We start from the raw sequence: 115343 nt of genomic DNA, 5'->3' as shown, positions 1-115343 counted from the left end.
TACGGCAAAGCATCTCTGCCTCTTCTAAGTAATGCGTTGTCAGGATAATGGTAGTTCCATTTGCATTTAGCTCTCTCAGAAAATCCCACATTTCTCGTCTTAACTCAATATCTACTCCAGCGGTAGGTTCATCTAAAATAAGGAGTCGAGGTTCGTGCATCAAAGCACGTGCAATCATTAAGCGACGTTTCATTCCGCCCGAAAGCATTCGCGCTCGAACATTACGTTTCTCCCAAAGGTCTGATTGTTTTAGGTATTTTTCACTGCGTTTTAATGCTTCTTTTCGTGAAACACCGTAATAGCCAGCTTGATTGACAACGATTTGTTCAACTGTTTCAAAAGGATTAAAGTTGAATTCCTGTGGTACAAGTCCAATTTGTTGTTTTGCAAGGACTAACTCTTTGTCAAGATCATAGCCAAAAACATTGACTTGACCAGAAGTTTTGTTGACAAGAGAGGTGATAATCCCAATTGTTGTTGATTTTCCAGCGCCGTTTGGTCCGAGTAGCGCATAAAAATCGCCTTCTTCTACGGCTAAATTAATTCCTTTTAGCGCTTCGACTCCTGTAGCGTATACTTTTTTTAAGTTTTTTATTTCAAGTGCATAAGTCATTTACTAACAAATCTCCTTATTTTATCTGATTTTTAGTTGTTATTATTTTGGCAAAGACAATCTGTATCGCTATCCGAAAGTAATTGTGCCATGGAACTCATAAATTCTCTTACAAATGTCTCTTTTAACGTGTAGTAATGCCATTGCTTTTGTTTATTAACTGAAACGATGCCCGCTTTTTCTAAAACCTTCATATGATGAGAAAGAGTTGGCTGAGTAAAATCAAAATGTTCTAACACGTCACATGCGCACATGCAACTGTATGAGAGAAGATCAATGATTTTCATTCGTTTAGGATCAGCCATTGCTTTAAGAACTAATGACATTTGTTCATAATCCATATCTATCCCTCCAGTATATAGATGATTACCTATGTTAAATATAGATTAGTATGAATGTTATGTCAATAGGACGATAAATATACTAATTGGTTCGGATTTCTCTTCTTTAGATCAGTATTACCATTATACGTTTTCTTTTCATTAAAATTTTATATGGAATCTCCCCTTGTATTGCGCGTATAAAAATTATTGATTTGTATTAAGAAATGGGAAGGTCCAGTGTATAAAAGTATTTTTAATCCATTCTATTCTAGCGTATACTAAAGTAGTTAGAAATTGTTCTGTTTTTGAAATTGCGCATAATAATTAGGCGTTTAAAGTTAGATAAAAATATATTGTAAGAGGAGAAAATAATGAGGAATATTAAACTAACAATCGAATATGACGGTACCAGATATTTAGGGTGGCAAAGACTTGGGGATTCAGATAAAACAATACAGGGAAAGATCGAAAATATTTTAACGCAAATGATAAGTTCAAAAATAGAAATTATCGGTTCAGGTAGGACGGATGCTGGAACGCATGCTAGAGGGCAGATAGCTAACTTTAAAACTAATGCTACAATGAGTTTGGCGGATATGATTGAGTTTCTCAATCGCTACCTTCCACGTGATATTGTTGTGAAGAAGGCGGAGGAAGTACCAGAAAGATTTCATGCTCGGTACAATGCGATAGGAAAAAAATATAGCTATTATATCTGGAATGATGTGATTCCGTCAGCATTTGAACGACAGTATAGCTTTCACTATTGTGAGGAACTTGATTTTGAATTGATGAATCAAGCTTGTCAAAAATTGATTGGCACACATGACTTTATTGGCTTTTCTTCGCTTAAAAAGACAAAAAAATCAACGACTAGAACAATTGAGGAGCTTTCTATCAATAAGAAAGGAAGCTTGCTTCATTTTACGTTTGTCGGGGATGGTTTTTTGTACAAAATGGTTCGAATCCTTGTGGGGACACTTTTAGAAATTGGGACTGGAACAATGAAATTAGAAATGATCGACGAGGTTTTTAAACGGAAAATTAGAAGTGAAGCAGGGATGACAGTGCCTTCTCAGGGACTTTTTCTTGATGAGGTCTATTATCACGATTGAGGATGGAACTTAACTGGGCTGGAACAGTAGTAACTCTATCAGAAACAAGCTGCTGCCCCAGCTTATGTTTAGTCTTTATTCAATTGTCTCATCCATCTCGACAAACAATTGATACAGAGCACCTAATAAGTTCGATGAATTCTGGAAGGCGCATGCCTCAATAATAAGCGGATCAAAGGTTCGCTCAAGCATGGTTTCTTCTTTTCTAATAGTGGAATATTGTATCTGAATCATTTCAATTAACTGGTCTTGCGCGCTGATTCCACCCCCAATCACAACTTTTTCTAGATCCAGCAACACTTGCATATCAATCAGAAGAATCGCAATATCGCGACAATAGTTTTCAAATAAAGCAGTTAAAGCAGTTGATGAGTGATCGGTTATTGCTGTAAAGACTATTTCATGATTGTCTATTGAAACGTTTAATATGGTTGTTGCTTCTTTCATAAATTTTACAGCAGAACCATAAAAACCAAAGAGTTGCGGTTGCTCGGGATGGGGGGATTGGCGAATTAGAAAGCTTACTTCGCCAGCTTGGAAATTAGGCCCTTGATGCAAACGATTATTTAAAATCAATCCACCACCAATACCAGTCCCTAAAACGACTGCTGCCCCATTTTTAATACCCTTCAAATTACCAATCCACCATTCAGCTAAAGCTGCTGCTTTCCCATCATTAATTACTGCAAATGGAAGATCCGTAAAGCTAGAAATCCACTTTTTCATAGGGAAATCATAGAGAAATAGCAGTGAACCTCCAGTATGAATGTGACCTTTAGCGGAGTCTACTTTTCCAGGACAACTCATGGCAATACCTTTGATCTGTCCTTTTTGCTCATTTAAAGCAGAAACGATTATTTCTTTAAACGTTTCTAAGGTTTTAGGTGTTGGTTCTCGCCACGTTTGGATAAAACGACCAGCACGATCGATCAATCCAAATTTGATATATGTTCCACCAATATCAATACTTAAATAATGCATCTTTTATCCCCCTAACGTGTTATCTTCATCTTAAAGAAAACGCTTGAAAAAGGCAATCTCATCTTTGTTACACTGTTGAGCCATCTCATTTTTTTGATCTAAATGAAAGACGTGTCCAAGATCCGATTTATCTTGATTCTCGTATATATGGTAAGTTACTTCGATCCCTTTTGATGTTAATAAATCTGCTAAGGGTTGAGCGACGTCTTTTAAAAAGTCATGGGTAGCTGTCGCAATAAAGGCAGGCGGGAAGTTCTCCGTGATGTACTTTTCTACAGGAAATTGATTTTCAACTATGGGAGCCACTGTCTCACCAAAATAAAATGGAAAATCTTGATTGACAGCGCCATTTTTTCCAATGAAATAAGCGCCACAATTCATAGCGACTGCATTAAAGGTTACCGTTGCAATTGGAAACGAAAAATTTTGAGCATATGCTGGATTGCTAGTCATTGCTGCATATTGTTCAACAAGTTGTCCGCCGGCGCTATCACCGATTAAAAATAGCTGATCCAGATTAATGTAATAGCTTTTCCCGTGTTCGACTAACCAATGCATCAAAGCGTTGATATCCTCCAAAGGTGTAGGATATTGATGATCCGGGGCTAAACGATAATTGAAATTCACCACAGTAAATTCTTTAGTTGCTAAATACATTGTGTAAAAACGATAAAGTTCTTTGTCTCCATAAAAGAAGCCGCCACCATGAATATTGATGATTGTTGGGAGACACTTGTTGATGCCTTTGGGATAATAGATATCAAATGTATTTTCAATGCCATGAGGTCCGTAAGATAAGTTCTTGAACATTTCTAGAGTATTAGGTTCGGTCAGACCAGCATCGCGTTTTTCATCATTTTTGCGCATTTGACTCCGCATAGTTGGAATATCAATGGTTAGCATAGTGATTACCTCCTCAGTTGATTGAATAAGCTAGTTAGTTTTTCTTTTGTTATCTGTATTATAAATGAAATCGTTTACTAATCAAGAACGAAATAGAATAGTTAAAAGTTTCATATCTAACGAAGGAATGTTTTTATATTTTCTTGCAATTTCGTATAATTAGAAGAACAAAAACGTCAAAAAATATTGACGAGGAGGATCAATATGAATTTTTTCAAAAAGTATGGCTTTTATTTTCTATTATTAGGTGTAATAAGTGATTTTTTAACACCGTACATTTTAGGCATCTTTTACCCAAAAGTGAATCAAATGACAATGGTGATTAGTGTGTTTGGTGATGTCGAAAGTCCGGTACGACAAGCATTCTTGGTTTGGTCTGTGGTGTCAGGGTTACTATTTGTTTTAGCAATTCCAGCAGTGTACCAAGCCTTTAGCAGTACTTCGAGAAAACTATCTAGATTATTAGCTTTAGCCATTGGTTTATATGGCGTAGGAGATTGTATTTTTACGGGACTATTCAGTATCAACACTGAACAAGCAAATTGGACTTTTTCGACTTGGGTTCACAATATTGGTTCTGGTTTAGGTTATGCAGGTTTTTTACTGTTCCCACTTTTACTATTCTTACTTTATCAAAAACAAGTAGAAAAAAAAGCTAGCAACCGTTATTTAATGTTATTATTGACTAGTTTGTTTTTTGCGGGGATTTACGGAATGGCGCGAATTCCAGCAATAAATCAATTACCGATATTGAATAGGATTGGGTTTTGTCAAAGGATTAGCTTTATTTTTAATTATTTACCGATAGTGATTTTCGCTCTAGATCAATTAAAAAATGAGGATGTTCGAACAGCTGTTAAAAAAAATTGAAACAGTTAATAAATTAGTTGAAGCATTTAGAAAAAAACTTGATTTTTCTTCCATTTTTTTAGTTTTTTTAAGTGTAAATTTTAGTTGATATAGCCTTTATTCGAATTGAAATGAATAAAAAAATATGAGCAGAAAGGTTTATTGAAGAATTAGAAGTTAATAAACTTAGGAGAAGCTAAGGAGATGAAAAAGAGCAGTAATATATTATTATCCTTGATTATGATGGGAGCATTTTATTTGATAGTATAAAGACTTTTATCCTACAGCCTATATATGAGCAAGGAGTGAGTAAAGATTTGACAAACGTAATTGCGTCTGAATCACTGTCTCGAGGTGTGAATGTGAATAAAACGATTTTCAATGATGTATTACTAACGTTTAATGGAGAAGAAGTTATGGTAAGTAATTCTTTGAAAAGAGTCGATATTTTCCCAATTAAAACTGCATCTTCACTTCCTAATCTTGAGAAAGAAATGTAAGAGGGGGACCATTTTAAGCTTACCCTACCAACAGACATTTTAGCTTTAGGCGGTCAAAAAATGCACCAGTGGTCGATTGGAAAAAAGTTGCTCTAGCTTATAATATTACAAAGCTAGTAAAGGCAGATGTAAATTGATCAATAGCAATCGACAAAATGAAGAGTCAAACGCTAGCACGTCACTTCAAGAACATGTAGCTATCAGTAAAAAGTAGGCGATTTCGACGGAAAAACATAAGAACTCTGCTAGGACGTAACGTTTAATCCAAAGGTATAAAATTAAGTAGGTTCTGGAATAAAATTTAACAAGTTTTGTTTTAGAATTTGTTTACGTGATTTATCGAGTTTTGAATCAACGCTTAGATGGCGCGTTTTTATCGAAATAATTTAGTGAAGAAAGCGTGTCATTTTTATTTAGCTTAAAAGTTGTAGATGAATAGCAGTTAGTAACCTTTGTATTTACTTATTCTATTCTTTATTATATGATTGAACACGTTGTTTAAGTAATACATTGCAATTTTACGAACAGTTTATTGTTCATATTTTAGGAGGATATCAAGTGAAAGAAAAAATTATTTCCTATTTTGAGATCGACAAATTAAATACGACTGTGAAGCGTGAATTTCTAGCTGGTTTTACAACGTTTATTTCAATGGCGTATATTCTATTTGTTAACCCAACAGTTTTAGGGGCTTCAGGGATGGATGAAGGTGCCGTTTTTACTGCAACAGCTTTAGCTAGCGCATTAGGTTGTATCTTGATGGGGGTTTTTGCTAAGTATCCGATCGCAACGGCACCAGCACTAGGAATCAATGCCTTTTTTGCTTATTCTGTTTGTGTCGGAATGGGCGTTCCGTGGGAAACTGCTTTAGCAGGTGTTTTTGTCGCTTCTTTGATTTTTATTTTGATTACTATTTTCAAATTACGTGAATTAATCATTGATGCAATACCAGCAGATTTAAAATATGCTATTTCTGGTGGAATTGGTCTGTTTATTGCTTTTCTTGGTTTAAGTGAAGGTGGAGTCATTGTTTCTAATGAGTCTACACTGGTTGCTTTAGGCCCCCTGAATGTCGGGACGACTTGGCTGACTATTTTTGGTCTAGTGATCACTGCAGTTATGATGGTTCGTCGTGTTCCTGGCGGAATTTTTATAGGAATGACGGCAACAACAATTTTGGGACTAGTGACTGGGTTGATTGAAGTACCAACTAAAATAATTTCAAGTGCTCCTAGTCTTAAACCAACATTTTTAGTTGCTTTAAAACATGTGGGAGATATTAATTCTCTACAGCTATGGGTTGTTGTCTTGACGTTCTTATTAGTAACATTTTTTGATACAGCTGGAACGCTTGTTGGTTTAGCGAATCAAGCAGGATTTATGAAGGACAATAAAATGCCTCGAGTTGGAAAAGCATTAGCTGCGGATTCAACGGCGATGTTAGCAGGGTCACTTTTAGGAACTTCTCCTGTTGGTGCCTATGTAGAATCTTCTGCAGGGATTGCAGTTGGTGGACGTTCTGGATTGACAGCTGTGACAACAGGTTTATTCTTCATCGTGGGGCTATTTTTCTCACCCTTGCTTTCCGTTGTAACGTCGCAAGTAACCGCACCAGCGCTAATTGTTGTCGGTGTTTTAATGGCTCAATCACTTAGCCAAATCAAATGGAAAGAAATGGAAATTGCAATTCCTTCTTTCTTAATTCTTTTGGGAATGCCTTTGACTTACAGTATCTCTGATGGAATTGCCCTTGGTTTCATTTTCTACCCAATCACAATGATCGCTGCAAAACGTGGCAAAGAAGTATCACCAATCATGTATGCTCTATTCTTTGTTTTCGTAGGATTTATGTGGATTTTGAATGCTAATTAAGTAATATCGTATAATAAAATAAAAGTCGTGCGACTATGGTCCATGGCTTTTATTTTATTTAATAAATTTCTTAAAACTTTGACTTTTAGACTAAAAACAAGCAAAATATAACTAATTGAAGAGAAGGGTTAGGGAGGAATGGTGATGAAAACATCTCTTATATCAGATTGGTTGGACTTCACAAAGAAGCAGTCCACTGTTGAAAAAAAATTAGAAGATACATTAAAGAAAAACAATCAACTCACAACAAGTGAGTATTATGCTTTATACCAACTTAAACAAAATGGATGTTGCATGAGGTTGAATGATTTAGGAAATTACTTATGTTTGAGTCAAAGTGCACTGTCTCGTATGATCAATAGATTGGAAGACAGAAATCCTCCAGTGATTGAAAGAAAAATTTGCGCAGATGATAAACGGGGAGTTTACGTAGGTTTGACCAATGAAGGGGCGAAGCTAGTGTCATCTGTTGAACCAGAAGTAAATGTTATTTTGAAAGAGTACTTTATTTAGAAGATTAAAGAGTTGCTTTTTAGTCTTTTTTTCTGTAGTATACAATTAGTTGCATGCGCATGCATGTTTTTAAGAGGAGGAAATTTTATGAATAATCTAGATACAGACTTAACCTTTAAAAGAGGATTGCACTTAAAAAATCGACTTGTTGTTGCGCCAATGACAACTAAAATGTCTTTTTTTGATGGTGTTGTAACAAATGATGAGATTGATTATTATGCATTACGTTCCGGCGAAGTAGGTGCATTTATCACGGCAGCAGCGAATGTTCATGAAGGTGGTAAAGGATGGGAGGGAGAATTAGGTGTATATGATGACCGCTTTATTCCTGGACTTGCCAAATTGGCTGCTGTGATTAAGAAGAATCATACGAAAGCAATTCTTCAAATTTTTCATGCTGGGCGGATGACTGACGCAAGTGTTTTACGTGGTGTTCAACCAGTTGCGCCGAGTGCAGTTGCTGCAGAGCGACCAGATGCACAAATACCAAGAGAATTAACAGAAACAGAAATCCTTGAAATTTTAGAAAGCTTTAAAGATGCGACAAAAAGAGCGATAAAAGCAGGTTTTGATGGTGTAGAAATTCACGGAGCAAATACCTATTTGATCCAACAATTCTTTTCTCCTCATTCTAATCGGCGTACCGATGATTGGGGTGGAACACTAGAAAAACGATTTAAATTTGTCAATGATTTGGTTGATGGCGTAACAGAAGTGGTCGATCAGTCAGGGGTGAAAGATTTTGTTGTAGGGTATCGTTTTTCACCTGAAGAGTATGAAGAACCTGGAATTCGTTTGAGTGACACATTATTCTTGGTCGATCAATTATCTAAAAAATCACTAGATTATCTGCATCTATCAGTTGGTAATTATAGAAATCATTCAGTTAGTGAGGGGTTCGAGGAAAAACCAATTATAAAGTATATAAAAGAAACGATTAACAACCGTCTTCCTCTGATCGGTGTAGGCGATATCAGAAATGGGGCAGACGCAAAAGAGGTTTTAGCGACTGCAGACCTAGCTGCTGTAGGACGTGCAATTTTGATTGATCCTCATTGGGCGCAAAAAGTCTTAGATAAACAAGACCATCTAATTAGAACAGAACTTTCTCACTATGATCGAGAGGATTTGCGAATTAGTAACGGTGTTTGGGGCTTTTTAGAAGGAATGATGCCTGAACGCCTAAAGTAGGAGTGAAATTATAACAAAAGAGGTCTATAAAACACGTTTGGATAAACTAATATATTAAATAGAAAAACCAAGAAATATTATGGCTAAAACAGGATTTGCATTTGCGGATCCTGTTTTTATGTATACTTTAAAATTACCTTTTACGACTTGAAAAAGTATATTTATTTTCATTGTACCAATTACTAAAAACTGCATATACAGGCAGAAGACTTATTCCTAAATAGGTAAGTAGATACTCAACTCGAGGTACGATTTTGTCATATTCTATTCGGGAAATTAAACCATCTTTTGCCAGATATTTAAATTTTGCGGACGATACGTCATAACTAATAGTAGAAATTTTTTTCTTAAGCTGACCATATCTAATGTTTTTATTTCCACTTAGGTGGTAAATAATTTGTAGTTTCCATTTACCACTTATCATGGATAGGATTTTCTCAATATCTTCGAAACCATAATCTTTTGTCGTGCAAATAGTACTTTTTTCTAATTTCAATTAATTACCTCCAGACAGTACTTACTTTTTTGTGCGTAATTGCAGATATTTATATATTATTATATACTAAGACAATCATAAAAAGGTAGTAGTTAAAAGAAAGACACCTTAACACATTAAAAGGAGAATCTAATGAATTTAATTAAAAATGGTAATATCGCATTCGCTTTTTTGTTGGAACTATGCGCTATAGTTATTTTAAGTTATTGGGGATTTAATCTGCAGATCAGTAAAGTTATCCGTGTTGCAGTCGGTCTGTTGGCGCCTATATCAATGATTACTATATGGGGCATTTGGTGTGCTCCTTCATCGAATTATCGGTTGGAAGGAGTGTGGCTTATTTTGACAAAATGTTTACTTTTTTCTAGTGTGGTATACTGCTTACACAGCATGAAACTTACCTCATTGTCAATTATTTTCGCCCTCTTTGTGATTATCAACTTGGTTCTGAGTACTTATTTTAAAACTCTTTAGTATGAGTCCTTTTTGAAAGTTAGTAACGAATTAATTGCGTATTTATTTAAATGAGATAATGAATCAAGTGTAAACTATACTATTGTTTTTGACTAAAGGAGGAAAAAATGAGAATAGTAAAATATAAAAGTTGTGATACTGATTTTTATGAACAAACACTTAAACTTAGAAATGAGGTTTTAAGAAAGCCTTTAGGGAAAGATATTTTTGATGAAAATCTAATCATTGAACAAGAGAACGATTTTTATGGCTGGGTGAAGGAACAGCAGATTATAGCCACATTAAGTACATATAAAAAAAAAAACAAAACGGTTCATTTAACAGGATTTGCTGTTGAACCTATGTACCAAAATCAAGGCTATGGAAAAAGTTTGATTGAGTTTCTTTTAGATGATTTGGGCAAACAAGGATGTAACAGAGTCGATGTTTCAGCGCGTTCAAGCGCAAAAATATTTTATGAAAAGTGCGGCTTTATTATTATTGGTAATGGTTTGGTTAATTCAGCATTAGGTATGGAAGATTATTTAATGACAAGAGATCTTACAGTTTAATTCAATAAATAGTAATATTGAAAATAAGTTGTTTATTATCAAAAACTTTAGTACAATTCCAGTATAGATGAAAAACATTTTTTTGCACTTAAAAATAATTAGGAGGTTCGGTGGGATGAGTAAAAAACATTTAAACTATGTAGGTGAGATCATCACAGATGCAGAATATCATGGTCTAGGAGAACCAGAAGGATTTTTAGAAGTACGTATGGAACTTGAGCTACCATTTCGATTATATTGCAGAATGGGTGACCAAGATTGGGAAGAAGTAACAGAACAAGAGCGTTTAGTTCTGATCGATCAATTGCAAGATAAGAAATCAAAATATTCCAAGAGTGATTATCAATTTTATACATTGGACTTTTATCTAGCCAGTTTGGGTGGGTTGTAACTTAAAGATCAGAGGATTGGAAGCGTTTAACTTCCGATCTGTAAAATCGTGAGGCTACTAAATAGAAAACTACTTGCAGCATGTCAAGTGGTTTTCTATTTGTATTTACTATGAATCCTAAGAATAGATATAATAGAGTCAAGGGAAAAGGAGAGATGTCTAATGACGATCAAAGTAAAACGATTATCAACAACCCATTCTGATTTACTGAAGTTAATAAACGAGTTAAATGATTTTTTCGATGAAGAGTGGGGAGCTGAGGTCGCTCAAGGCTATCAAAATCATCATAATTTAGCCGAAATGTCATGTGCAGTTGTTGCTTACGATGAAGAGGTAGCAATAGGCTGCGGTTGTTGGAAGCTTCTGGACAAGCGAACACCAGAAATAAAACGAATGTATGTAAAACAAACAAGTCGTGGTAAGGGGATTGCTAATAAAATCATTCAAACGTTAGAAGCAGATATTTTGGAAAAAGGTTATCTGCAAGTTGTTCTGGAGACAGGCAAAGAGATGCTAAGTGCTATTAGTTTTTATGAAAGGCATGGCTATCGTATTATTCCAAATTACGGTGAGTTTGTTGGAGATGAGTTATGTATTTGTATGAAGAAAACGTTGAAAAAGGAAAATAAGGCTAAATAAATTCTAAATTATGATCTTTTCTTCAAATCGCAGAGAAAACATACTAAGATGTTATTAGGTTCTATAAAAAAACTGTCCGTTTAGTAGATTATATAGGTAAGAGACTCAAAGCTGCGAATAATAAAGTGAGTAAAAGCATAGATAGTGTAAACCCTTTGTATTGAGTTAATAAAGCAGTATATTCACGAATGAGTGCAGTTGGAACAGCGAGTCCAATGAGCTTTTCTAACATATAAAGTGCTCCGTAACACATGATAATTAGTTGCTGATAGATCTCCTACTAGAATAGTGGTTTTTGGAATTTTTTGTGGTAGCAGATACTTTTTCATATTTTATAGAAATCTGACATATCATAAGTTAGTGTCTAGAACTTGCTTTTAAACTAAAGCAATCTATAATGTTTATGAGAAGTTAAGTTAAGCGTAGGGGGAATGAGCGTGGAAGAAAAGCAATTTAGTATCACACTACCAGGAAAAGTGGTTGAAGAATTTGATTTAGAAAATGAAACAGAAGTGCTATTAAGCATTAAAGATCAAAAAATAATGATAGAATCTAAAAAGAAAGCTGTTGGGAACCAGACCCTTTCTCTAAGATGGTTTTTGATACCAACAATAGTAGTAAGTCTTCTTTTTTTAGTTTACCTATTTTATACTGATAAAAGTCAAATTGCGTTGGTTGGTCCATATTCCATTGCGAACTATGTTCTTTCGTTTGGTGTATTAAGTGGTTTTTTCAGCTTCGTGTTTTTTTTCATTAAAGGAAAAAGAAATCAAATCACAACTAGATCAAAGGATATTTATTGGCGTAACTTTCCAACGATTTTACTATCCTTTATTATTATTTTGGTTTTTTCTTTATTAGTTTTTTTTAAAGTGATAGGGCTAGTATTTATTGGTGCCACTTTTGATCAGTATACGTCAACGATGCTTTTTTTCTTATTTGTTGGACTGATTAATTATTTTATGATCTATTCGGCACTGTCAATCACACCGGCTAAACTAACTAGTTTGTTGATCTTTGTGATCATTGGCGGGGTAGTGCTTGCAATGATTACCAATCGAGACTATCAGTGGTGGCAATTTAACTTTAGTTTTTTAGGAACGATTGAAGCAAAAAATCGTTGGCAGTTTAATGTCACATTAATGTTTTCTTCTTTATTAATGGTGGCTTTGATAGATGGGTTATTCGTAGATCTGCAAAAAGCGATACCTGATAGCAAGCGATTGACAATCTTGCGAATTCTGTTAACGTTAACGGCTTTAGATCTTGGAGCAGTAGGATTGTTTCCATACACTGAGACAGGACGATTTCAAGGGGTGCATAATCATGTAGCTGAATATCTGGTTTATTTGATTGTTATCTTGATTGTTGGTATCAAATGGCTATTGCCTAGAGTAACAAAAGAGTTTCTAACAATTTCCTATTTGATTGCAGCGACATTAGTTGCAGTAGTTGTCTTGTTTCAAGGAGTCCATTATTTATCGTTGACAGCATTTGAATTGCTGTCATTCATGTTGGCATTTAGTTGGATTGTATTGCTGCTACAAAATTTACAGAAAATGGCTCAAAATATAAATAATACATTCCAAGTGACGTTGAAAAGTAGTTCAACAGATCAATTAGATGGAGAGTAAACGTTATTGAGACTAAATAGATGTATGTAAAGTAAGGGTGAGACAAAAGCGTCTCGCACTAAGAAATAAGAGAAGCCGCAATTTTCTCACTGTTTATTCTGATATAGAGTGTTGTACAAAACTGATTTTCAGTTTTGTACAACACTCTTTTTCTACAAGATTTTTTCGGAAACGTTCGTTATTTTGTTTTTATTTCGTGTCATGCGACAAGATGTAGAATTTTGAAAGCTGGTTTATCTTCTATACTACATATATAAAGTTGACGCACAATAATAACTGTCAGCTGTGAGAAAAAGAATGGAGGCATTTGAATTATGGTAAAAGAAAAAAAATTTAAGATTGGGTATTTTATAATAGGAGCATTATTTATATGGGTTTCTATATTAGCTTTTAAAAATCCAACAAATGATTTAGCCGCACTCGTTATACTCTTTTCGATTATAGCTATTGTGAAAGGGTTAGTTGAATTAATTGCACGGGATAAGATGAAAGAAATTGAAGGGATTCGCTCTAATTGGATTCTTGCTATTGGAATCATCGATTTACTGGTTGGAATATTCTTCTTACTTCATTTAGCGCTAGGAATGATTGTTTCACCATTTGTTTTTGCGATCTGGTTCATTTGTGATTCGGTAGAAAGAGTTTTACACAAAGACGTTGCAAAACAAATTAGTAATGGATATTACTATTTTTCACTAATCGTGAATATTTTAGGAATTTTTATTGGGATACTATTATTTTTAAATCCTGTAACTTCTGCTTTAACACTAGCATTTTTAGTAGGGTTTTACCTACTATTAGCAGGAATTGATTATCTGATTGCTGCATTTTAAATATGTTACTAAACAACGGTGAGTGAAACAAAAGATTCATTATAAGCACCGTTGTTTTATTCTATACATCAAAAAAAGAAAGGAACAAAAAAATGTCTGAAACGAAAAAAAAATTATCACGGTTTAGCTTCTTCGCTATGACCGCTTCATTATTTATCACTGTTTATGAATACCCGACATTCGCAATGTCTGGGTTGACCTTAGTCTTTTTCTTACTTGTCTGTGGCTTGTTCTGGTTTTTACCCGTCGCATTATGCTCCGCTGAAATGGCTACCATTAAAGGCTACCAAGAAGGAGGGATTTTCGGTTGGGTAGGCAAAACGCTCGGTGAGAAATTCGGTTTCGCTGCAATTTTCTTCCAGTGGTTCCAAATCACCGTTGGATTTGTGACGATGATTTACTTTATCATTGGCTCCTTATCCTATGCGGTAGGCATCCCTGCCTTAAACACGAATCCGCTCTTGAAGTTTATCAGTGTTGTTTTAATCTTTTGGATCGCGACACTTCTCCAATTTAGAGGAACAGAGACAACGGCAAAAGTTGCTAAAGCAGGATTTGTCTTTGGGATTATCATCCCAGTTGGCTTGATGTTGATTTTAACCTTCAAATATATCCTTATCGGCGGTCACCCAGTGGCGCATTCCTTTACAGATAAAGGCTTTTTCCCTAAAGGAAAAGATTTCGCCGCATTAGCCTCTTTTATGTTGGCTTATATGGGTGTTGAAGCTTCTGCCCCTCATATCACGGAACTAGAAAATCCTAAGAAAAACTATCCCCTTGTGATGTTTATCTTGGTCATCGTCGGAATCATTTTAAGTACCATCGGTGGAAGTGCGGTGTCTATGGTTATCCCCGCAGACAAATTATCGCTGAATTCAGGCGTCGTTCAAACGTTCCAAACCCTCATTTTAGCTGAAAATGGTCAATTAACATGGGTGGTAAAATTAGTCGCAGTCTTAGTCGCATTCGGGGTATTAGCTCAAGTATGTTCATGGATCGTAGGGCCCACAGAAGGCTTACGCATGGTCGCGAAAAAAGGATTGATTCCTTCACGCTTCAAAAAAGTCAACGACAATAAAGTACCTGTTCCATTATTGATCCTTCAAGGAATTATCGTGACGGTTTGGGCAGCGGTCCTTACACTAGGTGGTGGCGGAAGTAATGTTTCATTTCTAACAGCCATTTCACTCACCGTAATTATTTACCTAAGTGCCTATGTCTTGTTCTTTGTGGCATACTTTGTCTTAATTTTCAAACGCTCAAACCAAGAACTAGAACGGACGTATCAAGTACCCGGCGGTAAAATCGGCAAAGCGTTGATCGGTGGTTCAGGCTTACTGTTATCACTTCTTGCGATCGGTTCATCGATGATTGCCCCAGGGGAATTAAAAGGAGCAGAAATCCATACGTACTTGATCACGCTAGGCATCAGCTACATCGTAACATTGGCGATACCATTTGTGTTCTATCACTTTTATAGTCGTCGTCAAACAGAGAAGAAAAACATACATCAAAAAAGGAGTACCTAAACTATGAAAATGATCAAACAAGAGTTCATTAATATTTTCAAAAACAAAATGTTACTGATATCCGTGATTGCTATTACGTTCATTCCCATTCTCTATGCCGGATTTTTCTCGAAATCGGTATGGGATCCGTACGGGCGAGCAAAAGATTTACCTGTTGCGGTTGTCAATGAAGATAAACCTGTCGAAATGATGGGACAAAAAGTTAACGTCGGAGAGCAAGTAGTCGACCAGCTAAAAGGCAACCATGATTTAAAATGGGAGTTTGTTTCGGCGGAAGAAGCGAAAAAAGGCATGGAAGATTTACACTATTATATGATCGTAACCATTCCTAAAGACTTTTCAAAAGATGCCACAACCCTTTTAGATAAGCATCCAAAGAAAATGGAAATGGTCTATACAACTAATGGATCCCTTAACTATATTGGTGAAGAAATTTCCCAAATCGGTGCGACCACCCTTGAGTCTCAAGTAAGAGACAGTGTGACAGAATCCTACGTGACCGCCTTAAATGAGGTAGGGAAAGAAGCCGCAAAAGGCATGGATCAAGCATCAGATGGTGCCAAGCAATTAGCAGGTGGGACTACGCAGCTACAAGATGGCTTAACACAATATACTGGTGGTGTATCCCAAGTATTAGACGGCTCTACTCAATTAGCAGATGGAACGAATGAATTGGCGGGCAATATTGCGCCACTAACCTCAGGCGTTTCAGAGTTAGATGAAGGCGCATCAGAATTAAGTTCAGCGCTCGGCACGGTTAATGGAAAAGTTCAACCGCTCGCTGGAAAAATCGCCGCTTTAAATACGGGGTTAACTGAATTATCTAGAGGAAGCCGAGAATTAGAACAAGCATTACAAAGTGTTGAAAACAGTTTGGATCCAACCGCTAAAGAAACCATTCAACACAACTTAAATCAAGCGAAAGCAGATTTAGACAGAGTGTTATCAGATGCCCAATTAATGGCAAATACCTCAGTCGAATCCGCTCAAGTCGCTGCCGATTTACAACAAATTGGGGCGCAATTAAACGAATTAAACAACAAAATCACAATCGATTCAGCAGAGCTGCAAAATCAAATTGCAGAAAATATCCGTCGCCAAGAAGGGATTGAAGAAGCCGCAAAACTTCAATTAATCGCCGATATTAGTGGACAAATCGCCGCCTTTGAAACAGCACAAAATGCGAAGATCCACTCTGAAACAGCAGCTCTGTCCCAAAACATTACGCATGCCACAGCCTCAGCCGAGAATTTAGCTGTTCAAGCCAAAGCATTAAGCGAGCTAGCGGCAGGCATTTCAGCCAATACGAACAATCTGAAACAAGGCTTAAATGAAATTGAATCCGGCACAAACGGCTTACTAGGATTAGCTGATTTACCGCCACTTTCTGGACATGCCTCTACCTTAGTAAGAGATTTAGATCAAGCCTCTTACGAGTTAACGTTGCTAAATGCAGATCTTCCAGTCGCGTTGTCTGGTGTCAATCAATTAGCAACAGGAAGCAATCAATTATCAGATGGTTTAAACCAAATGTACGGTCAAATGCCAACACTGGCATCAGGTGTGTCTCAATTAAATAGTGGTGCTTCTCAATTAAACACAGGATTAGTGGAATTAGATGCCAATTCGCCTCAATTACTAAGTGGAGCAGATCAATTAGAAGACGGATCAGACCAATTAGCCAGTGCTCTTGGAGAAGCCGCTGCGATGGCAAGTAAAGCCAAATTAGGTGAAAAGAACATTGAAATGTTCGCAGCGCCAACCGATTTAAAATTAAAAGAATACAGCCATGTCTCAAACTATGGTGAAGCATTAACACCGTATATTATGTCCCTTGCATTATTTGTCGGCTGCCTAGTCTTTAATTTTGTGTTCCCAATTAGAAAAGTATCTATGGCTGGTCAATCGGCTCGTGATTGGTGGTTAAGTAAAGTAGCGATTGGATTTACTGTCTCTTCTGGAATGGCCTTCATCGAAGCGACAATAATGTTAGCGATTGGCTTACACGTAGATAACATTGGTCAATTCTATCTCTTAGCCTTTATCAGTGCGTGGTCCTACATGTTCCTTGTAATGTTCTTCGCAATGGCCTTTGATAATCCAGGCCGATTTGTCGCAATGGTCTTACTCGTACTACAACTAGGTGGGGCAGGAGGAACGTTCCCAATGCCATTAACCAACGGATTCTTTAATGCGATCCATCCATATCTACCAATGTCATATTCAATTTACGGATTCCGTGAAGCCATTTCAGGCGGAATAGGCGCACCAATGTTTAATAAGAGCATTTTGATTTTAAGTATCCTCTTCGTCGTCTTTGTTTTATTACTAGGAGTCGCGATGAGCAAACTACAAAAGAAACACTTGGCAGGACTCTCTCAATTAGACAATAATCAAGAATTACAAGCCGTAGAAAACCAATAATTAAGACAAAACTGGCCGTCTATCGACAAAAAAGAAATGAACAATCTTGTCGATAGAACGGACAGAATGAAAAAAGAAAACAGCTAAAAACGCAGTAGAATAAGAAGTGTAAAGAAAAACAATTAAAAAAAAAATAACCCTAAGAAAAGGACGTGACATTATGTGCACAAGCATTTTTACACAAACACAAGATGGTCAACATCTATTATCAAGAACAATGGATTTCTCCTTTCCATTAGACCCAAGCCCGTTATATATGCCAAGAAAGTATACATGGACAACAGAGGCAGAAAACGTAACCCATAGAAATGATTATGGCTTTGTGGGAGCCGGACGTTTATTAGGAGAAGCTTACTTCGTCGCAGATGGAGTCAATGAAAAAGGCTTATCCATCGCAGAATTGTATCTACCAGGAGAAGTTCATTACGCAACAGAAGCAAAAGAAAAGAAAAAGAATTTAGCTCCACATGAATTTATTTTATGGGTGCTGGGAAATTGTGCATCAATCAAAGAAGTAGAACAACAAATAAAAGAAATCAATTTAGTGGCACTTAAAGCCCCAATGTTAAATATTGTTACTCCTCTTCATTGGATTATTACAGACGAAACAGGGCGTTGCGTGATCATTGAACCAACCGAAGAAGAGCTAACAATCAAAGAAAATCCAGTTGGCGTGATGACGAATACCCCTTGTTTTGAGTGGCATGTTGAAAACCTACGTAACTATTTACATGTGCAGCCAAAACAATTTGCGCCAGCCACCTTTGGAGACTATACAGCCCTTCCTTTCTCCCAAGGAACAGGAACATTAGGCTTACCAGGAGGCTACACACCGCCAGAACGATTTGTTCGAGCAGCCTTTTTCAAAGAACATATAGCACAAGCAAAAGATGAAACAAGTGGTGTTACTAACGCTTACCACATCTTAGCCACAGTTCGAATTCCAAAAGGGATTGTCGTGACCGCAGAAGGTACCGAAGATTACTCCCAATATGTTGGTACGATGTGTAACGAAACACGTTCATACTATTTCAACTGTTACGATAACTGTCAAGTCAGTAAAGTAACGATCACAGACGATTTACTACAAGTAGATAAACCCGTGACCTTTTTAGCAGATAAGAAAGAAACCATCAAAGCATTAAACTAATCGAACAAGTAGAAGAAAACATAAAAAAGAGAACAATGGAGGAAACAAGAAATGACGAAACAACCAGAATTTACGACCCCTATATTTGGAACAGAAGCATCAAATGAAGAAGTAGTGATGAAACAACTAAGAAAAGAATCCGTAGAGCCAGAAGTAGCTTACCGTTTAATCAAAGATCAATTAATTGATGAAGGAAATGCGCGTCAAAACCTAGCGACCTTCTGTCAAACGTACATGGACCCAGAAGTAACAAAATTGATGTCAGAAACAATGGAAAAAAATGCCATTGATAAATCAGAATACCCGCAAACAGCCGAATTAGAAACAGGCTGCGTGAACATTTTAGCTGACTTATGGAATGCGCCAGACAGCGAACGAATCATGGGAACATCGACTGTTGGTTCTAGTGAAGCGTGTATGTTAGGCGGCATGGCGATGAAATTCAGATGGCGCAATAACGCCGTAAAACGCGGCTTAGACCTAAACGCACAAAAACCAAACCTAATCATTGCCTCAGGCTATCAAGTATGTTGGGAAAAATTCTGTGTGTATTGGGACATAGAAATGCGTGAAGTGCCAATGGATAATGGCAAGTTAAGCATGAATATCGATAAAGTAATGGATTATGTGGACGAGTATACAATCGGGATTGTAGGAATTTTAGGAATTACCTATACAGGGAAATTTGATGATATCAAAGCCTTAGATGAACTAGCAGAAACCTACAATCAAACACATGAACACGAATTAGTGATTCACGTGGATGGCGCAAGTGGCGCAATGTTTGTACCATTTGTCAATCCCGAGTTGGCGTGGGACTTCCGTTTGAAAAACGTCGTATCCATCAATACATCTGGTCATAAATATGGCTTAGTGTACCCAGGAGTAGGTTGGATTATCTGGAGAGATAAAGATTATTTACCAGAAGAATTAGTCTTTGATGTAAGCTACTTAGGAGGCCACATGCCAACAATGGCGATTAACTTCTCTAGAAGTGCAAGCCAAATCATCGGTCAATATTACAACTTCTACCGTTATGGTTTTAATGGATACAAAGAAATTCAAGAACGCACAAAATCAGGTGCGGTGTGTATTGCTAAAGCAGTAGAAGAAACAGGTCTGTTTGATATTTACAATGATGGTGCGAACCTACCTATCGTCTGTTATGCATTAAAAGAAGAGGCAGATGTGGAATGGACGCTTTACGATCTCGCTGACCGCTTACTTATGAGAGGATGGCAAGTTCCGGCATACCCATTACCAGATGATCTAGACAATCAAGTGATCCAACGCTTTGTATGTCGCGCAGACTTAGGTCAAAACATGGCCACAGCATTGATTAGAGACTTCCAACAATGTATCGAAGAGTTGAATAATGCCCGTATTTTGTGCCATGAAAAACCAGCTGCGCATGTTCATGGATTTACTCATTAATAGAAAATAGTACTAAATGAAGTTTAAGTAAATAACAATATAGAAGTGATATCTTAAGAGCTAAACTAAAATTGCTATGAAACACAGTGGATAACGAATCGATTCTCTAAACTAGTTTCTAATTGATCGACAGTTATATGTTCATGGCAATTTTAGCAAACTCTTTCGTAGTTGAGTCCTTGGATTCACCAGTTTCTGCCACTATAAACAAAAAATGAATGAGTTCGTTAATTAAAAAATTGGAGTGAAAAATCATTGAAAAAAACATCTAAATTAATTGTTGCTACTCTTTTAGCAACCCAGTTAGCATTGGCATTACCAGTAAGCGTACTTGCAAATGAGTTAACTGATGAAAGTGAACAGGCTAATTCTACAACGGGAGAAGAAAGCATTGAAGCAACACAAGAATTACCTAAAACAATAGAAGGTGATAGCGGTAATTATGATCAAGAAATAATTGTAGAAACACCTGTTGATAGTAACTATGATAGTTTAGAGCAAGAGTACATAACCGAAGGATATTTAGAAGAGCCAATACTAAATGAACAAGCGTTTATTGTTTTAAATAAAAATGAAGAAACGGAAGCATTCGTTTTGAAAAACGGGGAACAAGCTAGACAGATAGCTAAAGAGAATGATCTTTATGCTTCTGTTATGTTAGCACAAGCAATTTTAGAATCTGCTTCAGGGAACAGTGAATTAAGTTGCGCTCCTTATTTTAACTTGTTTGGAATCAAAGGAAGTTATGAAGCGCAAGGTGTCTTATTCTACACAAACGAAGATAATGGTTCAGGAGAGCTTTATCAAACACAAGAGCAATTCAGACAATATCCAAGTTACAAAGAATCATTTGAAGATTATGCTGCTTTACTGAAAGGTAAAGAACTAGTATATAGCGAATTTTATAGTGGGACATGGAAAAGCAATACAGTAAACTACCAAGAAGCGACACAAGCTCTTACAGGAACCTATGCCACAGACACTCTTTATAATCAAAAACTAGATGCACTGATCCAAACATATAATCTTACGCAGTATGATCAAGAAGGAAATACAACTTTGAGTGTAGGCGGAGATTTTGAACCATATAATAATGTCAATTATGATAATGGGAATAGCTATGCATCAGGAAATTGCACACAATATGTGTATAATCGAATTACCCAATTAGGCGGTACCATTGGATTGACAATGGGAAATGGCATGGATTGGGGAAATACAGGAATTGCTCAAGGATATGAAGTCTCTAATGTGCCAACAGCTGGAACTGCTGTATCCTTTCAACCAGGCGTCGCAGGAGCCGATGGAACATACGGGCATGTAGCGTTTGTGGAGCAAGTAAAAGAAGATGGGACAATCGAAATTTCAGAAATGAATGTACTAGGAGAAGGGATTGTATCTTCAAGAACAATAGATAGCGTGACGGCTAGTCAATTGAACTACATCGCTCCTAAGTGAAAAAATAGCCATTAAACAAAAAAGATGTGTAGAAACTAGAGTCTAGTTCCTATGCATCTTTCTTATTTAAATAACGAGACATTAGTTCCATATGATGCATCACAGCAGCTTTTCTCATAACACCCATACCAGGAAACTTTTCTTTTGAAACGACCTCAAGCAACAACGAAATTCCTAAAGTTACTTTTTCACCGCATAAATTATTTTTCCAATTGCTCACCTCATTCATGAGCTCAAAAAATTTTTCTTTTTGAGTAGGAGCGTCTTCACTTGAAAGAAAATGATGTATTCGTAATGTATCGTGATCAAAGTAAACAAGATGCAAACACATTATTTTTGAAGGATAACTATGTTCGTAGTAGATACGACTGTCGATTGAAAAATCACTAAATCCAACAAAGCCATTCTTCTGAAAAGTCAAATGAGTATCAGAAAAAAATTCATCCGAGCATTCTTCATAAAAACTCATTTTAGGTAATCTAGTAAAAACATCTTGTGAAAGAATCTTTTCGCCTTTGACTTTTTGTAGCAAACGGAATTCTTTTGGTATCAGAACCTTAGTCTGATTAGTTTGCCAATCACTTTGTAGTGCTGGAGTTGAGTTGTTTATTACGAATAGTTGAGGCTGTTCTTTCAAGGTTTCAACTGGTTGCTCTACGATCACTGCTTTTTCTAGAGACAATGCGTTTAGATAAAGAAGTCCACTTTCAGTCAAAAACTCACCTGCCTGAGGATTTTGAATCAGATAGAAAGGCTGATTTTTTCTTTGAAACAAGTCAATTAACTTTTTTAACGTATTAGAATTTTTAACAGGTTCAATAATTGGTAGAATATGAGAAGAAAGACAGTTTTTTTCTACTAATGTTATTAAAGCAAGCAAATCAAACTGTTTGCCACGAAAGTAAGGATAATACATTATTTTTCCTCCAAGAGACGCTGTTCTAATTCAAAATAAGCCTCGCGTGTTGCGTCTAATTCATTTTTTAAAGCTTCGACAGCTTGATCGCAAATATCTTCGGTGAAGCGATCATAAAAGTTCACACCGCCACCGAATAAGTCATAATCAGGTTGTCTTTTTTTTAACTCTTTATATAACTGTTCCGTTGAAAACACTCGTAATCCTCGTGCTGTTTTCTTAGCTTTACCGACTTCTCTAGCTTGGGCTGTGATCAAACGAAAAAGCAACTCTTGCTCATTGACCAAAAGCTCTTGTCTTTGTGGTTTTTTCACAATTGTAAAGTACCCTGGTAACATTGACTCTTCTACAGTAAGATATTGATGATAGACCATAACACCAATATGGTTAGGGATTTCATCTTTTATTTTTTCAAAAAGAACCACTGGCAAGACAAAATAATTATAGTTCCCGATAAAAGAAAGTTTTGCTTTTGAATGAAAATCCGCTTTACTGACCTTTAATTCATAACAACGCCATTCAAATTGATTCTCTGCAGTCAAACGACAACTCAGTGTATCAACAATACCTTGATCTTCTGGCATGGTCACTTCCTCTACCACAATATCTCCATTTTCCCGACAATAATAATAAAGAACTTCTTCCATTTGGGTTGTTAAGGATGATTTCATTTTAAACTCCTTTTTCTTTTATACTACTATAAAACGTATGTTCGTAAAAATAAAGCTTTTTCTCTTTTTTAGATCATAAATAAGAAGAGCTACAGTCTTATTAGCTTTCACTTTCTTACTAGTAGATAACTGACAGGCCTTAAAGAGTGCGGGTTCTATTTAAGTCGTATGAACAGACAGGATTTAAGAAAAAATGAAAATAATCAGATGTAAAATAGGATTAGCAAAAGGAGTAAGGATAATAATGATAGAAGGAGATGAACAATAGAAAGAAATACAACAAGAAGGGGTGAAAAGTGTTTTACCTATGCAATTCAAACAGGAAAATTAGGTTGATCTATTTTATTAAAAAACAAAAGAGGTGCAGTTTATGAAAAAGATTAAATTGGCAGGATTAGTAGTAGCTTCAACGGTTGTCGTATTAAGCCTTAGCGCATGTTCTGAGCAAAAAGGGAAAATTATAAACGAAGAGCTAGTAAGTTCATCGGAAACAGCTGACGGCTCGATCCAAGAAGATACATATTCATTGAGTGAAGATGGTGTATTTAAACAAATCGAAATAGGAGACAAGAATGCACTTGTTATTGATAAAGCAAAATATGATACAGATTGGTCAGATAATAGCTGGCCAGGTGTTGAGCTATCAATAGATAAAGCTAAAGTTGTCCAAGTTGAAAAATATAAAGATGATGAAGGGGAAGACTACAAAGGCTTGTTAGCGTTAGATTTTAAACTTCACAATGATGAGGATAACAAAGATATCCATATTCATCCAGATCAAGCAACTTTAGTTCTAGAAAATGATGAGGAAATAAAAGGAGAACATTTCGATGATTATTGGGATGATTTTTTTGCAAAAGGTGAGCAAAAAGACGGACATGTCTTCTTCAAATTTAAAGAAATCGATAAAATTGATGAAATCAAAGAAATTCATTTAATATTTGATGGAACATATGGTGGAAAAGATAAGGATCTAGGAACAGTAGATCATCAATATGATGTGAAATTACCACTCATGTTAAAAGAATAAATACTACTGTATCCTTGTTAAAGATGAGTGAATGGAGTCACTCATCTTTAACAAGGAATTTTTTGAATTTATGTACAGTAAGAGGCAAAAAATTTATGTTGAGTGACTTACTGTACATATTGGGACAAAGAAGTTAAAGAAGGTGAAAAGCTTGAAAATACCAAAAAGCTATATCGAGCTAAAAACAATAAAAATGACTACAGTTGTATTTATGTGTATTGCATTTTATACAATTGTCGGGAGTAAAGACAACACAAGTTTAATGATGATCTCGTCAAGTACAGCCGTATTTGGAATTCATTCGAAAACGGTTGATGCATGGATTTTTGCTAGATATCGTCTTTTTGGTACTATGATTGGTTGTTTTTCTGGAACTATTTATTTACTGATTCAAAATCATTTAAGCAATGATGTAGTATCTAGATTGTTTTTTATACCATGCATCATCTTTTTTACAGTAACCATTTCTGGTGGTGTTAAAAGCCCAATCACAGTGAGAGGTGCCGTGATGACTGTAATAACGATGACACTAATCGCACCAGTAAATGATGAACACTATGTATTGCAGCGAATATTGGCAACACTGGTAGGAACTTTAATGGCTATTTTGGTTAATTTTTTATTTGATCCTAAAAAATCACATATTTTGAAAGACTTAAAAAAAAGTATTGAGGTAGAGAAAAAGAACAGACATCACTAATAGATCTAACGAGTCTTTAAGAAATGGAAAATGGTTTGTTGAATGAATATTCGATCTTTTAAAAAGCTCTTATTATGTTAAGGATAAGTGACTAAAATTCGAGTAATAACTAATCTGGATTTGACTATTTTCCCCCGAGATGGTAGAGTAGCCCCTGAGGAAGGTGTTTCAAATGTACGTATTATATATTTCAACTCTTAGCTCCCTACAACTTATTTTTGATGAAGTGTTGTATGGAGCTTAATCGGAAAGCTTATGAGCTTTTCTTATTCATCAGTAAATTTAGGATACTAAAAAAATAGCACTTGTTTGCTATGTATTTAGTCTGCTTATTTACTGAAGGATATATAGATTAAAAGGCCCAAGACATTTTGTCTATGGGTCTTTTTTGTATGTTCTTTAGTAAAAAAACTACGAAACCAACATGAAAGAGGAAAAATAACATGGAATTATTACAAGTCAAAGAATTAACGTATGCAGTACCAGATAAACAGCTTTATGAAAATAGCTCATTTACCTTAAGAAGCAATGAACATATGGGGATTGTCGGTAAAAACGGCGCAGGGAAAAGTACTTTATTGAAGATGCTTTTAGGCACTGTCTTGCCAGATGCTGGCGTGATCTCATGGAATCCTGCAGCGACTTTAGGTTATTTAGATCAGTATGTCGATATGGATCAATCACTTACCATTAACGAATTTTTAACGTTGGCCTACCAAGAATTATTTAACACAGAAAAAGAGATGCTAACGCTATATGAAACATATGGCGAAACAGGTGACGATCAACTATTGACAAGAGCGGCCGCTTATCAGGAGCAATTAGAAATCAAAGGATTTTATCAAGTAGAAAATGATATCAATAAAGCGATCACAGGGCTTGGAATCAACGATGCGGATCAGACATTAAGTTCTTTAAGCCGTGGCGATCAAATAAAAGTGATTCTAGCGAAACTATTGCTGGAAAAACCGTCTGTTTTGATCTTAGATGAACCAACGAACTATTTAGATCAGGAACATATCGAGTGGTTGACAGATTATTTAAATGCGTTTGAAAATGCCTTTATTATCGTATCCCATGATACAAACTTTTTGAGCAATATTGCAACGTGTATTTGTGATATCGATTTTGGCTCGATCAAAAAATACCATAGTAATTACACCGATTTCTTAAAACAAAAAGCACATTTATCAGAAGCTTACCAAAGCCAATTTGACGCCCAACAACGAAAAATTAAAGAAACCGAAGCCTTTATACAAAAAAATATCGCTGGTATCAAGACGAAAATGGCGCAGGGAAGAAGGAAACATTTGGAAAAAATGGATCGATTGAAAGAACCGGAAAAGAAAATCAAATCGAATTTTTCTTTTAAATTAATGCCCCAAAGTTCACCAAATGTTATGACAATTGATGAACTAACGGTAGGATATAAAGAGTCTTTGATTACCGTACGTGATCTCCAAGTGAAAAAAGGCGAAAAAATAGTAGTCACTGGCGCTGATGGTATCGGGAAATCTACATTAGTGAAGACACTTCTTTCAACCGTATCAGCGATCTCTGGAAAAGCTCACTTTTCACCGCAAGTGGTTATTGGCTATCATTCACAAGAAATTGAATGGGAAAATACCGAATGGACACCAATCGAAGCGCTGGCGAATAAATACACGAAGCTTACCTACGAAGATGTTCGCCGTGAATTGGCAAAATGTGGCTTGAAACGTGAAATTGCTTCAAAAAATCTTTATATGCTGAGTGGCGGGGAGCAATCGAAAGTAAAATTGTGTGATTTAACGATGCAACCAAGCAATTTCCTGATCTTAGATGAGCCGACTAATCATTTAGATGTCGACTCAAGAAAAGCGTTGCAAGACGCCTTAAAAGCATTTAGAGGCAGTGTTTTATTGATATCAAATGATGAGGAATTTTACTTACCAGTTGCCGATCATGTTTACACAGTTGCGGATAAACATTTCATTAGACGGTGAGGGGATTCGTGACGGAGTTGACAAGCACAAGCCGTTTCCTGTCATTGATAATATAATTGTTTCCAAAAAACTATGAATATTTTTAAAATCGTTTATAGTTAAAGAAACAAAGGAAATCAAAGGAGAACCAATATGTTTATACCGATAGAAGAAGCCCCATTTCAACAAGTTGTAGAAACATGGAATCAAGGTTTTAGTGATTATCTATTACCAATTCATGTCGACCAAGAGGCCTTAGAACATAGAATTCAATCATTTAACCTTTCAAAAAAACTCTCAGCTGTTTTTTCTGTTGATGGAGAATTTGTTGGCATCATTTTATTAGGGATTCAAACGTTTCAAAAAACAAAAGTGATGTGGGTTGGTGGGATGGCTGTAGTTCCTAACTATCGCAGAAATAAAGTTGCGTCTAAATTGATCGATTATGCAGAAAAATTGGCAAAGGAAAATTATTGTGAGCATTTGATTCTTGAAGTGATTGCAACGAATGAACGTGCGAAACGATTGTACGAAGCAAAAGGGTTTCGATGTGTAAACGAGCTGGCTGTAGGCGAAATTGTTTTTCCGACCATGAGTAGCGGAAAAAATGAATGTCACTTTAAATCAGTTTCTTCTAAAGAAGTTGCAGGAATCGAGAAGCAATGGACACCTTGGCAAAACCGCTCTATTTTTTCAGATAGAAACGATGAAATCTATCAAGGAACAACGAAAATTGGCTCAATTAGTTTCAATTTAGCTGAAGAATCTGACGAAAAAATGTTAATCATCAAACAATTACATTTATTAAAGATCGAAGACCGATCATTGATATTGGATATGTTGCTCACCTTAAAAGAACAAGAACATTGTGACACCGTCAAATTAGCTAATTTTGAGATGGAAACGCCTATTTATGCTGAACTTGAAAAAATAGGGGTTGCATTACAACTTACACAATTTCAATTAGCAAAAAAATGCTAAAAAAGTAACAAATTGTCTGCTTTTAATTGAAAAAACGTTTCTGTATTCATTTCTTCAACCAAATAAGTGTAGCAGTGTTTTTTACTTGATTATTTTTAATCGCTGTTAAATAGCATTAAATCAGCGCGCAACGTTCCGTTGCATCAGTCTTTATTGTATAATCAAGTAAAGCAACGTATTTTTGCGTTAAAAAGAATAGACGTTAGAAAAGGAGTGGCTTATAGTGACGGTAGAAATTGGCAAACAAATCAAAAAATTCCGTCAAGAACAACAAATCTCGCAACAGGAATTAGCTGATTACTTGAACATTTCACGTCAAACGATTTCTAAATGGGAGTTAGGAAAGAGCCTTCCAGATTTGGAAAACGTTGTGAGGCTTTCTGAATATTTCAAGATTAGTGTGGATGTTTTATTAGGACGTAAAAAGCTTGGTTTCTTTAGGGGACTGTTCGATGGAAGAGAAAGAAGGCAAAGTCATATGGATCAAAAGGAACAGGGAATTAACAGTACGTCATTTTACAGTGCCTATGTCCAAGACATCCAACCACTATTTTCAGAGGGCAAACGAGTGAATACGTTTATAAAAATTGAAGAAGACATTTTTCCTAGAGCTACATTTTCAAAATTAATGGGGTATGCAAATTGTTTATGCAGTTTTATGGATGAAACGGTTTCGATCGATCAGATAGGAAAGTTTAAAATTGCCGTAAATATCCCAGTAGAGCAACCAATAGCTACATTTTCTCTAAATGATATATCAGAAATAAATCTAAAATTTGGTAAATATTTTCGGAATGTAGGCGGTAATTTTGTGACATTGATTGATATCAAAACCAAAGACCAAAGCTATTATTTATGGGTAGAATCGTTAAACGTTGCACATCAGATTTGGCACCATGAGAAATTTAGCTCAATAGCGATGAAAGTAGACAAAGCATTTCAAACAACGTTAGCGTTGCAAAATGAAGAAGAAGCTGTTGAGGCAATTCGCAGCAATGCAAAAATTATTCCGCTATTTTATGGCAGCAACTGAACACTATAGTATATTTAGGTCTCTTATAGTGTTAGTAGAAGGGGGAAGAGTGTGAGGCAAAAGTGCTTTTTACTTTTGTCTCACACTCTTTTTTGTTTTAACCAATGTTTCTTGATGCCACACGATTTTATTTTAGAAAAAAGTATTGAAAATTAGTCAACAGAAGGCTATTACTTGGGCTGTAACAAAAAATCAGTCTCAGTACCGATAAAATATAAAATCAGCTTTGTTATACTTAAACGCAAGAGAACAAAAAAGTTTGGGGAGTTATTGGTATGGGGATGGAAAGTATCAACAGAGTAGTCAAAGTAAAGAAGATGGATACTAAGGGAATTGATTTAGTCAAATATGCCGCAGCAATTTTGGTTATTTGCTTTCATTGTGAAAGAGTGTTTCAAGATCCTGCAATCAATCATTTATTTAAGAATGTTTTATGCCGATTTGCAGTTCCTTATTTTTTGATCTCAGCTAGTTATTTTGTTAGAAGAGGACAGAGCCGATCGTCCGATTACATAATGCACTATGTAAAATCATTAGCGAAATCGTATTTATTTTGGAGTCTGATTTATTTGCCAGTGGGACTGATGTGGATTCAGGAAAACTATTCACTTAATCCGGTATTGTATCCGATCGCTTTAGTTGCTGGTTTGTTTTATACAGGTACCTATTACCATCTTTGGTATATTCCAGCTATGATTTTTGGCATTTTCTGTGTTCAATGGTTGCTTAAAAAAACAGGTTATCTAGTTTTATTTAGCTTGGCGGGACTGTTGTATGCGTTCGGTTCATTAGAAACGTATTATGCTTATATAGAAAACGAACAGTTGAAAGCTTTTTTTGATCAGTATCTGAGTTTATTTATCACTACTCGTAACGGCTTATTTTTTGCATTGCTATTTGTAGCTGTTGGCTTCTTTTTGTGGGATCATCAAGAAAAAATTATATCTTCTCAAAAATATTTGGGACTCCTTGTGGTCATTACGGGGATTCTATTAATAGGAGAAGGTCTTGCGGTTTATTCGAATATTGGGATCGATAAGAATTTTATGTGGATGCTCATTCCATTTACCAGCTGTCTTTTTTGCTGGAGTTTGTTTATCAAAGTAGATGAGAGAATCAATGTAAGGCGATTGAGAGCGTTAGGAAAATACTATTTCTTCATTCATCCATTATGTATTTTGTGGGCAGCGAGTTTGGTACATAGCTATGAATTTTTTACCAATAGTTGGCTACAGTTAATTGTGATCTTGGTTACAACACATTTGTTGAGTTCATTAACGATCACAATCAATCAACAATTACCCTATTATTATTTTGATTTACAATTGATATTAAGAGTCAATCGTGGGTATATCCCAAAATTTATATAAAAAGGTAAGGCTGAGAGAAAGCAGCTTTAATTTTCTCTCAGCTTTATTTTTTTAAGTAAGGTGAACGCCTTTATCCACGTAAATAATATCGCCCACAATCCCAGCGGCTAAATCACTAACTAAAAACGCACACGTATTACCAACCTCTTCAATTGTAACACCAGCTTTATCAGGCGTTCGATCTTCTGAAAGTTTGATCAATTGATCGTAATCTTTCACCCCAGTTACTGCAAGTGTTTTGATAGCGCCAGCTGAAATCCCGTTCACGCGGATTTTGTCCGCTGCGAATTCATAAGCCAGATATTTTACGGCAGTCTCTAAAGAGGCTTTGGCGATGCCCATCATGTTGTAGTTTGGAATGGCCCTTTCAGAACCTAAATAAGTCATTGTAACGATCCCTGAACCTGGGTTTAACAGTGGTTTCGCATGATGTGCGACCGCTAAAAGTGAGTAGCTGCTGATATCTTGAGCCAATAAAAAACCTGAACGACTGATATCACTCACATTGCCATCTAATTCTTCTTTGTTAGCAAACGCAATTGCATGCACTAACCCATCGATTTTATCGTATTTTTCTTGGATCGTTTGGAAAGCTTTAGCGATCGATTCATCAGAGGCAACATCACATTCGACAAGCAGATCCGTTGGTTCAGCTAATTTTAATAATTGCTTTTTCATCCGTTCGTTTTGGTAGGTATAAATAATATCAGCGCCTTGCTCTTTCAAAGCTTTGGCACAACCCCAAGCAATACTTCTTTTATTTGCTACGCCCATCACGACGACTTTTTTATTATTTAGAAACATATGTTTTTTCCCCTTTTAAAATTATTTTTAGTGTGTGAAAAAGGTCTCACATCTTAACAAAATCTAACTATCTGATTTTATTTAAGTTGACGGATAAAATTGCAACTGGTATTATCTGTGTTGAGAATGATAAAAAATTCTCTAACGAATAAGCAACACCTGTACAGACATTTTATCGGATGTCTGAATTATTAACTAAAATACTTTGAAAGTCAAACTATTTTACTTAAATTTAAACAAAAATGTGTTGCTCGGTCAAGTTTTTTTTAATTTGATAGTCAAAACAATGGTGGAGGTACGCGATGAAACGAGTTGTAATTACAGGAATGGGAGCGGTGACTCCTTTAGGAAATACGGTAAAAGAGTATTGGCAAAATCTAGTCAATGGAAAATTAGGAATCGCTAAAATCACTAAATTTGATTCTGAAGATACAGGTGTGGCACTTGCGGGTGAAGTGAAAGGCTTCGAACCAAGTGAAGTTCTTGATCACAAAGAACAAAAGCGAATGGATTTATTTTCGCAGTATGGGGTAGTTGCTGCGATGGAAGCGTGGAATATGAGTGGTTTAACACAAGAAACAATCGATTCTAAACGTTTTGGTGTAATTGTCGGCAGTGGTATCGGCGGTATGACAACATTACAAGATCAAGTCAGAGTAATGGATAAAAAAGGAGCTAAACGTGTAACACCTTTCTTTGTACCAATGGTGATCGCGAACATGGCTTCAGGGAATATCTCGATTAAATTAGGTGCAAAAGGCCCGTCTCAAACAATCGTTACAGCCTGTGCTTCTGCAACGAATGCCATCGGTGAAGCATTCCGTACAATCAAATACGGTTTGGCTGATATGATGATCACAGGTGGAACGGAAGCGACGATTTGTGAAATCGGTATTGCTGGTTTCGCTGCTTTGAGTGCATTGAATACGACAGAAGATCCATCGAGAGCTTCGATTCCATTTGATAAAGAAAGACATGGCTTTGTGATGGGCGAAGGTGCTGGCATGTTGATGTTAGAAGAGTTGGAGCACGCGCAAAAACGTGGTGCGACGATTTTAGGTGAAATCGTAGGATACGGTAGTAATTGTGATGCTAGTCATATGACAGCGCCGTTAAAAGATGGTAGCGGTGCGGCAGATGCTATCGAATTAGCGTTAGCAGAAGCTGCAATTGATGCTTCTGCCGTAGGGTATGTCAATGCTCATGGAACCTCAACACCCGCTAACGATGCAGCTGAAACGGCAGCATTGAAACGAGTATTTGGTGAACGTGCCTATGATATTCCAATTTCAAGCACGAAAAGTATGACAGGTCACCTTTTAGGAGCAGCTGGAGGAATTGAAGCAATTGCTTGTGTGAAAACCTTACAAGAAGGTGTTGCACATCCTACAGTAGGTTATGAAGTAGCAGATCCAGAATGTGATTTAGATTATGTAACAGAAGGTTCACGCCCCGTACAAGCAGAATATGCGATTAGTAATTCGTTTGGCTTTGGCGGCCATAATGGCGTTATTTGTATGAAAAAATGGGAGGAAAACTAACAATGACAAGATTAATGAATGCAACAGAAATTATGGAAATGATTCCAAACCGTTACCCAATTTGCTTTATCGACTATGTGGATGAAATCATCACGGATAAAAAAATTATTGCGACAAAAAACGTAACAATCAATGAAGAATTCTTCCAAGGTCATTTTCCTGGAAATCCAACAATGCCAGGTGTTTTAATCATTGAAGCGTTGGCACAAGTGGGTTCAATTTTGATTTTGAAAATGGATCAATTTAAAGGAGAAACAGCTTATATTGGTGGAATCAATAAAGCGAAGTTCCGTCAAAAAGTAGTTCCTGGGGATGTGTTGAAATTACATTTTGAAATCGTAAAAATCAGAGATTACGTAGGAATCGGGAAAGCGACTGCTTTTGTTGAAGACAAAAAAGTTTGTGAATGTGAATTGACGTTTATTGTAGGTAGATAAGGAATGCAGCCAAAGAATATTTTTTGTTCTTTGGTTTTTTTGTGGTTAAAAAATATTTTTGAAAAGATGTACACGAACTATATATATAAGACGACTAAAAAAATGTAGTAGGATCCTATGAGCAAAAAGTTATGAAAGGAAATCCAACATGAAAATCATTATTGATATGATTGAAAAGGTGCATGAAGAGTACGTCTCATTTCATATACATGAAATGAACGAGAAAATTTCTAAAACCATTGCCTAAATTGAAAATACCGAAACATACTTGGTGGGTAAAAATAATGAAAAACGATTTAAAGTCCAATATGAAGATAGTTTCTATATTGAAACTGTAGTGTTGCTATTATTTTGTCTTCTTACTTATTCAACGTTGGACATGCTTTAAATTTGCTAAGTGGAGCGGATTTGAAAATGACGATAACACAAATTGTTTTTGCTTTTCTATTTGCTCTAGTTTGTGCGGAAATAGCGATAATGACCCAAAGCATTGTTTTAGGAATCATCTGGCATGCAAGTCATAATAGTATGGATCATTTGAGGTCAGAAATACTTGTAGTAGTGATCCAATGCGCTGTGTTGGCGGTGTTAAGTTATGTCCTTTGGAAGAACGGTTTTAAAGTAAGGAACGTGGGACAAAACTAAAAATCAGTTCTATTTCGCGCTCTAAATCCAAATAAACGGCGAGAAAAAAGCAACTACTATGCTTCGCTTCAAGCACATCAAATTCTAAGTACTAAAGGACTAAGAGTTGAAGGCTTCGGAAATAAGCTGAAATTCACAAAAATTTGATTTAACTCAAAAAAATAAATCAGACTAGCGTATTCCCTAGAATATCAGCAAGTAATCTGCTACAATGATTGAGAAGATTTTTTTTAGAAGAATCGCTATCCTAATGAAGCCGAGCGAACTAGATATAGCGAATACTACACTAACGTTTCGATCAGATTTTTCGGTTGAATCTTAAAGAAAGAGGAGAAAATAACATGATAGCAGTAAGTGATCTTAAAGCAGGTATGACCTTTGAACAAGACGGCAAATTAATCCGTGTAATGGATGCTAGCCACCACAAACCTGGTAAAGGAAATACCGTTATGCGTATGAAGTTGAAAGATGTTCGTACAGGTGCTACAACGGATACAACAATGCGTCCAGACGATAAAGTAAAGAAAGCCTTTATTGAAAGCAAACCAGTTCAATATTTATACAGCCAAGATGATACAGCCAACTTCATGGATTTAGAAACCTATGAACAATATGAAATTCCAACTTCTGTGATTGAATATGAATTAAAATATCTTTTAGAAAATATGGAAGTAAAAATCCAATTTTACGGATCAGAAGTAATCGGTGTAACGTTGCCGACAACAGTCGTTTTGAAAGTAAAAGAAACACAGCCCTCTATAAAAGGTGCAACGGTTTCAGGTTCAGGAAAACCAGCAATCATGGAAACAGGCTTAGTCGTTAACGTTCCTGATTTTATTGAAGTAGATGAATTGTTAGAAATCAACACGCAAGAAGGTACGTATTTAAAACGTGCATCAAAATAAGATAAATGAAATAGCTGGCAGGTGAGAAATCAATCTGTCAGTTTTTTATTGTGCTTGTAGTATAGGAATCTTTCTGTAACTACTAAATCTAGTTGGCATGGTACAATAATTTATGTATTTTTATATAGAGAAAGGGAGAGAAATATGGGTTTTCTATTAACGTTGTGTCTGGTCTTATTATTCACAAAACTAGCTGGGCATTTTTGTAATCGAGTGGGAATTCCTTCTGTCATTGGGGAATTGTTAGTCGGTATTTTGATCGGCCCCGCATTATTAGGTTGGATCAAGTCAGATGATTTTATGCATTATTTCTCTGAAATTGGTGTGATTATTTTAATGTTTATTGCAGGCTTGGAAAGTGATTTGGCATTATTAAAGAAATATTGGCGACCAGCCTTATCCGTAGCACTTTTGGGTATTATATTTCCTGCTACAATGGGGTTTGGTGCGGGAGAAATTTTTCAATTTTCAATGCAAAATTCAATTTTTCTAGGGGTTTTGTTTAGTGCAACATCTGTGAGTATTTCTGTTCAAGTGTTAAAAGATTTGAAAAAAATAGATAGCGAAGAAGGGGCGACGATTCTTGGTGCTGCAGTTGTGGATGATATCGTTGTGGTTTTGATTTTGGGGATCATGTTAAGCTTGATGAATCGGTCTACACCAGGAGAAAATTTACCAATGTGGGAAGTATTACTGTTAAAAGTTTTCTTTTTTATCGTAATCTTTGCGGCCAGCAAATGGTTAGTTCCTTGGTTATTGAATCTGAGTAAAAAGTTGATTGCGATTGAAGCTGTTTCGGCTATTTCTTTAGTTATTTGTTTGGGTTTCGCTTATTTTGCAGAAATGTTGGATATGGGGGCGATCATCGGTGCGTTTTTTGCAGGAGTAGCAATTGCACAGACCGATTATCGTAATCAAGTAGATGAGAAATTAGAGACGATTGGCTATGCGGTATTTATTCCGATGTTTTTTGTTTCTATTGGTTTAAATATGACATTTTCAGGAATGTCAAAACATTTCGTGTTTATTTTAGTGTTAACAATCACAGCGGTCTTGTCGAAATTATTAGGAGGTGCATTAGGTGCTCGGGTTACCGGATTCAAAGGGATATCAACGATGATTATTGGATCGGGAATGGTTTCTAGAGGTGAAATGGCGTTAATCATTGCCCAAGTAGGATTGACCTCAAGTTTTCTTTCGGAAGAGTATTATTCTTCTGTTATTATCGTTATTATTGCGACGACGATTATTGCCCCATTGCTATTAAAAATAACGATTATGAAACAAGAAAAACAACTGAAATAGTAGAATGAAAAACAGTTTCTAGCGAAGCCAATTTGAAGTAGGCTTTTCTAGAAACTGTTTTATTTTAGTGGATAGATCCCATTAATTTTTTGATTGGATTCTTTGAAAGAATCAATAAAATACCAGCAATCACTGCTACGATTCCTACGATACCGAAATAAGCAGATTCGGTTTGAGGTGTATAAAAACGTGCGATTTGAGCATTGATTGCTTGTGAAGCGGCATCTGCCAGTAACCAAATTGCGACAGTTTGCGATTCAAAAGCTTTAGGAGCAAGCTTTGTTGTGATCGAAAGACCTACTGGAGAAATACACATTTCGCCTACGATCATAACGAAGAAACTAAAGAATAACCACAAAGGGCTAACTTTTGTATTGGTGCCATAAAGTAATCCAGGAAACATCAAAAGAACAAAAGATAGACCAGCAAAGATCAATCCTAATGAAAATTTGACAACTGTTGAAGGCTGTTTCTTTCCTAATTTTGTCCATAACGTTACGAAAACAGGTGTTAAAACAACTACAAAAATTGGATTTAAAGATTGGAACCAACTAGGAGCGATGGAAAAGCCAAATAATGTATCATTCGTCCGTTCGTCCGCAAATAATGCTAAAATTGAAGAGCCTTGCTCTTCTAATGACCAAAAAACGATACCAGCTAAAAATAATGGAATATAGCCTAGCACTCTCGGTTTTTCCTCTGCGGTTACGTTTTTAGATGTTAGCATTTTAATGAAATAGTAGACAGGTAACAAAATGCCCAAGACACTTACACTATTGATAAAAAAGCCAATTGTTAATTGGCCCATCATAAAGGCGCCGCCAAAAAGAACGATCACAAAAACAAGAGCAATCAATGACGAGCGGATAAACTTTTTCCGTTCTTCTGTGTCAATCGGATTGGTCGGTTTTGAACCAATATTTGCTAATGACTTTTTTCCTTGCAAATAATATTGCACTAGACCGAAAAACATTCCAAATGCAGCTACAGAGAATCCAACATGATAATTATAGGTTTGACCTAATGTTCCAACAACGAAGGGCGCCAGTAATGCGCCAATATTGATGCCCATGTAAAAAATAGAAAAACCAGCATCTCGGCGCGTATCTGTTTTTGAATAAAGATGTCCAACCATACCAGAAACATTCGGTTTTAACATCCCTGTACCGATTACGATCAGTAGGATAGAAAGAAATAATGCCGCAATGCCAAACGGCGTCGCTAGAACGATGTGACCGACCATAATAAATACGCCGCCGAAGAAAACTGTTTTTCTAGCACCTAACACTCGGTCAGAAATCCAACCGCCAACAATACTGGACATAAAAACCAGGGAGCCATATATCGACATGATCGCCAAAGCAGTTTCCTTGGGTAACCCTAAACCGCCGTTTGCAACCGTATCATAGATATAGTACAGTAGAATTGCCCGCATACCGTAATAACTAAATCTTTCCCACATTTCAGTAAAGAAGAGTGTAGACAATCCTTTTGGCTGACCTAAAAAGGACTTGTCTAACTGCTGCTCGTCCATAAATAATAACCTCAATTCTTTTTAATATTCAGAAAATTTGTTTAACCTAGTGTTTCTGAAAAAAGTATATAGAGTACATTTTAAACCTTTACCCTTTTAAATATCATAAATTCTCATGAATAGACTATAAGAAAAATGACGTTTTTATTCATTTTTTTTTCATATAAGAAATAGAAAGGAAGATTTTTTTGAAAATAATAGCGCAAAGGCAACAAGAATGGGCCTCACTTAAGTATTTGATTTTGTCAAAATCTCAACCAGATTATAGAGCAATCAGACAACTATTTGCGGATGATGAGTGGGATGAAGAAAAAGAACAGGCATTTCGAAGCTATCTACAGCACGCATTAGCTGAGCCACCCAAAAAAGGCAATCTCATAAACGCGTATCAACATGTCTGGGGCTATTTTAAAAACCAAGCAACAGAGATAGAGCGGAAAAAATACGAAGAGCTGCTTGCAACATTTTTCGTAAACCAGGATGAGTTACTCTCATTTTTAAAAGAACTGACGTTAAAGTATCAAGAAGAATATCTACTACAGTCAAAACTCCTTTTCCCCATGAAGAGAAATAACTAAAAAAATAGAAAAGCAGTTCAAACAACAAATTTTAGTTTTAAGTTCGTTATAGAAGTTTGAATTCGCTTTTTTTGTATGCATCAACATATTTTCTTGTTAATACACGAATATTTATCTTTTTAATTCAAAAAACATATTGAAATTAACTTAGAAAATGAGTATACTGAATCTGTGGAAAAACGAACGAGGAGTGTATGAATGAACAAGAATGTTCCGTATTTTATCGTAGCACCTGGAATGATTTTATTATTATTTTTCTTAATGATTCCTTTGGCTACAAGTATTTTACCAACTATTTTTTCAGATCAAGGGGTGACATTGAGTAGCTACCTCGATTTTTTTAAAGATGAATATAACCTGTCGATTTTTTGGCGCACGATTAGAGTGTCATTGATCGTTACGTTTATTTCGATTTTACTCGGGATCCCAACGGCGTATTACATCGCTGGGGTTAGTAAAAAATGGCGCGGGATTTTAATGGCGATGACCTTGTTTCCGTTGTTGACTAATTCAGTGATTCGTAGTTTTGCTTGGATCAATATTTTAGGGAAAACGGGTGTAATCAACACGTTGTTATTGAAAACAGGCTTGATCGCTCAGCCATTAAATTTACTTTATACAGAATTTGCAATTATTATTGGCTCTGTTTATCTTTTTTTACCGACGATGATCATGACGCTTGTAGGGGTTATGGAAAATATCGAAGGGGAAATGTTGGAAGCCGCTGAAACGTTAGGCGCAAGTCCATTCACAGCTTTTCGAAAAGTTGTATTGCCGCTTTCGATTCCTGGAACGATCGTTGGGAGTATCTTGGTTTTTACTGGGACACTGACAGCTTATACCACACCGCAATTGTTAGGTGGGAATCAGAAAATGATGATGTCAACCTTCCTATATCAAAAAGCCAATACCTTGGGAGATTGGAATGCTGCGAGTATTTTAGCCTTGATTATGATTGTTGTAACGTTAATCGTTATGAAGGGCTTAGATATAGTCGCCAAAAAAGTTGATAGGAGAGAAGCAAACAATGCGTAAACAAAAAGGGATGACGTTGATTGCGATCTTAGTGTTTTTATTCTTATTCTTACCGCTTTGCTTGATCGTTGTCACGTCCTTTGGAACAGCTGCTGCGATTCAGTTTCCGATCAAAGGATTTACACTAGATTGGTATGCAAAAGCGTTGCAGTCAGATACGTTTATGAGCAGTTTTAAATTAAGTTTAATGATCGGTGTACTAGCAACCGTCTTAGCATTGGTTGTTGGGATTCCAGCATCTTATGCCTTGGCACGGTATTCAGTAAAAGGGAGAAACTTTATTAAAAGCTTCTTTTTATCTCCAACTGTGATTCCAGGCATTGTCGTGGGATACACATTATTTCAATATATTGTCATCAAATTAGGCTTACCGATTTTTCAAGGATTATTGATTGGGCACTTTCTAATCAGTTTACCGTATATTATTCGAGTAGTTGGTTCAAGCATGGAGCAGTTGGACTATTCGATGGAAGAAGTTGCTTGGACTTTAGGTTGTACGAGAACGCGTGCATTTATTCAAATCGTTTTACCCAATGTCTCTTCAGGGATATTTGCAGCCTTTATGTTAGCGTTTGTTAATTCATTCAATAATGTTCCAGTGTCGATGTTTTTATCTGGGCCAGGAGTGACGATGTTACCAACATCTTTACTTAGTTACATGGAATACAATTATGATCCAACTGTTTCAGCCATTTCAGTAATGCTGATGTTACTGACAATGGGTTTGATGTTTTTGATCGAAAAAACATTAGGATTAGCTTCGATTGCGTAAATAAAAGAGAGAGCAATAAGAGCGTTCGAACTTAAATAGGTAGAAAGAGGAGAAAATTTTGACTTTTGTTGAATTAAAAGAGATACGTGTCAGTTATGATGGTAAACAAGATATATTAAAGGATTTAAGCATTTCAATGGAAAAAGGTGAATTAGTCTCACTTCTTGGTCCTAGTGGCTGTGGTAAAACGACGACACTTCGAGTGATTGCAGGACTAATCAAGCCAAATGATGGTTCTTTTACGTTAGATGAAGATGACTTGACAAAAGTTCCTGTGCATAAACGAAATTTTGGTATGGTCTTTCAAAGCTATGCATTATTTCCACATTTGACGATTGCAGAAAATGTTGCGTTTGGACTAAAATTAAGAAAAGAATCGAAAGATAGTACAAAAGAAAAAGTAGAAAAAATGCTTGAGGTTTGCGGATTAGAAAATCTTGGTGATCGTTATCCTAAACAACTTTCAGGTGGGCAGAGACAGCGTGTAGCGTTAGCGCGTGCTTTGATTATTGAACCTAAATTGTTATTATTAGATGAACCTTTAAGTAATTTAGATGCAAAATTAAGAGTAGCCATGCGGATCGAAATCAAACGAATCCAGCAACAATTAGGGATAACGACAGTATTTGTGACCCACGACCAAGAAGAATGTTTTTCTATTTCAGATAAGGTCGCGGTCATGAATAATGGTGTGATCGAGCAATATGATTCGCCAGAAAAAATTTACCGTTTACCAAAAACAAAATTTGTCGCACATTTTATCGGGTTTGAAAATTTCTTTACTGTAACGAAAAATGCGGAAGGTCAATATAAAAGTGAAAACGGTCAGTTGTTCACTACGTCTAATCCACAACCAACGACAACTGAGACAGTCGCAACGATCCGTCCAGAAGATATTGAAATTTTGCGAGAACCTACGCACGAATCTGTTGAAGGAATGGTCGCAATCAGAACTTTCTTAGGAAAAAGCTATCAGTATGAAGTAACAACACCACTTGGAAAACTATTAGTCAATGGCACAAGTGAACAGATCTATGAAACAGGAGATAAAATCAATTTGGCTTTTCCAGCAGATAAACTCGTTGTTTTAGAAAAATAAACGATAAGATGAAGGGGACTAAACAAAATGAAAAAGAAACTAATGATCGGCGTTTTAGCAACAGCAACTTTATTAATGGCTGCTTGTGGCAATAGCGAAGCGAATACGAAAGAAGAAGGCAAAACAGGCAGCAATGCATTAGTTGTTTCTACCTTTGGTTTGAGTGAAGATATTGTAAAAAAAGATATTATTGCTCCTTTTGAAAACACAAACGATGCGAAAGTGACATTAGAAGTTGGCAATAGTGCAGATCGTTATACAAAACTATTGAATAACCCCAATGCTGGAATCGATGTGATCGAATTAGCGCAAGCCAATGCAACGCAAGGCGATAAGGCAGATCTTTTTGAAAAAATCACAGAAAAAGAAGTACCGAATATCAAAGAGTTAACTGCTGGAGCAAAAGAAGTTTACGAAAGTGGAGCAGGTATCCCGATCGCAGTTAATAGCGTAGGGATTGTTTATAACAAAGAAAAAGTTGGCAAAGAAATCACGAGCTGGGATGATTTATGGTCGTCTGATCTTAAAGGGAAAATTTCTGTCCCAGACATTTCTACAACAGCAGGCCCTTTGATGTTATACATTGCCAGCGATCATGCAGGTGTTGATATTACAACAGATAAAGGCAAAGCAGCCTTTGATGCAATGAAAGAGTTAAAACCAAATGTGGTTAAGACCTATTCAAAATCATCAGATCTAGCAAACATGTTTCAGTCAGGTGAAATCGAAGTAGCAGTTGTAGCTGATTTTGCGGTTGATATCATTCAAGGTGCTTCTAAAGACGCAACGTACGTTGTTCCTGAAAGTGGCACCTATGCAAACTTCAACACGATTAATGTACCGAAAAGTTCTAAAAATAAAGAATTGGCTTATACATTTGTTAACGATCGTATCAGTGAAGCCTCACAAAAAGCAAAAGCTGTTTCATTAAATGAAGGGCCAACCAACAGTAAAGTAACACTTGATGAAAAACAAGCAGAAAATAAGACATACGGTAAAGTTGCGGACCGAGCAAAAACAGTTGATTTTTCATTCATTAATGACAATTTATCTAATTGGGTCGATCAATGGAACCGTACAATGAATCAATAAACAAGCGAGAAAGGCGATAAGTATGAACGTAGATATGATTATTCAAGATGTTTGGGTTTTCCAAACCGCCACACAATCTTTTAGCAAAAAAAATGTCTCTATTAAAGATGGTAAATTTTATTATATCAGTAACGCAGAGTTGAACCACTTGACGCCTGAAACAATCATCAAAGCCGAGAATCAGTATATGATTCCCGGCTTGATTGATGCCCATATGCATATTGAAAGTTCAATGACGACACCGACGATTTTTTCAAAAGCAGTATTACGCTATGGGGTAACAACGGTTGTAGCAGATGCTCATGAGATGGCAAATGTTTTTGGTTTAAAAGGATTAGAAGAATTTATGAAGGCAGAAACTGAGCTGGATATTTTTCATGCGATTCCGTCTTCTGTTCCTTCAACAACACCAGAACTAGAAACAACGGGTGGTATTATCGGACTTGCTGAAGTGGCAGCGCTGTTGAAGCATCCTAAAATCGTCTGTTTAGGTGAAGCAATGAATTTCAAAGGAATTGCCTATGAACCAGAGTCGTTGATTCGCCAAATCATTGATCTATGTAAAAAAGAACGGCCGACGATGCCCTTAGAAGGCCATTGTCCAAAAATTTATGATGAAGAGCTGGCAGCCTTTTTATTTAGCGGAATCACTTCAGATCATACACATCAATTTCCAGAATCCTTAAAAGAAAAAATTGAGGCCGGTGTTTTTATCCAGTTCCAAAATAAATCCATCACACCGGAAAATATGAAGGTTATTGTAGAAAATGAATTTTATGAATATGCCAGTATTATCACAGATGATGTAATGGCGGACGATTTACTTCAAGGGCATTTGAACGAGAATCTGAAAAAGGCAGTAAAAGCCGGTTTGCCAATTGAAAAAGCAATTTATATGACGACCTACACACCAGCGAGACGAATGGGTTTTCATGATCGTGGAGAAATTGCGCCAGGTCGAAATGCTGATTTTATTTTGTTAAATGATTTAGAAGAGTTTACGTTTGATGCTGTTTATAAATCAGGGAAAAAGGTTTATGAAGAAGGGGCAAAAATTGAATATCCTGCTGTGATTGAGTCATTTCCAGCAGAGTACAAGCAATCCGTTCACTGCAAACCACTTACGCTTTCTGATATAGTGATCAAAGTGGCAACGGACAAAGAATATGTCCGCTGTAATGTAATCCAAAAACAAGAAGTAGGAACGTTCACTGAACGGATCACTAAAGAAATTCCCGTGAAGGATGGGATTTTACAATGGCAAGAAGCAGACTGTGCTTTATTGATTGTAATGGAAAGATACGGTAAAAATGGCAATATTTCGATAGCACTAATGGATAAACCAATCACTGAAAAAGGCGCAATCGCCACAACTTGGGCACATGATCATCATAATGTAATGGTTATGGGCAATACGGTGGAAGATATCGTGCTAGCGCAAAACGAATTACTAGCGATTCAAGGCGGTTATATTGTTGTTTCAAATGGAGAAATTACAGGGAGATGCCCTTTACCTATAGGTGGAATCTTATCTCAAGCTCCGATTGAAGAACTAGGTGGAGACTTGCAAAAAGTTCGCGCAAGCATGCAAGCGTTAGGCTACAAAAATATGAATGAGATCATGTCGTTCTCTACATTATCTCTGCCAGTCTCACCTGCAATCAAGGTGACAGATATGGGAATGATGAATACAAAGACGCAAGCGTTTTATCCATTGATTTTTCCAGAAGACGGAGTGTTAGTGAATGAAGACTCTTATTAAAAATGTTCATATCCTTTCAATGGACAATTATTTTTCAGAAGTTAAAGATGGTTTTCTATTGATTGAAGATGAGTTAATTAAGAAAATCGGTTCTATTTCTGAACTTAATTCAGTAACTATTCAAGCGGATAAAGTAATTGATGGAAAAAACGGATTGTTGATTCCAGGTCTGATCAATTCGCATACACATGCAGGAATGATTCCATTTCGTTCTTTAGGAGATGATGTACCCGATCGACTGCGTCGATTTTTATTTCCTTTAGAACAACACATGACAAAAGACTTGGTAAGAGCGAGCAGTGATTACGCAATCGCAGAAATGTTATTAAGTGGTGTGACGACGTTTTGTGATATGTACTATTTTGAAGATGAGGTAGCTAAAAGCTGTAAAGAAATGGGCATCCGAGCATTAGTTGGTGAAACCATTATCGACATGCCTACTTGTGATAGTTCTAAACCGTCAGGTGGCTATGAATATTGTGATACATTTTTAGAAAAATGGCAAAACGATCCTTTAGTGACACCGATCATTGCGCCGCACGCGTCCAATACAAATAATCCAGAAACACTAAAAAAAATCGTGGCGCTTAGCGAAAAATATAATGCACCGATTACAATGCATGTGTCTGAAATGACTTATGAAGTAGAAGCGTTTCAAGAAAAATATAACCAAACACCAATAGAATTTCTACAAACATTAGGCTATTTTGAACGTGACTTTATTTTGGCTCATTGTATTTTAGCAACTGAAAATGATTTAAACATCATTGCTCAGTCAAAAGGGAAAGCCCGTGTTGCTCATTGCATTGGTGCGAACACTAAATCAGCAAAAGGGGTAGCCCCTGTCAAACAAATGCTTGAAAAAAAAATCGTGGTAGGCTTAGGAACGGATGGACCGAGTAGCGGGAATACGTTAGATTTATTTAGCCAAATGCGTCTGTTTGCTAATTTTCATAAAACCCATAATCGGGATCGAGCCCTTTTTCCAGCAAAAGAAATTGTTTACCTTGCAACAATGGGCGGTGCAAAAACGTTAGGTTTAGCAGATCAGGTAGGCTCGATCGAAATCGGAAAAAAAGCAGATTTAACCCTGATCGAAACGGAATCTGTCAATATGTTCCCGATTTTTGATCCATACTCAGCTATTGTCTACTCAGCTAACGCCAGTAACGTGGATTCAGTTTGGATCAACGGGTGTCAACTAGTCAGTGAGAAAAAAATGGTTGAACGAGAGTTGAAAGAAATCAAAGAGACGTTGTATCGTGAAATGAGAAACTTTGTTGTAGAAGCAAAAAAACTATAATAAAAACAAGCAGGAATAAAACCTATTGCGTTTTATTCCTGCTTATTTTCATTTTGATACATAATTTTCAATCGGTTTTTGATAGTTCTCCCAATCATTTTTGCCCTCATTGAAATACTTCGCTAAAAGAAAACCAATATAAGGTCCAGTTGTTAACCCGGAAGAACCTAAACCACTGGCCACAACTGCAGTAGGATTATCTGGTAAACAATTGAAAAAAGGGGCGAAATCTGACGTATAAGCACGTGTTCCTACACGATAAGTCGCTGGATATTCTTCAAAAAAAGCAGATTCAACCAGAAAAGGAATTGTTTTTTCTTTTAGTAAAGAAAAAGCCTCTTTCGTTGGCGTTAAATCAAAGCCGCCATCATTTTCATGTGTTGCGCCAACTAAAATCTGTCCATCTTCAAAAGGAATCAAATCGCTTTCGCCATCTAACATTGCAACAGGCCAACTGCCGCTGTTTTTGAAGGGGGTTTCAAAGGCTAATAGTTGTCCTTTTTGCGCTCGAATCTCCGTTGAATAGCCAAGAGAATCCAACAATGGTGGCAAGCTTGGTCCAGCACATAACGCAATTGCATCAAATTGTTCCGTTTCGTCGGAGGTCTGAACGAGCCATTGATCTTGCGTTTGGCTAAGTTTAGCTGTATCAGTTTTTATAGTGATCATTTTGCTTAGCGCACGTTGTCTTAATGTTTCTAAGTAACTAGCACCATCTAATTTCCCGCCGCCTGTGATAAATAGGGCTGGTTGTGCGCTTAGTAAAGGCAGTTTTTCTTTGACTTGCTCTGCAGACAATAAGTGAATATCTCCGATTTCAGGTGCATCCTGTTTTCTTTCTTCTGCTAGTTGCATAAGCGACCCAAGTTCACTATCTTTTCGAAGAATCAGAGTACCAGTTTGTTGATAAACATTACTCGGTAGAGAAAAGTCCTGCACTAATTTAGGGTAAAATGCGGCTCCGTCTTTCGCAAGCTGATACCATTTTTTATTGCGACGTTTTGAAAGCCAAGGAGAGATGATGCCTGCGCTGGCTTTAGTCGCTTGTCCAACTGGATTGTCATAAACTGTTACACTATATTTTGTTAAATCGATGTAATTGGCTAAGGTCAAACCAATAATCCCACCGCCTATGATCGCTAATCTTTTCATAAATATCTCCTTACAAAATCAAGTAATTCATTTTCACATAAGTTTGTAGAGGATGCAAGGGATTTTGAAGATCAGGGTGCCAGAAATAATGCGTATAAAAATAAAATTTGGTAAAAATAAAACGTGAAATAGATGAGAAAACGCTTATTTTCGTGTTATAATAATGAATGTTATTTTTTAATATAGTTCGATTATCTAGGAGGGGATTAAATGAGAAATACAAGATTAGGGTATTTACTAACCGCCGCAAGTTGTATAATTTTACTTAGCGGATGTGCTTCTGGTAAAGAAAAGACTGGCGAAACGGGAAAAAAATCAGCAAACAACGAACAAACATTTTCAGTTGTTGTAAAACAAGAAATTCCATCGATTGATGCTTCTGTCACAAATGATGTTGTTGGCTGGGGTGTATTGAAAAATACAGGTGAAGGATTATTCCGTGCAGATAAAGAAGGCAAACTGATTCCAGCAGGTGCAGCGGAAATGCCTAAAGTCAGTGAAGAGGGCTTAACTTATACATTTAAATTACGCAAAGATGCAGTTTGGTCAAATGGCGATCCAATTGTTGCAGCGGATTATGTATATGGCTGGCAGCGGACAGTCGAACCAAAGACTGCTTCAGAAGTGGCTTACTTATTTGAATCAATCAAAAATTATCAAGCAATCATGGACGGGAAGACACCAGCAAAGGAGTTAGGTGTAAAAGCATTGAGTGATCATGAATTAGAAGTGACGCTTGAATCACCTGTTCCATATATGGAATCTTTATTGTCTTTACCACCGTTTTTCCCGCAAAATGAAAAAATCATCAATGAAAGCGACGAAAAATATGCTAGTTCAAGTGAGCATATGGTATACAATGGACCGTTTGTGCTTAGTGAGTTTGAAGGGGCAGGAACCGATACAAAATGGGCATATGTAAAAAATGATAAATATTGGGATCAAGCCAATGTGACGATGGAAAAAATAAATGTTGATGTTATAAAAGAAGATGCAACGGCATTAAATCTATTTCAAGATGGTCAAACAGATGACATCGTTGTGACGGGTGAACTAGCTCAGCAAATGGTAGATGATCCAGCCTTTTTCTCACAAGATATGTCAAATGCGACATATGTTGAATATAATCAAACAAAAAAAGAATTCCAAAATGAAAATCTTAGAAAAGCAATTTCCTACGCGTTAGATCGCCAAACTTTAGTAGATCAAGTCTTAGGAGATGGATCGATTGCTGCAACAGGCTTAGTACCGAAAAATATGTCATTTAACCTTGAAACCGAAGCTGACTTTGTAAAAGATTCTGGGAATCATTTAAAGTATGATCCAGAAAGGGCCGAAGAATATTGGGCTAAAGCAAAAACAGAATTAGGAATCGATACATTAAAAATCAATTTGCTTTCATCCGATGCCGATTCTGCAAAAAAAGTGGTAGAATACATGCAAGGGGCAATTCAAGAAACTTTGAAAGGTGTGACAGTTGAAGTTTCGTCAGTACCGCTTTCCGTTCGTTTAGAACGTGGGAATAAAGGTGATTTTGATATGATTTTAGTAGGCTGGGGTGCGGAATACAACGATCCTAGTGTGTTCTTAGAATTATTTGCCTCAGATAATATCAATAATAGTGGTAAATATACCAACAAAGAATTTGATAAATACTTGAAAGCTTCTGCAACAACGAATGCAGGCAATCCAAAAGCTCGTTGGAAGGATTTAATTGAAGCGGAAAATGTTTTAATGGATACGATGGGTGTTTGCCCAGTTTATCAAAAAGCTGAAGCCCATTTACGTAATCCAAAAGTCAAAGGCATCTTGCCGTCTGGTCCTGAGTATGATTATAAATGGACAGCCATTGAAAAGTAGTTGAAAGTAGAAAAGGTGGGAATTAGATGATTCATCGCTATATAGAAGTAACAGGGTCAGCGTTTGAGCGTGGAGTCAAAATCGGTGAAGTGCTAAAAATGCAAATCGAAACAAACTTATCCAGCCAAAAATTATTTTATAAAGATCCAACTGAGATCATTACTAAATGGTTGGGAAAAGCACAAACATACCTTGAATTTACAGAAAAATTTGCACCTGATGTGGCTGCTGAAATGCGTGGAGTTGCTAAAGGGAGCGGGTTGGATTTTCAAGAGATTTTGTATTTATATACTGTTTATGAACGATCATTTTTTGACAAATTGATCAGTGATAAATGTACCTCATTTGCAGCGAAAGGAAATGCTACTTTTGATGGGTCCGTGATTTGTGGTCAAACCAATGATGAACGTCTTGATGAATATCGTTCCGAGGTTGATTGTGTTGTGCATCATCGTGATAGCGAATCTGATTTTGAAACATTGATTTATAGTCATCCAGGTATTCCAGCGTATATGGGTATGAATAATTATGGTTTAGCCGTGATGTGGACGTATATTGATAACGGTCAGCGTAAAGAGGGTGTTCCTACAGCAGGAATTATTAGAGAACTGCTCAATAAGAAAAGTTTAAAAGAAGCACGGGAGTATCTTTATAGTGTCCCTCATGCCGTACCAAATCAATTTAGCCTATCTCATGCTAACGAAGGAATCACAAGTTTTGAGTGTTTTCCAAATAAGATTTATGAACACGAGTCATCAGATGTAATGATTCATGCAAATCATAATAGTATTGCCTTAGAAGAACCAGAGGAAGGTGGCTCTAAAACATCTCATTCCCGTTTGGAAGCGATGGAGGCGATCGTTAATGAAAACTACGGCGTTATCGATGCGGAGCTCGGAAAACAGTTTTTAGCGAACCATCGTAATTTTCCAAAAAGTGTTTGTAACCATCCATCACCCGAACATCCATTATCAAAATCATTAGCTTCGATGGTGTTTGATTTAGGTAAAGGAGAAATGCATTTAGCGTTTGGGAATGCTTGTGAGCAGCCGTTTCATACGTACCGATTCAAACAGTGGTTTGGATAAAACAACTATATCAATAAAAAGAGGTTGAGACAGAATGGGTTCCTTCTGCTCCTACCGTTTATTCGGATTTTAGGTGACTGGGTTGTAACTCATAGAGTTATGTCCCAGTCACTTTTCATTTTTTCTTCTTTTTCAAGTCTATCAATAATCGTGCCATATTCATTAATAATCCGACAAAATAATCACCTTCAAATTTCATTCCACCATACAAAGTATATTCATAGACGTCTGTTAACTGGATAAAACAGCCGTGGAACTGTGGGTAGTGATTTTCAAATCGTTTCGCATAAATAGTTAATGGTTCATTAACTTGCCGGGATAAAATTAGCTCTGCTTTGCGTAATACTATAATATAGGCATTAGTAAACTGCTTAGGAAGGATTTTTAAATAGAGACTAAAACAAAATAGGAAAAAGTATTTTTTCAAAAAGAAACTACAGAACACTAAGAAAATAACCAGTGAAACCAATACGATATTACGCAAAACAGGTGGTTGTTTAGTAATTACAAAATCTGGAGTCTCTCTTTTAGCTGAACTTTCGCCACTATTATAAGTAATTTCGGTTGTATTCGTTGTTTCAGTGGGAACAGTTGCCTCAACACTACTGCTGGCTTTCGCATTGTCTGACGTAGAAGGATTAGTAACAATAGGTTGACTCATATCATTTGTAAAACTAGGTGTCGGTTCAAAAGGAATCCAACCATACCCTTCAAAATAAACTTCTGGCCAAGAATGAGCATCGCTATTTCTAATGGTATATTCTTGATATTCTGAGTTATTACTATTCATGATTTCTCCCGAAGTGAATCCTTTTGTCCAACGACTGGAAATACCGATCGAACGTAGTAAAATAACCATAGCGCTAGAGAAATTATCACAGTAACCAATTTTTGATTCGAAAAGAAAATAGGCAACGTAATCCTCTTTTGGTGGTGTAAAAGGAGTGTCGATTTTTGAATAGCGATATCCACCATCTTGTTTTAGGTAACGTTCAATCGCTTTGACCTTATCATAAAGCGTTTTATGATTTTCCGTTAATGAAATTGCTAACGATTGAACACGTTTTGGAGTAGTTATTGGGACTTGGGTCATTAGTACATCTTGCGAATTTTTGGTTGAAACCTGTTGTAAAACACCTTGCGTAAAGCTAGGTTTTTGCCAAGTAAACTGGATAGTATCAGGTGCATCTAAGAGATTGAAACGTTGTTTATCTTTGATTTGTTCCGCTTTACCAATTTCGCTGAGTGGAATTGAACTATTACCATAAGGATAAGGTAAATATTCTTTAGGAGAATTAAAGGATAAAGTAATCGTGGATTCTATCTCCTGTATTTCCTGATATTCTGGATTTGTAGAAATAAGTAACGGATCACCTGAAATAGAACTGGCTTCTGAAGTGCTTTTCCAACCTTTTCCAGTGAAATAATTTTTAGTTTCTACTCGCCAGTAATGTGCGCTAGATTGTTTTGCAGTAAAAAGTACTGTGGGATCATCTGAGACAGGACCGCCTAATTGCGCATCATTTTCGCTAAATCCTACTTTAGAATCACCGTTCGAACCATAGGCTCCGATTTGTCGATAAAGCCCTTGTCGATTCATATAATTACGAATGCTTGTAGTCTGATTAAATAAAAAATTCTGTGGTTGAGGAAATAGAATAGGAAAAAAACAAGAAGCTCCTGCAAGTAAAAATAAAGTAATGAAAACAAGGTTCTTTTTTCTTTCCTAGAAATCAAATGAGGTGTCCGCTTCAATCCATAAAAAAAGATAGTGAAACTCGTGATCAAAATGATTTGACTTCCTAAATTTAAATGATTAAAAACCGATAGCATAAGCAAATAGACAATAAGCATGACGCTGCCGAATGCACAACGTTCATAGCGAATAAAAAGAACACATAGTAAGATCAACAAAAATAAAATAATAGACAAAGCCAAAAAATCAGGTAGATAATTAATTTTACTAGTAAGTATTTTTTGATACGTGCGAATAATGTTCTGTATAAAAATGCCAAACCAAGTAACTCCAAATTGTTGACCAAATGGAAAATAATAATAGAGAGTAAGTAGGTAACTAAGAATATAAAATGAAAAAATAATCAGATGCTCCTTGATAAGCAAGGTCATAAAACAAGTCAACGCCAGCATTCCTACAAAAAAAAGTGTTTTGGTTTGGGCCAAATCATAGGCTTTAAAAAAGGGGAGACTAGCAGTTACTAATATACAAAAACTCAGAAGTGCAAAAGGCCATTTTTCTTTTATTCTACTTATCAAGAATAGGACCTCCTTTATCGATAATGCTAACTTGATCTTTCCTATGTAGACAGAGTGTTTCATCATCAAATGTAATCAAAAAGATGTCATTTTTCTTTTTTAAATTATTTAGCTGTTCAGAGAGTTGGTTGGTTTTGCTTGGAGCAAAAACAACTATTTTTTTATTAGAAAAATCAGGTAAATAACATTCTTCTAGCAATGGAGTCGCTGCAGCTAGCGCATATTTTTGCGGTATAGAATCAGGGATTTCTGCCAGAATTGTTTGCTGGAAAGCGGACTTAGTTTCAACTAGGCAAACAAATGAATAGTAAATAGAGAGAAGCTCTTCAAAGTATTTATGAGACAAACCATAAAATAAGAAATGAATTTCTGTTTCAATTTCATGCTCATATTCTTTCACAATTAACTTATTTCTTTTACTAGATTGCTTCCAATCAACAGAACTAAACGAATCTCCTACCTGATAGTTACGGAAATTACGAATCGAAAATGTCTGATTACCAAAAAGGGGAGTGGAATTCGGCATAGATTTCACCAATTGCTGGTAAATCTCTTTAGCTAAAGCCAATCGTAATGCAGGCATGATTACAAAGGGACCTGCTAATGATAATTCAGCCTGTTTAGAAAACATAAAAAACATATCGGAGCTAGTAAGGACAAATGAATATTGTTGAAAAACACCTCTTTGTGTAGGTGTCCACTCAAAAGTTAATTTCTTTTTCTGACCAGAATAAAATGATAGGTATTGATTTTTCGCAACTGGTTGATTTTTAAGACCAATTGTTAACAGAGAAATTCTAAGCAACGTTGAACGTGAACGAAAGATTTCCAATTTGATCTTATTCGGGGAGTTCGCTGTATGTATTTTGCACTCCATTAATTGAATGTGTATTTTTTTTAACGATGGAATCAATGTAAAAAGATCCCATAACAATAGAAATGTCAAAAAGAAAAGTATTTGCCAACCAGTAGAGGTGTTAAAAATGATTGTATATAAAAAAACAGCAATGTAGAAAATGGCAATGCTTAGTATTAGCATGAAATTAATGACCATATATTGTCTCATAGCTATTTCCTAACCGGAACGGGTACTCGTCTTAGAATTTGTTCAAAAATCTCTTGTAAATGCTCAAAGGACGCTGTCTGTCCGTCTTTTAATAATAGGCGATGACCAAATGTTGCTGGTAAAATATGCTGTAAGTCACTTGGTGTGACGTAATGTCTTCCTTCGGTTAAAGCAAAAGCTTTCGCCGCTCGAATGAAAGCAACTGAACCGCGTGGGCTGATGCCAAGAGCGATTCCATCATGATTCCGAGTTGCGTGAACCAAGTGCAGTGCATATCTGGCTACTACTGAATCCACATAAATATTGTCAACAATTTTTTTTAAGCGACTGATTTCGGACGCATCTAAGATTTGCTGTACTAAATTCAGTTCGTGTCCCGTTTGGTTCAATATCAAATTCAGTTCATCGCTAAATTCAGGATAGCCGATATGAAGCTTAAATAAAAAACGATCTAGTTGTGCTTCGGGCAAAGGATAGGTTCCTTCATATTCCAGAGGATTCTGCGTAGCCAACACAAAAAAATGTTCATCCAATGGATATGTATGGTTGTCGATTGTTACATGGTTTTCAGACAAAGCTTCTAGCAAGGCAGCTTGAGTTTTAGGTGTGGTTCGATTGATTTCATCTGCTAATAACACCGTGGTAAATATAGGACCTTGATGAAACTCAAACATTTGAGAAGTAGAATTGTAAATAGAAACGCCTAAAATATCACTAGGAAGTAAATCAGGTGTAAATTGAATTCGGTTAAATGCACCATGTGTTGCACTAGCTAAAGTTTTGACCATCATTGTTTTTCCAACACCTGGAATATCTTCGAATAAAACATGTCCGCCAGCTAAGAAAGCTGTAACAGTTAATTGAAGGATTTCCCGTTTTCCTAAAATAACTTTTTCCATTTCATCAAGTAACAGGTTGATTTTTTCGTGGGCTAATTCAATCATATTGTATGTTCTCCTTACTTTGAAACGCTGTGCCAACATTCATAGACTATTCAGCGAAAATTAAATAACGACTGTATTTATTTATTGTATAGATAACGTTCCTTCGGTGCAAGATATCATAAGAGTTTCTTAAGATAATGACCAAGAAAATATTTAAGAAGAGTTTTTTTGAATCATTCTCTAATCAAAAAAAGCAAAAGTTGATACTATTTTTTATCTAAAAGATCACAGTGAGTACGCTATTTTTAGAAGATAAGGCTTACAAAAGTAATCGTAAAAATATGAGAGTTACATTGTGAAATTCTCATAATTTTTATTAATAGTAGAAATATGTGAGAATTTCGATGCTCAGGTTGTGATATTCTTAAATATAAGAATGCGCTTTAACATTCTTTTAAAATTAATTTGAAAGAGGGATCTAGGATGAAAAAATCATTAAAAGGGATTGTTTTAGCTTCACTGATCAGTACTCAAATTTTAGCTGGGCCAATTTCTGCTTTGGCAGTCATCGCTGAAACGACTGAAAATAGTGAACAAGTTGAGCCTCAGAAAACAGAGGAACAGACTGGGGAAGCTGTTGTTCCTGATGCGACAGAAGAAAATAAAAAAGAAACAGCCGTAGATGAGGCGCAAAATCAAGAAGAGACTCCAGGTGCAACATTAACAGAAGAAACTGAAACACCAGTCACAGAGAATGCATCAGAGGTGCCGATTACTCCGGCAGTAGAAACGCCAGTCACACCAACTGCAAGTGAAGAAAAAATGCAAGCAGTTAGAGAAGCAATCGCTAATGCACAAACAGTACTTGATAACGGCACATATACAGCTGAAACAGCGATTCCGCTTCAAGCAGCGATGTCTGCAGCTACAGCATTATTAAGCCAAACGGATGTAACGGATGAACAACTTGATGCTGCGATAGCTGATATTAATGGAAAAGTTGCCAGCTTAGTGAAGGCTGAGGTTGAATTAAGTTTTGTAGGAAATTTAGTGATGGCAATCAATGAAGCAACTAAAATTATCAACAATACAGATGAATTTAAAGATATATACACACCTGCGTCTGTTGCAGCAAAAAAAGCTAGTATACAAACAGCTGTAGATGCTGGGAAAAATGTTTTAGCAGCAGTTGTTGATGCACAAGGTAAGATCGTTCCAGAAGTAGCGGCGAACAATAGAGATGAAATCATTGCAGCCGCTGAAGCGATTATTGCAGCGATTAATAACGGTAATGGATTAGTTCGTAGAGATCATTTAGTAGAAATTTTACAAGAAGCGAGCCGATTAGAAGGAGCAAAAGTAGCTTCTGATTCAGATAAAGCAGATTTTGAAGCTGCTCTTAAACAGGTGACAAATGCGATGGAGAATGCATTAACAGATGCAGAAGCTGACGCAGCCGTGAGCGCATTGAGAGTCGCAATGGATAATTTACGTCTAGTAGTCGTTGTATCAGCGGTAGATGAAGATGGTAATTTGATTATGAATCAAGCAGATACTTTGTTGAGTGGACTATACAAAACAGCGTGGAAGGCTGAGCCACCAGTTGTAGAAGGGTATGAATATGTTTCTTCAAATAATGACTCTGTTACGTTTTCCAGAACATCCGGTCAAGTAGTGTCAGGAACATTCGGTGATGGCACAAATGACGTAACCTTTGTATATAGAAAATCGGTAGCTAGATTTGAACCACCGTATGTACCGGCACCAAAAGAACCAGCTGATAAAATCAATCAACCTGATAAGCTTGGTATAACAAATAATTTGGTGAATAACACAAAAAATAACACGTATCACTCAAAGAAAAATTTACCTCGTACCGGTGAGGAAACTAGCTCAATGGCTAGCTTTGGCTTAATGGCAGTAGTAGCAAGTACATTAGTATTTTTCAAAAAAAGAAAAATTGAAGAATAATTTATTTTAGAACGAAGTAAAAATTCAACTCAAAGAAAGAAGTTAGGATAGAAGAATTTAACTCCGAGAACCAAGTAGGTACTGTATTGCATCAACTCGTACCTCATTGTGTTTTACAGCAATAAGAGGGAGTGGCTTCTGCTATCAACGCTTGTTCTGATTCATTGAGGCTGGGATGTGACTCTAAGAGTTATGTCCTAGTTTCTTTTTTTATAAGACAAATAAATTTCAATCTTAATAGATTTGGTTCATACTTATCAAGTGCGAAGCTAGAAGGAGGAAGAACAAATGTATGAAAATAACCAAATGAACGTTATCGGTTTTTTTGAAGGATTACCAATTAGAAATGAAGCGAGTTTTATAGATGAATATAGGTTAATTCCGACACCTGATTCGCAAGACATTCTTGTAAAAGTCAAAGCTGTTTCTGTAAATCCTGTAGATACTAAATTGAGACAAATGACAAAAAAACAAAAGCAATTAAAAATTTTAGGCTTTGATGGCGTTGGAGAAGTTGTTTCTATTGGTAAAAATGTTAAAAAATTTGCTGTTGGTGATCGTGTTTTTTATGCTGGGACGACAAGACGAGCAGGTAGTAACCAAGAATTCCAATTAGTGAACGAAGAAATTGCAGCTTTAGCTCCGAGTAATTTGAGTGACGAAGCAGCAGCATCGTTACCGTTGACAGCTTTAACAGCTTATGAATTGCTATTTGAAAAATTTGATTTGATTCCAAAAGAAAAGGCTAATCAAGGAAAAACCATTTTAGTGGTTAATGGAGCAGGCGGTGTAGGATCAATTTTAAACCAACTTGCTCATTGGGCTGGGATGACTGTTTATGCTACGTCTAGCCCAGAAAATTTTGACTGGTTAAAAAAAGTCGGTGTATCTTATCCTCTTGATTACCATCAAGATCTTAAATTGAGCTTAGCCCAATCAAATACGCACACAATTGACTATGCAGCTGTTTTATTTAATATTATTCCCTATTTTGATACCATAGCGGATCTTGTCAAACCCTTTGGACATGTAGGTACAATCGTTGGTCTAGATGAAAAACTAGATATTAGCCGTTTGAAAAATAAATCTATTAGCTTTGATTTTGAGTACATGTTTGCTAAAACAGATTTTGATTACGAAATCGATTCGCAAGGAAAAGCTTTGGCTTTGATTAGCCAACTTGCAGAAGAAGGAAAAATAGTGGCAACCGTCGGAAAAACATATTCAGATGGAATAAACGCAGAGAATTTGAAAAAGGCCACTGCAGATGTAGAGGCAGGTCATATGAGGGGGAAAGTTGTTGTCAGTGGACCGTTTACTGGAAATAGCAAACGTCTATGAGCAAGTTACAAAACAAGCAAAAGGGTGACAAGTTTTTAACGAGTAGATTATAATAAAGTGAGCGGAATGAACTGAAGGTATATTATAGCTACTCGGTTCTTGAGGTTGAATTCTTCTGTCCCGACCTTTTTCAAAATAAGGAGTACATAAAATGACGTTAAAGCAAAAAATCATAGAGGAAAGTAAGCATTTAGGAATTGATAAAATCGGTTTTGCTTCGGCTGAACCTTTTTATGAGTTAGAAAATTCATTAAAAGAACAGAGAGATCGAGGATACAACTCAGGTTTTGAACACCAAGTGATTGAAGAACGAATTTACCCGGAAAAAACATTTGAAAATCCCAAAACGATTATTTCTATTGCCTTAGCTTACCCAACTAAAATCGAAGAAAAGGTGCCACGAGATGAAAAACGAGGAATGTTTGCCAGAGCGTCTTGGGGGATTGATTATCACGATGTTTTGCGAGATCGATTGGCAAAATTGATTGACTTTATTCAGTCACAAGCTCAAAATTTAGAGGGATCAGGCGAATGGCGCTTTGCACCTCAAGTGGATACTGGAGAATTGGTTGACGTTGCAGTTGCGCAACGTGCTGGCTTAGGGTTTATCGGGAGAAACGGGTTGTTGATCACAGAAGAGTTTGGTTCTTTTGTTTATTTAGGAGAGATTGTAACCAACATTGATTTTGAAATAGATACGCCTATTCCTTTTGGTTGTGGGGATTGTACTCGTTGCGTTACAGCATGTCCTACTCAAGCACTCTTAGGAGACGGCAGTATGAACGCTAAAAAATGTTTATCTTATCAAACCCAAACCAAAGATATGATGCCGGAAGAATACCGAAGGAAAATGCATAATGTAATTTATGGTTGTGATATTTGTCAATTGGTTTGTCCTTATAACAAAGGAAAGGATTTTCATTTCCATAAAGAAATGGAGCCTGACGTTGAGACTGTATACCCTAAGTTAAAACCAATATTAAGCTTGTCAAACAAAGAATTTAAAACCCAATTTGGACATCTCTCTGGTTCTTGGCGAGGGAAAAAACCGTTACAAAGAAATGCGTTGATTGCTTTAGCAAATTTGGGTGACCGTAGTGCATTACCGGAACTATTAGTTTGTGCAAAAGAAGATGTTCGGCCTGTAATCAGAGGAACAGCTGCTTGGGCGATCGGTAAATTAGGGAATAAGGAAGCCGGAAAATGGCTCGCTATTTTAACTGAGTTGTTGGAGGTAGAGCCAGAAGTAGAAGTACTTGCAGAAATACAAAATGCGATCAAGCAATTGAAAAAATAATAGAGAAAAAAGGCCGAGATAAAAGCGTTTAGCTCTGATACATGATACATTGATGTGATCGGAACGGAGTGTAGTCTGCTTTTTTCTCGCCGTTTATTCAGATTTAGAGCGCGGGACAAAACTGATTTTTAGTTTTGTTCCGCGCTTTTTGATAATAAAATTAAACTTTAGCAGCTTCTTTAGGTTCGCGGCCTAAAATAGCTTGTAAGACTGTTAAGACACCATATGAAGCTAAAATTGTGTAGATCAAGCTAGAATATGTTGAAATATCAAAATCCCATGTTTTATAAATAACTAAAACAATAGCCAAAACAATAGCTGCAAGAACATTAAAGAATGCGAAAGCCCAAAGATTTCCGTTTTCTTTACGTGAAAGATAATAGATTGAAAACCATAAACTTAATACGCCCCAAGCGATGCAGACCAAAATAGCTGCCCAATAAATAATAAATGCTACCACGAAGTTTCACCTCACTTTTATACATTAAGTATTCTATCACGTTCTCTTTTGTTTGTCATGAAAAGACCGTGAAAAACTGACATTCTCAAAAGCTTCCCACTTGATTTTGACGTCTATATATTTGTTTGCGAATTGTGTTTCAATTGAGTAGAATAAGTTATTTCTTTTCCAGTTTATGTGAATATTTTTTCTCTCGACTCCTTATTTACGCTATAATAAACCTAATAGGAGATGAAATGATGCAAATTATTGATGAACAAAAAACTGTAAACCTGATCGAGCAAGCTGAAAAAATTACATTCTTAACGGGTGCAGGTATTTCGACTGCTTCCGGTGTACCTGATTATCGCTCGCTTTCTGGGATTTATCGTGGCGTTGAACGACCTGAATATTTGTTAAGCCGTTCATGCATGCTAGAAGAACCAGAGAAATTTTATTCATTTGTAAAAACCTTGTATCATCCTAAGGCAAAACCGAATATTATTCATTCGAAAATTGTAGCATTAGAAGAAGCCAAGGACGTGTGGATTATTTCTCAAAATATCGATGGGCTTCATGCGGCGGCAGGAACAAAGCATTTGATTAATTTTCATGGTAATTTGTATGATTGTTATTGCAGAAACTGCGGACAAAAAGTTTCTGTGAAAACATATTTATTATCAGATCGCCATAATCAATGCAGTGGGCAAATTCGTCCTAACATCGTATTGTATGAAGAAGAATTAGATGAAAAGTCAATTGCTGTATCAATTGAAGCTGTTTCTAAGGCAGAACTAATTGTGATTGCAGGGACAAGTTTTCAAGTGCATCCATTTTGTGACTTGATCCATTATGCAGCAGATACCGCAAAAATTTTAGTGATCAACCAAACCGCAGTTCAATTAAATAAAGATGCTTACTTTTTTAAACAAGATGCAGTAAAGGTCTTCGAAAATATTTAACAGAGGAGTTTTAATATGGAGGAAATAAAATCAGAACGACAAAAAATGATTGATGGTGAACTTTATTTTGCTGGCGATCCAGAACTAGCAACAGCACGCAAATTTGCGAGAGAACAAATGAAATTGATCAATAAAGAAGAAGACAGTCAAATTCGCCGTCAATTAGTAGAGGAGACATTTGGAACAACTGGGACCGGCAGCTACATTGAACCATCAATCAGTTTTGATTACGGGTTTAATATTCATGTTGGGAAAAATTTCTATGCCAATTTCAACAGTATTTTTCTAGATATATGCCCAATTACGATTGGGGACAACTGTATGTTTGGACCGAATGCCCAATTGTACTCTGCTACGCACCCGTTACATCCAGTTAAACGAAATAGCGGGTTGGAATATGGTAAACCAATTACTATAGGAGACAATGTTTGGATTGGTGGTGGTGCTGTAATCACGCCCGGTGTAACTTTAGGGAATAACGTTGTAGTGGCGGCTGGGTCTGTCGTAACAAAATCATTTCCTGATAATTGTGTAATTGGCGGAAATCCAGCGAAAATTATCAAAGAAATCAAACTAGACGAAAAACGATCGCCACTTATGATTCAGCGTGACAAGATTAATGCAGTAGATAAACAAATCGTTGCTTTGTTAGAAGAACGAATGGAAGTAGTCAAAGCAATCGCTACGATTAAAGAGACATCAGAGCAGCCAATTCTAGATGTTTCAAGAGAACAAGAAGTCTTAGCGGAAATCGACACATACGTAGTGAACGATCAATACAAAGAAACAATCAAAGAAACCTATCAAGGGATTATGGATGCTTCGAAGAGGTTCCAGCAAAAGCAAATGGACTAAGAGGCGACAGGAGGAATTTTGATGGATGGTATTAAAAGACGAGCAGCAATTTTACTGGAATTAGAATCATCAGATAAACCTATGAGTGCCAGTCGCTTTGCAAAAGAATTCAAGGTCAGTCGCCAAATTGTGGTTGGAGATGTGGCACTGTTAAGAGCCGCAGGTTACGAAATTAAAGCAACAGCTAGAGGCTATGTGCTTGAGTCTGAAAAAGACAAGCAAGGCATCGTCCGAAAAATAGTTTGCCAGCATACGCCTGAGCAAACTGAAGATGAATTACTGACGATTGTTTCTTTAGGTGGCGAAGTGCTGGATGTGGTGGTTGAACATCCGATTTACGGGGAGTTAACCGGAGGGCTGCATATACGCACAGAAAAAGAAGTGAAAGCGTTTGTTAAAGCATATGAAAAAAGCAGTGCCTCGTTATTATCTGAGCTAACTGGCGGTATTCATTTACATACAATTCGTTGTGAAAATGAAGACACACTTAACGGTATCAAAGAAGCATTAACACAAAAAAGTATTTTGTATAGAGGCTAATAGTCTGAGTTAGCGTTTTTCTAGCCATTTATTTTGGTGCGGAAAGTTGTAAAGAAAATTAAGGAGACTGTAAAAAAAAATATGAAAAGGGCTGTAATAATTTGTTTAGGAATGTTTTTATTATTGGCGGGATGTTCAAAAGGTAAAACGAAAGAAGCTCATACTAGTACAAGTGAAAGCAAGGGCAGCAGAAATAGTTCGGTTAGTCAAACGACAGCGCAAAGTCCAAGTAGTTCTACTCTATCTACAACAAGCCAATCATCTGAACATTCAAATCCCCAAGAAACGTCACCCTCAGATGGAAATAAACATTATCCCTATGAAGTATCGCTGAATGAGATAAAAGCAGAAGGTGTATTTACAAGAAACGGGATGAATATTCCTCAAATAATCGAATGGACATTTGAAGAGGAGACTCGAGGAATAGCTTCCTTTATCAATAAGGGACCAGAACGAGAGTTTGTGACGAGCTATGAAATCTCGTATCAGCTAACGCCCACAAAACCAATCCGTATTTTTTCTGCAGAGACGAATGAAATACGGACAGTACAAGTGAATACAGAGCTAGTACTGGGAGATCGGCTGTTCAGTGATCAAGGTCTTGATATGTCTGGCAATCTATATGTTTTTATGAATAAAAGTGGCAGTTTGTCATTAGCGACACCGAATTATGCTGGAAATGTTGAAGAAAAAGACTCAGATGTTATGTTAGAGTATTTGTTAAGGTAAGTAGAGAAGGTAAAATAGACCTTTAACAAAAAGAGCTTTATCAGAAATCAAAATGACGTCTGATAAAGCTTTTCTACTGTCTTTTTCTTAATTATCCTCTGCTTCAAATTTTTCAAAAGCAGATTTAATCACGTCTTTCAGTGCATTAGCAGAAGCATTCATACGATCCATTTCAGAATCTGTTAATGGAATTTCAATCACTTGCTTGATTCCTTGACGATTGATTACGGCAGGAGCACCGATGTAGATATCATTTTGTCCATACTCGCCATCTAAGTAAACAGATAGTGGGAAGACTGAATCTTCATCATCTAAAATCGCTTTTGTGATTCTAGCTAAAGCAGCAGCGATTCCGTAGAATGTCGCTCCTTTTTTTTCAATAATTGAATAAGCGGCATCTCTTACGTTAAAGAACAGGTTAACCATTGCTTCTTCATCAACATCAGGATTGTTTTTGACCCATTCATAAATTTGTAATCCAGCAACATTGGCATGAGACCAAACTGGAAATTCAGTATCTCCATGTTCGCCCAAAATATACGCATGGACATTACGAGCATCTACATCAACTAACTCAGCGATTGCTTGACGGAAACGAGCAGAATCAAGAGAAGTTCCAGAACCTATAACGCGTTCTTTTGGAAATCCAGAGAATTTCCATGTAGAATAAGTTAAAATATCAACTGGATTAGCTGCAACTAAGAAAATACCATTGAAGCCAGAATCAACGATTGCAGTAACGATTTGTTTGTTGATCTTCAAATTTTTATGAACCAAATCGATTCTTGTTTCGCCAGGTTTTTGTGCAGCACCTGCAGTCAATACGACAAGATCAGCATCATGACAATCGTCATAGGTAGCTGCATAAATCTTTTTGGGAGAAGTAAATGCCAAAGCATGAGACAAATCAGCGGCATCTCCTTCGGTTTTCTTTATATCTATATCAATAATACCAACTTCTTGCGCAATATTTTGAGTGACTAAGGCAAAAGCATAACTAGATCCGACAGCGCCATCTCCAACTAAAATTACTTTTTGGTGGTCTTTGTTCCCAACTGCTGCAGTCATGTGTATCATTCCTTTCTAATAATTGTTTTATCACAATGATAATACCACCGTTTGTGAGTTTTGTCACGTTTTTTGTTTATGTAAAATAATACAGTTTTTAAGGGTGTTTCATAGGGGGGTCCTTCATGTGTGATTGTTCACTAGTTGTGATTTTTTTTCCTATTAAACGGAATAAATTAAGCTTATGGCTTTTTTAAGAATATTAATGAGACGGCAATCACATGTTTTATGGTATAATTATAAAAAAACTGGGCAAGGGATCCCCCTGCCCAGATATTTTGTGTTGAAGAATGGATAAATGATGGGAAAAAATACCTCTTAAATTAAGGAGAATTAAATAAATGAAAATGATTGTCGGATTAGGTAATCCAGGAAGTAAATACAAAGAAACAAAACATAATATCGGGTTTATTACGGTGGATGAAATCGCTCATCGGTACAATGCTAGTTTTAATAGAAGCCAGTTTGAAGCAGATATCGCTGAATTTTTTATAGGAACAGAAAAAATCATGTTGGTCAAACCGCTGACCTTTATGAATGAGTCCGGTCGATCGGTGGGTCCGTTAATGACATATTATGGTGTGAAAGATACAGAAATGATCGCTATTTATGATGATCTAGATTTAGAAATTGGTAAGATTCGTTTACGTGAAAAAGGGAGTGCTGGTGGACATAATGGCATGAAAAGCTTGATTGCTCACTTAGGAACAAATGTGTTTCCAAGAATCAAAGTTGGTATTGGTCGTCCGATTGGCAGTAATACAGTCATTCATCATGTATTGACAGGTTTCCCAAAAGAAAAACACGAAGAAATTTTGCTAGCAGTGAAAAGCGCCGCAGACGCAGCGATCTATGCGTGCGAAGGTCATACCTTTGTTGATACCATGAATCAGTTTAATGGAAAATAAGTAGAATAGAAAATATAGAAGGAGGAGCTTGTTTTGAACATCATTGAACGAATTGGTGGAAGTGAACTAGCCAAGGATTGGCAAAAACAACTAACCGGAAATACTCGCCAGCTAATCACAGGACTAGCCGGTTCTGCTAAAACATTGGTCATGGCTGGTGGCTTTAAAGAAAAAAATAAAAAAATCGTTGTAACTGTTCCAAATCTTTATTATGGTAATCAGCTAGTTGAAGATTTTCGTAATATTTTATCGGATGAAGAAGTGTATCTATTTCCTGTGGATGAAGTGCTGTCTGCTGAAATGGCCTTTTCTTCACCCGAAGCTAGAGCAGAAAGAGTAGCGGCGCTTAATTTTCTTTTAACAGACAATGCTGGGATCATCGTTGTTCCAGTAGCGGGTTTAAGAAAATATTTACCGAGTAAACAAACATGGGAACAAGCGCAGCTACATTGGGAAATTGGTGGAGAAATCGAACTGGATACCTTGGCGCAACACCTAGTTTTGATGGGCTATGAGCGTCAATCTTTAGTTGGTAAACCGGGTGATTTTAGTGTTCGTGGGAGTATCGTCGATGTCTATCCATTGAACTCTGAATATCCAGTCAGAGCAGAATTATTCGATATTGAAATTGATTCTCTACGTTATTTTGAAGCAGATACCCAACGCTCTGTAAGTGGGATTGAATCTGTGACACTTTCTCCTATGACAGATCTTGTATTTTCAAAAGAAGACTTAAACCATGGCGAAAAAGAACTAACTAAAGCTCTAGAAAAAAGAGTGGCAATTGCCAAAGATGCTGCTGAAAAAGATTTTCTTCAGGAGTACTTTGGTCAGTTGTCAACCTCTTGGAGTCAAGGAATTCCTACCGATACGGCTCATTATTATACGGATCTTTTATATGAAACAAAAACGACTTTGCTAGATTATTTATCGGAAGACAGCTTAGTTTTTGTGGATGATTATGCGCGGATTTTAGAAGCAGAGCGCGAAATCATTCGTGAAGAAAATGAATGGCAAGTGCTTAAATTAGAAGAAATGCGTGTTTTTCCAGAGCAGACTTTTGGTTTGGCGTTTCATGAACAAGTAAGGAAAATGACTTTTGCGACAACATTCTTTTCTTTATTTCAAAAAGGCATGGGCAATCTACGTTTTCAAGCGATTCATAATTTTCAATATCGTTCGATGCAGCAGTTCTTCGGTCAAATGCCATTATTAAAAACGGAAATGGATCGCTGGCAAAAACAAGATCAGACCGTTGTTGTTTTTGTACCAACGAGAGAACGCAGTCGAAAAGTCGAAGAGTTGTTTCGTGATTTTGATATAACAAGCGTGACCGCTTCTGCCGATAAACTAATAGAAGGAAAAATCCAAATCGTTGAAGGAGCATTACAATCCGGTTTTGAATTACCTGTGGAAAAAATCGTAGCCATCACGGAAAAAGAAATTTTCCACACCACAACGAAAAAACGAGCACGACGTCAAACAGTTTCCAATGCAGAACGATTAAAAAGCTATAGTGATCTAAAAAATGGGGATTATGTCGTTCATGCCAATCATGGTATAGGTAAATATATTGGGATGCAAACACTAGAAGTTGATGGCGTCCACCAAGACTATATCACGATATTATATCAAAATGATGACAAGTTATTTATTCCAGTCACGCAACTTAACCTGATTCAAAAGTTCGTAGCTTCTGAGGCGAAATCACCGAAAGTTAATAAATTAGGTGGCAGTGAATGGAGTAAGACGAAACGGAAAGTCACATCAAAAATTGAAGACATCGCCGACGATTTGATCCAACTTTATGCTTCAAGAGAATCAGAAAAAGGCTATGCTTTTCCGCCAGACGATGCCTATCAGAAGGAATTTGAAGATGCATTTCCATATAGTGAAACAGATGATCAATTGCGTAGTACAGCTGAAATTAAACACGATATGGAAAAAACACGACCAATGGATCGACTGCTAGTTGGTGATGTAGGTTATGGAAAAACGGAAGTGGCTTTACGGGCTGCTTTTAAAGCCATTAACAATAACAAACAAGTTGCTTTTTTAGTTCCAACAACCATCTTAGCTCAGCAACATTATGAGACTATGATGGATCGTTTTGAAGGTTTTCCTGTAGAAGTTGGATTATTAAGTCGTTTTAGAACGAAAAAGCAGCAAAATGAAACAATCGAAAAGATCAAGCATGGCCAAGTAGATATCGTCATCGGAACCCATCGTTTACTTTCTCAAGATGTAAATTTTAGTGATCTGGGTTTACTTGTGATCGATGAAGAGCAACGGTTTGGCGTAAAGCATAAGGAGCGCTTGAAACAATTAAGAGCGCAAGTCGATGTTTTAACACTGACCGCGACGCCGATTCCTAGAACACTTCACATGTCGATGCTTGGGGTACGTGATCTTTCAGTGATTGAAACCCCACCAGAAAATCGTTATCCAATTCAAACGTATGTCATGGAAAATAATCCAGGAGCAATCAGAGAAGCGATCGAAAGAGAAATGGCTCGTGACGGACAAGTTTTTTATCTCTATAATCGTGTAGATACAATCGAACAAAAAGTTGAAGAACTCCAAGCACTTGTTCCAGATGCTAGAATTGCTTACGCGCATGGTCAGATGACTGAGGTTCAATTAGAAAATACTCTATTTGATTTTATTGAACGTCAATATGATGTTTTAGTTACGACTACGATTATTGAAACAGGTGTAGATATTCCAAATGCAAACACTCTGTTTGTAGAAAATGCCGATTATATGGGCTTATCTACGTTGTATCAATTACGTGGAAGGGTCGGTCGAAGTAATCGAGTCGCATATGCTTATTTTATGTATGAACAGCAAAAGATTCTAAATGAAGTTAGCGAAAAGCGTTTAGAAGCAATCAAAGATTTTACTGAACTAGGGTCAGGATTCAAAATTGCGATGCGAGATTTATCCATTCGTGGAGCAGGAAATCTATTAGGTGCACAACAACATGGGTTTATCGATTCTGTCGGTTTTGATATGTATTCTCAAATGCTTTCAGAAGCGGTTGCTCGCAAACAAGGGAAAAATATCCAAGATCAAAAAACATCTGTTGAGATTGACTTGGGCATTGATGCTTATTTACCAACGAGTTATATTTCAGATGAGCGTCAAAAAATTGAAATTTACAAACGGATTCGTCAGTTAGAAAATATGGATATGTATGATGAACTAGAAGCCGACTTGCTTGATCGTTTTGGAGAATACCCAGATGAAGTGGCTCATTTACTAACGACAGGACAAATCAAAATGGACGGCGATCGTGCATTGATTGAAATAATCCGTAAAAGACAGCAAGAAATTACATTTACGTTAAGTAAAATCGGTACAAAAACATACAATGTAGAGCAAATTTTTGAAGCATTATCTCACACTCAGCTAAAAGCGGATCTTGCTGTAGAGAATGAAAAAATGTCTGTTCGATTAAAAGTACCTAAAGATATGAGAGAAGCTGCTTGGTTACAAGAAGTAGCGTTATTTACAACAGCATTAAGACAAGAAAAGTATAAGACAATAGCAGTTGAAGAAGAATGAACGGATATGCTTTTGAGCTTACCTAGCTTCATGAGCCAGTCGCTCGGGAAAAAGATGAGATAAGAATGTGACAAAAAGTGTCATCCTCGTATTTTTCTGATTTTCAGTCGAGGTTAAACGAGCCTGTTACGCTTTTAAACTTATCTAGCTTCACAGGCTAGCTCTTCGGGAAAAAGATAAAAATAGAGTGAGGTAAAAAGCACCTCAATCGATTTTTCCTATTTTCCAGTCAGAACTAAACGAGCCTGTTACACTTTTAAACTTATCTAGCTTCACAGGCTAGCTCTTCGGGAAAAGATAAAAATAGAGTGAGGTAAAAAGCACCTCAATCGATTTTTCCTATTTTCCAGTCAGAACTAAACGAGCCTGTTACGCTTTTAAACTTATCTAGCTTCACAGGCTAGCTCTTCGGGGAAAAGATAAAAATAGAGTGAGGTAAAAAGCACCTCAATCGATTTTTCCTATTTTCCAGTCAGAACTAAACGAGCCTGTTACGCTTTTAAAATAGGAGGTCAACGAATGGCACACAAAGAAATGCGGTCTATGATGCAAGGGGCAGCTATTTTAACTATCGCATCGTTTATTGCTAAAGTGCTGAGTGCGGTTTATCGGGTGCCTTTTCAAAACTTAGTTGGAGACGAAGGGTTCTATGTTTATCAACAGGTGTATCCAATTTATGGCATTGCAATGACTCTAGCATTGTCAGGGTTGCCGCAGTTTATTTCAAAAATTGTAGCAGAACAACCAGACATTAGTGATCAGAAACAAGTTTTGCAAAAACTCTTTCCTTTTGTCTCGATGATTGCTGGTTTGTGTTGGGCATTTTTCTTTTTGGGGAGTCATGAAATTGCTTTTATGATGGGAGATGATCAACTAGCACCGTTGATTCAAGTTGTTTCGTTTACGTTCTTATTGGTTCCCGTATTGTCATTTTACCGTGGGAATTTTCAAGGACATTTGTTGATGGTGCCAAGTGCAGTTTCTCAAGTAGCGGAACAAATTGTTCGAGTGGGTGTGATTTTGATTGTAGCGTATTCCTTTAGCCGATGTGGTTTATCTGTCTATCAAACAGGGACGTTCGCTATGGTGGGCGCCTTATTAGGCGGTATTGTTGCTACAGGTATTCTTCGGTATTACGATTGGAAAATACGTGTAGGTAGCTCAGCATATCTTACTCAGTGGAAAGTTGAAAAAGGCTCAGGGAGATTATTTGGGCGCTTACTAGTAGAAGGTGGGATTGTCTCTTTATATAGTGCATTTTTAATTTTTTTTCAATTAATTGATTCTTTTTTAGTTAAAAATACATTAGTTGCATCAGGAATTAGTGATTCTGCAGCCAAAATCGATAAAGGGGTTTATGATCGTGGTCAACCTCTAGTTCAATTGGGTTTAGTTGTTGCTTTAGCATTGAGTTCAAGTTTTTTACCTGCGTTAACAAAATATTTTATGAATCAAGAAAAAGGTCGCTTTTTACAAGTCGCTAAAATATTTTTACGCTTAACAACTGCTATGGCTACAGCGGCTTCTATGGGATTACTATTGTTATTGCCGTATATAAATTTTGCTTTATTCAAAGATTATCAGGGAAGCGGAGTTCTAGGCGTATATGTTTGTTCGATTATTTTTATGACAGCTATTCAGGCGTATCAAAGCATTTTACAAAGTCGAAATCAATTTTTCACATCTATGTTTTCAGCGGGAATGGGTTTACTAGTTAAATTATTTTTAACAAGTTTTTTGACGTTTAGATGGGGAACGCTTGGAGCAAGTATTTCAACAATTGTAGGGTTAATATCTACCTTGTTTTTATTGATACTTTTTTCAAAACGAGAAATTAATCGTTTTATTGTAGAAAATAATTTTTTTAGAAAATTAACGATCAGTTTAGGAATAATGGGAATTGTGTTACTCTGTTATCAAGGTCTTATTGGAGGCCTATTGGGAACAATCGAACATCGTGGACTGGCTTTGATCCTTGCGATAATCGGTGTTTTAATTGGTGGAACAACATTTATTTTTAGTATCATAAAAATACAATTATTTACAATTCGGGAATGGTTATCATTACCGTTTGGAGCGAAAATATTAAGAAGGAAGAGGTAAGGATTATGCGTTTAGACAAATTTTTAAAAGTTTCACGTATTATTAAAAGAAGACCTGTTGCTAAAGAAGTTGCGGATAAAGGTCGAATTCAAGTTAATGGTATCTTGGCAAAATCATCAAGTAATATAAAAATTGGCGATCAAGTGAAGATCCAATTCGGTAATAAAATTTTAGAAATAGAAGTGCTTGAACTCCGCGATTCGACGAAAAAAGAAGATGCAGAAAAGATGTATCAGGTTGTTTCGGAGAAAAGAGTCGAAAATAGTGATAATTTAGATTAGACAAGCTTCTTAGATGTTGGTATAATAAAACGGACAAACCAAAAAACGAGTGGGGCGGAGAACATGGGCAAAAAGAAAAAAGACATGGAGAAAGTTGCTGCATTAGATAATGAGTATACAAAAGAACAGTATGCCGAATTTCAAAAACAGCAAAAGCAGTTGATTTTCAGGCGTCGACGTCTGACAGTTATTTTTCTCGTGGCGTTTGTGATTTTTATTGTTTCGGGTATCCAACTTGTAAAAGATTATCAGCAATTGAATGCATTTAAAGTACAGCAGGCTGAAGCGGTAGCTGAATCGGCTGAAGCAGACAAGACGCTAAAACGTTTAGAACAAGATGTTTCTCTTTTAAGAGATGATGATTACGTGGCGAAGTTAGCACGTAGCCGGTACTATGTCTCAAAAGAAGGCGAACAAATCTACAACATTCCTGAGTTAGGCGGAACGACTAGCTCCAGTAATGAACAAAAATCATCAGATAGTCAATCACAGTCTCATTCATCTGAAAAACAATCAGACGAATAACTGCAGATATAATAGGGTAAATAATAGGAGGAACATTTTTTTTATGTCAATCGAAGTAGGAGCGAAGTTGCCAGGAAAAGTGTCTGGTATCACTAATTTTGGTGCTTTCATCGATCTAGGTGAAGGGAAAACAGGGTTGGTTCACATTAGCGAAGTATCAAATGGATTTGTAAAAGATATCCATGATGTATTGACCGTAGGGGATGAAGTGACTGTAAAAGTTACCTCAGTCGGTGATGACGGTAAAGTAGGTTTGTCTATCCGGAAAGCGCAAGAACAAGCGGCAGAACCAAAACGCGAATATCAACGTCGTGATAGCAATGAACATCAAGGCAATCGTGACCGTGGAGCGCGTCCAGTCCCTAAAAAACAATTTACAAAAGCACAACCTATGAATTCAAAACAAGATTTTGATTCATTAATGAGCTCGTTTTTAAAAGATAGTGACGATCGTTTAACTTCATTAAAACGCAATACAGAAGGTAAACGTGGCGGACGTGGCGGACGTCGCAATTAACGAATAAATAATTGAAGCTGAGCGAAAGCTCGGCTTTTATGTTTTAGGCATTTTTTAAGAAGTCTATAAACTATGAAACAAAGAGGTGAGTAGATGTTTCAAGAATTTTACGATCATTGTAAAAAAAATAAATACTGGCAGCCAAACCAAAAAATCTTATTGGCAATTTCAGGTGGCGTAGATTCGATGGTTTTATTGGAACTAATGCGAACGGTTGCTGATAAAGATCATTTAAAACTGGTAGTAGCTCACGTAGATCATCAGTTACGTGTGGAATCGGCGATGGAAGCAACCTACCTGAAAAGCTATTGTCAGAAACGAGAAATTACTTACTATGATACAGTGTGGGAAGAATCGGACAAAACGATAAATACAGAAGCTCGTGCTCGAAAGTTTCGCTATGATTTTTTCGCTGAAATCATGGAACAAGAAGAAATCGCTGTACTCTTGACTGCGCACCATAGCGATGACCAAGCTGAAACGATTTTAATGAAGCTGGCAAGAGGAAGTGCTTTACCGAATTTGGTTGGAATTAGAGCGAACCAGTCATTTGGAAATGGAGCATTGATCCGTCCGTTCTTAATTTTTTCCAAAGAACAATTGGAACAGTTCGCTAAACACTCAGCAATTGTGTATTTTGAAGATAGCTCAAACCAGAGCGATACATATATGCGTAATCGTATAAGACATCAAGTTGTTCCGCTCTTGAAAAAAGAAAATCCTAGGTTTCTTCAACATATGTCTGAATTTAGTGAACAAATTACACTAGCTGATGAGATTGTCCAGTCAATGATAGAGCCGATGTATGATCGTTGGGTGAAAAAAGACACAGCAAGTTGGGTAGTGCAACTTGCTGAATTAAAAAAGGAAAAAAAAAGTGTACAAACATTTTTCTTGATGACTTTGTTTCAACGGACAATAGTACCAAAAAATGTATCAATCAGCCAAATGCAGATTCAACAATTGTTGGCAATGATTAATCAAACAGCTCCTCAACTCACTATGGATATTGAACAAGGTTGGCAAGTTGTGAAAGAATACGACACACTTCTTCTGAAAAAAAGTCAAATAATTCATAAAGAAAACATTTTTTTCTTGAGCGAGAACGAGCACATTTTTCTTTCAGAAAATGAATGGTTAGGTCTGGAAACTATAGAAAAGCAACTCGAACCACCTGAAATAGTAAAAGATTGGTCAGAATTTCCAATGCTCATAAGCGGTCAAACCCTCTTGCCATTAACGATTCGTCATCGAAAAAATGGAGATAGAATTCCATTAACCCCAAACTTAACGAAAAGATTAAATCGACTTTTTATTGACCAAAAAATCCCTAATTTATTCAGAGAACAAGCTTGGGTTATTCTTTCTGCTGATGAGAAGATTATTTGGGTTCCAACATTTGTTAATTCATATTTGAGTATTCCCAAAGAAACTGATAAAATACTCTACAGGCTCCTTTATAAAATAAAAGAATAAAGACTAAAAATAACTTTTATTTAGGAGTAAGAAGCAAAACAACATAAAATAATGAACTTAAAGGAAAAGGAGAACCATTATTCTTGCGAATTATATACTTATTAAGCAAGGCACATTACATTAGCGTTTCGATCCTCTCGAGTTCTAAGTGTTCAAGGACTAAAAGTAGAAGGACAAACCTAAACGGAAAGGGAGAGCAATATGTTAGAGAACGACATTAAACAAGTTTTGATCACGAAAGAACAAATTCTTGAAAAATCAGCTGAACTTGGAAAAAAACTAACAGAAGATTATGAGGGTAAAAATCCTTTAGTGATCGGTATTTTGAAAGGTGCAATTCCTTTTATGGCTGACGTCACACGTTACATCGATACTCATTTAGAAATGGATTTTATGGCTGTATCTAGTTATGGAAATGCCACTGTGTCTTCTGGTGAAGTAAAAATCATCAAAGATTTAGACACGAATGTTGAAGGACGTGATATCCTGATTGTAGAAGATATTATCGACAGCGGTCGCACTTTAGCTTATCTAGTTGATCTTTTCAAATACAGAAAAGCTGCATCAGTGAAAATCGTCACGTTATTGGATAAACCAGAAGGACGTATCGTAGATATTGTCGCAGATTACGTGGGCTTTGATGTACCCAATGAATTTGTTGTAGGTTATGGTTTGGATTATGCAGAAGCTTACCGAAATCTCCCTTATGTAGGCGTATTGAAACCTGAAATCTACGAATCAAATTAATATCTCTCTTAGATTTAGTTATGTTACAATGTAAAGGTCAGAATTGATAAAAAATAAACCGTAAAAATCAATTACGAACAGTAGTCAAAGGAGGACAGGCATGAATAAAAAAAATAGCGGCATGAAAAATGGCCTATATTATGTATTGCTGATTTTGGCGATGGTCATGGTTGTTTATTTCATTTTCGGAAATAACAATCCCCAATCCCAAGATATCGAATACTCAACCTTCAGTACCCAGTTAGAAGAAGGTAAAGTGAAAGAACTGACGATTCAACCAACGAATGGTGTGTATAAAATCACAGGTCAGTACAAAGAAAAACAAGAAATCAAAAACACTGGTGGTCTTTCTTTATGGGGCTCGACAGAAGTTTCAACAAAATCATTTACTACAGTTGTCTTGCCAAGTGATATTACATTATCAGGCATTCAAGATATGGCCCAAGAAAACAATGTAAAACTTTCAGTGAAAGAACAATCAACCAGTGGTGCTTGGCTGTCCATCTTATTTAGCTTCTTACCGATCGTATTGTTCATCTTCTTATTCTATATGATGATGGGACAACAAGGCGGCGGCGGTGGCGGTGGCGGTCGTGTCATGAATTTTGGTAAATCAAAAGCCAAAGAAGCTGACAAAAAAGCCAACCGTGTACGCTTTTCAGATGTAGCCGGAGCCGAAGAAGAAAAACAAGAACTAGTCGAAGTAGTCGAATTCTTAAAAGATCCTCGACGTTTCGTTGAATTAGGTGCCCGCATTCCAGCAGGTGTTCTATTAGAAGGGCCTCCTGGGACTGGTAAAACATTACTTGCGAAAGCCGTTGCTGGTGAAGCTGGCGTACCGTTTTACTCTATCTCTGGTTCAGACTTCGTTGAAATGTTTGTCGGTGTCGGTGCAAGCCGTGTCCGTGATCTATTTGAAACAGCGAAGAAAAATGCACCAGCAATCATCTTCATCGATGAAATCGATGCGGTTGGTCGTCAACGCGGCGCTGGTATGGGTGGCGGACACGATGAACGTGAACAAACCCTTAATCAATTACTTGTTGAAATGGATGGATTTGATGGCAACGAAGGCGTAATCGTCGTTGCTGCAACAAACCGTTCAGATGTGTTAGATCCAGCATTATTACGTCCAGGTCGTTTTGACCGTCAAATTTTAGTTGGTCGTCCTGATGTAAAAGGGCGTGAAGCGATCCTTAAAGTTCATGCTCGTAACAAACCGTTAGCTGATGATGTTGACTTGAAAGTCGTTGCTCAACAAACGCCAGGATTTGCTGGTGCAGATTTAGAAAACGTCTTAAACGAAGCTGCATTAGTTGCTGCTCGTCGTAATAAAAAGAAAATAGATGCATCCGATGTGGATGAAGCAGAGGATCGCGTTATTGCAGGACCTGCGAAAAAAGACAAAGTCATCAACAAAAAAGAACGTGAAATGGTTGCTTACCACGAAGCTGGACATACAATTGTTGGTTTAGTCTTAAGCCGTGCCCGAATCGTTCATAAAGTAACAATTATCCCTCGTGGACGTGCTGGCGGTTACATGATCGCTTTACCAAAAGAAGATCAATTCTTAATGACCAAAGAAGATATGTTTGAACAAATCGTTGGATTACTTGGTGGACGTACAGCGGAAGAAATTATTTTTGATGTACAATCAACTGGTGCTTCTAATGACTTTGAACAAGCAACAGGTATTGCCCGCAGTATGGTGACGGAATATGGAATGAGCGACAAATTAGGTCCTGTTCAATATGAAGGAAACCATCAAGTCTTTGTTGGCCGTGATTACGGTCAAACAAAAGCTTATTCAGAGCAAGTCGCATTTGAGATCGACCAAGAAGTACGTCGTATCTTGATGGAGGCGCACGATAAAGCCCGTGAAATCATCGAATCTCACCGTGCACAACATAAACTGATTGCTGAAAAACTATTAGAGTATGAAACATTAGATGCTCGCAGCATCAAGTCATTGTTTGAAGAAGGCGTTATGCCTCAAGACGTTATCGATAGCCAATTCCCTAGTGAAAAAGCACAAACATTTGAAGAAGCAAAACGTGCACTAGAGGAAAAAGATGCTCAAAGACAAGTCGAAGAAAAACAAGACTTTGAAGAAGCAAAAAAAGAACTACATGATGAATCGGAAGAAGTAAAAGCGGACAGCGACAAAACAGAAGGAAAAGTTCAATCAGAAGTGAAATCTGATAAAGAACACAACAATGATTCTGAATATGACCGCAACAACTTTGACGATCGTTACAAATAAAACATTTAGAGCATCCTTTTTATAGGGTGCTCTTTTCTTCACGCTGAAATTATTTAGTTGAAAAAATGGACAAACCCTAGTATTATCTGATAATGAGTCAGAAAAAGTAGCAAGTGAGAAGAGGAAAATAAAAATGGAAGATTACTTAGTCAAAGCATTATGTTATGAAGGGTCAATCCGCGCATATGCCGTTTGCGCAACCAATACAATTTCAGAAGCACAAAAACGTCATGATACGTGGAGTTCATCAACAGCTGCATTAGGTAGAACGATGGTAGGGGCTTTGCTACTTGGTGCGACATTAAAAGGTGAAGACAAATTAACTGTGAAAGTTCAAGGGAATGGACCTGGTGGAAGCATCGTCGTCGATAGTGATGGCAGTGGTAATACCAAAGGCTATATAAAGAATCCGCACGTTAGCTTAACTTTGAATGAAAGTGGCAAAATCGATGTTCGTGGAGCTGTTGGAACAGAAGGGATTTTTACTGTAATCAAAGACTTAGGCTTGAAAGAAACGTTTTCAGGACAAACTCCGATCGTTTCTGGTGAAATTGGTGAAGACTTCACTTACTTCATGGCGGTTTCTGAGCAAATTCCATCAGCAATTGGCTTGAGTGTTTTAGTTGATACAGATGAAAGTGTTAAAGCAGCTGGTGGGTTTATGATTCAAGTGATGCCAGGAGCAGATGAAAAAACAATCGATTTTATTGAACAACGCTTGCAAGAAGTACCAATGATTTCTCGTTTGATCGATGAAGGAGAATCACCTGAAGGTATTTTAGAACGTCTACTTGGTAAAGATGAAATCGAAATCCTAGAAAAAATGCCTGTTCAATTTAAGTGCAATTGTTCAAAAGAAAAATTTGGGACAGCAATCATTGCAGTTGGATTAGATGAAATCAATGCAATGATTGAAGAAGATCATGGAGCAGAAGCTGTTTGCCAGTTCTGCGGCAACAAATATCACTATAGTGAAGAGGATCTAATTGAACTACGAGATGAAGCAATCAAAAATACCCGTGAAAAGTAGGAGAGATGTGCTATGTGGAAAATAGGAAATGTCGAAATTCCAAATCGCATTGTAGTAGCCCCGATGGCTGGGATCAGTAACGCTGCTTTTCGTGTGACCGTTAAAGAGTTTGGTGCAGGACTTGTTGTCTGTGAAATGATCAGTGACAAAGGAATTCAGCAAAGAAATAAAAAAACCTTAGATATGCTCTATATAGATGAGAAAGAATATCCACTAAGTGTGCAAATTTTCGGTGGAGATAAAGAAAATTTAGTTGAAGCTGCGAAATTTGTAGAAGAAAACACCAAAGCCGCAATTATCGATATCAATATGGGCTGTCCAGTAAATAAAGTGATAAAAGCAGAAGCAGGAGCAAAATGGCTATTAGATCCAAATAAAGTATATGAAATGGTCGATGCCGTTTCCTCGGCCATAGATTTACCAGTAACAGTTAAGATGAGAACAGGCTGGGATGAAGAGCACTTATTTGCGGTTGAAAATGCTCTGGCAGCTGAAAAAGCAGGAGCATCCGCCATCGCTATGCATGGTCGTACGAGAGTTCAAATGTACGAAGGTGAAGCAAATTGGAATATTTTAAAAGAAGTAAAACAACATCTAACGATCCCTTTCATGGGAAATGGGGATGTTCGTACACCGGAAGATGCAAAACGCATGTTGGATTATGTGGGGGCAGATGGTGTGATGATCGGAAGAGCTGCTTTGGGAAATCCTTGGATGATTCAACGTACCAAACAATATCTAGAAACAGGAGAATTGATGCCTGAACCAACACCTCGCGAAAAAATCGAAACAGCTAAAATCCATCTACAACGTTTAGTCGATTTAAAAGGTGAAAAAATTGCAACTAGAGAATTTCGTCAACATGCTTCATACTATCTAAAAGGAATTCCGCGCGCTGCGAAAGTAAAAGTTGCGATCAATCAAGCGGAGACTCAACAAATAATGATTGAGTTGTTAAACGCATTCGAAGAAAAAGCAGAAAAACATGTAGAAAAAGAAACAATCAAAACAATCTAGCAAAAAAAGCAGGCTGAAACAAAAATTCGGCTTGCTTTTTTTTGTTTCAATGTGGCATTATAGGGGTATGTGATTTCAGAATGGAGGAAATACAGTGGCAGATGAACAACAAGCGCACTTAGAAGATCTAAATGATCAAATGCTTGTGCGTCGTGAAAAAATGGAAAATTTACGTGAAGAAGGGATCGATCCTTTCGGGAAACGTTTTGACCGAACACATAACTCAAAAGAATTACATGAACAATTTGACCAACACTCAAAAGAAGAGTTAAATGAAATGGATTTATCAGCGAGCGTTGCTGGTCGTATGATGACAAAACGTGGTAAAGGTAAAGCTGGATTTGCTCATTTACAAGATCGTGAAGGACAACTTCAAATCTACGTGCGTAAAGATCAAGTTGGGGATGAAGCCTATGAAGTGTTTAAGCATGCTGATCTAGGTGATTTCTTCGGAATAACTGGACAAATCATGAAAACTGATACTGGAGAAGTGACCGTTAAAGCTAAAACAATTGTTTTATTAACAAAAGCGTTGCGTCCACTACCTGATAAATATCATGGATTAACAAACATTGAACAACGTTATCGTCAACGTTACTTAGACTTAATCAGTAATAAAGATAGTTTCGATCGTTTCATGAAACGTAGCCAAATCATTAGTGAGATTCGCCGCTATCTTGACAGTAACGGCTACGTAGAAGTGGAGACGCCTGTTTTGCACAATGATGCTGGTGGTGCTGCGGCACGTCCATTTATTACACACCACAATGCATTAGATATGGATTTATACTTACGTATTGCCTTAGAATTGCATTTGAAACGTTTGATTGTCGGCGGTATGGAAAAAGTTTATGAAATCGGTCGAGTATTCCGTAATGAAGGGATTGACACAACGCATAATCCTGAATTCACTATGCTAGAAGCGTATACTGCATATACGGATTATAAAGATGTGATGGATCTAACAGAAGGTATTATCCGCAATGCTGCAGAAAAAGTTTTAGGAACAACAACTATCACTTATGATGGACAAGAGGTTGATTTAGGTTCTGAATTTAGACGTGTTCACATGGTAGATGCAATCAAAGAACAAACTGGTGTAGATTTCTGGCAAGAAATGACTGTTGAAGAGGCACGTGCTTTTGCGAAAGAACATAATGTAGAAATCAATAATAATATGTCAGTTGGTCATATTTTAAATGAATTCTTTGAAACGTTCGTTGAAGAAACACTTCAACAACCAACATTTGTCTATGGACATCCAGTAGAAGTATCTCCTTTAGCGAAGAAAAATCCAGAAGATGGTCGCTTTACCGATCGTTTTGAACTATTTATAGTAGGAAAGGAATTTGCTAACGCATTTACTGAACTAAATGATCCAATCGATCAACGTGAACGTTTTGAAGATCAAGAAAAAGAACGTGAACAAGGAAATGATGAAGCTCATGGTGTAGATGAGGACTTTATTGAAGCTTTGGAATATGGATTGCCACCGACCGGAGGGTTAGGGATTGGAATTGACCGTCTAGTTATGCTTTTAACTGATGCGCAATCAATTCGTGACGTTCTATTATTTCCAACAATGAGATAAAATAAAGAAAAATAGATTTACTGATGATGAAGTGAGACCCAATAGTTAGAGCATGCTCTAACTATTGGGTCTCACTTCAAAATTTACTCTTTTTTATTTTATGAAAAATAATAGAAAATGAGTATATAAACATGTTGTTTTAAACGTAAAAAACGAACAATAAAGAACGGAAATGACAAAATAATCGGCAACGTAAAAAAGTTGAAAAAAAGTGCAAATATTAGTTGACCTAAGCTTAGAAACTTGGTATATTATATCTTGTCGCAAGGCACTGATGAAATACGCCGAATGACAAAAGTAGAATAACGTTTCAGGTTCTAAAAAAACTTGAAAAATCAGGAAGAAAGTTGTTGACAAATAACAAACAACCTGATAAACTAATGAAGTTGTCGCAAAACATTCGATAACATCAAGCAGAAAAAAACTTTGAAACTTTTTTTAAAAAGTGTTGACATCGAATCGGAGATTTGATATGATATAAAAGTTGCTGCGAGGTAACACAGTAGACCTTTGAAAACTGAACAAAGTAAGACGAACCAAATGTGTAGGTTGTTTTTACAACGGTAAAAACAAACAACAATTTTTAACAAAGCGAAGCAATATGCTAGCAACCAAATGAGCTTAACAATCTTCGGATTGTGTTCAACTTTTATTATGAGAGTTTGATCCTGGCTCAGGACGAACGCTGGCGGCGTGCCTAATACATGCAAGTCGAACGCTTCTTTTCTACCGAGTGCTTGCACTCATTTGAAAAGAGGAGTGGCGGACGGGTGAGTAACACGTGGGTAACCTACCCATCAGAGGGGGATAACACTTGGAAACAGGTGCTAATACCGCATAATAGTCAACACCGCATGGTGTAGATTTGAAAGACGCTTTCGGGTGTCACTGATGGATGGACCCGCGGTGCATTAGCTAGTTGGTGAGGTAACGGCTCACCAAGGCCATGATGCATAGCCGACCTGAGAGGGTGATCGGCCACACTGGGACTGAGACACGGCCCAGACTCCTACGGGAGGCAGCAGTAGGGAATCTTCGGCAATGGACGAAAGTCTGACCGAGCAACGCCGCGTGAGTGAAGAAGGTTTTCGGATCGTAAAACTCTGTTGTTAGAGAAGAACAAGTAGGAGAGTAACTGCTCTTGCCTTGACGGTATCTAACCAGAAAGCCACGGCTAACTACGTGCCAGCAGCCGCGGTAATACGTAGGTGGCAAGCGTTGTCCGGATTTATTGGGCGTAAAGCGAGCGCAGGCGGTTTCTTAAGTCTGATGTGAAAGCCCCCGGCTCAACCGGGGAGGGTCATTGGAAACTGGGAGACTTGAGTGCAGAAGAGGAGAGTGGAATTCCATGTGTAGCGGTGAAATGCGTAGATATATGGAGGAACACCAGTGGCGAAGGCGACTCTCTGGTCTGTAACTGACGCTGAGGCTCGAAAGCGTGGGGAGCAAACAGGATTAGATACCCTGGTAGTCCACGCCGTAAACGATGAGTGCTAAGTGTTGGAGGGTTTCCGCCCTTCAGTGCTGCAGCTAACGCATTAAGCACTCCGCCTGGGGAGTACGACCGCAAGGTTGAAACTCAAAGGAATTGACGGGGGCCCGCACAAGCGGTGGAGCATGTGGTTTAATTCGAAGCAACGCGAAGAACCTTACCAGGTCTTGACATCCTTTGACCACTCGAGAGATCGAGCTTTCCCTTCGGGGACAAAGTGACAGGTGGTGCATGGTTGTCGTCAGCTCGTGTCGTGAGATGTTGGGTTAAGTCCCGCAACGAGCGCAACCCTTATTGTTAGTTGCCATCATTCAGTTGGGCACTCTAGCGAGACTGCCGGTGACAAACCGGAGGAAGGTGGGGATGACGTCAAATCATCATGCCCCTTATGACCTGGGCTACACACGTGCTACAATGGGAAGTACAACGAGTCGCTAGACCGCGAGGTCATGCAAATCTCTTAAAGCTTCTCTCAGTTCGGATTGTAGGCTGCAACTCGCCTACATGAAGCCGGAATCGCTAGTAATCGCGGATCAGCACGCCGCGGTGAATACGTTCCCGGGCCTTGTACACACCGCCCGTCACACCACGAAAGTTTGTAACACCCGAAGTCGGTGAGGTAACCCTTGTGGAGCCAGCCGCCTAAGGTGGGATAGATGATTGGGGTGAAGTCGTAACAAGGTAGCCGTATCGGAAGGTGCGGCTGGATCACCTCCTTTCTAAGGAATATTACGGAAACTTACACATTCGTCGATACTTTGTTCAGTTTTGAGAGGTTTACGTTTATCAAAAAAGTTAATCGTTTGATTATCTTTTTTCTTATAATGTTTCTCTCAAACGAATTGTTCATTGAAAACTGGATATTGAAGTAAAAAAGTAATCAAAACAAACCGAGAACACCGCGTTGAAGAGTTAATTAACTGTTCGAAGCTTATTTTATTGGTGACGCCTCTATCGCTAGAGAAACGAACCAAACAATTGATCGTAAGATCATAAGGTTAAGTGAATAAGGGCGCACGGTGGATGCCTTGGCATTAGGAGCCGATGAAGGACGGGACTAACACCGATATGCTTTGGGGAGCTGTAAGTGAGCTATGATCCAGAGATTTCCGAATGGGGAAACCCAGCATCTTTTATAGGATGTTACTTTCCAGTGAATACATAGCTGGTTAGAGGTAGACGCAGAGAACTGAAACATCTAAGTACCTGCAGGAAGAGAAAGAAAATTCGATTCCCTGAGTAGCGGCGAGCGAAACGGGAAAAGCCCAAACCAACAAGCTTGCTTGTTGGGGTTGTAGGACTCCGTTGTGGTAGTCTGTCAAGATAGTCGAAGAACTTGGAAAGGTTCGCCAAAGTGGGTAATAGCCCCGTAGACGAAATGTTGGCAACACCTAGGAGGATCCTGAGTACGGCGGAACACGAGAAATTCCGTCGGAATCCGCGGGGACCATCCCGCAAGGCTAAATACTCCCTAATGACCGATAGTGAACCAGTACCGTGAGGGAAAGGTGAAAAGCACCCCGGAAGGGGAGTGAAATAGATCCTGAAACCGTGTGCCTACAACAAGTCAAAGCCCGTTAATGGGTAATGGCGTGCCTTTTGTAGAATGAACCGGCGAGTTACGATTGCATGCGAGGTTAAGGTGAAGAGCCGGAGCCGCAGCGAAAGCGAGTCTGAATAGGGCGAATGAGTATGTAGTCGTAGACCCGAAACCATGTGATCTACCCATGGCCAGGTTGAAGGTGTGGTAAAACGCACTGGAGGACCGAACCCACGTACGTTGAAAAGTGCGGGGATGAGCTGTGGGTAGCGGAGAAATTCCAAACGAACTTGGAGATAGCTGGTTCTCTCCGAAATAGCTTTAGGGCTAGCCTCGGAATTAAGAATGATGGAGGTAGAGCACTGTTTGGACTAGGGGCCCATCTCGGGTTACCGAATTCAGATAAACTCCGAATGCCATTCATTTATATCCGGGAGTCAGACTGCGAGTGATAAGATCCGTAGTCGAAAGGGAAACAGCCCAGACCACCAGCTAAGGTCCCAAAATATATGTTAAGTGGAAAAGGATGTGGGGTTGCACAGACAACTAGGATGTTGGCTCAGAAGCAGCCACCATTTAAAGAGTGCGTAATAGCTCACTAGTCGAGTGACCCTGCGCCGAAAATGTACCGGGGCTAAACATATTACCGAAGCTGTGGATTACACCTCTGGTGTAATGGTAGGAGAGCGTTCTAAGGGCGTTGAAGGTCGATCGTGAGGACGGCTGGAGCGCTTAGAAGTGAGAATGCCGGTATGAGTAGCGAAAGACGGGTGAGAATCCCGTCCACCGTATGACTAAGGTTTCCTGGGGAAGGCTCGTCCGCCCAGGGTTAGTCGGGACCTAAGCCGAGGCCGAAAGGCGTAGGCGATGGACAACAGGTTGATATTCCTGTACCAGTTGTTTTTGTTTGAGCAATGGAGGGACGCAGGAGGCTAAGGAATGCATGCGACTGGAAGTGCATGTCCAAGCAGTAAGTCTTGAGTAGAGTCAAATGCTTTACTCTGTACGGACAAGCTGTGATGGGGAGGGAAATAATAGTACCGAAGTTCCTGATGTCACACTGTCAAGAAAAGCTTCTAGTGAGAAAACAACTGCCCGTACCGTAAACCGACACAGGTAGTCGAGGAGAGTATCCTAAGGTGAGCGAGCGAACTCTCGTTAAGGAACTCGGCAAAATGACCCCGTAACTTCGGGAGAAGGGGTGCTGACTTCGGTCAGCCGCAGTGAATAGGCCCAAGCGACTGTTTATCAAAAACACAGGTCTCTGCAAAATCGAAAGATGAAGTATAGGGGCTGACGCCTGCCCGGTGCTGGAAGGTTAAGAGGATGGGTTAGCTTCGGCGAAGCTCAGAATTGAAGCCCCAGTAAACGGCGGCCGTAACTATAACGGTCCTAAGGTAGCGAAATTCCTTGTCGGGTAAGTTCCGACCCGCACGAAAGGCGTAACGATTTGGGCACTGTCTCAACGAGAGACTCGGTGAAATTTTAGTACCTGTGAAGATGCAGGTTACCCGCGACAGGACGGAAAGACCCCATGGAGCTTTACTGTAGCTTGATATTGAGTGTTTGTACCACATGTACAGGATAGGTAGGAGCCGATGAACCCGGAACGCTAGTTTCGGTGGAGGCGCTGGTGGGATACTACCCTTGTGTTATGAACCCTCTAACCCGCACCACTTATCGTGGTGGGAGACAGTGTCAGGTGGGCAGTTTGACTGGGGCGGTCGCCTCCTAAAGAGTAACGGAGGCGCCCAAAGGTTCCCTCAGAATGGTTGGAAATCATTCGCAGAGTGTAAAGGCAGAAGGGAGCTTGACTGCGAGACTTACAAGTCGAGCAGGGACGAAAGTCGGGCTTAGTGATCCGGTGGTTCCGCATGGAAGGGCCATCGCTCAACGGATAAAAGCTACCCTGGGGATAACAGGCTTATCTCCCCCAAGAGTCCACATCGACGGGGAGGTTTGGCACCTCGATGTCGGCTCGTCGCATCCTGGGGCTGTAGTCGGTCCCAAGGGTTGGGCTGTTCGCCCATTAAAGCGGCACGCGAGCTGGGTTCAGAACGTCGTGAGACAGTTCGGTCCCTATCCGTCGCGGGCGTTGGAAATTTGAGAGGAGCTGTCCTTAGTACGAGAGGACCGGGATGGACTTACCGCTGGTGTACCAGTTGTTCTGCCAAGGGCATTGCTGGGTAGCTATGTAGGGAAGGGATAAACGCTGAAAGCATCTAAGTGTGAAGCCCACCTCAAGATGAGATTTCCCATTTCTTTAAGAAAGTAAGACCCCTGAGAGATGATCAGGTAGATAGGTTGGAAGTGGAAGTGCAGTGATGTACGGAGCGGACCAATACTAATCGGTCGAGGACTTAACCAAAGAAACGAAATAAAAAAGTATTTCGGGCTGTTTGATTACTACTTCAATCCAGTTTTGAGTGAATAAAAAGCACTCAATTAAATAGCAACAACACCCAGTGTGGTGGCGATAGCGAGAAGGATACACCTGTTCCCATGCCGAACACAGAAGTTAAGCTTCTTAGCGCCGATTGTAGTGAAGGGTTTCCCTTTGTGAGAGTAGGACGTCGCCACGCTAAAGTGTTGTCTTGGAGGTTTAGCTCAGCTGGGAGAGCACCTGCCTTACAAGCAGGGGGTCGGCGGTTCGATCCCGTCAACCTCCATTTTTTGAGCCGTTAGCTCAGTTGGTAGAGCATCTGACTTTTAATCAGAGGGTCGCAGGTTCGAGCCCTGCACGGCTCATAGAAATATTTTGCGGGTGTGGCGGAATTGGCAGACGCACTAGATTTAGGATCTAGCGCCTTACGGCGTGGGGGTTCAAGTCCCTTCACCCGCATCTTTAGTCTCGTTTTATTACTAGGCGATTATAACGCCGGCTTAGCTCAGTTGGTAGAGCATCTGATTTGTAATCAGAGGGTCGAGGGTTCAAATCCTTTAGCCGGCATCCAGACTGCGGAAATAGCTCAGTGGTAGAGCACCACCTTGCCAAGGTGGGGGTCGCGGGTTCGAACCCCGTTTTCCGCTTAGCCTTTTCAAAACGCCGGGGTGGCGGAACTGGCAGACGCACAGGACTTAAAATCCTGCGGTGAGTGATCACCGTACCGGTTCGATTCCGGTCCTCGGCATTGCTTTGAACCACTATGAATGGCAATTGTGAAATTGACAGAATAGGGGTTGAAAAGTATAAAGCACCCATAGCTCAACTGGATAGAGTGCTTGACTACGAATCAAGAGGTTAGGGGTTCGACTCCCTTTGGGTGCATTTTTAGCTACGGGAAGTAGCTCAGCTTGGTAGAGCACTTGGTTTGGGACCAAGGGGTCGCAGGTTCGAATCCTGTCTTCCCGATTTATTTTGTGGGGCCTTAGCTCAGCTGGGAGAGCGCCTGCTTTGCACGCAGGAGGTCAGCGGTTCGATCCCGCTAGGCTCCATTAGTACTTTATTATTTTCGCGGTGTAGCTCAGCTGGCTAGAGCGTCCGGTTCATACCCGGGAGGTCGGGGGTTCGATCCCCTTCGCCGCGATTTCTTTTTTAAGAGCCAAGGACCTTTAGCTCAGTTGGTTAGAGCAGACGGCTCATAACCGTCCGGTCGTAGGTTCGAGTCCTACAAGGTCCATTGTAGTGACAATTAACAATATATTTATTTCGGAGGATTACCCAAGTCCGGCTGAAGGGAACGGTCTTGAAAACCGTCAGGCGGGTAAAACCGTGCAAGGGTTCGAATCCCTTATCCTCCTTTACTGAGAATCACTGTAAGTGGCTTTGCCAGAACAGATGATGAACAGTACTTGGCGAACGAAGTGAGAGAAGTAACCTTACTAGTAATCACCAAGAAAAATCACCTTTTATAGTCATATAGACTATATATTATCGCGGGGTGGAGCAGTCAGGTAGCTCGTCGGGCTCATAACCCGAAGGTCGTAGGTTCAAATCCTGCCCCCGCAATTGCTTTTAAATTTGTTTTAAAAGTATGAGTAGTATAGTGATGCAATACATTTATTATTGGTTTGGTAGTTCAGCTGGTTAGAATGCCTGCCTGTCACGCAGGAGGTCGCGGGTTCGAGTCCCGTCCAGACCGTTTTAAATGCGGGTGTAGTTTAGTGGTAAAACCACAGCCTTCCAAGCTGTTGTCGCGAGTTCGATTCTCGTCACCCGCTTTATGGGCCTATAGCTCAGCTGGTTAGAGCGCACGCCTGATAAGCGTGAGGTCGATGGTTCGAGTCCATTTAGGCCCATTTTTCAAATTATTTTCTTGGGGAAGTACTCAAGTGGCTGAAGAGGCGCCCCTGCTAAGGGTGTAGGTCGGGAAACCGGCGCGAGGGTTCAAATCCCTCCTTCTCCGTTTCATAGCGGCCCGTTGGTCAAGCGGTTAAGACACCGCCCTTTCACGGCGGTATCACGGGTTCGATTCCCGTACGGGTCATTTTTTAATATTTATTTCGGAGGATTACCCAAGTCCGGCTGAAGGGAACGGTCTTGAAAACCGTCAGGCGGGTAAAACCGTGCAAGGGTTCGAATCCCTTATCCTCCTTTACTGAGAATCGCTGTAAGTGGCTTTGCCAGAACAGATGATGAACATACTTGGCGAATGAAGTGAGAGAAGTAATCTTACTAGTAATCACCAAGAAATATCACCTTTTATAGTCATATAGACTATATATTATCGCGGGGTGGAGCAGTCAGGTAGCTCGTCGGGCTCATAACCCGAAGGTCGTAGGTTCAAATCCTGCCCCCGCAATTGCTTTTAAATTTGTTTTAAAAGTATGAGTAGTATAGTGATGCAATACATTTATTATTGGTTTGGTAGTTCAGCTGGTTAGAATGCCTGCCTGTCACGCAGGAGGTCGCGGGTTCGAGTCCCGTCCAGACCGTTTTATTTATTTTTGGCGCAGTAGCTCAGTTGGTAGAGCAACGGATTGAAGCTCCGTGTGTCGGCAGTTCGATTCTGTCTTGCGCCATTTTGAAAGAAGAAACATGCGGGTGTAGTTTAGTGGTAAAACCACAGCCTTCCAAGCTGTTGTCGCGAGTTCGATTCTCGTCACCCGCTTTTTTTCTTTAAGGGCCTATAGCTCAGCTGGTTAGAGCGCACGCCTGATAAGCGTGAGGTCGATGGTTCGAGTCCATTTAGGCCCATAATTTGTAAAAGGCCCGTTGGTCAAGCGGTTAAGACACCGCCCTTTCACGGCGGTATCACGGGTTCGATTCCCGTACGGGTCATGTCTTTAAAGCATTTTGCTAGTTGCATAATGTTTTTTTTTATATTTTTTTTATGAAAACGTTGACAATGCAGTTGTAATAATGTATTCTAAGCTTGTACACAACAAGTGAATATACGGATAGTGATTGTTTAAATACAAGCTAAACCTAATTTTTCCAAAAAGGGAGAGTATCTTCTTTTTTGGAAAGGTTGGGTTTTTCTTTTTTTATGATCAAAGGAGTTAGGAGTGAAGAAGGGAGTGAAAAAATGATTATTCAAAAAATTTTGAATAATAATGTTGTGATTACGTTGGATGTGAATGAACAAGAACAAATTGTGATGGGACGTGGTATTGCATTTAAAAGAAAGATTGGAGACTTTGTAGCAGAAGAGCAGATCGATCAAGTTTTTCGTTTAGCCAACCAAGATACTTCTTTGAAATTTCAAGAGTTGTTAGGGGAACTACCTCTAGAAGTAATGCAGCTGTCAGACGAAATAATCAAGTATGCAAAAACAAAACTAGGTAAAAAATTAAATGATACTATTTTTATTTCTTTAACAGATCATCTTCATACTGCATTAGAGAGAATGAGACAAGGAATTGAAGTGAAAAATTTTTTGTTATGGGATATCAAGCGTTTTTTTTCAGATGAATATTTTATTGGGAATAAGGCAGTTGACATGGTTAAAGAAAAATTGGGTGTTCAATTGTCAGAAGATGAAGCAGGATTTATCGCTTTACATCTGGTTAATGCGGAAATGGATGAAGAAATTGGCAATGTTTATGAACTAACAAAAATTATGCAAGAGATTACAAATATTGTTAAATATCATTTTAAAATTACTTTTAATGAAGACTCAGTTTATTTTTATCGTTTTAGTACTCATTTAAAATTTTTTGCTTATCGTTTATTAAATCATAAAGAATTTCGAGATGAAGATGATGGAGAATTATATGAAGTGATTAAAAAAAAGTACCGTAATGCATATAATTGTGTAAATAAAATCGCGGCGTTTTTGACGGAAAATTATTGTTATGCTATTTCTAGGGAAGAAAAGATGTATTTGATTATTCATATCGCGCGTGTAGTACAAACCAATGGTTAGCAAGATTATTATCTTAATAGATCAGCAATATGATGAAAGGTGGATAGAAGAGAAGCAATGTACAGTAAGACCCTTTGGATAGTGACATTAAGTTGGCTAAACCTTCAAAAGTAATGTATTGAAAAAAACGAAACTTTGGAGGAATAAAAAATGGGAAAATATCATGATTTGGCAGAGAAAATTGTTAACAATGTAGGTGGAAAAGAGAATATTAATAGCTTGACACATTGTGTTACACGCTTACGTTTTAAGTTGAAAGATGAAGCAAAAGCAAATGACGATATATTGAAAAATATGGATGGCGTAGTCACTGTAATGAAAAGCGGTGGGCAATATCAAGTAGTAATTGGAAATCATGTGCCTGCAGTTTATGAAGATGTTCTAAGCATTGCTGGGATTTCAGCAGATGCAGAACAAGGATCATCTGGGGGAAATTTATTTAATCGTTTGATTGATATATTAAGTGGTTGTTTCCAACCTTTCTTAGGTGCCTTAGCTGCAGCAGGAATGGTAAAAGGACTAAATGCATTACTTGTTTTCTTGAAATTATATGCAGATACTTCTGGAACGTATACGATGTTAAATGGTATTGGTGATGCAATTTTTTATTTCATGCCAGTGATTCTAGGCTATACAGCAGCTAGAAAATTTAATTTAAACCCAATGGTGGGGATTGTTATTGGAGCTGCCCTTTGCTACCCTACAGTGCAAGGCAGCGCATTACAAGCGGCCTTTGAAACAACTGCAGGAGCTGGAGCAGCAGCGCCATATAGTTTATTAGGATTACCTGCTTATGATACGTTTTTAGGTATTCCATGGGTTGGTGCGGGTTATACAAGTAGTGTTGTACCGATAATATTCATTGTTGCCTTTGCAGCGCAAATTCAAAAACTTTTCAAGAAACTTATTCCTGAAGTTGTTCAAACGTTCTTGGTACCATTTTTTGTACTATTGATTGCATTGCCGATTGGTTTCTTAGTCATTGGTCCGATTATCAGTATGTTGACAGATTTATTGAGTGCTGGCTTCCAATCTTTGATGGGCTTCTCACCAGCATTGTATGGCGTTATCCTTGGTTTCTTCTGGCAAGTATTAGTTATTTTCGGTTTACACTGGAGTGTGGTGCCGCTTGCAATCATGCAAATTACTCAAGAAGGAGCAAGTCAAGTATTAGTTGGTTCTTTTGCGGCAAGTTTTGCTCAAACAGCAGTAGTTATGGCTATGTTCTTTAAGTTAAAAGATGCGAAAATGAAAGCTCTTTGTCCTCCTGCAATCATTTCTGGGATTTTCGGAGTAACTGAACCTGCCATTTATGGTATTACGTTGCCAAGAAAAACACCGTTCATTTTTTCAATGATCGGAGCTGCAGTCGGTGGATTGTATTTAATGATCAATGGAGTAACTTCTTATACCATGGGTGGATTAGGAATTTTCGGTGTATTAAACTTTATCAATGGTGATGATGCAAGTGGAATGATTCATTCATTTGTCGCAATCTTAATTGCTGTTGTTATCGGTTTCTCATTGACATTCTTTTTCTGGAAAGATGATACAGTTGTAGAAGAAGTGACGGAAAATAGAAAAGCGCAAAAAGCAATCAAAGAAGCAGTTCTAAGTCCAGTTAAAGGACATGTTTTACCATTAAGTAAAGCAAGTGATCAAGCATTTGCTCAGGGTGCTTTAGGAAAAGGGATTTTAATTGAACCGACAGAAGGCGTCGTTAGAGCACCATTTGACGGCACTGTGATGACTTTGTTTCCGACGTTACATGCAATCGGTTTGATATCAGATCAAGGAATGGAGTTATTAATTCATATAGGTATGGATACTGTTCAATTAGAAGGAAACGGGTTTGAAGCAAAAGTAGCACAAGGTGAGAAAGTGAAAAAGGGACAAGTCCTAGTTACTTTTGATATCGAGGCAATCAAAGCAGCTGGTTACAGTGTAGAAACACCTGTTATTGTGACAAATACTGATGACTATTTAGATATTGTAGAAACACAAGAACGTGAAGTAACCTCAAATGATACATTGATTACTGGATTAACTTAAAAATAATAAATGAGAACAAAGCTTGCAGTAAAGCAAGATAGGTTTTACTGTAAGCTTATATTAGAAAGGAATTTTGAAATGGCATTTAGAAAAGACTTTTTATGGGGCGGCGCAACAGCGGCCAATCAATGTGAAGGTGGCTATAAGGAAGGTGGACGCGGATTAGCTAACGTGGATCTAGCACCAGTTGGACCCGATCGCTTTCCAGTGATTACTGGGGAGAAGAAAATGTTTGATTTTGATGATGAACATTTTTACCCAGCGCAAAATGCGATCGACATGTACCACCGTTATAAAGAAGATATCGCATTATTTGGCGAAATGGGGTTTAAAACCTACCGTTTATCGATTGCCTGGAGTCGTATTTTCCCTCTAGGAGACGAAACAGAGCCGAATGAAGAAGGCTTGAAGTTCTATGAAGATTTGTTCAAAGAATGCCGCAAACACAATATAGAGCCCCTTGTAACGATCACTCACTTTGATTGTCCAATGCACTTAGTGGAAAAATATGGCGCATGGCGCAGCCGTGAGCTGGTTGGCTTTTATGAAAATCTATGTAACGTGATCTTCAACCGTTATAAAGGCTTAGTAAAATATTGGTTAACGTTCAACGAAATCAATATGATTTTACATGCACCATTTATGGGGGCTGGTCTTTACTTTGAAGAAGGCGAAAATAAAGAACAAGTCAAATACCAAGCGGCGCATCACGAATTATTGGCAAGTGCGATTGCAACAAAAATCGCCCATGAAGTCGATCCAGAAAACCAAGTAGGGTGTATGTTAGCGGCAGGTACAAACTATGCCTATACATGTAAACCAGAAGATGTTTGGGCAGCACGCAAAGCCGATCGTGAGAATTTCTTCTTTATTGATGTGCAATCTCGTGGCGAATACCCAGCGTATGCGCTGAAAGAATTAGAACGAGAAGGCATTGAATTACCAATTGAAGAGGGCGACTTAGAATTACTGAAAGAGCACACAGTTGATTTTATTTCATTTTCTTATTACTCATCACGTGTGCAATCAACAGATCCGGCAATCAACGAAAAAACAGCTGGAAATATCTTTGCGTCAGTGAAAAACCCATACTTAGAAGCAAGTGAATGGGGCTGGCAAATCGATCCACTAGGCTTACGTACAACAATGAATGATCTATATGACCGTTACCAAAAACCATTATTTATCGTGGAAAACGGCTTAGGCGCAGTCGATACACCAGATGAAAATGGCAATGTGATCGATGATTATCGTATTGAGTACCTAGCTGCACACATTCAAGCGATGAAAGATGCGGTAGAGCTTGATGGCGTAGATTTACTAGGCTATACAACATGGGGCTGTATTGATTTAGTCTCTGCTGGAACAGGCGAAATGAAAAAGCGTTATGGTTTTATCTATGTCGATCGTGATAATGACGGAAAGGGTACGCTAAAACGTTCGAAGAAAAAATCATTTGATTGGTATAAAAAAGTCATTGCAACTAATGGGGAAGATTTGACGAACGAATAAAAGTGGAGGCAATCAGATGAAAAAGATAGGAAAACTGTTAGGGATTTTAATGTTGAGTGTGCTAATAGTCTCAGGATGTGGCAATGGTAACGCTCAAAAAAACGATGCCTCAACTGCTAAAAAAGTACCTGATGAGTTGACATTGTATATTGTTCGCCATGGTAAAACGATGTTAAATACAACAGACCGTGTGCAAGGCTGGTCCGATGCAGTTTTAACTAAAGCTGGTGAAGAAGTCGTAACTGCAGCGGGTGTTGGCTTAAAAGATATCGATTTTCAAAATGCATATAGTAGTGACAGTGGTCGTGCTATACAAACCGCTAATCTAATCGTAAAAGAAAATGAAAAATCTTCTGATTTAAAAGTAATCACAGATGAACGATTGAGAGAATTCAACTTTGGAACCTATGAAGGTGATTTGAATCATACGATGTGGCAAGATATAGCAGATGATCAAGGCGTAACGTTAGAAGAATTCTTGAAAAATATGACGCCAGAATCATTTGCTAATAGTGTAGCTAAATTAGACGCTAAAAATGTAGAAGAAGCGAAAATCAATTGGCCGGCAGAAGATTATAAGACAATCACTACTCGACTTAAAGCTGGTTTAGATGATATCGTTGAAAAAGAAATGGAGAATGAAGGCTCTGGAAATGTATTGATTGCCTCACACGGATTAAGTATTTCAGCTTTGCTCGCTACCTTATTCGATGATTATAAAATTCCAGAAGGCGGCTTGAAAAATGCGAGTGTTTGTACTGTGAAATATAAAGATGGCAACTATTCATTAGATAAAATTAATGATTTAAGTTATGTTGAAGCAGGACAAAAAAAATAGGAAACAATTTGAGCTAGAAGTAGTAAAATAATTCGTTATTTCAATTTCATAGACATAAAATTCGATCAAAGAACCATTTTTGATCGAATTTTGTGCATAATAAAAACAAAAAGAAGGAAAAGGACAAAACTATGGTGACTATTACAAATTTTCGTGATATCGGTGGTATCAAAAATAAAGAGGGGAAACAAATCAAAAAAAATATCTTTTTAAGATCGGGGGAATTGTCTAAATTAACGACAGAAGATGAACAGTGTTTAGAGGTAACGTATCATTTAGGGAAAATCATTGATTTGAGAAGTGATACTGAAGTGGAAGAAAGACCAGATATGACTGTTCCTAAAGCCGAATATATCCATATTGATATTTTGGAAGACATTCAAGACGAAGGGGCTTCGATTGAAGACTTTGTTAAGATCGGTTCCCCGGAAAAATCAGCTTCTTATATGGAAAAACTATATGCATCTATCGCTTTAAATAAAACAGCTCAAAAAGGGTATAATAAATTTTTTGAAGAAATCTTAGCTTTACCAAAACAAGAGAGTATTTTATTCCATTGTTTCGCTGGAAAAGACCGTACAGGAATTGCTGCATTATTGGTATTGGAAACACTTGATGTACCTAAAGAGGCTATTTATACGGATTATTTACTAACCAATGACTTGAGAAAAAAAGAAAATGCAATGATTTTAGCACAAGCAAAAAAAGCTCATTTGGAAGATGCAAATTTAGAAGCATTACATGTTGCGTTAAATGTAGACCGTAGTTATTTAGATAATTTTTATCTGACGGTTGAAAAACAATATGGTGACATTTCAACTTATTTAAAACAAGCAATTGGTATTGATAAAGTGACGAGAGAAGTGTTGAATAATCGCTTTATTGAGTAAAGAGTATTGAAAGAAAGGAACTAGGTATGAAGATAAATCAGCATATTGAACTATTGAACCGCTGCATCGAACTTTCTAAGAATGCTCGAGAGCATGGCAATACACCTTTTGGAGCATTGTTGGCTAATAAAGAAGGAACCATTCTTTTAGAGCAGGAAAATATTGAAATCACAGAAAATATCTGTACAGGACATGCTGAAACTACATTGGCTGCAAAAGCATCACAAAAATATAGCAAAGGATTTTTGTGGGAGTGTATGCTGTATACTACAGCGGAACCATGTGCGATGTGTACGGGAACGATCTACTGGGGAAATATTGGAACGATTGTCTATGCAATGACTGAAAAAAGGTTGTTGGAATTAACGGGTGACAACGAGCAAAATCCGACCTTTAATCTGCCTTCAAAAGAAATATTACGTCATGGACAAAAAAAAATCCAAATCATTGGACCATTTCCAGAAATTGAGCAAGCCGCAGCTGCTGTCCATCAAGGTTACTGGGGGTAACAAAAGTGAGTGCCGAGTGCCGAAATTGAGATCCTACTTCGACACTCGCCTTTACCTATCAACGTTAAATGAAATGTCAGAATTTTCAAAAATGTTATTGACTTATTAGAAGGTTAAGGTAATAATAAATAAAATTACTTATCAAAAATAAAAGGAGTTGTTATAAATTATGATGATCAAATCATCACTGCCGCAAGAAATGACAATTTTTTTCGACACAGAGAATCAACCTAATAAAAATGTTCAGATGGGGATTGTTATCTTACAACCAGGAGAAAAAAGACCAATAGAAGGATTTGCTAGACATGATCAAGATGAATATTCTTATGTAGTTTCTGGTGAAGCTCATACAATTTTGGAAGATGGACAAGATTTAGTAGGAAAAGCAGGCGATGCCCAGCTAATCGAAGCGGGCGAAGGTCACATCAATTATAATGATGGCAACGAAGCAGCAGTTGTTGTTTGGCTATTAGTTGAACGTGAATAAAACAAATATAGGGGAGAAACATATGAAAAAAGTAGTAAAATCAATGATTGGTCTAACATTAATAATGACCATCATTTCGGGATGTACTGGTAGCAAGGAAGTAAAACAAACTCAAGAAACGAAACCATTAAATTTAATGTCACCTTCAGAATTAACGACATTAGACACATCTGTTATGTTAGATTTTCCAGATGCAATTGTTCAAACAGCTGCATTTGAAGGATTATATGCATTGGATGACAAAGATCAATTGATACCAGCAGCTGCAAAAGAAATGCCAAAAATTTCTGAAGATGGTAAAACTTATACGATTAAACTAAGAAATGATGCAAAATGGAGTAATGAGGACCCAGTGATGGCAGCAGATTTTGAATATGCTTGGAAAAAAATGATCGATCCCAAAAATGGTTTTGTCTATAGTTTTTTAGTTGCAGATACAATTTTAAATGCTGAAGAAATTTTAGAAGGTAAAAAGTCAGTTGAAGAACTAGGTGTAAAAGCAATTGATGATCAAACCTTAGAAGTGAAACTAAAAGAAGCAAAACCATACTTCACCTCAGTGCTAGCTTTTCCAACATTTTTCCCGCAAAATCAAAAATTCGTTGAAAAAATGGGAACAGATTACGGTACAACAAGTGAAAATACTGTTTATAATGGACCGTTTACTGTAGAAAATTGGAAGCAAACAGATTTAAGTTGGGATCTAAAAAAGAATGAAAAATACTGGGATCAAGCAAATGTGAAATCAGATAAAATCCATTACGAAGTCGTGAAAGAAGCTTCGACAGCATTAAATCTTTTTGAGGATGGACAGCTAGATGTAGCAACAGTCACTGGAGAATTAGCAAAACAAAATCAAAGTAATCCAAACTATCACTCTTATCCGACTGCAACCATGAACTACATTCGTTTGAACCAAAAACGTAAAGATAAAGAGACGCCATTAAAAAATGAAAACCTAAGAAAAGCCTTAGCATTAGGTATTGATAAAGAGAATCTAGTGAATAATATTATTGCAGATGGCTCAAAACCTTTATATGGAGCAGTTACAGAAGGATTCGTAAGTAATCCCGAAACAGGAGTAGATTTCAGAGAAGAAGCCGGCGATTTAATGACCTACAATAAAGAAGAAGCTTTGAACTATTGGGAACTGGCTAAAAAAGAATTAGGGGCTAAAATCACCTTAGATTTAATGGTAACAGATGAAGGTTCGTATAAAAAAATGGGTGAAAGTCTTCAAGGTAATCTAGAAAAACTATTTTCTGGTTTAACAATAAACGTGACAGCATTGCCAACTGAAACGGCGTTGAACCTAAGTCGTGAGAGTGACTATGACATGTTTTTGATCTACTGGACACCAGATTACCAAGATCCGATTTCAACACTAAACATGTTACGGACAGGAAATGACCGCAATTATTCGAACGCTAAGTACGATGCACTACTAGACGATGCTTCACAAAAATATGCGAACGATCTAGAAAAGCGTTGGGAGACGTTGATTGCTGCCGAAAAAGAAGGCATTGAAAATACAGCTGGAATGATCATTATCAGCCAAAACCAGCAATCGGTTCTACAAAATGACCAAGTTAAAGGGGTAAATTATCATACATTTGCAGCACCACTAACATTGAAAAATATCTATAAAGAAATGGACTAACGATGTGAAAGACGATATAGGCCAATCTAAATTTAATAATAACGATCAAAAAAATTCTGTCAAAATCTCGTGCAGATAGAATGATTGAGAGAATCACAAGAGCAGATCAATGAATGAAAAGAAATGAGAAGATGTAGATGACGAGAAAAGTGGAAGTTATAGCAACTCAAAAAAAATGGGCAGATCAATTCGAACAAGAAAAAATACGATTAGAAGAAATTTTTACCAAAGAAGTAGTAACCATCGACCATATTGGTAGCACAGCAATAAAAAATAGTAAAGCCAAACCTGTGATTGATCTGTTGATGTCAGTAAAAGATCTTCGAAAAATAGATTTATAAGATCAAGAGATGCAGAAAATAGGGTATGAATGTCTTGGTGAAAATGGTATTCCTAAACGACGTTTTTTTAGTAAAGGAGGGGATAATAGAAGCCATCACCTCCATGTTTTTCAAGAAGGTAATCCAGAAATCAAGCGGCATTTGATATTTAAAAATTATATGAATAGTCATCCAGCAGAAATCGCAGCGTATAGTCAATTAAAAGTAGAGTTAGCAAGAAAATTCCCCTATGATATCCAATCATATATAGCTGGAAAAGATGTTTTTATTAAGAGTATCGATAAAAAAGCGAACAAATGGCATCATGAAATCAACCAATAAGGCAAACTATTTTAGGAGAATAATATGAAGCAGCATCAAGCAACTGAAAATGAATACAGCAAACTTGTAGAAATCTGGGCAAGATCGGTTAAAGAAACCCATGATTTTTTAGAGAATGAAGATTTTGAACTAATAAAGAACGAACTACCGACTTATTTTCCCCACCTAGATGTAAAAGTTTGGACAGATCAACACAAGATTATTGGCTTTTCAGGTGTGGCTGGAAATAAATTGGAAATGCTTTTTTTAGATCCGATCTATATTGGAAAAGGATATGGTAAACAGGTGATAACGAATTTACTTAAAGAAAATGATATTCAATTTGTTGATGTTAATGAGCAAAATAAGTCTGCAACGGCATTCTATCAAGCTATGGGGTTTGATGTATATGATCGAAGTGAATTGGATCTTTCTGCTAGACCATACCCAATTTTACATCTGATAGTCCGAAACAAATACTAGAAATAAGAAGGAATTAGTGGGAAATATTAAGTATTAAACCGAGCTTGATAACGGATATAATAGATGTTCTTCAAATCTTAATATGCAGAATTTCTACTAAGAACTTTCTACACTTTTATAAGAGTTCTAAGTAATTAAAAAAAAATTTTAGAAAAGATAGAGAAAACGTGATTAATAATAAAATTTGATTTGTCAAATTAAGCTAGACAAATGTCTTTCATTTATGTAACTCAAAAATACTTCTAATGGTGTTCGATAATTTAAAGATTTCCTTGGTATGTGATTTCTTTTAGAGGTGACAGCCGCAACAAAAGCTTGGTCAACTTGATTAAAATCCATTGTTTTAGGCAGCCCATCTTTACGTAATAACCCATTCGAATGCTCATTTAATCCGCGTTGTGAGGGGGTTCCAGGGTCTGCAAAATAGATAGAAATATCATTGACATTACTCATGTTTTTCCAATTTGAAAATTCTTTTCCACAATCAAAGGTAATGGATTTGAACAAGTTTCTGGGAATCTTTTGTAGCCAATCAGTTGTCGCTTTTTCAATATCCAATGCTTTCCGACCATTTGGTTTTAATGTAATAATCACTTTTGAAAGGCGTTCAACTAGAGTGATGATGGCACTTTTATGATGAACGCCAACAATTGTGTCACCTTCTAAATGCCCAAATTCCTGTTGGAAATTAGGGTAGTCAGTGGATCGTTCTGAAATATTGCGTTTAAATGCTTGCTTTCCACGACGTTCTTTATGCCCGTTGGGCTTTCGTTTCCCTTTCATTGGTAGTTTTGAGCAATCAAATTGATTCGCTTTAAACTGACGATAAAGTGTTCTAACAGAGCATGAAATAGGAAACTCAGCTCGACCAATAATCACATCAGGTGTCCACCCTTGAGCCACCATAGATTGAATGTAATCATGCTGTTTTGTAGGCAAACTAATGGGTTGTCGACCACAACGTGTTTTATTTTCTTTATATTGTTGGTAATAGTCACAGATAGATTTTCCTTGTTTCAGGAAGTTGTAAACATTGTAGATTGTCTGTCTAGAACGAGTTAAAGTCTTAGAAACCATCGTAACAGGTTGGCTCATATTGAAATAAGCTTCTATCATCACGAGTTCATTTGATGTAAGATGAGTATAGGTCATTTGTCTTCACTCCTTATAATTCTTTGGTCGGAACTATTTTGAGTGTAGCACAAATGACTTATTTAGTTGTCTAGCTTAATTTTACTATCGGCGAAATCAAAAAATAATAACGTAGAAGTAATAATAAACAAAAAAAATAGCTTAATTCCTTTGTAAACGTTGGGGGATGGGCTTTTTTTTGGTTTAAAGTAGAAAAAAAATAAATATAGGAATGAAAAAAATGACAATATTTTTTTGTTTTATTAGCATATTACTTGATATAAGAGATTGAGAGATACTATAATAAATATAAGTCAGCGGTTTTAGCTGCTTAGTTATGGGAGGAGAGAGCATTATGTTTAGTTATACGGATATGATTTTGTCAGTAATGCAACGTATTGAAGTCTACAATGAGATTTTTAATGCCATTTCTAAGGAAGTGCAAGAGAACAGCTGTAATCAAGCCATTAACAGAAGAGGTAAAGATACATATTTATTTTGCCGTAACAATGTTAACAGGTTCTTTGTAGAAGAAGAAAGCTTTAGAAAAAACTTAGTATTTTATGGCGAAAAAGAAGCAACAAAAATTTTGTTAAAAGGTTTAGATAACTATAAAGAAGGAATCTACTTTTGGCTGGAAGCATTAAATGAACAATGTGAAGTGATTGACGAGATCAAATACAAACGCGGGTTGAAAAGCACAGAGAGCTCGTTTAGACTGATCAATCAAGCGTGTAAAGAAGCATGTGGCGGGATTCAAAGTGCGCATAGTGTTCATAAGATGTAACGAGGTTCAACTAAAAGCTCATCAATAATTAGTGTGAAAAAATCATAAAGAGTTAATTCTATTTATTTTGCTATTTTTTGAGTATTGATTTAGAAATTTCTGAAATGAGCTTGAGATAGAAATGTTTAGCTTTGAGAATCGTAGGCTGGAACAAACATCTGCTAAGTTTCGCAATGATTTTGGCTTATTCTAAAGCTTTCAAATTTAACTATTAGTATTTAGAATTTCATGTGACTGAGACAAAACTCGAGAAAGAGTTACGTCTCAGTCTTTTTTTGTATCTCCATTCTAATTATTGCAGTATAGGTCTGGAAAATGATCGAAAGATTAAAAAACACATAATTTTCACATTTTAGTTCTGTTTATCGAAAATCATGACAAATAAAACAATAAAATTATGTAGACTTGATAAAAAAAATAGATTAAACTTATTTTAATATCGACAATATATGAAAATGATATCTGTTTTATAATGTTTTTATCCAAAAAGAGAAATTGTCGATTAGGATGATTAATTTAATAACAAAATAATAAAGGGGAACACGACATGTATAACATAGGATTTGTTTTGCTTAATAATACAGATGAACAAAAACACATAGATTCTTTAAAAAGTACTCAGCTAGATGTGCATCCAATCAATAAAAATGAAGTTTCTGAAACAATAGAAAATTATGACGGCATTGTTATTAATGAACAGCAAACACAAAATATCGGCATAATCTGCGAACTTATTATTTTATTAAAGAAAAAGCATGATATTTTTATTTGGGTGATTTCAGAAAGTGCGAATAAGATGAACCATCTTGTTTATTTACAACTTGGAGTAGATGGCATACTTGATAGTGAATGTGATCCAGAAGAAAGCTCACTTTTAATGATAAATGCATTCAATAGATACAATAGAACGCAGCCAATCACTATGGAATTTACAAAGAAAACAGAGGGGATACCGGAGTTTCAATTACGTCCGTGTAATTCTAGTATTCTATTAGATGGAGAAGAAATCAACTTAACAAAGTTAGAATTTAAAACAATCGAGCTTTTACAATCGAAACTTGGTGTGGCAATTTCTTATGAAGAGATTTATAAAAACGTTTGGGAGAATGACGGGAATGATAAGCAGTATCGTGTGTCAAATCTGATTTTTCATTTAAGAAAGAAAATCGAAAAAGATACAGCACATCCTAAATATATAAAAACAATTCGTTCAAAGGGATATAAGTTAGCTTTATAAAAAAAGATTTAAATGATGAAATACCTAAGATGTCATGGCGGTTGCTCTGAAATAATTAAAGAGAATGACGGTGACAAAACCAAGTAAATAAGTTTTCTCTTTTTCAAACCAACTGGTGATCATAACAAAATAGAGAAAATCAGTGCTCTTTTACTAATTTCCAGATAGAGAACAGCCATTCTCCATGGATATGTAAAAAAATGAGCGCTAATTTTCCCCTGCATTGTGAATGTATCAAAAATCCAAATAATTGGCAAGAAAAATAGAAATAGATTGTATGTTCTCTTAAGACAGACGTGCAAAAAAATTGTTTTAGAGAGGAGTTGAGAATATATGAAAATCGGAAAAAAGTCTTATTTTGTTGGACTGACTATTGTTTTGTTTAGTATTCTAAGTGTTGTTTTATTAAAGAATACTACTCAAATTAGCGCATCTGAAGAACCTCAGGTAGAAAAAACTGAAGCAGATCTGCATAATCAAGAGACTGTTACGGTGCCTCAGATGGAAGCATACATGGATGGAACAGCTTATCAATCAGCTCAGAGTAAATCTAGTAATAAAATTACTGGGAGTATGACAAATGAGCAATATCAGTCACAATACAAAACTTTAAATGCACAGCAAAACGATGAGTGGAATGCAAAATATAATTTTCGTCCAGAAACAAAAGTAGTTCATGTAACTAATTGGGCGACATTTAGAGCAGCTTTTGAAGATAATTCAATCTCTAAAATTATATTGGATGCAGATATTTATTATAGCTCAGCAATTCGTATTTCCAGAACAGAATCACTTGAGTTAGATGGACAAGGTCATTTACTAGAAATGATTAATGGCTCACTTAATGTAGATGGTGTTACCTCTCTAGAGTCCTTTGGAAAAGCCTTTTCTGATGTGCCGGTTTTCCATATGCATGATATTCAAGTTGCCAATAATACTGGATATGGTGCCTTAGAAGGGAATTTAGGAACTGCTTGGGCTTTTATCAACGGAAACGGGCAGTGGGGACCAGGAGCGAATTATGGTCAGCAACGTGGACTGTGGCGCTATCGTATTGGGAATGTATACACCCCCTATGATAAAACCAAGAAAAGTAGTAACCAACGTATTGGTGGTCGTTTGATCAATGGGAATCGTGCAGAAATTAGTATCTACGGATATAACATTGTAGTGACTGGAGCTGAAAATTTCTATACTGGGGGTATTACGTACGAACCATCGACTTTTTATAAAGGGACGAATGCCTATTATGATTACTCAGTTATTTGGTTTATTTCAAATACAGGTATTGATGATAATGGGACAGTTACTGGTACTAGAAAGTTTGATATTGGCGCTGACAGCTTTGTCTATCTAAATTATACAGCTAGTGGGACGAACTATCCTGCTGTTTACAACATGTTTGATGCGTTGAACGTTGGTAAAAATGCCACGTATAACGCTAATATGCCAGGTTCAGCTGCTTATTTTAATGTGGATAACGCCACTTTTACGGCAGAAGAAGGCTCAACTGTTAACTTACTTTCGCGTGCAGGTAGCCGACCTACCGTTCAGTCAGGCGCAGTAAATGCGATAAATGCTGGATCACAATCTAATCCTAAAAATACTAAATATGAATTTAAACCAAAATCAAATGTCTTTATTGTTGGGAATAACAATGGCGGTGTAATTGCTTATAATTCAACAAATGGCGGTAATCAATTTATATTTGATAGCCCTGAATCATTTGATATTCGAAATTCATTTAATAGTACAACGACAACGAATGCATTTTTAGGTGACACGACGTCAAATAGGGGGGCAAATAGTTTCCAAATAAAAAACTCCGATATATCTGTCTGGAATAACCAAGCAGGTATAGATGGTGCCCCAACCTACGACTATTCCAATGTAGCTAATTTTACTGTAACGAATGCTTCAAATAACGGAGGCGTTACAAGCTCTGACCCAGCACTTCAAAGTCAGTACGCTCGCCCGAATTTCAAACGTATATCAGGAATGAACAGTACTCCTGAATTAACTTGGACACCAGTGACTGATGCAAATTTTGATCAACAGACCCGTATCTTGATAGGCTACACAGCAGTTGGTGGTAGTAATCCCTTTGATGAAGATGGCAATGCAAAAACAAAACCTGTTTACGCAGATAGTATTCGTAAAGCGTATGTCGATTTCACAGATACTTTAGGTAATACGTATACAGGGAGTAGTACCGATGATAACTATGTACATTGGAAAAAAATGGATCACGCGATACCAGGATTTCAACTTGCTCAAAAAGATATGTTTGGAACGCCTTATCGAGCATCATATGTCAATAGTGTTTTGACTCCATATAGAACGGGGGAAAAGACACCGACAACAGTAATCGATGTAACACCGCCAGAACCAGCAATTGTCAATGGTGGTAAAGTGACGAATGCTATGAAACAACTGATTGGTAAAGATGCTGAACCAAATGCAAAAATCTACGTTGATATCAATGGTACACGTCAACAAACTGTAGGAACAGTCAGTGATGATGGTACTTTTGCGTATAATTTACCTAGATATTTAAACACAGGTGAAATAGTTCAAATCTTTTTAGAAGATAATGCTGGAAAAATCACTGAAACTCTAAATCCGGCAGCACCATCAACCAATAACGCGAATGGGAATATCAATCCAGCAACAGAGTTGAACTATCGTGATGCAACGTTTAAAGCAGCTACGAAGTATACAGTGGAAGATGTATTGCCAGATAAACCACTTATGGAAAAAACAGTTGTGTCATCAGGCGGTCAAACGACACAAGTTGGCGATATCTTGACCTATACATTAATGGCTAAAAATAATAAACCAGAAGCGTATACTACTAATTGGGAAAACGTTGTAATCACAGACACGCTTCCTGTTGGGGTAGACTTTAACCCAGAACCAGCAGAAGTCAAAATCAACGATGTTCTAGCCGTTAGTCCAACTGACTATACGTATGATACTGACACTCGTTTACTAACTGTCAACACGGGCAATTTAGCAACGGGTGAAACAGCTAAGGTAACGTTTGATGTAACGGTTGCCCTTAATGCGGTAGGATCGATCATTACAAATAAGGCCCAAGCAATTGGTGAATCCCCAAGAGAAACGCCATTTGTTGAAGGAGCTATTGATCCTAATGCAAAACGTGAGACTTATTCAGCAGAATCACATAGTGTTGACAATCCTGGCGGCACTGTTTTTGGTGTTTTAGAATTAGCATCTGCACCAACAGAAATTGATTTTGGCAGTGTGAAATATCAAGGGAAAAAGACCCGCGTGAATGCTGCTGAACATCATGGTGCCGATCTGGTCGTCAAAGATAGCCGAGCCAATAAAAAAGGTTGGTCATTGACTGCAAAAATGACGACACCAATGACAAGTACAACTCCAGATATCCCAGCCTATACATTGGAGGGGGCACTAAAATATGTTTATAACAACCGAGAAATCACATTAAATGGCGGTGCCCAAGATATTATGGTGCAAGATGGTGTTGTAGGCGGCGGTACTGAAGAGGCTACTTACAATATTAGTGATTCATGGTCTGAATCTGGAGATGGATTTAAATTTGAAGTTTCTGCTGCCGATGTGAAGACCCTTGGTACGTATCAAGGTGAGATCCTTTGGGAATTGGGCGATACTCCATAAAAAGTAAAGGAGATTCTTAACATATGAGAAAAACAATCAGCTTTTTAGTACTCTCCTTTACTTTGGTATTAACGCTCGTAATCAGTACCCCACTGAACGCAGCGGCTAATAATGGAGGAGAGGTACAGACTAGTGGTGTGATCAGCTTTTACGAAGAAAGTACTTCGTCAGAGCCTTCAAGTACCACAGAACCTTCATCAAGTGCTCAGCCATCAACTAGTTCTAAATCAACTACAAAACCAGTTGGGCGCTACCCAAGTACTGGTGAAATGGTAAAAACAAGTCTTGTTTTCAGTGGAGCGGCCTTGATTATTATCGGCTTACTACTATTTTTCTGGAAGCGCAAGAAAGAGAAAGAAGGGCGGGATAACGCATGAGAATGTTACAACGAACGATTAAATTTCTCGTTATACCAGTTGCCATGATTTCTTCATTAGCTCTGAACTATGCTAATGCATTCGCAGAATCAGAATCGTTGAGCGGGTCTGGGAAAATCAAATTTTCAGGCGAATATCCCCAAGAGATCGTTGATCCAGAAAAACCAGGAGAAATCGTTGATCCTGGAGAAACGCCCCAGCTTAAGGGCGACTTGAGAATCGATTTTGTTCCAAAACTAGATTTTTATCAGAATAAAATTTCTGATAAAGATGAAATTTACTATGGAAATGCGCAGAATTTCTTTGGTGCAACCAAACCTAGAGGAAACTTTGTTCAAGTGACAGATTTGAGGCAAAAACCAACAGGTTGGACCTTACAACTGCGCCAAGAAATGCAATTTACAAACAAAGATACTGAACACAGTGAGATAAACGGAGCGATGTTATCGTTAGATAAATCGTGGGTAAGTTCTACGAAAGATCTTAGCGGTGCTCCGCAATTATCAAAAGAAATCATCAATATAGACAACGTTGGCGCTTCATATAATTTAGCGCAAGCCAATGCTGGTCAAGGCGGAGGAACATGGACGATTTCTTTTGGTGCATCTGATGAAAATCAGAGCAACCAAAAAAATACTCTGGAACCCAGACTTGATAAAGATGGGCAAGCAGTTCTTGATCCAGTATTTGACAACAAACCTGTCTATTTGAATAAAGCTGTTTCACTATCGATACCAGGAACAACGATTGTTGATCCGGTACCTTATACTACGGTGTTAACTTGGATATTAGCCGAGTTGCCATAAATAGAAACAAAAACACACAAACACACAATACTAGGAGGAAACACATATGAAAACAAAAACAGTATGTTCAGTAGCATTATTAGCAGTAGTAGGAGCAAGCTTAGCTTTACCAGTAGGAGTAAATGCGGAAGCGAAATCTCAAGCAGCAAAAGGAACAATGACTTTTACTGAAGACAACGATCCTAAAGATGTTGTTGACCCGGAAGATCCAGAAAAACCAATCGTAGATCCCAAAGAACCAATCATCGTTAACCCAGATCGTGGTTCATTCAGTATCGATGCAGTAACTGAATTAGATTTTGGTACTGATAAAGTAAAAGCTTTTGCATCAAACCCTGAGTATTTTGCAGCAGCTATTCCAACGAAAAATGCTGATGGCGATATCACTCGTGGTAACTTCGTACAATTCACAGACGTACGTGGTACTGCAAACCATAAATATACAATAAGTGCACAATTAACAAAACAATTTGAAGCTGGCGCAAACGCTGGTAGCTTCTTGAAAGGTGCTACAATTGATTACTCAAATGCAGCAATCACTTCTAAAGACCCAGCAGCTCAATGGCCAGCAACTACAGTTGCAGGATTCCAATTAGCAGCTGATGCCGCTGGAACAGGCGCTGGAGATTCAGTACCGGTATTGGAAAACAAAGATGCTTCTAAAGGTATCGGAACTTACACAATCGAATTTGGTCAATTCGGTGACGGAACTGCTGATACAACTGCAGAATCTGTTAAATTAACTGTACCAAACACAAACATTTTACTAGCGGATACTTATACAGCTGAGATCACTTGGTCAATCGCTGAAGTATTGTAATTTTAACTTAAATAATAGGTTGGATTATAATATAAAGTAGTGATGTTTCAAATGAATGGTGAGACAGAAGCAGAAAAATACTTCTGTCTCTACCTTTTAAAGAGAGGGATATCTATGAAGAAAAAGAATCTATTATTTTTATTAGCAACAGCTATCATAGCAGTACTTCTGCCATTGACGGCCCACGCAGAAAATAGCAGTAGCGGCAACGCAACTGGATTTACATACGAAACAATCAAGCCGGACAATCAAAAAGATACTGGTGCAGGTTACTTTGACTTAAGAATGACATCTGGGCAAAAGCAAACCGTTAAGATTAAAATCAAGAATTTAGCTTCAGAAGAAATTGAAGTTTCTGTGAAACGCAACGGGACTAAAACAAACGCTAACGGAGTTGTTGAGTATGGCCCGACGACTATAAAAAAAGATAAGTCACTAAAGTATGATTTTGAAAAAATCGTTACAGCACCAGAGACAGTAAAAGTACCAGCAAATAGTGAACAAGATATCGACATAGAAATCAATATGCCGGAAGCCTCATTCGATGGAGTGATTGCTGGCGGAATTCAACTTCAAAAAGTTGAAAAAGAAAAGAAAAGTGATCCCAAGAAAACAGGTGTTATCAACAAATACGCTTATGTAATTGGGATGCTCCTTACAGAATCAGATAAAGAAGTACAACCAAATTTAGAATTAAACAAAGTCTATGCTGATTTAAATAATTTTAGAAATACCTTTTTCGTCAATTTCTCTAACGTTGAAGCAGCCTATTTAGAAAACATGACAACACAAGTTCAAATCATGAAAGAAGATAGTGATGAAGTCTTATATGAAACAAAACGTTCTGGTATGAGAATGGCGCCGAATTCATTGATCAATTTCCCTGTAAGTATGGAAGGAGATCGGATGGTTGCTGGAAATTATCGTGCGAAAATCCTTGTGACAGCTGGAGATAGAAAATGGAACTGGGATGAGAAATTTAAAATCACGGACGAAGAAGCAGATAAATTCAATAATCAAGATGCTGGTTTAGAAGATGTTCAAACATTCAACTGGAAATTGATTGCAGGGATTGTCGGCGGAGTCGTAGCGTTAGCAGTGATCATTTTCTTAGTAATCAGAACAATCAGTAAAAAGAAGCAAGCAAAGAAAAAGCAGGCAAGAAAAAAGAAACCAAGAAAATAACTAAAAAAAGAGAAAGTGAGGAGGTAAAGAAATGACGATATTAGATTGGTTTTTTATTATTTCTTTGTCTCTAGCCAGTATCGGATTAGTATTTTCAGGTATTTCTTTTTATCTGATGGCTCAAACGAAAAAGGCTTTAAAGAAAGTAAAAAGAGCAAAAGTCAGTAAGAAAAAACGTAAAGTCAGAGAACTTAGGAAGAAAGGTAAGAAGCAACGTAACTGGGGAATTACCTTAGTTATACTCTTTTTACTCTCTGGATTTGGAGCAGGTTATTCTTTGTATTACCAAGCGATGCATTTGAGTCAGAAAGATTCCAAAGCAGTAGTTCAAGGATACTACTTGATGGATAACTTGGAAAATGAACTAAAAACAGCAAAAACTACAGAAAACGATGTGAAATCAGGGAAAAATATTAAATTGTTAGCAGGACAGTTTTCTAGTTATGGTATTTATAAGGCAACGATCAGAAATAGTGAATCCGGTCAAAAGAAATTAAATAAATACTATAAATCAATGAAAGAATTAGGCATCAATTTATCTTCTCAATCAAATGATTTCTTTGAAAATGAGATGCTCTTAAATGAATTTGAAACAGATTTAGCAGCCGTTAAGAAAAATCATGAGGAAGTTGTTCGCTACTTTAACATTAATAAAAATGCGTTAGTAAATAAAAAATAGCCTGGTGATTTTGTGAAAAAGACAACTCATAAAAAAGAGAATAGAAACGTTAAAAAGACGTCAGAGAAAAAAAGACCAGCTAAAGAAAAACAGCGTGTTCCGAAAAAAGCAAAGATGAACAAAAAGAACACTCACCCAAAGAATAAGCAAAGAAGAAAGAAAGTTGCTAAACGAAAAAAGAAGCTTAAAAAATTTGAACTTCTTTTCTTAGAAATAGCGTTAACTCTTCTTGTGACGATGGGTGTTTTGTATGTTCTTTCCCTCTTTACTTTCACTTTTGTAAGGGTAGAAGGATATTCGATGAGTGAAACATTAGAAGATGGAGAAATTGTTGTAGTAAATAAAATGGCTGAAATTAAGCAGTTTGATCTCGTCTATATCAAGGTTCCAAATTCAAAGGATAAATCTATTCGAAGAATAATCGGACGGCCTGGTGAAAGCCTCTATTACAAAAATGGCCAACTTTTTATTGATGAACAGGAAAGAGACGAGAGTTTCATTGCAGATTATAAACGACAATTTGAACAAGATGGAATGATCTATACTGAAGATTTTAATTTAAAAGCATTAACTGGAGAGCCAACGATTCCTAAAGGAAAGTACCTCGTTTTAGGAGACAATCGTCCCTATGCGACAGACAGCCGATATTATCAATTGGTGGATGAAAAAGAGATTATTGGGAAAGTAGAAATGAGAGTTCTTCCACTTCACAAGTTTCAACGAGTTAGATAAGTATAAATAAGTTCGATCCAAGCTAAAAAAACTGTTTTTTAGCTTGGATCGAACTTGTTTTTAGTAAAAAATAAAGTCAGTTAAAAAGTAAGTTTTTTCTGGAAATATCTGTTATACTAATAGAAGTTACAAGTTCCCGAAAGGATTTGTTGTAAAATAGTAGGCTTTTCCAATAAGATGTGAATTGCGCTACATTTTGTACAAAGATGCCTTGTAACCGACTAAAATTAGGGGGAATACATTATGACAGAGAGACACTTATTTACATCAGAATCTGTTTCTGAAGGCCATCCGGACAAAGTTGCCGATCAAGTGAGTGACGCAATTCTAGATGCAATTTTAGAGCAAGATCCATTGGCCCGTGTGGCTTGCGAAACAAGTGTAACAACAGGTTTGGTTTTAGTTTTTGGAGAGATTTCGACTACTGCTTACGTAGATATCCAAAAAGTTGTTCGACAAACATTGAAAGATATTGGCTATACACGAGCTAAATATGGATTCGATGGTGATACCGTTGCAGTTCTTGTTGCAATCGATGAGCAATCACCGGATATTGCGCAAGGTGTGGATGATGCACTAGAAACACGTGGTGAAAAAGATACGAAAGATGACATTGGTGCTGGAGACCAAGGTTTAATGTTTGGTTTTGCAGTGGATGAAACACCAGAACTAATGCCTTTACCGATCTCGTTAAGTCATAAACTTGTTCGTCGTTTAGCTCAATTACGTAAAGAGGAAAAATTACCTTATCTACGTCCAGATGCAAAATCACAAGTGACAGTAGAATACGATGAGAACGGCAAACCACAACGTGTAGATACAGTCGTGATCAGTACACAACATGATGAAGAAGCTACGCTGGAGCAGATTCAAAAAGACGTGAAAGCACTCGTTATTGAAGACGTTATTCCAGCAGAATTATTAGATGAAGAAACAAAATACTTTATTAATCCTACAGGGCGCTTTGTTATTGGTGGACCTCAAGGAGATGCCGGCTTGACTGGACGTAAGATTATTGTCGATACGTATGGCGGATACGCTCGTCATGGTGGTGGTGCTTTTTCTGGAAAAGACGCGACGAAAGTCGATCGTTCTGCAAGTTACGCCGCACGATACATTGCAAAAAATATTGTTGCAGCAGAATTAGCTGAAAAAGTTGAAGTTCAGTTAGCGTATGCAATTGGTGTGGCACAACCTGTATCGATTTCAATCAATACTTTTGGGACAAGTGAAGTACCTGAAAGCAAATTGATCGAAGCCGTTAGAGAAAACTTTGACCTGCGTCCAGCGGGAATTATAGAAATGCTTGACTTACGCCGTCCAATCTACAAACAAACGGCAGCATATGGTCATTTTGGTCGTACAGACATTGAACTACCTTGGGAGCAGACAGACAAAGTCGATGCAATCAAGAAAAGCTTGATGGAGTAAACGAGGCGGCGCTACTAATGAAAATTAGTGGCGCCGTTTTGCTGTGAATCACTGCGATTGCTACGCAGAGCAGATGATGAGTAGTACTTGGCGACCAAAGGGAGAGAAGTTACCATACTAGTGAATCGCCAAACGCCTTAATCTCAAATAACAAAAAGAAGCTAGTGACCAAAAGGATCACAATCAAATTACTAGTGAATTACTAACAGCTTCTATATCCAAATAACAAACAGAGGTCAACTATCCAAAAAAATCATCAAGTAAGTTACAATAAACTTAAAAACTTAAAAAATCTGATAGTAACGTAAAGTCCCACAACAGTCCAAACAAAACTCTGTAAATGAATTCATAAGTAACTGTATTAAATCAAAATATCAAAAAGGATGGAGATACATGGAAAGAAAAACAAACGTCAAACTTGTAACAATCAGCGTTTTTGTTGCAACATTTATGACAGCAATCGAGGGAACAATCGTTTCAACAGCGATGCCAACGATTGTAGGATCACTGCATGGCATGGAAATTATGAACTGGGTCTTTTCTATTTATTTATTAACAAATGCAATGTTAACACCGATTTACGGAAAACTAGCAGATAAAATTGGGCGTAAACCAATATTCATGATTGGTATTATTATTTTTATTATTGGCTCGTCACTTTGTGGTTTAGCGCAAAATATGATCACCTTAATCATTGCTCGTGCAATTCAAGGGATCGGAGCAGGAGCGATCATGCCAGTTGCATTGACGATTTTGGCTGATATTTATTCAATCGATAAACGTGCAAAAATGCTTGGATTGAATAGTGCTGCATGGGGAATTGCTAGTATTTTTGGACCACTTGCAGGTGGTTTTATCGTAGATACTGTTGGCTGGCACTGGATTTTCTTTATTAATGTACCGATCGGTCTAGTTTTGATGGGGTTGATTGCTTATTTTCTAGTGGAGCCAAAAAGGGAGAAATCTAAAGTACCAATGGATATCTTAGGCAGTGTTCAGCTGATGTTCGTTTTATTAACGCTATTATTAGGTTTTCAATTAATTGGTGATGGCGGCTTTAGTTTAAAAGTGTTTCTGTGCTTGGGAGCTTCTGTCTTATTTTTTATCGGATTTATTTTTGTCGAAAAAAGGGCCAAAGATCCTGTTATTGATTTGATGTTATTTAAAAATTCAACGTTTGTAGTTGTTAATATCGTAGCTGCTTTAATTAGTGGATTTTTGATGGGCGTGGAAGTTTATATTCCGATGTGGATGCAAGGAGTGCTAGGAAAAAGTGCAGGTATTGGCGGTTTGGTATTAGCACCAATGTCAATTTTGTGGATGGCTGGCTCATTTATTGCCAGTAATCTAATGGAAAAGCACTCAACGAAAAAAGTACTAACGATTGGTCTTAGCATTACATTGCTTGGAGGTATTTTCTTAGTATTAGTTCCAGCATCAATTTCATTTATTTGGTTCTTTGCAATTTCCTCTGTGTTAGGAATTGGATTTGGAATTACGATCACAACAACTACTGTAACTGCTCAAAGCAGTGTGGATCCATCTGAGATGGGTGTTGCCACGTCATTCAATACATTAGCTAGAACGATTGGGCAAACATTGATGGTGTCGATTTTCGGTGTCATTATTAATGCGGTGACAACTTCAGAATTAGCGAAAAGTTCATTGCAAGTCGATCGCGATGTAATGAATCAACTTGTTAATCCCCATACCGCGAATACAATTCCAGCTGATTTACTAAAACCATTACGCGGTATGTTGTATGCTGGTCTTCATAATGTTTATTTAGTAGGCATCGGTTTGATTATCGTTGCGATTATTTTAAATGTAAGTGTGAAAAAGAAAAGATCAAATTAGATGTGATCGAGGCAACACTATGCATAATAGTTGTTTTTTCTCATTGTTATTTAGATTTATAGTGTGAATCAAAACTAATTTCTTAGTTTTGATCCGCACTTATTTTTGATTTTTAAGCTCCTTGTATTTCGCGATCTTACTATTTTTCAGCTGAGACTGGATCATAACTCTAACAGTCGCATCCCGGCTTCAAGGAATCTAAACAGTGGGAGCAGAAGAAATGCCTAAATTATACTTCTTCTAAATGCTAAAACACTAAGAGGTGAAGGCTTCGGAAATAAATATTCCTGTCCAAATCTCAATAATCTTGTCAGACTTTACTAATGAAGTAAAAAATTTATGTAGTAAAAACTTTTACATGTCATAACAAGATGTTATTATAAGTATGGAATGATACAGAAAGAAAGAGGGGCTATAGCAATGAATGGTTCAAAAAAAGAAATTAAAGGTTATTTAAAGTATTTAACTGATATCTGGATGGACGTTGCAGAAAATGAAATTGATTCGGTTGAAAAAGCTGCAGAATTAATTTTTAACAGTTGTAAAAACGGTGGTAGATTTTATGTTTTCGGATCAGGGCACTCACATATGGTTGCTGAAGAAATTTACATCAGAGCAGGCGGTCTAGCTTATGTAAAAGGGATATTACCTCCTGAATTAATGCTTCACGATATGCCAAACAAAAGTACACATTTAGAACGTTTAGACGGATACTCTAAAAGTATGTTATCTTTGTATAAAGTTGAAGCTGGAGACACAATTATGGTCGTGTCAAACTCAGGGAGAAATAATGTTCCAGTTGAAATGTGCCTGGAAACTAAAAAGATTGGTGCAAGTGTTATCGCTTTAACCTCAATGGAGCATTCAAGCTTGGTATCTTCTAGACATTCCTCAGGTAAAAAAATGTATGAAATTGCTGATGTTACAATTGATAGTCATGCTCCTAAAGGCGATGCAGCGTACAGAATTGCTGGTCTCGATGTTGACTTAGGACCAACTTCTGATTTTACAAGCATTGGCTTAGCACAAGCAATTATTATTGGTGTAGTATCAAAATTGAAGGAAGCTAATTTGGAAGTTCCAGTATTCAAAAGCTCAAATTTAGATGGTGCAGATGAATATAATAGTCAATTGTTCGATAAATATTATGGCTATTGGAAATAGGTAGCACAGATAAGAAGTCCGTACAATAAGAATAAGTTACAACCTTAAAAAGGAGCTTTTTTCATGAGCAAAAATAGACCCAAATATAAAATGGTTAAAGAATATATCTTACAAAAAATAGAAAATGGTCTTTATCAACCGCATCAAGTAATTGAATCTGAGCATGAATTATCTCAAAAACTTGAGGTTTCTCGAATCACAGTGAGAAAGGGGATAGAAGAGCTAGTTAATGCAAAAATTCTAACAAAAAAGAAGGGGATAGGAACATTTGTTAACCCTTTACCTAAATTTTTTGCATTCAAATCAGGTATTGGTTTTTCAGCTGAGACCAAAAGTAGAGGCTTAGAACCTTCTACTGAACTATTGAAACTTGAAAAAATTTTTGCTACTGAAAAAGAAGCCACGGACATGCGTGTGGATATAGGGGCTGAGTTGTGGCTAGTTGAGCGTATTAGATATGCGGATAACATTCCAATTTCGTATGAATTGGAATATTTTGATGCATTGATTGTTCCTTATTTGGACAGCGAGATATGTACTAACTCCATTTATGAGTATTTAAAAACGCAGGATATTGAGTATCAGTTTGTAGATCAACAGATTGGAGCGACATTATCAGATGAGAAAACTTCAGAATATCTTGATATAAAAATGAACTCTCCGCTGATTAATATCAAAAACATTGCTTGTCTGGAAAATGGGAAGCCTTTTAACACAGGACATGCTCTATACCAGACGGATAGTTTTTTCTTAATGCATACAGTGTATAAATAAGTGTACTAATAAAATACTGGTCTTAAAACTCTACAGTTTCAAGATATTGTTCCTTTTTTTGATAGATTTAATGAGTTTTATAAAGCTATATAGATAGAAAAATTTCTGAAATATCAAATTCTCTCGGAGATAGATATGATATAGAATCTATAAGGTTGCGCATGTCAAGCTAATTATACTAATGGGGGAATCGAACAGAGGTATTGTTTGATTTTGTGGTTTAAATTAAATTTTTTCTCTATTTGATTTAATGCTACAATAATAGAAAATAGAAAAAGAGGGAGATTAGATGGCTTTTTTACAAGCAAACATTTATTCAAATGTATTAGAAATGGAAGTATTGGTCAATATTATTTTGCCCCAAAAAACAGAGAAAAAAATTGGTACAGCGACAAAAGGGAATGTTACAGATGTTCCTGTTATGTACCTACTTCACGGAATGGGTGGAAATCATAGCGTTTGGGAACGTCGAACGTCGATAGAGCGTTATGTCTCAAACCTAGGCTTAGCTGTAATCATGCCGTCTACGGATCTTGGTTGGTACACCGATACAAGATATGAAATGAATTACTGGACGTTTATTTCTGAAGAATTACCGAATATCTGTCATGAGTTATTTCCGCAATTGACAACGAAAAGAGAAAGAACATTTGCAGTAGGATTGTCAATGGGCGGTTATGGTGCCTTAAAGCTAGGATTATCTAAACCAGAAAAATTTGGAGCGGTAGCCTCCTTATCAGGTGCCGTGAATCTTGCTAATAGAATAGAAGATTTGCTAGCAGTTAAAGGGAGAAATTTCTGGGAAGGAATTTTTGGACCGTTAGAAAATGTTCAAGGGTCTATCAATGACACAATCTTTTTACTGGATCAGCTAGTAAAAAGCGGGAAAAATCCCCCGAATATTTTTCTTTGTTGCGGGGAAGAAGATTTACTCTTACATGGGAACAAGGAAGTAGCTGCTATTCTAACTACGAATAAGATTAAGCATACTTTTGAAACAGGACCTGGGAATCACGACTGGATTTTTTGGGATGCATGGATTCAACGAGTGCTAGAGTGGCTACCATTAGAAAAATAGCAAAAAAACTTAGACATTTTTATTCTGTCTAAGTTTTTTTGCGTATTTACTATTAGACGAGCGTATCTAAACGATTCAAAAACACTCGCAATGTTTTCATAAAAAATATTTTTGTTTTTCTTTGTACCGAGATTAAATACTTTCACTGATATTATTTAGCTCATGTTCTTGAACATATTGTTTCATTAATAATTTGTTTCTTCAAGTAGTCGTCACCAGTCGTAACTTTATTATACAGTTTCTTCTCTTTAGTCATACCTTGAAGTAAGGCTTGTTTGTTTTCAATATGACTGGTGCTCGAATATC

At 37.3% G+C, this 115343-nt stretch carries 96 protein-coding genes, 25 tRNA genes, 3 rRNA genes, 1 pseudogene and 1 riboswitch (1 of these 126 only partly in view); of the genes and pseudogenes, 108 read left to right on the top strand and 17 right to left on the bottom strand.

Annotation, left to right across the window (positions count from 1 at the left end; genetic code table 11):
- Both AC4BBR_RS15010 and AC4BBR_RS15005 read right to left on the bottom strand, forming a co-directional pair.
- Window positions 1-613 carry the 5' portion of an ABC transporter ATP-binding protein gene (locus tag AC4BBR_RS15010; RefSeq protein WP_490460278.1) on the bottom strand. Its footprint begins 332 nt before the window's first position, so only the first 613 of its 945 coding nucleotides appear in the window; its start codon is at window positions 611-613; its stop codon lies off the left edge, out of view.
- A 32-nt stretch (window positions 614-645) separates the two neighbouring features.
- Complete coding sequence (locus AC4BBR_RS15005) at window positions 646-954, bottom strand: ArsR/SmtB family transcription factor (RefSeq protein ID WP_490460277.1); 309 nt, start codon at window positions 952-954, stop codon at window positions 646-648.
- Window positions 955-1307: 353 nt separating this feature from the next.
- Here AC4BBR_RS15005 and truA point away from each other — a divergent pair, with 353 nt between their 5' ends.
- Window positions 1308-2051 (top strand): tRNA pseudouridine(38-40) synthase TruA, encoded by a 744-nt coding sequence (gene truA / locus AC4BBR_RS15000; protein ID WP_490460276.1) that lies wholly within the window; start codon window positions 1308-1310, stop codon window positions 2049-2051.
- Window positions 2052-2126: 75 nt separating this feature from the next.
- Here truA and AC4BBR_RS14995 read toward each other — a convergent pair whose 3' ends face one another.
- Window positions 2127-3032: an ROK family protein gene (locus AC4BBR_RS14995; protein WP_490460275.1), complete on the bottom strand. Its 906-nt coding sequence runs from the start codon at window positions 3030-3032 to the stop codon at window positions 2127-2129.
- A gap of 30 nt (window positions 3033-3062) precedes the next feature.
- Complete coding sequence (locus AC4BBR_RS14990) at window positions 3063-3935, bottom strand: alpha/beta hydrolase (RefSeq protein ID WP_490460274.1); 873 nt, start codon at window positions 3933-3935, stop codon at window positions 3063-3065.
- Between the two features lie 204 nt (window positions 3936-4139).
- On the opposite strand from AC4BBR_RS14990, the gene AC4BBR_RS14985 reads away from it, so the two are divergent.
- The 5 genes from AC4BBR_RS14985 (at window position 4140) to AC4BBR_RS14965 (ending at window position 8860) form a co-directional block, all read left to right on the top strand.
- Window positions 4140-4805: a DUF998 domain-containing protein gene (locus AC4BBR_RS14985; RefSeq protein ID WP_490460273.1), complete on the top strand. Its 666-nt coding sequence runs from the start codon at window positions 4140-4142 to the stop codon at window positions 4803-4805.
- A 296-nt stretch (window positions 4806-5101) separates the two neighbouring features.
- On the top strand, window positions 5102-5284 hold the full coding sequence (locus tag AC4BBR_RS14980) for a hypothetical protein (RefSeq protein WP_490460272.1): 183 nt from the start codon (window positions 5102-5104) through the stop codon (window positions 5282-5284).
- A gap of 558 nt (window positions 5285-5842) precedes the next feature.
- On the top strand, window positions 5843-7156 hold the full coding sequence (locus AC4BBR_RS14975; RefSeq protein ID WP_490460271.1) for an NCS2 family permease: 1314 nt from the start codon (window positions 5843-5845) through the stop codon (window positions 7154-7156).
- A 144-nt stretch (window positions 7157-7300) separates the two neighbouring features.
- Complete coding sequence (locus tag AC4BBR_RS14970) at window positions 7301-7669, top strand: MarR family transcriptional regulator (RefSeq protein ID WP_490460270.1); 369 nt, start codon at window positions 7301-7303, stop codon at window positions 7667-7669.
- Between the two features lie 87 nt (window positions 7670-7756).
- Window positions 7757-8860 (top strand): NADH-dependent flavin oxidoreductase, encoded by a 1104-nt coding sequence (locus tag AC4BBR_RS14965; protein ID WP_490460269.1) that lies wholly within the window; start codon window positions 7757-7759, stop codon window positions 8858-8860.
- Between the two features lie 133 nt (window positions 8861-8993).
- Here the strand turns inward: AC4BBR_RS14965 and AC4BBR_RS14960 are convergent, their stop codons facing one another.
- Window positions 8994-9356, bottom strand: coding sequence for a winged helix-turn-helix transcriptional regulator (locus AC4BBR_RS14960; RefSeq protein WP_490460268.1), 363 nt, complete (start codon window positions 9354-9356; stop codon window positions 8994-8996).
- Window positions 9357-9488: 132 nt separating this feature from the next.
- Between AC4BBR_RS14960 and AC4BBR_RS14955 the strand changes: the two genes are divergently transcribed.
- The 4 genes from AC4BBR_RS14955 to AC4BBR_RS14940 all read left to right on the top strand — a co-directional run bounded on the left by AC4BBR_RS14955 (window position 9489) and on the right by AC4BBR_RS14940 (window position 11411).
- A complete protein-coding gene (locus AC4BBR_RS14955) occupies window positions 9489-9830 on the top strand; it encodes a YrdB family protein (protein WP_490460267.1) in 342 nt (113 codons plus the stop codon).
- A gap of 107 nt (window positions 9831-9937) precedes the next feature.
- Window positions 9938-10381: a GNAT family N-acetyltransferase gene (locus tag AC4BBR_RS14950; protein ID WP_490460266.1), complete on the top strand. Its 444-nt coding sequence runs from the start codon at window positions 9938-9940 to the stop codon at window positions 10379-10381.
- A 115-nt stretch (window positions 10382-10496) separates the two neighbouring features.
- Window positions 10497-10772: a hypothetical protein gene (locus AC4BBR_RS14945; RefSeq protein ID WP_490460265.1), complete on the top strand. Its 276-nt coding sequence runs from the start codon at window positions 10497-10499 to the stop codon at window positions 10770-10772.
- A gap of 162 nt (window positions 10773-10934) precedes the next feature.
- A complete protein-coding gene (locus tag AC4BBR_RS14940) occupies window positions 10935-11411 on the top strand; it encodes a GNAT family N-acetyltransferase (protein WP_490460264.1) in 477 nt (158 codons plus the stop codon).
- An 88-nt stretch (window positions 11412-11499) separates the two neighbouring features.
- Here the strand turns inward: AC4BBR_RS14940 and AC4BBR_RS14935 are convergent, their stop codons facing one another.
- Entirely contained in the window at window positions 11500-11643 is a 144-nt protein-coding gene (locus tag AC4BBR_RS14935) for a hypothetical protein (protein ID WP_490460263.1), read from the bottom strand.
- 205 nt (window positions 11644-11848) lie between these two features.
- On the opposite strand from AC4BBR_RS14935, the gene AC4BBR_RS14930 reads away from it, so the two are divergent.
- The 7 genes from AC4BBR_RS14930 to AC4BBR_RS14900 all read left to right on the top strand — a co-directional run bounded on the left by AC4BBR_RS14930 (window position 11849) and on the right by AC4BBR_RS14900 (window position 21873).
- A complete protein-coding gene (locus tag AC4BBR_RS14930) occupies window positions 11849-13045 on the top strand; it encodes a DUF998 domain-containing protein (RefSeq protein WP_490460262.1) in 1197 nt (398 codons plus the stop codon).
- A 314-nt stretch (window positions 13046-13359) separates the two neighbouring features.
- Window positions 13360-13878 carry an HdeD family acid-resistance protein gene (locus AC4BBR_RS14925; protein WP_490460261.1) on the top strand — a complete coding sequence of 173 codons (519 nt, stop codon included), beginning with the start codon at window positions 13360-13362 and terminating at the stop codon, window positions 13876-13878.
- 92 nt (window positions 13879-13970) lie between these two features.
- Window positions 13971-15407 (top strand): amino acid permease, encoded by a 1437-nt coding sequence (locus tag AC4BBR_RS14920; protein WP_490460260.1) that lies wholly within the window; start codon window positions 13971-13973, stop codon window positions 15405-15407.
- A gap of 3 nt (window positions 15408-15410) precedes the next feature.
- On the top strand, window positions 15411-17831 hold the full coding sequence (locus AC4BBR_RS14915) for a YhgE/Pip family protein (RefSeq protein WP_490460259.1): 2421 nt from the start codon (window positions 15411-15413) through the stop codon (window positions 17829-17831).
- A 160-nt stretch (window positions 17832-17991) separates the two neighbouring features.
- Window positions 17992-18981, top strand: coding sequence for a choloylglycine hydrolase family protein (locus AC4BBR_RS14910; RefSeq protein WP_490460258.1), 990 nt, complete (start codon window positions 17992-17994; stop codon window positions 18979-18981).
- A 51-nt stretch (window positions 18982-19032) separates the two neighbouring features.
- Entirely contained in the window at window positions 19033-20415 is a 1383-nt protein-coding gene (gene gad, locus AC4BBR_RS14905) for a glutamate decarboxylase (protein ID WP_490460257.1), read from the top strand.
- A 255-nt stretch (window positions 20416-20670) separates the two neighbouring features.
- The gene (locus tag AC4BBR_RS14900; protein ID WP_490460256.1) at window positions 20671-21873 is read left to right on the top strand and encodes a glucosaminidase domain-containing protein; all 1203 of its coding nucleotides are present in this window, start codon (window positions 20671-20673) and stop codon (window positions 21871-21873) included.
- A gap of 49 nt (window positions 21874-21922) precedes the next feature.
- Here the strand turns inward: AC4BBR_RS14900 and AC4BBR_RS14895 are convergent, their stop codons facing one another.
- Window positions 21923-22789: a sce7725 family protein gene (locus AC4BBR_RS14895; RefSeq protein ID WP_490460255.1), complete on the bottom strand. Its 867-nt coding sequence runs from the start codon at window positions 22787-22789 to the stop codon at window positions 21923-21925.
- On the bottom strand, window positions 22789-23460 hold the full coding sequence (locus tag AC4BBR_RS14890; protein WP_490460254.1) for a hypothetical protein: 672 nt from the start codon (window positions 23458-23460) through the stop codon (window positions 22789-22791). Before AC4BBR_RS14890 ends, AC4BBR_RS14895 begins: the two co-directional genes overlap by 1 nt.
- Before the next feature lie 370 nt (window positions 23461-23830).
- Between AC4BBR_RS14890 and AC4BBR_RS14885 the strand changes: the two genes are divergently transcribed.
- The 6 genes from AC4BBR_RS14885 to AC4BBR_RS14860 all read left to right on the top strand — a co-directional run bounded on the left by AC4BBR_RS14885 (window position 23831) and on the right by AC4BBR_RS14860 (window position 30538).
- Window positions 23831-24490: a hypothetical protein gene (locus AC4BBR_RS14885; protein ID WP_490460253.1), complete on the top strand. Its 660-nt coding sequence runs from the start codon at window positions 23831-23833 to the stop codon at window positions 24488-24490.
- Between the two features lie 151 nt (window positions 24491-24641).
- The gene (locus AC4BBR_RS14880) at window positions 24642-25190 is read left to right on the top strand and encodes an FUSC family protein (protein WP_490460252.1); all 549 of its coding nucleotides are present in this window, start codon (window positions 24642-24644) and stop codon (window positions 25188-25190) included.
- A gap of 443 nt (window positions 25191-25633) precedes the next feature.
- Window positions 25634-27175 (top strand): ABC-F family ATP-binding cassette domain-containing protein, encoded by a 1542-nt coding sequence (locus tag AC4BBR_RS14875; protein WP_490460251.1) that lies wholly within the window; start codon window positions 25634-25636, stop codon window positions 27173-27175.
- A gap of 132 nt (window positions 27176-27307) precedes the next feature.
- Window positions 27308-28135 (top strand): GNAT family N-acetyltransferase, encoded by an 828-nt coding sequence (locus AC4BBR_RS14870; protein WP_490460250.1) that lies wholly within the window; start codon window positions 27308-27310, stop codon window positions 28133-28135.
- Between the two features lie 223 nt (window positions 28136-28358).
- Window positions 28359-29168, top strand: coding sequence for a helix-turn-helix domain-containing protein (locus AC4BBR_RS14865; RefSeq protein ID WP_490460249.1), 810 nt, complete (start codon window positions 28359-28361; stop codon window positions 29166-29168).
- Window positions 29169-29443: 275 nt separating this feature from the next.
- Window positions 29444-30538, top strand: coding sequence for an acyltransferase family protein (locus AC4BBR_RS14860; protein ID WP_490460248.1), 1095 nt, complete (start codon window positions 29444-29446; stop codon window positions 30536-30538).
- 51 nt (window positions 30539-30589) lie between these two features.
- Here AC4BBR_RS14860 and fabI read toward each other — a convergent pair whose 3' ends face one another.
- Window positions 30590-31342 (bottom strand): enoyl-ACP reductase FabI, encoded by a 753-nt coding sequence (gene fabI, locus AC4BBR_RS14855; RefSeq protein ID WP_490460247.1) that lies wholly within the window; start codon window positions 31340-31342, stop codon window positions 30590-30592.
- A gap of 302 nt (window positions 31343-31644) precedes the next feature.
- Here fabI and fabF point away from each other — a divergent pair, with 302 nt between their 5' ends.
- From fabF to AC4BBR_RS14830, 5 genes are all read left to right on the top strand, one after another.
- Window positions 31645-32883 (top strand): beta-ketoacyl-ACP synthase II, encoded by a 1239-nt coding sequence (fabF, locus tag AC4BBR_RS14850; RefSeq protein ID WP_490460246.1) that lies wholly within the window; start codon window positions 31645-31647, stop codon window positions 32881-32883.
- 2 nt (window positions 32884-32885) lie between these two features.
- Window positions 32886-33320: a 3-hydroxyacyl-ACP dehydratase FabZ gene (fabZ, locus tag AC4BBR_RS14845; protein ID WP_010762460.1), complete on the top strand. Its 435-nt coding sequence runs from the start codon at window positions 32886-32888 to the stop codon at window positions 33318-33320.
- A gap of 351 nt (window positions 33321-33671) precedes the next feature.
- On the top strand, window positions 33672-33965 hold the full coding sequence (locus tag AC4BBR_RS14840; RefSeq protein WP_490460245.1) for a hypothetical protein: 294 nt from the start codon (window positions 33672-33674) through the stop codon (window positions 33963-33965).
- A 341-nt stretch (window positions 33966-34306) separates the two neighbouring features.
- Window positions 34307-34870 carry an elongation factor P gene (gene efp / locus AC4BBR_RS14835; protein ID WP_490460244.1) on the top strand — a complete coding sequence of 188 codons (564 nt, stop codon included), beginning with the start codon at window positions 34307-34309 and terminating at the stop codon, window positions 34868-34870.
- Between the two features lie 144 nt (window positions 34871-35014).
- Window positions 35015-36175 carry a cation:proton antiporter gene (locus AC4BBR_RS14830; protein WP_490460243.1) on the top strand — a complete coding sequence of 387 codons (1161 nt, stop codon included), beginning with the start codon at window positions 35015-35017 and terminating at the stop codon, window positions 36173-36175.
- Between the two features lie 64 nt (window positions 36176-36239).
- Here AC4BBR_RS14830 and AC4BBR_RS14825 read toward each other — a convergent pair whose 3' ends face one another.
- The gene (locus tag AC4BBR_RS14825) at window positions 36240-37709 is read right to left on the bottom strand and encodes a peptide MFS transporter (RefSeq protein ID WP_490460242.1); all 1470 of its coding nucleotides are present in this window, start codon (window positions 37707-37709) and stop codon (window positions 36240-36242) included.
- A gap of 188 nt (window positions 37710-37897) precedes the next feature.
- Between AC4BBR_RS14825 and AC4BBR_RS14820 the strand changes: the two genes are divergently transcribed.
- From AC4BBR_RS14820 to AC4BBR_RS14790, 7 genes are all read left to right on the top strand, one after another.
- Window positions 37898-38287 carry a YbgA family protein gene (locus AC4BBR_RS14820; protein ID WP_490460241.1) on the top strand — a complete coding sequence of 130 codons (390 nt, stop codon included), beginning with the start codon at window positions 37898-37900 and terminating at the stop codon, window positions 38285-38287.
- A gap of 198 nt (window positions 38288-38485) precedes the next feature.
- Complete coding sequence (locus AC4BBR_RS14815) at window positions 38486-39322, top strand: ABC transporter permease (protein ID WP_490460240.1); 837 nt, start codon at window positions 38486-38488, stop codon at window positions 39320-39322.
- On the top strand, window positions 39315-40094 hold the full coding sequence (locus AC4BBR_RS14810) for an ABC transporter permease (RefSeq protein WP_490460239.1): 780 nt from the start codon (window positions 39315-39317) through the stop codon (window positions 40092-40094). Before AC4BBR_RS14815 ends, AC4BBR_RS14810 begins: the two co-directional genes overlap by 8 nt.
- A 58-nt stretch (window positions 40095-40152) precedes the next feature.
- Window positions 40153-41193, top strand: coding sequence for an ABC transporter ATP-binding protein (locus AC4BBR_RS14805; RefSeq protein ID WP_490460238.1), 1041 nt, complete (start codon window positions 40153-40155; stop codon window positions 41191-41193).
- Window positions 41194-41220: 27 nt separating this feature from the next.
- Window positions 41221-42285, top strand: a complete 1065-nt coding sequence (locus tag AC4BBR_RS14800; RefSeq protein WP_490460237.1) for an ABC transporter substrate-binding protein — start codon at window positions 41221-41223, stop codon at window positions 42283-42285.
- Between the two features lie 22 nt (window positions 42286-42307).
- Window positions 42308-44047 (top strand): adenine deaminase, encoded by a 1740-nt coding sequence (locus AC4BBR_RS14795; protein ID WP_490460236.1) that lies wholly within the window; start codon window positions 42308-42310, stop codon window positions 44045-44047.
- Window positions 44031-45350, top strand: a complete 1320-nt coding sequence (locus AC4BBR_RS14790; protein WP_490460235.1) for an amidohydrolase — start codon at window positions 44031-44033, stop codon at window positions 45348-45350. Before AC4BBR_RS14795 ends, AC4BBR_RS14790 begins: the two co-directional genes overlap by 17 nt.
- Before the next feature lie 48 nt (window positions 45351-45398).
- Here the strand turns inward: AC4BBR_RS14790 and AC4BBR_RS14785 are convergent, their stop codons facing one another.
- Window positions 45399-46502: an NAD(P)/FAD-dependent oxidoreductase gene (locus AC4BBR_RS14785; protein ID WP_490460234.1), complete on the bottom strand. Its 1104-nt coding sequence runs from the start codon at window positions 46500-46502 to the stop codon at window positions 45399-45401.
- Between the two features lie 210 nt (window positions 46503-46712).
- Between AC4BBR_RS14785 and AC4BBR_RS14780 the strand changes: the two genes are divergently transcribed.
- Entirely contained in the window at window positions 46713-48362 is a 1650-nt protein-coding gene (locus AC4BBR_RS14780; protein ID WP_490460233.1) for a peptide ABC transporter substrate-binding protein, read from the top strand.
- Window positions 48363-48388: 26 nt separating this feature from the next.
- Window positions 48389-49450 carry a C45 family autoproteolytic acyltransferase/hydrolase gene (locus AC4BBR_RS14775; protein WP_490460232.1) on the top strand — a complete coding sequence of 354 codons (1062 nt, stop codon included), beginning with the start codon at window positions 48389-48391 and terminating at the stop codon, window positions 49448-49450.
- Between the two features lie 115 nt (window positions 49451-49565).
- Here the strand turns inward: AC4BBR_RS14775 and AC4BBR_RS14770 are convergent, their stop codons facing one another.
- The 3 genes from AC4BBR_RS14770 to AC4BBR_RS14760 form a co-directional block, all read right to left on the bottom strand.
- On the bottom strand, window positions 49566-51050 hold the full coding sequence (locus AC4BBR_RS14770) for a transglutaminase TgpA family protein (RefSeq protein ID WP_490460231.1): 1485 nt from the start codon (window positions 51048-51050) through the stop codon (window positions 49566-49568).
- Between the two features lie 663 nt (window positions 51051-51713).
- Complete coding sequence (locus tag AC4BBR_RS14765; protein ID WP_490460230.1) at window positions 51714-52790, bottom strand: DUF58 domain-containing protein; 1077 nt, start codon at window positions 52788-52790, stop codon at window positions 51714-51716.
- Between the two features lie 2 nt (window positions 52791-52792).
- Window positions 52793-53734: an AAA family ATPase gene (locus AC4BBR_RS14760; protein WP_490460229.1), complete on the bottom strand. Its 942-nt coding sequence runs from the start codon at window positions 53732-53734 to the stop codon at window positions 52793-52795.
- Between the two features lie 423 nt (window positions 53735-54157).
- Here AC4BBR_RS14760 and AC4BBR_RS14755 point away from each other — a divergent pair, with 423 nt between their 5' ends.
- From AC4BBR_RS14755 to queG, 3 genes are all read left to right on the top strand, one after another.
- Complete coding sequence (locus AC4BBR_RS14755; protein ID WP_490460228.1) at window positions 54158-55645, top strand: MucBP domain-containing protein; 1488 nt, start codon at window positions 54158-54160, stop codon at window positions 55643-55645.
- A gap of 288 nt (window positions 55646-55933) precedes the next feature.
- Window positions 55934-56986: a zinc-binding alcohol dehydrogenase family protein gene (locus tag AC4BBR_RS14750; protein ID WP_490460227.1), complete on the top strand. Its 1053-nt coding sequence runs from the start codon at window positions 55934-55936 to the stop codon at window positions 56984-56986.
- Window positions 56987-57137: 151 nt separating this feature from the next.
- Window positions 57138-58283 carry a tRNA epoxyqueuosine(34) reductase QueG gene (queG, locus tag AC4BBR_RS14745; RefSeq protein ID WP_490460226.1) on the top strand — a complete coding sequence of 382 codons (1146 nt, stop codon included), beginning with the start codon at window positions 57138-57140 and terminating at the stop codon, window positions 58281-58283.
- 160 nt (window positions 58284-58443) lie between these two features.
- On the opposite strand, the gene AC4BBR_RS14740 is transcribed toward queG, so the two are convergent.
- Window positions 58444-58743, bottom strand: coding sequence for a hypothetical protein (locus tag AC4BBR_RS14740; protein ID WP_490460225.1), 300 nt, complete (start codon window positions 58741-58743; stop codon window positions 58444-58446).
- A gap of 239 nt (window positions 58744-58982) precedes the next feature.
- Here AC4BBR_RS14740 and AC4BBR_RS14735 point away from each other — a divergent pair, with 239 nt between their 5' ends.
- From AC4BBR_RS14735 to AC4BBR_RS14720, 4 genes are all read left to right on the top strand, one after another.
- Complete coding sequence (locus tag AC4BBR_RS14735; RefSeq protein WP_490462135.1) at window positions 58983-59684, top strand: NAD-dependent protein deacylase; 702 nt, start codon at window positions 58983-58985, stop codon at window positions 59682-59684.
- 15 nt (window positions 59685-59699) lie between these two features.
- On the top strand, window positions 59700-60539 hold the full coding sequence (locus AC4BBR_RS14730) for a chorismate mutase (protein ID WP_490460224.1): 840 nt from the start codon (window positions 59700-59702) through the stop codon (window positions 60537-60539).
- A gap of 21 nt (window positions 60540-60560) precedes the next feature.
- Window positions 60561-61079, top strand: coding sequence for a transcription repressor NadR (locus tag AC4BBR_RS14725; RefSeq protein ID WP_490460223.1), 519 nt, complete (start codon window positions 60561-60563; stop codon window positions 61077-61079).
- A gap of 81 nt (window positions 61080-61160) precedes the next feature.
- Window positions 61161-61808, top strand: coding sequence for a hypothetical protein (locus AC4BBR_RS14720; RefSeq protein ID WP_490460222.1), 648 nt, complete (start codon window positions 61161-61163; stop codon window positions 61806-61808).
- An 87-nt stretch (window positions 61809-61895) separates the two neighbouring features.
- Here the strand turns inward: AC4BBR_RS14720 and AC4BBR_RS14715 are convergent, their stop codons facing one another.
- On the bottom strand, window positions 61896-62876 hold the full coding sequence (locus AC4BBR_RS14715) for an L-lactate dehydrogenase (protein ID WP_490460221.1): 981 nt from the start codon (window positions 62874-62876) through the stop codon (window positions 61896-61898).
- A gap of 341 nt (window positions 62877-63217) precedes the next feature.
- Here AC4BBR_RS14715 and pth point away from each other — a divergent pair, with 341 nt between their 5' ends.
- From pth to AC4BBR_RS14465, 50 genes and pseudogenes are all read left to right on the top strand, one after another.
- On the top strand, window positions 63218-63784 hold the full coding sequence (gene pth / locus AC4BBR_RS14710) for an aminoacyl-tRNA hydrolase (RefSeq protein WP_490460220.1): 567 nt from the start codon (window positions 63218-63220) through the stop codon (window positions 63782-63784).
- 42 nt (window positions 63785-63826) lie between these two features.
- Complete coding sequence (mfd, locus tag AC4BBR_RS14705; RefSeq protein ID WP_490462134.1) at window positions 63827-67351, top strand: transcription-repair coupling factor; 3525 nt, start codon at window positions 63827-63829, stop codon at window positions 67349-67351.
- A 519-nt stretch (window positions 67352-67870) separates the two neighbouring features.
- The gene (locus tag AC4BBR_RS14700) at window positions 67871-69454 is read left to right on the top strand and encodes a putative polysaccharide biosynthesis protein (RefSeq protein ID WP_490460219.1); all 1584 of its coding nucleotides are present in this window, start codon (window positions 67871-67873) and stop codon (window positions 69452-69454) included.
- A 5-nt stretch (window positions 69455-69459) separates the two neighbouring features.
- Complete coding sequence (locus tag AC4BBR_RS14695; protein ID WP_490460218.1) at window positions 69460-69735, top strand: RNA-binding S4 domain-containing protein; 276 nt, start codon at window positions 69460-69462, stop codon at window positions 69733-69735.
- Window positions 69736-69798: 63 nt separating this feature from the next.
- Entirely contained in the window at window positions 69799-70260 is a 462-nt protein-coding gene (locus AC4BBR_RS14690; RefSeq protein ID WP_490460217.1) for an FtsB family cell division protein, read from the top strand.
- Window positions 70261-70303: 43 nt separating this feature from the next.
- A complete protein-coding gene (locus tag AC4BBR_RS14685) occupies window positions 70304-70777 on the top strand; it encodes a S1 domain-containing RNA-binding protein (protein ID WP_490460216.1) in 474 nt (157 codons plus the stop codon).
- Between the two features lie 93 nt (window positions 70778-70870).
- A complete protein-coding gene (tilS, locus tag AC4BBR_RS14680; protein WP_490460215.1) occupies window positions 70871-72253 on the top strand; it encodes a tRNA lysidine(34) synthetase TilS in 1383 nt (460 codons plus the stop codon).
- A gap of 201 nt (window positions 72254-72454) precedes the next feature.
- Entirely contained in the window at window positions 72455-73000 is a 546-nt protein-coding gene (gene hpt / locus AC4BBR_RS14675; protein ID WP_490460214.1) for a hypoxanthine phosphoribosyltransferase, read from the top strand.
- A 100-nt stretch (window positions 73001-73100) separates the two neighbouring features.
- The gene (ftsH, locus tag AC4BBR_RS14670) at window positions 73101-75263 is read left to right on the top strand and encodes an ATP-dependent zinc metalloprotease FtsH (RefSeq protein WP_490460213.1); all 2163 of its coding nucleotides are present in this window, start codon (window positions 73101-73103) and stop codon (window positions 75261-75263) included.
- A 133-nt stretch (window positions 75264-75396) separates the two neighbouring features.
- A complete protein-coding gene (gene hslO, locus AC4BBR_RS14665; protein ID WP_490460212.1) occupies window positions 75397-76293 on the top strand; it encodes an Hsp33 family molecular chaperone HslO in 897 nt (298 codons plus the stop codon).
- A gap of 12 nt (window positions 76294-76305) precedes the next feature.
- Window positions 76306-77310, top strand: coding sequence for a tRNA dihydrouridine synthase DusB (gene dusB, locus AC4BBR_RS14660; RefSeq protein ID WP_490460211.1), 1005 nt, complete (start codon window positions 76306-76308; stop codon window positions 77308-77310).
- 94 nt (window positions 77311-77404) lie between these two features.
- A complete protein-coding gene (gene lysS, locus AC4BBR_RS14655) occupies window positions 77405-78901 on the top strand; it encodes a lysine--tRNA ligase (protein WP_490460210.1) in 1497 nt (498 codons plus the stop codon).
- A gap of 650 nt (window positions 78902-79551) precedes the next feature.
- Window positions 79552-81112, top strand: a 16S ribosomal RNA gene (locus AC4BBR_RS14650).
- Window positions 81113-81389: 277 nt separating this feature from the next.
- Window positions 81390-84301, top strand: a 23S ribosomal RNA gene (locus AC4BBR_RS14645).
- Between the two features lie 98 nt (window positions 84302-84399).
- Window positions 84400-84515: ribosomal RNA gene (rrf, locus tag AC4BBR_RS14640) — 5S ribosomal RNA — on the top strand.
- Together the 16S, 23S and 5S rRNA genes with 25 tRNA genes alongside form the textbook arrangement of a ribosomal RNA operon.
- A gap of 14 nt (window positions 84516-84529) precedes the next feature.
- Window positions 84530-84602, top strand: a tRNA-Val gene (locus tag AC4BBR_RS14635).
- Between the two features lie 6 nt (window positions 84603-84608).
- Window positions 84609-84681: transfer RNA gene (locus tag AC4BBR_RS14630), tRNA-Lys, on the top strand.
- Between the two features lie 12 nt (window positions 84682-84693).
- A tRNA-Leu gene (locus AC4BBR_RS14625) sits at window positions 84694-84775 on the top strand.
- 35 nt (window positions 84776-84810) lie between these two features.
- A tRNA-Thr gene (locus AC4BBR_RS14620) sits at window positions 84811-84883 on the top strand.
- 8 nt (window positions 84884-84891) lie between these two features.
- Window positions 84892-84963: transfer RNA gene (locus AC4BBR_RS14615), tRNA-Gly, on the top strand.
- A gap of 15 nt (window positions 84964-84978) precedes the next feature.
- A tRNA-Leu gene (locus AC4BBR_RS14610) sits at window positions 84979-85064 on the top strand.
- A 63-nt stretch (window positions 85065-85127) separates the two neighbouring features.
- A tRNA-Arg gene (locus AC4BBR_RS14605) sits at window positions 85128-85201 on the top strand.
- 10 nt (window positions 85202-85211) lie between these two features.
- Window positions 85212-85285 (top strand) — tRNA-Pro (locus AC4BBR_RS14600).
- Between the two features lie 10 nt (window positions 85286-85295).
- Window positions 85296-85368, top strand: a tRNA-Ala gene (locus tag AC4BBR_RS14595).
- 18 nt (window positions 85369-85386) lie between these two features.
- Window positions 85387-85460 (top strand) — tRNA-Met (locus AC4BBR_RS14590).
- A gap of 19 nt (window positions 85461-85479) precedes the next feature.
- A tRNA-Ile gene (locus AC4BBR_RS14585) sits at window positions 85480-85553 on the top strand.
- Between the two features lie 31 nt (window positions 85554-85584).
- A tRNA-Ser gene (locus tag AC4BBR_RS14580) sits at window positions 85585-85674 on the top strand.
- A gap of 134 nt (window positions 85675-85808) precedes the next feature.
- Window positions 85809-85882, top strand: a tRNA-Met gene (locus AC4BBR_RS14575).
- 59 nt (window positions 85883-85941) lie between these two features.
- Window positions 85942-86015: transfer RNA gene (locus AC4BBR_RS14570), tRNA-Asp, on the top strand.
- A gap of 8 nt (window positions 86016-86023) precedes the next feature.
- Window positions 86024-86094 (top strand) — tRNA-Gly (locus AC4BBR_RS14565).
- A 4-nt stretch (window positions 86095-86098) separates the two neighbouring features.
- Window positions 86099-86172: transfer RNA gene (locus tag AC4BBR_RS14560), tRNA-Ile, on the top strand.
- A 19-nt stretch (window positions 86173-86191) separates the two neighbouring features.
- Window positions 86192-86279 (top strand) — tRNA-Ser (locus tag AC4BBR_RS14555).
- A gap of 9 nt (window positions 86280-86288) precedes the next feature.
- Window positions 86289-86360: transfer RNA gene (locus AC4BBR_RS14550), tRNA-Glu, on the top strand.
- Window positions 86361-86378: 18 nt separating this feature from the next.
- Window positions 86379-86468 (top strand) — tRNA-Ser (locus AC4BBR_RS14545).
- Window positions 86469-86601: 133 nt separating this feature from the next.
- Window positions 86602-86675, top strand: a tRNA-Met gene (locus AC4BBR_RS14540).
- Between the two features lie 59 nt (window positions 86676-86734).
- A tRNA-Asp gene (locus AC4BBR_RS14535) sits at window positions 86735-86808 on the top strand.
- A 14-nt stretch (window positions 86809-86822) separates the two neighbouring features.
- A tRNA-Phe gene (locus tag AC4BBR_RS14530) sits at window positions 86823-86895 on the top strand.
- An 18-nt stretch (window positions 86896-86913) separates the two neighbouring features.
- A tRNA-Gly gene (locus AC4BBR_RS14525) sits at window positions 86914-86984 on the top strand.
- 12 nt (window positions 86985-86996) lie between these two features.
- Window positions 86997-87070 (top strand) — tRNA-Ile (locus tag AC4BBR_RS14520).
- A gap of 12 nt (window positions 87071-87082) precedes the next feature.
- Window positions 87083-87154: transfer RNA gene (locus AC4BBR_RS14515), tRNA-Glu, on the top strand.
- A gap of 247 nt (window positions 87155-87401) precedes the next feature.
- Entirely contained in the window at window positions 87402-88241 is an 840-nt protein-coding gene (gene licT / locus AC4BBR_RS14510; RefSeq protein WP_490460209.1) for a BglG family transcription antiterminator LicT, read from the top strand.
- Between the two features lie 150 nt (window positions 88242-88391).
- Window positions 88392-90293: a beta-glucoside-specific PTS transporter subunit IIABC gene (locus AC4BBR_RS14505; protein ID WP_490460208.1), complete on the top strand. Its 1902-nt coding sequence runs from the start codon at window positions 88392-88394 to the stop codon at window positions 90291-90293.
- A 78-nt stretch (window positions 90294-90371) separates the two neighbouring features.
- Window positions 90372-91805: a 6-phospho-beta-glucosidase gene (locus AC4BBR_RS14500; RefSeq protein ID WP_490460207.1), complete on the top strand. Its 1434-nt coding sequence runs from the start codon at window positions 90372-90374 to the stop codon at window positions 91803-91805.
- A gap of 16 nt (window positions 91806-91821) precedes the next feature.
- Window positions 91822-92643: a histidine phosphatase family protein gene (locus AC4BBR_RS14495; protein WP_490460206.1), complete on the top strand. Its 822-nt coding sequence runs from the start codon at window positions 91822-91824 to the stop codon at window positions 92641-92643.
- Window positions 92644-92774: 131 nt separating this feature from the next.
- On the top strand, window positions 92775-93533 hold the full coding sequence (locus AC4BBR_RS14490) for a tyrosine-protein phosphatase (RefSeq protein WP_490460205.1): 759 nt from the start codon (window positions 92775-92777) through the stop codon (window positions 93531-93533).
- 26 nt (window positions 93534-93559) lie between these two features.
- Complete coding sequence (locus AC4BBR_RS14485) at window positions 93560-94042, top strand: nucleoside deaminase (protein WP_490460204.1); 483 nt, start codon at window positions 93560-93562, stop codon at window positions 94040-94042.
- A gap of 169 nt (window positions 94043-94211) precedes the next feature.
- On the top strand, window positions 94212-94529 hold the full coding sequence (locus tag AC4BBR_RS14480; protein WP_490460203.1) for a cupin domain-containing protein: 318 nt from the start codon (window positions 94212-94214) through the stop codon (window positions 94527-94529).
- A 22-nt stretch (window positions 94530-94551) separates the two neighbouring features.
- Window positions 94552-96189: a peptide ABC transporter substrate-binding protein gene (locus AC4BBR_RS14475; RefSeq protein WP_490460202.1), complete on the top strand. Its 1638-nt coding sequence runs from the start codon at window positions 94552-94554 to the stop codon at window positions 96187-96189.
- Between the two features lie 137 nt (window positions 96190-96326).
- A pseudogene (locus AC4BBR_RS14470) lies at window positions 96327-96851 on the top strand (GrpB family protein).
- A 24-nt stretch (window positions 96852-96875) separates the two neighbouring features.
- Window positions 96876-97313 (top strand): GNAT family N-acetyltransferase, encoded by a 438-nt coding sequence (locus AC4BBR_RS14465; RefSeq protein ID WP_490460201.1) that lies wholly within the window; start codon window positions 96876-96878, stop codon window positions 97311-97313.
- A 192-nt stretch (window positions 97314-97505) separates the two neighbouring features.
- Here AC4BBR_RS14465 and AC4BBR_RS14460 read toward each other — a convergent pair whose 3' ends face one another.
- Window positions 97506-98465 (bottom strand): IS30 family transposase, encoded by a 960-nt coding sequence (locus tag AC4BBR_RS14460; RefSeq protein WP_490459128.1) that lies wholly within the window; start codon window positions 98463-98465, stop codon window positions 97506-97508.
- 334 nt (window positions 98466-98799) lie between these two features.
- Here AC4BBR_RS14460 and AC4BBR_RS14455 point away from each other — a divergent pair, with 334 nt between their 5' ends.
- The 14 genes from AC4BBR_RS14455 (at window position 98800) to AC4BBR_RS14390 (ending at window position 115037) form a co-directional block, all read left to right on the top strand.
- Complete coding sequence (locus tag AC4BBR_RS14455) at window positions 98800-99231, top strand: hypothetical protein (RefSeq protein ID WP_490460200.1); 432 nt, start codon at window positions 98800-98802, stop codon at window positions 99229-99231.
- A 547-nt stretch (window positions 99232-99778) separates the two neighbouring features.
- Complete coding sequence (locus AC4BBR_RS14450; protein WP_490460199.1) at window positions 99779-100468, top strand: winged helix-turn-helix domain-containing protein; 690 nt, start codon at window positions 99779-99781, stop codon at window positions 100466-100468.
- Window positions 100469-100801: 333 nt separating this feature from the next.
- Window positions 100802-104134, top strand: a complete 3333-nt coding sequence (locus tag AC4BBR_RS14445; RefSeq protein ID WP_490460198.1) for an isopeptide-forming domain-containing fimbrial protein — start codon at window positions 100802-100804, stop codon at window positions 104132-104134.
- A gap of 23 nt (window positions 104135-104157) precedes the next feature.
- Entirely contained in the window at window positions 104158-104511 is a 354-nt protein-coding gene (locus tag AC4BBR_RS14440; RefSeq protein WP_490460197.1) for an LPXTG cell wall anchor domain-containing protein, read from the top strand.
- On the top strand, window positions 104508-105317 hold the full coding sequence (locus AC4BBR_RS14435; RefSeq protein ID WP_490460196.1) for a WxL domain-containing protein: 810 nt from the start codon (window positions 104508-104510) through the stop codon (window positions 105315-105317). The genes AC4BBR_RS14440 and AC4BBR_RS14435 overlap by 4 nt, the downstream gene beginning before the upstream one ends.
- A gap of 46 nt (window positions 105318-105363) precedes the next feature.
- Complete coding sequence (locus tag AC4BBR_RS14430) at window positions 105364-106137, top strand: WxL domain-containing protein (RefSeq protein ID WP_490460195.1); 774 nt, start codon at window positions 105364-105366, stop codon at window positions 106135-106137.
- A gap of 114 nt (window positions 106138-106251) precedes the next feature.
- The gene (locus AC4BBR_RS14425) at window positions 106252-107322 is read left to right on the top strand and encodes a WxLIP family cell surface protein (protein ID WP_490460194.1); all 1071 of its coding nucleotides are present in this window, start codon (window positions 106252-106254) and stop codon (window positions 107320-107322) included.
- 31 nt (window positions 107323-107353) lie between these two features.
- Window positions 107354-108001 carry a hypothetical protein gene (locus tag AC4BBR_RS14420; RefSeq protein WP_490460193.1) on the top strand — a complete coding sequence of 216 codons (648 nt, stop codon included), beginning with the start codon at window positions 107354-107356 and terminating at the stop codon, window positions 107999-108001.
- 114 nt (window positions 108002-108115) lie between these two features.
- Window positions 108116-108733, top strand: a complete 618-nt coding sequence (gene lepB, locus AC4BBR_RS14415) for a signal peptidase I (protein WP_490462133.1) — start codon at window positions 108116-108118, stop codon at window positions 108731-108733.
- A gap of 121 nt (window positions 108734-108854) precedes the next feature.
- Window positions 108855-108979, top strand: a riboswitch (SMK box riboswitch).
- A complete protein-coding gene (metK, locus tag AC4BBR_RS14410) occupies window positions 108977-110164 on the top strand; it encodes a methionine adenosyltransferase (RefSeq protein ID WP_490460192.1) in 1188 nt (395 codons plus the stop codon). Its footprint overlaps the riboswitch before it by 3 nt.
- Before the next feature lie 393 nt (window positions 110165-110557).
- Window positions 110558-112021: an MDR family MFS transporter gene (locus tag AC4BBR_RS14405; protein ID WP_490460191.1), complete on the top strand. Its 1464-nt coding sequence runs from the start codon at window positions 110558-110560 to the stop codon at window positions 112019-112021.
- A gap of 420 nt (window positions 112022-112441) precedes the next feature.
- Complete coding sequence (locus tag AC4BBR_RS14400) at window positions 112442-113185, top strand: SIS domain-containing protein (RefSeq protein ID WP_490460190.1); 744 nt, start codon at window positions 112442-112444, stop codon at window positions 113183-113185.
- Between the two features lie 63 nt (window positions 113186-113248).
- The gene (locus tag AC4BBR_RS14395; protein WP_490460189.1) at window positions 113249-113959 is read left to right on the top strand and encodes a GntR family transcriptional regulator; all 711 of its coding nucleotides are present in this window, start codon (window positions 113249-113251) and stop codon (window positions 113957-113959) included.
- 289 nt (window positions 113960-114248) lie between these two features.
- Window positions 114249-115037, top strand: coding sequence for an alpha/beta hydrolase (locus tag AC4BBR_RS14390; RefSeq protein ID WP_490460188.1), 789 nt, complete (start codon window positions 114249-114251; stop codon window positions 115035-115037).
- Window positions 115038-115343: the final 306 nt, after the last annotated feature.

It is taken from the genome of Enterococcus sp. AMC1251, from assembly GCF_058216535.1.
The sequence above is the reverse complement of the archived record's forward strand: the minus strand, read 5'-3'. Positions and strand labels throughout refer to the sequence as shown.

What these genes read in the sequence shown, in the direction of transcription:
- AC4BBR_RS14700 (WP_490460219.1), top strand. Translation starts at nt 67,871, where the DNA reads ATGGCACACAAAGAAATGCGGTCTATGATGCAAGGGGCAGCTATTTTA.
- licT (WP_490460209.1), top strand. Translation starts at nt 87,402, where the DNA reads ATGATTATTCAAAAAATTTTGAATAATAATGTTGTGATTACGTTGGAT.
- AC4BBR_RS14965 (WP_490460269.1), top strand. Translation starts at nt 7,757, where the DNA reads ATGAATAATCTAGATACAGACTTAACCTTTAAAAGAGGATTGCACTTA.
- AC4BBR_RS14505 (WP_490460208.1), top strand. Translation starts at nt 88,392, where the DNA reads ATGGGAAAATATCATGATTTGGCAGAGAAAATTGTTAACAATGTAGGT.
- AC4BBR_RS14860 (WP_490460248.1), top strand. Translation starts at nt 29,444, where the DNA reads ATGGGGATGGAAAGTATCAACAGAGTAGTCAAAGTAAAGAAGATGGAT.
- AC4BBR_RS14690 (WP_490460217.1), top strand. Translation starts at nt 69,799, where the DNA reads ATGGGCAAAAAGAAAAAAGACATGGAGAAAGTTGCTGCATTAGATAAT.
- dusB (WP_490460211.1), top strand. Translation starts at nt 76,306, where the DNA reads ATGTGGAAAATAGGAAATGTCGAAATTCCAAATCGCATTGTAGTAGCC.
- hslO (WP_490460212.1), top strand. Translation starts at nt 75,397, where the DNA reads ATGGAAGATTACTTAGTCAAAGCATTATGTTATGAAGGGTCAATCCGC.
- AC4BBR_RS14825 (WP_490460242.1), bottom strand. Translation starts at nt 37,709, where the DNA reads ATGGACGAGCAGCAGTTAGACAAGTCCTTTTTAGGTCAGCCAAAAGGA.
- AC4BBR_RS14940 (WP_490460264.1), top strand. Translation starts at nt 10,935, where the DNA reads ATGACGATCAAAGTAAAACGATTATCAACAACCCATTCTGATTTACTG.
- AC4BBR_RS14430 (WP_490460195.1), top strand. Translation starts at nt 105,364, where the DNA reads ATGAAAACAAAAACAGTATGTTCAGTAGCATTATTAGCAGTAGTAGGA.
- fabZ (WP_010762460.1), top strand. Translation starts at nt 32,886, where the DNA reads ATGACAAGATTAATGAATGCAACAGAAATTATGGAAATGATTCCAAAC.
- AC4BBR_RS14405 (WP_490460191.1), top strand. Translation starts at nt 110,558, where the DNA reads ATGGAAAGAAAAACAAACGTCAAACTTGTAACAATCAGCGTTTTTGTT.
- AC4BBR_RS14425 (WP_490460194.1), top strand. Translation starts at nt 106,252, where the DNA reads ATGAAGAAAAAGAATCTATTATTTTTATTAGCAACAGCTATCATAGCA.
- hpt (WP_490460214.1), top strand. Translation starts at nt 72,455, where the DNA reads ATGTTAGAGAACGACATTAAACAAGTTTTGATCACGAAAGAACAAATT.
- AC4BBR_RS14795 (WP_490460236.1), top strand. Translation starts at nt 42,308, where the DNA reads ATGAACGTAGATATGATTATTCAAGATGTTTGGGTTTTCCAAACCGCC.
- AC4BBR_RS14495 (WP_490460206.1), top strand. Translation starts at nt 91,822, where the DNA reads ATGAAAAAGATAGGAAAACTGTTAGGGATTTTAATGTTGAGTGTGCTA.
- efp (WP_490460244.1), top strand. Translation starts at nt 34,307, where the DNA reads ATGATAGCAGTAAGTGATCTTAAAGCAGGTATGACCTTTGAACAAGAC.
- AC4BBR_RS14445 (WP_490460198.1), top strand. Translation starts at nt 100,802, where the DNA reads ATGAAAATCGGAAAAAAGTCTTATTTTGTTGGACTGACTATTGTTTTG.
- metK (WP_490460192.1), top strand. Translation starts at nt 108,977, where the DNA reads ATGACAGAGAGACACTTATTTACATCAGAATCTGTTTCTGAAGGCCAT.
- AC4BBR_RS14800 (WP_490460237.1), top strand. Translation starts at nt 41,221, where the DNA reads ATGAAAAAGAAACTAATGATCGGCGTTTTAGCAACAGCAACTTTATTA.
- AC4BBR_RS14770 (WP_490460231.1), bottom strand. Translation starts at nt 51,050, where the DNA reads ATGAATCGACAAGGGCTTTATCGACAAATCGGAGCCTATGGTTCGAAC.
- AC4BBR_RS14475 (WP_490460202.1), top strand. Translation starts at nt 94,552, where the DNA reads ATGAAAAAAGTAGTAAAATCAATGATTGGTCTAACATTAATAATGACC.
- AC4BBR_RS14500 (WP_490460207.1), top strand. Translation starts at nt 90,372, where the DNA reads ATGGCATTTAGAAAAGACTTTTTATGGGGCGGCGCAACAGCGGCCAAT.
- AC4BBR_RS14400 (WP_490460190.1), top strand. Translation starts at nt 112,442, where the DNA reads ATGAATGGTTCAAAAAAAGAAATTAAAGGTTATTTAAAGTATTTAACT.
- AC4BBR_RS14750 (WP_490460227.1), top strand. Translation starts at nt 55,934, where the DNA reads ATGTATGAAAATAACCAAATGAACGTTATCGGTTTTTTTGAAGGATTA.
- AC4BBR_RS14465 (WP_490460201.1), top strand. Translation starts at nt 96,876, where the DNA reads ATGAAGCAGCATCAAGCAACTGAAAATGAATACAGCAAACTTGTAGAA.
- AC4BBR_RS15005 (WP_490460277.1), bottom strand. Translation starts at nt 954, where the DNA reads ATGGATTATGAACAAATGTCATTAGTTCTTAAAGCAATGGCTGATCCT.
- AC4BBR_RS14870 (WP_490460250.1), top strand. Translation starts at nt 27,308, where the DNA reads ATGTTTATACCGATAGAAGAAGCCCCATTTCAACAAGTTGTAGAAACA.
- AC4BBR_RS14685 (WP_490460216.1), top strand. Translation starts at nt 70,304, where the DNA reads ATGTCAATCGAAGTAGGAGCGAAGTTGCCAGGAAAAGTGTCTGGTATC.
- AC4BBR_RS14920 (WP_490460260.1), top strand. Translation starts at nt 13,971, where the DNA reads ATGTCTGAAACGAAAAAAAAATTATCACGGTTTAGCTTCTTCGCTATG.
- lepB (WP_490462133.1), top strand. Translation starts at nt 108,116, where the DNA reads ATGAACAAAAAGAACACTCACCCAAAGAATAAGCAAAGAAGAAAGAAA.
- AC4BBR_RS14395 (WP_490460189.1), top strand. Translation starts at nt 113,249, where the DNA reads ATGAGCAAAAATAGACCCAAATATAAAATGGTTAAAGAATATATCTTA.
- AC4BBR_RS14830 (WP_490460243.1), top strand. Translation starts at nt 35,015, where the DNA reads ATGGGTTTTCTATTAACGTTGTGTCTGGTCTTATTATTCACAAAACTA.
- AC4BBR_RS14875 (WP_490460251.1), top strand. Translation starts at nt 25,634, where the DNA reads ATGGAATTATTACAAGTCAAAGAATTAACGTATGCAGTACCAGATAAA.
- AC4BBR_RS14895 (WP_490460255.1), bottom strand. Translation starts at nt 22,789, where the DNA reads ATGTATTATCCTTACTTTCGTGGCAAACAGTTTGATTTGCTTGCTTTA.
- AC4BBR_RS14815 (WP_490460240.1), top strand. Translation starts at nt 38,486, where the DNA reads ATGAACAAGAATGTTCCGTATTTTATCGTAGCACCTGGAATGATTTTA.
- AC4BBR_RS14910 (WP_490460258.1), top strand. Translation starts at nt 17,992, where the DNA reads ATGTGCACAAGCATTTTTACACAAACACAAGATGGTCAACATCTATTA.
- AC4BBR_RS14985 (WP_490460273.1), top strand. Translation starts at nt 4,140, where the DNA reads ATGAATTTTTTCAAAAAGTATGGCTTTTATTTTCTATTATTAGGTGTA.
- AC4BBR_RS14955 (WP_490460267.1), top strand. Translation starts at nt 9,489, where the DNA reads ATGAATTTAATTAAAAATGGTAATATCGCATTCGCTTTTTTGTTGGAA.
- truA (WP_490460276.1), top strand. Translation starts at nt 1,308, where the DNA reads ATGAGGAATATTAAACTAACAATCGAATATGACGGTACCAGATATTTA.
- AC4BBR_RS14885 (WP_490460253.1), top strand. Translation starts at nt 23,831, where the DNA reads ATGAAAAAGATTAAATTGGCAGGATTAGTAGTAGCTTCAACGGTTGTC.
- AC4BBR_RS14490 (WP_490460205.1), top strand. Translation starts at nt 92,775, where the DNA reads ATGGTGACTATTACAAATTTTCGTGATATCGGTGGTATCAAAAATAAA.
- AC4BBR_RS14925 (WP_490460261.1), top strand. Translation starts at nt 13,360, where the DNA reads ATGGTAAAAGAAAAAAAATTTAAGATTGGGTATTTTATAATAGGAGCA.
- AC4BBR_RS14450 (WP_490460199.1), top strand. Translation starts at nt 99,779, where the DNA reads ATGTATAACATAGGATTTGTTTTGCTTAATAATACAGATGAACAAAAA.
- AC4BBR_RS14390 (WP_490460188.1), top strand. Translation starts at nt 114,249, where the DNA reads ATGGCTTTTTTACAAGCAAACATTTATTCAAATGTATTAGAAATGGAA.
- AC4BBR_RS14695 (WP_490460218.1), top strand. Translation starts at nt 69,460, where the DNA reads ATGCGTTTAGACAAATTTTTAAAAGTTTCACGTATTATTAAAAGAAGA.
- AC4BBR_RS14720 (WP_490460222.1), top strand. Translation starts at nt 61,161, where the DNA reads ATGAAAAGGGCTGTAATAATTTGTTTAGGAATGTTTTTATTATTGGCG.
- AC4BBR_RS14435 (WP_490460196.1), top strand. Translation starts at nt 104,508, where the DNA reads ATGAGAATGTTACAACGAACGATTAAATTTCTCGTTATACCAGTTGCC.
- AC4BBR_RS14990 (WP_490460274.1), bottom strand. Translation starts at nt 3,935, where the DNA reads ATGCTAACCATTGATATTCCAACTATGCGGAGTCAAATGCGCAAAAAT.
- AC4BBR_RS14715 (WP_490460221.1), bottom strand. Translation starts at nt 62,876, where the DNA reads ATGACTGCAGCAGTTGGGAACAAAGACCACCAAAAAGTAATTTTAGTT.
- AC4BBR_RS14915 (WP_490460259.1), top strand. Translation starts at nt 15,411, where the DNA reads ATGAAAATGATCAAACAAGAGTTCATTAATATTTTCAAAAACAAAATG.
- AC4BBR_RS14735 (WP_490462135.1), top strand. Translation starts at nt 58,983, where the DNA reads ATGCAAATTATTGATGAACAAAAAACTGTAAACCTGATCGAGCAAGCT.
- AC4BBR_RS14945 (WP_490460265.1), top strand. Translation starts at nt 10,497, where the DNA reads ATGAGTAAAAAACATTTAAACTATGTAGGTGAGATCATCACAGATGCA.
- AC4BBR_RS14755 (WP_490460228.1), top strand. Translation starts at nt 54,158, where the DNA reads ATGAAAAAATCATTAAAAGGGATTGTTTTAGCTTCACTGATCAGTACT.
- AC4BBR_RS14890 (WP_490460254.1), bottom strand. Translation starts at nt 23,460, where the DNA reads ATGAAATCATCCTTAACAACCCAAATGGAAGAAGTTCTTTATTATTAT.
- AC4BBR_RS14995 (WP_490460275.1), bottom strand. Translation starts at nt 3,032, where the DNA reads ATGCATTATTTAAGTATTGATATTGGTGGAACATATATCAAATTTGGA.
- AC4BBR_RS14725 (WP_490460223.1), top strand. Translation starts at nt 60,561, where the DNA reads ATGGATGGTATTAAAAGACGAGCAGCAATTTTACTGGAATTAGAATCA.
- AC4BBR_RS14790 (WP_490460235.1), top strand. Translation starts at nt 44,031, where the DNA reads ATGAAGACTCTTATTAAAAATGTTCATATCCTTTCAATGGACAATTAT.
- AC4BBR_RS14760 (WP_490460229.1), bottom strand. Translation starts at nt 53,734, where the DNA reads ATGATTGAATTAGCCCACGAAAAAATCAACCTGTTACTTGATGAAATG.
- pth (WP_490460220.1), top strand. Translation starts at nt 63,218, where the DNA reads ATGAAAATGATTGTCGGATTAGGTAATCCAGGAAGTAAATACAAAGAA.
- AC4BBR_RS14420 (WP_490460193.1), top strand. Translation starts at nt 107,354, where the DNA reads ATGACGATATTAGATTGGTTTTTTATTATTTCTTTGTCTCTAGCCAGT.
- fabI (WP_490460247.1), bottom strand. Translation starts at nt 31,342, where the DNA reads ATGTTTCTAAATAATAAAAAAGTCGTCGTGATGGGCGTAGCAAATAAA.
- gad (WP_490460257.1), top strand. Translation starts at nt 19,033, where the DNA reads ATGACGAAACAACCAGAATTTACGACCCCTATATTTGGAACAGAAGCA.
- fabF (WP_490460246.1), top strand. Translation starts at nt 31,645, where the DNA reads ATGAAACGAGTTGTAATTACAGGAATGGGAGCGGTGACTCCTTTAGGA.
- queG (WP_490460226.1), top strand. Translation starts at nt 57,138, where the DNA reads ATGACGTTAAAGCAAAAAATCATAGAGGAAAGTAAGCATTTAGGAATT.
- AC4BBR_RS14765 (WP_490460230.1), bottom strand. Translation starts at nt 52,790, where the DNA reads ATGAGACAATATATGGTCATTAATTTCATGCTAATACTAAGCATTGCC.
- AC4BBR_RS14810 (WP_490460239.1), top strand. Translation starts at nt 39,315, where the DNA reads ATGCGTAAACAAAAAGGGATGACGTTGATTGCGATCTTAGTGTTTTTA.
- AC4BBR_RS14950 (WP_490460266.1), top strand. Translation starts at nt 9,938, where the DNA reads ATGAGAATAGTAAAATATAAAAGTTGTGATACTGATTTTTATGAACAA.
- AC4BBR_RS14455 (WP_490460200.1), top strand. Translation starts at nt 98,800, where the DNA reads ATGTTTAGTTATACGGATATGATTTTGTCAGTAATGCAACGTATTGAA.
- ftsH (WP_490460213.1), top strand. Translation starts at nt 73,101, where the DNA reads ATGAATAAAAAAAATAGCGGCATGAAAAATGGCCTATATTATGTATTG.
- AC4BBR_RS14780 (WP_490460233.1), top strand. Translation starts at nt 46,713, where the DNA reads ATGAGAAATACAAGATTAGGGTATTTACTAACCGCCGCAAGTTGTATA.
- AC4BBR_RS14440 (WP_490460197.1), top strand. Translation starts at nt 104,158, where the DNA reads ATGAGAAAAACAATCAGCTTTTTAGTACTCTCCTTTACTTTGGTATTA.
- AC4BBR_RS14485 (WP_490460204.1), top strand. Translation starts at nt 93,560, where the DNA reads ATGAAGATAAATCAGCATATTGAACTATTGAACCGCTGCATCGAACTT.
- AC4BBR_RS14935 (WP_490460263.1), bottom strand. Translation starts at nt 11,643, where the DNA reads ATGTTAGAAAAGCTCATTGGACTCGCTGTTCCAACTGCACTCATTCGT.
- AC4BBR_RS14730 (WP_490460224.1), top strand. Translation starts at nt 59,700, where the DNA reads ATGGAGGAAATAAAATCAGAACGACAAAAAATGATTGATGGTGAACTT.
- tilS (WP_490460215.1), top strand. Translation starts at nt 70,871, where the DNA reads ATGTTTCAAGAATTTTACGATCATTGTAAAAAAAATAAATACTGGCAG.
- AC4BBR_RS14480 (WP_490460203.1), top strand. Translation starts at nt 94,212, where the DNA reads ATGATGATCAAATCATCACTGCCGCAAGAAATGACAATTTTTTTCGAC.
- AC4BBR_RS14785 (WP_490460234.1), bottom strand. Translation starts at nt 46,502, where the DNA reads ATGAAAAGATTAGCGATCATAGGCGGTGGGATTATTGGTTTGACCTTA.
- AC4BBR_RS14970 (WP_490460270.1), top strand. Translation starts at nt 7,301, where the DNA reads ATGAAAACATCTCTTATATCAGATTGGTTGGACTTCACAAAGAAGCAG.
- AC4BBR_RS14775 (WP_490460232.1), top strand. Translation starts at nt 48,389, where the DNA reads ATGATTCATCGCTATATAGAAGTAACAGGGTCAGCGTTTGAGCGTGGA.
- AC4BBR_RS14460 (WP_490459128.1), bottom strand. Translation starts at nt 98,465, where the DNA reads ATGACCTATACTCATCTTACATCAAATGAACTCGTGATGATAGAAGCT.